General features: G+C 66.5%; 94 protein-coding genes, 1 other RNA gene, 2 pseudogenes and 2 CRISPR repeat arrays (2 of these 99 cut by a window edge). Of the genes and pseudogenes, 58 read left to right on the top strand and 39 right to left on the bottom strand.

Annotation, left to right across the window (positions count from 1 at the left end; all coding sequences use genetic code 11):
• The 6 genes from RIF23_RS18560 to RIF23_RS18535 form a co-directional block, all read left to right on the top strand.
• Nucleotides 1-2,104, top strand: partial view of an ATP-binding protein gene (locus RIF23_RS18560; RefSeq protein WP_310913871.1) — the 3' portion only. Its footprint begins 374 nt before the window's first position; the window shows 2,104 of its 2,478 coding nt (coding positions 375-2,478); its start codon lies beyond the left edge, outside the window; it ends in the stop codon at nt 2,102-2,104.
• A gap of 71 nt (nt 2,105-2,175) precedes the next feature.
• Nucleotides 2,176-2,754, top strand: a complete 579-nt coding sequence (locus RIF23_RS18555; protein WP_310913870.1) for a hypothetical protein — start codon at nt 2,176-2,178, stop codon at nt 2,752-2,754.
• The gene (locus tag RIF23_RS18550) at nt 2,747-5,548 is read left to right on the top strand and encodes a conjugal transfer protein TrbL (RefSeq protein WP_310913869.1); all 2,802 of its coding nucleotides are present in this window, start codon (nt 2,747-2,749) and stop codon (nt 5,546-5,548) included. The genes RIF23_RS18555 and RIF23_RS18550 overlap by 8 nt, the downstream gene beginning before the upstream one ends.
• A gap of 288 nt (nt 5,549-5,836) precedes the next feature.
• Nucleotides 5,837-6,457, top strand: coding sequence for a hypothetical protein (locus tag RIF23_RS18545; protein ID WP_310913868.1), 621 nt, complete (start codon nt 5,837-5,839; stop codon nt 6,455-6,457).
• Nucleotides 6,458-6,577: 120 nt separating this feature from the next.
• Entirely contained in the window at nt 6,578-7,630 is a 1,053-nt protein-coding gene (locus RIF23_RS18540) for a C40 family peptidase (RefSeq protein WP_310914003.1), read from the top strand.
• A 49-nt stretch (nt 7,631-7,679) separates the two neighbouring features.
• Nucleotides 7,680-8,495, top strand: a complete 816-nt coding sequence (locus RIF23_RS18535) for a hypothetical protein (RefSeq protein WP_310913867.1) — start codon at nt 7,680-7,682, stop codon at nt 8,493-8,495.
• Here RIF23_RS18535 and RIF23_RS20875 read toward each other — a convergent pair.
• Together RIF23_RS20875 and RIF23_RS18530 are read right to left on the bottom strand one after the other, a co-directional pair.
• Nucleotides 8,492-8,674, bottom strand: coding sequence for a DUF397 domain-containing protein (locus RIF23_RS20875; protein ID WP_407659506.1), 183 nt, complete (start codon nt 8,672-8,674; stop codon nt 8,492-8,494). The two genes, RIF23_RS18535 and RIF23_RS20875, sit on opposite strands and share 4 nt — an antisense overlap.
• A gap of 10 nt (nt 8,675-8,684) precedes the next feature.
• The gene (locus RIF23_RS18530) at nt 8,685-9,536 is read right to left on the bottom strand and encodes a helix-turn-helix domain-containing protein (RefSeq protein WP_310913865.1); all 852 of its coding nucleotides are present in this window, start codon (nt 9,534-9,536) and stop codon (nt 8,685-8,687) included.
• A gap of 174 nt (nt 9,537-9,710) precedes the next feature.
• Between RIF23_RS18530 and RIF23_RS18525 the strand changes: the two genes are divergently transcribed.
• The 5 genes and pseudogenes from RIF23_RS18525 to RIF23_RS20925 all read left to right on the top strand — a co-directional run.
• A complete protein-coding gene (locus RIF23_RS18525) occupies nt 9,711-10,094 on the top strand; it encodes a hypothetical protein (RefSeq protein ID WP_310913864.1) in 384 nt (127 codons plus the stop codon).
• A 4-nt stretch (nt 10,095-10,098) separates the two neighbouring features.
• Entirely contained in the window at nt 10,099-10,446 is a 348-nt protein-coding gene (locus RIF23_RS18520) for a hypothetical protein (RefSeq protein ID WP_310913863.1), read from the top strand.
• Between the two features lie 748 nt (nt 10,447-11,194).
• The gene (locus RIF23_RS18515; RefSeq protein ID WP_310913862.1) at nt 11,195-12,403 is read left to right on the top strand and encodes a hypothetical protein; all 1,209 of its coding nucleotides are present in this window, start codon (nt 11,195-11,197) and stop codon (nt 12,401-12,403) included.
• 1,220 nt (nt 12,404-13,623) lie between these two features.
• Complete coding sequence (locus RIF23_RS18510) at nt 13,624-14,835, top strand: hypothetical protein (RefSeq protein ID WP_310913861.1); 1,212 nt, start codon at nt 13,624-13,626, stop codon at nt 14,833-14,835.
• A gap of 225 nt (nt 14,836-15,060) precedes the next feature.
• Nucleotides 15,061-16,299, top strand: a pseudogene (locus RIF23_RS20925) (IS701 family transposase); the annotation flags it as partial.
• Nucleotides 16,300-16,366: 67 nt separating this feature from the next.
• Here the strand turns inward: RIF23_RS20925 and RIF23_RS18495 are convergent.
• A complete protein-coding gene (locus tag RIF23_RS18495) occupies nt 16,367-16,747 on the bottom strand; it encodes a hypothetical protein (RefSeq protein ID WP_310913859.1) in 381 nt (126 codons plus the stop codon).
• Between the two features lie 474 nt (nt 16,748-17,221).
• On the opposite strand from RIF23_RS18495, the gene RIF23_RS18490 reads away from it, so the two are divergent.
• The 3 genes from RIF23_RS18490 to RIF23_RS18480 all read left to right on the top strand — a co-directional run bounded on the left by RIF23_RS18490 (nt 17,222) and on the right by RIF23_RS18480 (nt 22,052).
• Nucleotides 17,222-17,545, top strand: a complete 324-nt coding sequence (locus RIF23_RS18490; RefSeq protein WP_310913858.1) for a hypothetical protein — start codon at nt 17,222-17,224, stop codon at nt 17,543-17,545.
• Between the two features lie 42 nt (nt 17,546-17,587).
• Nucleotides 17,588-20,041, top strand: a complete 2,454-nt coding sequence (locus RIF23_RS18485; RefSeq protein ID WP_310913857.1) for a TPR repeat region-containing protein — start codon at nt 17,588-17,590, stop codon at nt 20,039-20,041.
• Nucleotides 20,042-20,822: 781 nt separating this feature from the next.
• A complete protein-coding gene (locus RIF23_RS18480) occupies nt 20,823-22,052 on the top strand; it encodes a hypothetical protein (RefSeq protein ID WP_310913856.1) in 1,230 nt (409 codons plus the stop codon).
• A gap of 418 nt (nt 22,053-22,470) precedes the next feature.
• Here RIF23_RS18480 and RIF23_RS18475 read toward each other — a convergent pair whose 3' ends face one another.
• Nucleotides 22,471-24,804 (bottom strand): tetratricopeptide repeat protein, encoded by a 2,334-nt coding sequence (locus RIF23_RS18475; RefSeq protein WP_310913855.1) that lies wholly within the window; start codon nt 24,802-24,804, stop codon nt 22,471-22,473.
• A 586-nt stretch (nt 24,805-25,390) separates the two neighbouring features.
• On the opposite strand from RIF23_RS18475, the pseudogene RIF23_RS20920 reads away from it, so the two are divergent.
• Nucleotides 25,391-25,504, top strand: a pseudogene (locus RIF23_RS20920) (IS30 family transposase); the annotation flags it as partial.
• 158 nt (nt 25,505-25,662) lie between these two features.
• On the opposite strand, the gene RIF23_RS18470 reads toward RIF23_RS20920, so the two are convergent.
• The 5 genes from RIF23_RS18470 to RIF23_RS18450 form a co-directional block, all read right to left on the bottom strand.
• Nucleotides 25,663-26,445, bottom strand: coding sequence for a class I SAM-dependent methyltransferase (locus RIF23_RS18470; RefSeq protein WP_310913854.1), 783 nt, complete (start codon nt 26,443-26,445; stop codon nt 25,663-25,665).
• Nucleotides 26,442-26,615, bottom strand: coding sequence for a hypothetical protein (locus tag RIF23_RS18465; RefSeq protein WP_310913853.1), 174 nt, complete (start codon nt 26,613-26,615; stop codon nt 26,442-26,444). The genes RIF23_RS18470 and RIF23_RS18465 overlap by 4 nt, the downstream gene beginning before the upstream one ends.
• 18 nt (nt 26,616-26,633) lie before the next feature.
• The gene (locus tag RIF23_RS18460; RefSeq protein WP_310913852.1) at nt 26,634-27,197 is read right to left on the bottom strand and encodes a hypothetical protein; all 564 of its coding nucleotides are present in this window, start codon (nt 27,195-27,197) and stop codon (nt 26,634-26,636) included.
• 3 nt (nt 27,198-27,200) lie between these two features.
• Nucleotides 27,201-28,643: an alpha/beta fold hydrolase gene (locus RIF23_RS18455; RefSeq protein WP_310913851.1), complete on the bottom strand. Its 1,443-nt coding sequence runs from the start codon at nt 28,641-28,643 to the stop codon at nt 27,201-27,203.
• 714 nt (nt 28,644-29,357) lie between these two features.
• Entirely contained in the window at nt 29,358-29,504 is a 147-nt protein-coding gene (locus RIF23_RS18450) for a hypothetical protein (RefSeq protein WP_310913850.1), read from the bottom strand.
• Between the two features lie 224 nt (nt 29,505-29,728).
• Here RIF23_RS18450 and RIF23_RS18445 point away from each other — a divergent pair, with 224 nt between their 5' ends.
• The 5 genes from RIF23_RS18445 to RIF23_RS18425 all read left to right on the top strand — a co-directional run bounded on the left by RIF23_RS18445 (nt 29,729) and on the right by RIF23_RS18425 (nt 34,472).
• Nucleotides 29,729-30,763, top strand: coding sequence for an ABC transporter ATP-binding protein (locus RIF23_RS18445; RefSeq protein WP_310913849.1), 1,035 nt, complete (start codon nt 29,729-29,731; stop codon nt 30,761-30,763).
• Nucleotides 30,760-31,569, top strand: coding sequence for an ABC transporter permease (locus RIF23_RS18440; protein ID WP_310913847.1), 810 nt, complete (start codon nt 30,760-30,762; stop codon nt 31,567-31,569). The genes RIF23_RS18445 and RIF23_RS18440 overlap by 4 nt, the downstream gene beginning before the upstream one ends.
• Complete coding sequence (locus tag RIF23_RS18435; RefSeq protein WP_310914001.1) at nt 31,569-32,753, top strand: sensor histidine kinase; 1,185 nt, start codon at nt 31,569-31,571, stop codon at nt 32,751-32,753. The genes RIF23_RS18440 and RIF23_RS18435 overlap by 1 nt, the downstream gene beginning before the upstream one ends.
• Complete coding sequence (locus RIF23_RS18430; RefSeq protein ID WP_310914000.1) at nt 32,753-33,358, top strand: response regulator transcription factor; 606 nt, start codon at nt 32,753-32,755, stop codon at nt 33,356-33,358. The genes RIF23_RS18435 and RIF23_RS18430 overlap by 1 nt, the downstream gene beginning before the upstream one ends.
• A gap of 352 nt (nt 33,359-33,710) precedes the next feature.
• On the top strand, nt 33,711-34,472 hold the full coding sequence (locus RIF23_RS18425) for an IS5/IS1182 family transposase (RefSeq protein ID WP_310913846.1): 762 nt from the start codon (nt 33,711-33,713) through the stop codon (nt 34,470-34,472).
• Nucleotides 34,473-34,541: 69 nt separating this feature from the next.
• Here RIF23_RS18425 and RIF23_RS18420 read toward each other — a convergent pair whose 3' ends face one another.
• The 3 genes from RIF23_RS18420 to RIF23_RS18410 all read right to left on the bottom strand — a co-directional run bounded on the left by RIF23_RS18420 (nt 34,542) and on the right by RIF23_RS18410 (nt 39,369).
• Nucleotides 34,542-35,693 (bottom strand): hypothetical protein, encoded by a 1,152-nt coding sequence (locus tag RIF23_RS18420; protein WP_310913845.1) that lies wholly within the window; start codon nt 35,691-35,693, stop codon nt 34,542-34,544.
• A gap of 730 nt (nt 35,694-36,423) precedes the next feature.
• On the bottom strand, nt 36,424-37,140 hold the full coding sequence (locus RIF23_RS18415) for a hypothetical protein (protein ID WP_310913844.1): 717 nt from the start codon (nt 37,138-37,140) through the stop codon (nt 36,424-36,426).
• 732 nt (nt 37,141-37,872) lie between these two features.
• Nucleotides 37,873-39,369: a phytoene desaturase family protein gene (locus RIF23_RS18410; RefSeq protein WP_310913843.1), complete on the bottom strand. Its 1,497-nt coding sequence runs from the start codon at nt 39,367-39,369 to the stop codon at nt 37,873-37,875.
• A 705-nt stretch (nt 39,370-40,074) separates the two neighbouring features.
• Here RIF23_RS18410 and RIF23_RS18405 point away from each other — a divergent pair.
• From RIF23_RS18405 to RIF23_RS18375, 7 genes are all read left to right on the top strand, one after another.
• Complete coding sequence (locus RIF23_RS18405; RefSeq protein ID WP_310913842.1) at nt 40,075-41,961, top strand: ABC transporter ATP-binding protein; 1,887 nt, start codon at nt 40,075-40,077, stop codon at nt 41,959-41,961.
• Nucleotides 41,962-42,030: 69 nt separating this feature from the next.
• Nucleotides 42,031-42,222, top strand: a complete 192-nt coding sequence (locus RIF23_RS18400) for a hypothetical protein (RefSeq protein ID WP_310913841.1) — start codon at nt 42,031-42,033, stop codon at nt 42,220-42,222.
• 37 nt (nt 42,223-42,259) lie between these two features.
• Nucleotides 42,260-42,460, top strand: coding sequence for a hypothetical protein (locus RIF23_RS18395; RefSeq protein ID WP_310913840.1), 201 nt, complete (start codon nt 42,260-42,262; stop codon nt 42,458-42,460).
• 88 nt (nt 42,461-42,548) lie between these two features.
• Entirely contained in the window at nt 42,549-44,414 is a 1,866-nt protein-coding gene (locus RIF23_RS18390) for an alpha/beta fold hydrolase (RefSeq protein WP_310913839.1), read from the top strand.
• Nucleotides 44,411-45,121, top strand: a complete 711-nt coding sequence (locus tag RIF23_RS18385; protein WP_310913838.1) for a hypothetical protein — start codon at nt 44,411-44,413, stop codon at nt 45,119-45,121. Before RIF23_RS18390 ends, RIF23_RS18385 begins: the two co-directional genes overlap by 4 nt.
• Complete coding sequence (locus RIF23_RS18380; protein ID WP_310913837.1) at nt 45,084-45,818, top strand: class I SAM-dependent methyltransferase; 735 nt, start codon at nt 45,084-45,086, stop codon at nt 45,816-45,818. The genes RIF23_RS18385 and RIF23_RS18380 overlap by 38 nt, the downstream gene beginning before the upstream one ends.
• Before the next feature lie 128 nt (nt 45,819-45,946).
• Nucleotides 45,947-46,876 carry a M23 family metallopeptidase gene (locus RIF23_RS18375; protein WP_310913836.1) on the top strand — a complete coding sequence of 310 codons (930 nt, stop codon included), beginning with the start codon at nt 45,947-45,949 and terminating at the stop codon, nt 46,874-46,876.
• A gap of 110 nt (nt 46,877-46,986) precedes the next feature.
• Here RIF23_RS18375 and RIF23_RS18370 read toward each other — a convergent pair whose 3' ends face one another.
• The 10 genes from RIF23_RS18370 to cas3 all read right to left on the bottom strand — a co-directional run bounded on the left by RIF23_RS18370 (nt 46,987) and on the right by cas3 (nt 59,769).
• Nucleotides 46,987-47,742, bottom strand: coding sequence for an ABC transporter permease (locus RIF23_RS18370; protein ID WP_310913835.1), 756 nt, complete (start codon nt 47,740-47,742; stop codon nt 46,987-46,989).
• Complete coding sequence (locus RIF23_RS18365) at nt 47,742-48,710, bottom strand: ABC transporter ATP-binding protein (protein WP_310913834.1); 969 nt, start codon at nt 48,708-48,710, stop codon at nt 47,742-47,744. The genes RIF23_RS18370 and RIF23_RS18365 overlap by 1 nt, the downstream gene beginning before the upstream one ends.
• 667 nt (nt 48,711-49,377) lie before the next feature.
• A CRISPR array of direct repeats spans nt 49,378-50,442; the repeat unit is 29 nt; unit sequence GGGGCCATCCCCGCGTGCGCGGGGAGCAG.
• A gap of 90 nt (nt 50,443-50,532) precedes the next feature.
• Nucleotides 50,533-50,874, bottom strand: a complete 342-nt coding sequence (gene cas2e, locus RIF23_RS18360) for a type I-E CRISPR-associated endoribonuclease Cas2e (RefSeq protein ID WP_310913833.1) — start codon at nt 50,872-50,874, stop codon at nt 50,533-50,535.
• Nucleotides 50,871-51,845, bottom strand: coding sequence for a type I-E CRISPR-associated endonuclease Cas1e (cas1e, locus tag RIF23_RS18355; protein WP_310913832.1), 975 nt, complete (start codon nt 51,843-51,845; stop codon nt 50,871-50,873). The genes cas2e and cas1e overlap by 4 nt, the downstream gene beginning before the upstream one ends.
• Complete coding sequence (gene cas6e / locus RIF23_RS18350; protein ID WP_310913831.1) at nt 51,842-52,585, bottom strand: type I-E CRISPR-associated protein Cas6/Cse3/CasE; 744 nt, start codon at nt 52,583-52,585, stop codon at nt 51,842-51,844. Before cas6e ends, cas1e begins: the two co-directional genes overlap by 4 nt.
• Before the next feature lie 10 nt (nt 52,586-52,595).
• Entirely contained in the window at nt 52,596-53,291 is a 696-nt protein-coding gene (cas5e, locus tag RIF23_RS18345) for a type I-E CRISPR-associated protein Cas5/CasD (protein ID WP_310913830.1), read from the bottom strand.
• The gene (cas7e, locus tag RIF23_RS18340) at nt 53,288-54,502 is read right to left on the bottom strand and encodes a type I-E CRISPR-associated protein Cas7/Cse4/CasC (protein ID WP_310913829.1); all 1,215 of its coding nucleotides are present in this window, start codon (nt 54,500-54,502) and stop codon (nt 53,288-53,290) included. The genes cas5e and cas7e overlap by 4 nt, the downstream gene beginning before the upstream one ends.
• A 9-nt stretch (nt 54,503-54,511) precedes the next feature.
• Nucleotides 54,512-55,225 carry a type I-E CRISPR-associated protein Cse2/CasB gene (gene casB, locus RIF23_RS18335; RefSeq protein ID WP_310913828.1) on the bottom strand — a complete coding sequence of 238 codons (714 nt, stop codon included), beginning with the start codon at nt 55,223-55,225 and terminating at the stop codon, nt 54,512-54,514.
• Between the two features lie 4 nt (nt 55,226-55,229).
• Nucleotides 55,230-56,879 carry a type I-E CRISPR-associated protein Cse1/CasA gene (gene casA, locus RIF23_RS18330; RefSeq protein WP_310913827.1) on the bottom strand — a complete coding sequence of 550 codons (1,650 nt, stop codon included), beginning with the start codon at nt 56,877-56,879 and terminating at the stop codon, nt 55,230-55,232.
• Nucleotides 56,869-59,769 carry a CRISPR-associated helicase Cas3' gene (gene cas3, locus RIF23_RS18325; protein WP_310913826.1) on the bottom strand — a complete coding sequence of 967 codons (2,901 nt, stop codon included), beginning with the start codon at nt 59,767-59,769 and terminating at the stop codon, nt 56,869-56,871. The genes casA and cas3 overlap by 11 nt, the downstream gene beginning before the upstream one ends.
• A gap of 179 nt (nt 59,770-59,948) precedes the next feature.
• Nucleotides 59,949-60,710: a CRISPR direct-repeat array (repeat unit 29 nt; unit sequence GGGGCCATCCCCGCGTGCGCGGGGAGCAG).
• Between the two features lie 278 nt (nt 60,711-60,988).
• On the opposite strand from cas3, the gene RIF23_RS18320 reads away from it, so the two are divergent.
• The 4 genes from RIF23_RS18320 to RIF23_RS18305 all read left to right on the top strand — a co-directional run bounded on the left by RIF23_RS18320 (nt 60,989) and on the right by RIF23_RS18305 (nt 64,838).
• Nucleotides 60,989-62,197 (top strand): amidohydrolase, encoded by a 1,209-nt coding sequence (locus RIF23_RS18320; RefSeq protein WP_310913825.1) that lies wholly within the window; start codon nt 60,989-60,991, stop codon nt 62,195-62,197.
• Between the two features lie 100 nt (nt 62,198-62,297).
• Nucleotides 62,298-62,840 (top strand): hypothetical protein, encoded by a 543-nt coding sequence (locus RIF23_RS18315; RefSeq protein ID WP_310913824.1) that lies wholly within the window; start codon nt 62,298-62,300, stop codon nt 62,838-62,840.
• A 157-nt stretch (nt 62,841-62,997) separates the two neighbouring features.
• Nucleotides 62,998-63,612, top strand: coding sequence for a class I SAM-dependent methyltransferase (locus RIF23_RS18310; RefSeq protein WP_310913823.1), 615 nt, complete (start codon nt 62,998-63,000; stop codon nt 63,610-63,612).
• Nucleotides 63,613-63,992: 380 nt separating this feature from the next.
• Nucleotides 63,993-64,838: a hypothetical protein gene (locus tag RIF23_RS18305; protein WP_310913822.1), complete on the top strand. Its 846-nt coding sequence runs from the start codon at nt 63,993-63,995 to the stop codon at nt 64,836-64,838.
• A 100-nt stretch (nt 64,839-64,938) separates the two neighbouring features.
• Here RIF23_RS18305 and RIF23_RS18300 read toward each other — a convergent pair whose 3' ends face one another.
• The gene (locus tag RIF23_RS18300) at nt 64,939-65,796 is read right to left on the bottom strand and encodes an alpha/beta hydrolase family protein (protein ID WP_407659505.1); all 858 of its coding nucleotides are present in this window, start codon (nt 65,794-65,796) and stop codon (nt 64,939-64,941) included.
• A 337-nt stretch (nt 65,797-66,133) separates the two neighbouring features.
• Between RIF23_RS18300 and RIF23_RS18295 the strand changes: the two genes are divergently transcribed.
• The gene (locus RIF23_RS18295) at nt 66,134-67,318 is read left to right on the top strand and encodes a GDSL-type esterase/lipase family protein (RefSeq protein WP_310913821.1); all 1,185 of its coding nucleotides are present in this window, start codon (nt 66,134-66,136) and stop codon (nt 67,316-67,318) included.
• Nucleotides 67,319-67,638: 320 nt separating this feature from the next.
• Here the strand turns inward: RIF23_RS18295 and RIF23_RS18290 are convergent, their stop codons facing one another.
• Entirely contained in the window at nt 67,639-69,600 is a 1,962-nt protein-coding gene (locus RIF23_RS18290) for an aconitate hydratase (RefSeq protein WP_310913820.1), read from the bottom strand.
• Nucleotides 69,601-69,942: 342 nt separating this feature from the next.
• Nucleotides 69,943-70,170: a hypothetical protein gene (locus RIF23_RS18285; protein WP_310913819.1), complete on the bottom strand. Its 228-nt coding sequence runs from the start codon at nt 70,168-70,170 to the stop codon at nt 69,943-69,945.
• 289 nt (nt 70,171-70,459) lie between these two features.
• On the opposite strand from RIF23_RS18285, the gene RIF23_RS18280 reads away from it, so the two are divergent.
• From RIF23_RS18280 to RIF23_RS18250, 7 genes are all read left to right on the top strand, one after another.
• Nucleotides 70,460-71,923, top strand: a complete 1,464-nt coding sequence (locus RIF23_RS18280; protein ID WP_310913818.1) for a sodium/glutamate symporter — start codon at nt 70,460-70,462, stop codon at nt 71,921-71,923.
• A gap of 290 nt (nt 71,924-72,213) precedes the next feature.
• Nucleotides 72,214-72,924 (top strand): class I SAM-dependent methyltransferase, encoded by a 711-nt coding sequence (locus tag RIF23_RS18275; protein ID WP_310913817.1) that lies wholly within the window; start codon nt 72,214-72,216, stop codon nt 72,922-72,924.
• Entirely contained in the window at nt 72,918-73,913 is a 996-nt protein-coding gene (locus RIF23_RS18270; RefSeq protein WP_310913816.1) for a phosphotransferase family protein, read from the top strand. The genes RIF23_RS18275 and RIF23_RS18270 overlap by 7 nt, the downstream gene beginning before the upstream one ends.
• A 142-nt stretch (nt 73,914-74,055) precedes the next feature.
• Complete coding sequence (locus RIF23_RS18265) at nt 74,056-75,786, top strand: thiamine pyrophosphate-dependent enzyme (RefSeq protein WP_310913815.1); 1,731 nt, start codon at nt 74,056-74,058, stop codon at nt 75,784-75,786.
• 346 nt (nt 75,787-76,132) lie between these two features.
• A complete protein-coding gene (locus RIF23_RS18260; protein WP_310913814.1) occupies nt 76,133-77,431 on the top strand; it encodes a hypothetical protein in 1,299 nt (432 codons plus the stop codon).
• 18 nt (nt 77,432-77,449) lie between these two features.
• Entirely contained in the window at nt 77,450-78,046 is a 597-nt protein-coding gene (locus tag RIF23_RS18255; RefSeq protein ID WP_310913813.1) for a hypothetical protein, read from the top strand.
• A gap of 8 nt (nt 78,047-78,054) precedes the next feature.
• Complete coding sequence (locus RIF23_RS18250) at nt 78,055-78,573, top strand: hypothetical protein (RefSeq protein ID WP_310913812.1); 519 nt, start codon at nt 78,055-78,057, stop codon at nt 78,571-78,573.
• Nucleotides 78,574-78,660: 87 nt separating this feature from the next.
• On the opposite strand, the gene RIF23_RS18245 is transcribed toward RIF23_RS18250, so the two are convergent.
• Nucleotides 78,661-80,889 carry a tetratricopeptide repeat protein gene (locus RIF23_RS18245; protein ID WP_310913811.1) on the bottom strand — a complete coding sequence of 743 codons (2,229 nt, stop codon included), beginning with the start codon at nt 80,887-80,889 and terminating at the stop codon, nt 78,661-78,663.
• 117 nt (nt 80,890-81,006) lie between these two features.
• On the opposite strand from RIF23_RS18245, the gene RIF23_RS18240 reads away from it, so the two are divergent.
• Complete coding sequence (locus tag RIF23_RS18240) at nt 81,007-81,792, top strand: hypothetical protein (RefSeq protein ID WP_310913810.1); 786 nt, start codon at nt 81,007-81,009, stop codon at nt 81,790-81,792.
• Here the strand turns inward: RIF23_RS18240 and RIF23_RS18235 are convergent.
• Entirely contained in the window at nt 81,722-82,981 is a 1,260-nt protein-coding gene (locus RIF23_RS18235; protein ID WP_310913809.1) for a hypothetical protein, read from the bottom strand. The genes RIF23_RS18240 and RIF23_RS18235 overlap by 71 nt on opposite strands.
• A gap of 207 nt (nt 82,982-83,188) precedes the next feature.
• On the opposite strand from RIF23_RS18235, the gene RIF23_RS18230 reads away from it, so the two are divergent.
• From RIF23_RS18230 to ssrA, 14 genes are all read left to right on the top strand, one after another.
• The gene (locus tag RIF23_RS18230; protein ID WP_310913808.1) at nt 83,189-84,133 is read left to right on the top strand and encodes an ABC transporter ATP-binding protein; all 945 of its coding nucleotides are present in this window, start codon (nt 83,189-83,191) and stop codon (nt 84,131-84,133) included.
• Nucleotides 84,130-84,987: an ABC transporter permease gene (locus tag RIF23_RS18225; protein WP_310913807.1), complete on the top strand. Its 858-nt coding sequence runs from the start codon at nt 84,130-84,132 to the stop codon at nt 84,985-84,987. The genes RIF23_RS18230 and RIF23_RS18225 overlap by 4 nt, the downstream gene beginning before the upstream one ends.
• Nucleotides 84,988-84,989: 2 nt before the next feature.
• On the top strand, nt 84,990-86,246 hold the full coding sequence (locus RIF23_RS18220; RefSeq protein ID WP_310913806.1) for a sensor histidine kinase: 1,257 nt from the start codon (nt 84,990-84,992) through the stop codon (nt 86,244-86,246).
• A gap of 20 nt (nt 86,247-86,266) precedes the next feature.
• On the top strand, nt 86,267-86,950 hold the full coding sequence (locus tag RIF23_RS18215; protein WP_310913804.1) for a response regulator transcription factor: 684 nt from the start codon (nt 86,267-86,269) through the stop codon (nt 86,948-86,950).
• A 335-nt stretch (nt 86,951-87,285) separates the two neighbouring features.
• On the top strand, nt 87,286-88,221 hold the full coding sequence (locus RIF23_RS18210; RefSeq protein ID WP_310913803.1) for a poly(ethylene terephthalate) hydrolase family protein: 936 nt from the start codon (nt 87,286-87,288) through the stop codon (nt 88,219-88,221).
• A 172-nt stretch (nt 88,222-88,393) separates the two neighbouring features.
• Complete coding sequence (locus RIF23_RS18205; protein ID WP_310913802.1) at nt 88,394-89,395, top strand: GNAT family N-acetyltransferase; 1,002 nt, start codon at nt 88,394-88,396, stop codon at nt 89,393-89,395.
• 316 nt (nt 89,396-89,711) lie between these two features.
• A complete protein-coding gene (locus tag RIF23_RS18200) occupies nt 89,712-90,563 on the top strand; it encodes a hypothetical protein (protein WP_310913801.1) in 852 nt (283 codons plus the stop codon).
• A gap of 35 nt (nt 90,564-90,598) precedes the next feature.
• On the top strand, nt 90,599-91,720 hold the full coding sequence (prfB, locus tag RIF23_RS18195) for a peptide chain release factor 2 (protein WP_310913800.1): 1,122 nt from the start codon (nt 90,599-90,601) through the stop codon (nt 91,718-91,720).
• 215 nt (nt 91,721-91,935) lie between these two features.
• The gene (gene ftsE, locus RIF23_RS18190) at nt 91,936-92,625 is read left to right on the top strand and encodes a cell division ATP-binding protein FtsE (protein ID WP_310913799.1); all 690 of its coding nucleotides are present in this window, start codon (nt 91,936-91,938) and stop codon (nt 92,623-92,625) included.
• 179 nt (nt 92,626-92,804) lie between these two features.
• Nucleotides 92,805-93,713 carry a permease-like cell division protein FtsX gene (ftsX, locus tag RIF23_RS18185; protein ID WP_310913798.1) on the top strand — a complete coding sequence of 303 codons (909 nt, stop codon included), beginning with the start codon at nt 92,805-92,807 and terminating at the stop codon, nt 93,711-93,713.
• Nucleotides 93,714-93,844: 131 nt separating this feature from the next.
• On the top strand, nt 93,845-94,345 hold the full coding sequence (gene smpB, locus RIF23_RS18180) for an SsrA-binding protein SmpB (RefSeq protein WP_310913797.1): 501 nt from the start codon (nt 93,845-93,847) through the stop codon (nt 94,343-94,345).
• 25 nt (nt 94,346-94,370) lie between these two features.
• The gene (locus tag RIF23_RS18175) at nt 94,371-96,317 is read left to right on the top strand and encodes a penicillin-binding transpeptidase domain-containing protein (RefSeq protein WP_310913796.1); all 1,947 of its coding nucleotides are present in this window, start codon (nt 94,371-94,373) and stop codon (nt 96,315-96,317) included.
• 273 nt (nt 96,318-96,590) lie between these two features.
• Nucleotides 96,591-96,695: a GNAT family N-acetyltransferase gene (locus tag RIF23_RS20870; RefSeq protein ID WP_407659509.1), complete on the top strand. Its 105-nt coding sequence runs from the start codon at nt 96,591-96,593 to the stop codon at nt 96,693-96,695.
• Nucleotides 96,696-96,760: 65 nt separating this feature from the next.
• Nucleotides 96,761-97,137: a transfer-messenger RNA gene (gene ssrA, locus RIF23_RS18170) on the top strand.
• 98 nt (nt 97,138-97,235) lie between these two features.
• Here ssrA and RIF23_RS18165 read toward each other — a convergent pair.
• From RIF23_RS18165 to RIF23_RS18135, 7 genes are all read right to left on the bottom strand, one after another.
• Entirely contained in the window at nt 97,236-97,943 is a 708-nt protein-coding gene (locus RIF23_RS18165; RefSeq protein WP_310913795.1) for a carbonic anhydrase, read from the bottom strand.
• A gap of 667 nt (nt 97,944-98,610) precedes the next feature.
• A complete protein-coding gene (locus RIF23_RS18160; protein WP_310913794.1) occupies nt 98,611-98,853 on the bottom strand; it encodes a hypothetical protein in 243 nt (80 codons plus the stop codon).
• Between the two features lie 129 nt (nt 98,854-98,982).
• Nucleotides 98,983-100,260: an acyl-CoA dehydrogenase family protein gene (locus RIF23_RS18155; protein ID WP_310913793.1), complete on the bottom strand. Its 1,278-nt coding sequence runs from the start codon at nt 100,258-100,260 to the stop codon at nt 98,983-98,985.
• A gap of 15 nt (nt 100,261-100,275) precedes the next feature.
• A complete protein-coding gene (locus RIF23_RS18150; RefSeq protein WP_310913792.1) occupies nt 100,276-101,154 on the bottom strand; it encodes an SDR family oxidoreductase in 879 nt (292 codons plus the stop codon).
• A gap of 13 nt (nt 101,155-101,167) precedes the next feature.
• On the bottom strand, nt 101,168-102,055 hold the full coding sequence (locus RIF23_RS18145; protein ID WP_310913791.1) for a MaoC/PaaZ C-terminal domain-containing protein: 888 nt from the start codon (nt 102,053-102,055) through the stop codon (nt 101,168-101,170).
• A 272-nt stretch (nt 102,056-102,327) separates the two neighbouring features.
• Nucleotides 102,328-102,942, bottom strand: coding sequence for a TetR/AcrR family transcriptional regulator (locus RIF23_RS18140; RefSeq protein ID WP_310913790.1), 615 nt, complete (start codon nt 102,940-102,942; stop codon nt 102,328-102,330).
• A gap of 157 nt (nt 102,943-103,099) precedes the next feature.
• Nucleotides 103,100-104,806 carry a BCCT family transporter gene (locus RIF23_RS18135; protein WP_310913789.1) on the bottom strand — a complete coding sequence of 569 codons (1,707 nt, stop codon included), beginning with the start codon at nt 104,804-104,806 and terminating at the stop codon, nt 103,100-103,102.
• A gap of 114 nt (nt 104,807-104,920) precedes the next feature.
• On the opposite strand from RIF23_RS18135, the gene RIF23_RS18130 reads away from it, so the two are divergent.
• Nucleotides 104,921-106,015, top strand: a complete 1,095-nt coding sequence (locus RIF23_RS18130; RefSeq protein ID WP_310913788.1) for an NAD-binding protein — start codon at nt 104,921-104,923, stop codon at nt 106,013-106,015.
• 54 nt (nt 106,016-106,069) lie between these two features.
• Here RIF23_RS18130 and RIF23_RS18125 read toward each other — a convergent pair whose 3' ends face one another.
• From RIF23_RS18125 to nagA, 3 genes are all read right to left on the bottom strand, one after another.
• Nucleotides 106,070-107,464 carry a sodium:solute symporter family protein gene (locus RIF23_RS18125; RefSeq protein WP_310913787.1) on the bottom strand — a complete coding sequence of 465 codons (1,395 nt, stop codon included), beginning with the start codon at nt 107,462-107,464 and terminating at the stop codon, nt 106,070-106,072.
• A gap of 131 nt (nt 107,465-107,595) precedes the next feature.
• The gene (locus RIF23_RS18120) at nt 107,596-107,949 is read right to left on the bottom strand and encodes a hypothetical protein (protein ID WP_310913786.1); all 354 of its coding nucleotides are present in this window, start codon (nt 107,947-107,949) and stop codon (nt 107,596-107,598) included.
• A 79-nt stretch (nt 107,950-108,028) separates the two neighbouring features.
• Nucleotides 108,029-109,213 carry an N-acetylglucosamine-6-phosphate deacetylase gene (gene nagA, locus RIF23_RS18115; protein ID WP_310913785.1) on the bottom strand — a complete coding sequence of 395 codons (1,185 nt, stop codon included), beginning with the start codon at nt 109,211-109,213 and terminating at the stop codon, nt 108,029-108,031.
• 263 nt (nt 109,214-109,476) lie between these two features.
• Here nagA and RIF23_RS18110 point away from each other — a divergent pair, with 263 nt between their 5' ends.
• Nucleotides 109,477-109,992 (top strand): NADPH-dependent FMN reductase, encoded by a 516-nt coding sequence (locus RIF23_RS18110; protein WP_310913784.1) that lies wholly within the window; start codon nt 109,477-109,479, stop codon nt 109,990-109,992.
• Between the two features lie 153 nt (nt 109,993-110,145).
• Here the strand turns inward: RIF23_RS18110 and RIF23_RS18105 are convergent, their stop codons facing one another.
• The gene (locus tag RIF23_RS18105) at nt 110,146-111,063 is read right to left on the bottom strand and encodes a hypothetical protein (RefSeq protein WP_310913783.1); all 918 of its coding nucleotides are present in this window, start codon (nt 111,061-111,063) and stop codon (nt 110,146-110,148) included.
• A gap of 249 nt (nt 111,064-111,312) precedes the next feature.
• On the opposite strand from RIF23_RS18105, the gene RIF23_RS18100 reads away from it, so the two are divergent.
• Nucleotides 111,313-112,785, top strand: coding sequence for a GDSL-type esterase/lipase family protein (locus RIF23_RS18100; protein WP_310913782.1), 1,473 nt, complete (start codon nt 111,313-111,315; stop codon nt 112,783-112,785).
• 260 nt (nt 112,786-113,045) lie between these two features.
• Here RIF23_RS18100 and RIF23_RS18095 read toward each other — a convergent pair whose 3' ends face one another.
• Nucleotides 113,046-115,076 carry a tetratricopeptide repeat protein gene (locus RIF23_RS18095; RefSeq protein WP_310913781.1) on the bottom strand — a complete coding sequence of 677 codons (2,031 nt, stop codon included), beginning with the start codon at nt 115,074-115,076 and terminating at the stop codon, nt 113,046-113,048.
• Nucleotides 115,077-115,225: 149 nt separating this feature from the next.
• Between RIF23_RS18095 and RIF23_RS18090 the strand changes: the two genes are divergently transcribed.
• A protein-coding gene (locus RIF23_RS18090; protein WP_310913780.1) for a hypothetical protein crosses the window boundary here: on the top strand, nt 115,226-115,343 show its 5' portion. It continues 1,856 nt past the right edge of the window; 118 of the gene's 1,974 nt are visible here — the first part of the coding sequence; its start codon is at nt 115,226-115,228; its stop codon lies off the right edge, out of view.

Here is a 115,343-nt window from a genome sequence, read left to right as displayed (position 1 = left end):
GGGTGTGGGCGCCCAGTTCTCCCAGGGGGTGCTGGGGCAGCTGTTCGGTGCCTATAAGCAGACCGAGCAGGTGTTGGGCCTGGAGGACCATGCCATCGACGACAAGGAGATCGCCTCCTGGACGTCCCAGTCGGAACGGCTGGGCCGCGCCCTGGGCGCCAGCGCCCTCCAGGCTCGGCACGCCACCGCCACCGAGCTGGCCTGGCTGCTGCGCCACTCGGTCACCGGTATCTCCGAGGAGCCCCGCCCGTCGGCCACCCCGCGGCGCCGCTGGGGCGCCGGGGAGATCGAGGCGCTCGTGGACGGCGTCATCCACAACGGGCGGTCAATGTTGTGCCTGGAGCAGCCCCGCGGCCAGACCTTCGTGGCCTACCTGTCGTATGCCCGCTTCCCGGATCTGATGCCATTCCCGGACGGCGACCCGTGGATGCACCACGCGGACGCGCTGCCGTTCCCGGTGGAGCTGAGCCTACGCATGAAGCTGGTGCCGCCCGCCAAGGCCAGCAAGGACGTGGGCCGCAAGCTCGCGCACGCCCGCGACATGGACGCCCACATCCGCGAGGCCGGGGTGGAAGCCCCGATCGCGCTGGCCGAGCAGATCGACGCGGCCCGCGCCCTGGAACACGGCATCACCAAGGAGCGGCTGCCGTTCGTGTACGGCTGGCACCGCCTCATGGTGTCCGCCCCCACCGAGGAGGAGTTGATCCAGCAGGTGGAGGCCACCGTGGAGCACTACCGCGACATCGGGATCGACGTCGTGAACTCCACGGGCGATCAGATGTCGCTGTTCTTGGAGTCCCTACCCGGCGAGCGGATCCGCCTCAACGCCTACGCCCAGCGCCAGCCGCTGCGCACCATCGCGGGCGGCATGCCCACCGCCACGGTCGACGTTGGCGACCGGGTGGACTCCGACGGCTCGGGCTGGATCGGCCCCTACATCGGGGAGACGATTGGCCGCGCCCGCTCCATCGTGCACTTCGACCCGCTGGTGGCGGCGGCCCGCAACCGGCCCACCGCCATCGCCATCACCGGCGAGCCGGGAGGCGGCAAAACCACGCTGGCGCTGCTGCTGATCTACCAGCTGGCGCTGCGTGGGGTGACGGTCGCCGCGATCGACCCGAAGGGCGACGCCGAGTCCCTGGTGCGGCTGCTGCAACGCCGTGGCCGTAACGCCCGCATCATGTCGCTGGAGAAGGCGGACGCGGGGCTGCTGGACCCGTTCGGGTTCGGCGACGATCTGCCCAGCAAGAAGACTATGGCCACCGAGACGCTGCGGCTGCTGCTGCCCCGCATGAGTGAGGAACGCGAGTCCGCGATGATTCAGGCGGTGGCGGCGGTCGCCAACCAGCCGCGCCCCAGCCTCGCCAAGGTGGTACAGCACCTGGAGAGTTCTGATGACGCCGCCTCGAAGAACCTGGGTGCGGTGCTCGGCTCCATGGCGGAGATGCGTCTGGCGCGGCTGTGCTTCGACCCGCAGGGCGATACCCAGATCGACACCGAGGGCTGGACCACCGTGTTCACTCTGGGTGGGCTGACCCTGCCCGACTCCACGATCCAGCGCGACGACTACTCCTACGAGCAGCGCCTGAGTGTGGCGCTGCTGTACCTGGTGAGCCAGTTCGCGCGGCGGCTCATGAACGGCCTGGATCGGCGCCTGCCCAAGGCGATCTTTCTGGATGAGGCGTGGGCGGTCACCTCCACCCCGGAGGGGGCGAAGCTCGTTCCGGAGGTGTCCCGGATGGGCCGGTCCCGCAACACCGCGCTGATCCTGGTGAGTCAGAACTCCGGTGACCTCCTCAACGAGCAGGTCACCAACTGCCTGTCCAGCGTGTTCGCGTTCCGCTCCAGCGAGAAGGTGGAGGTGGACGACGTGATGAGCCTGCTGGGTGTGGAGCCGTTGGAGGACCATCGCGGGATGTTGCGCAACCTCGGCAACGGGGAATGCATCTTCCGGGATCTGGACGGGCGCGCGGGCCGGGTTCGGGTGGATCTGGTGTCGCAGGAGCTGCTGCGGTGGCTGGACACCAACCCAACCCGGGAACGGCCCGACACCGAGACCGATGAACTCGCACCGGAGAATCGGCCGGTGGTCGAGTCGCGGTGATGACCTGACCATCCACGACGAGCGACAGGGTGAGACGTGGCTGCGCGAGACGCTGGGGAGGACCGAGCCTGATGTTCTCGTCCCCTGAGGCCACCGCGGGGTGGCGCAGGTACGTGACCGGGGTCCCGGCCGCGGGACTGGCGACGGCGGGCGGCACCGCCCCGGCGGGTCCGCGCGGCCCGCAGGTGTGCGCGTTCGAGTACCCGCCGAGTGGAGGGGGGCGTCCCCTGTTCCCGCCGGATGACGGGGACGACCCGGGGGGCGACGCCTGGGCGCGGGGCTTCTACGGCGGCCCGCCCGGGATCGGCGTGTGGGGCTGGAGCCCGGAGCCGATTCCGGGCCTGCTGGGGCCGCCCATCCAGCTGCGGTGGCCCCGCATGCCGGGTTGGTTGCGGCGTCTCACCGGCCAGGACGAGTCCGTCCCGGACGAGGGCGGGGACACGGATCCGGGCACTGAGGGTGGTTCGGGGGGCTCCGGGCAGTGCCGGCGTGTGCCTGTCGCGCTGCCCGCGCTTCCGGGTTTCGCTCCGGCGCTGGCCGGGGCGGGGCTCCTGGCCGGCCTGCGATCCGCTCTCATGGACGTGCTGGGCCTGCGCGGCGGCAGGTTCGGGCCGCTGGGGAGCGGCTGCCCGGGGCGGGGTCGTGGCTGAGGCGGCCCGCCGCTCGGCGGCGGGAGACGATGCGGCTCCGTCCGGGGCCGCGCCCCGGGATCCGGATATTCCCAGCGGGGCGCGGACGGCGCGTGCCGGACGTGGACGGCTGGGGGGTGCCGTGGCCTGGCTGCGGGCGCGGATGCACAGCGGGCCGGGGCCGTGCCCGGCAGCCGGTCCCAGGAGCGCCGAGGCTCCCAGCGCCCCGCCACCCCCCAGCTATGCGGCGCCCGCATCATCGATGCGGCAGGCGGGTGCCCGCGGAGCCGCGGGTGTGCCGAACCGCCGCCGGCTGGCGAGCGCCACCACCACCCGCGGTGATGATCCACGCGCATCAGCCCAGTACTCAGACGCATCGGCCACCGTGGCGGCCGGAGCTGCGGCAACGGCGAACACCGCCGGAACCACGGGCGTCATCCCACGCACCGGCGGCCCGGGAACCCCGCACCGCGGGTGGCGCCGCGCCCTGGTGCTGGTGCTGTTCGCACTGGCGTTCATGCTGGTGCCGCTCGGCTCGGCCCAGGCCAACCCCATCCCGGGCTGTGACGGCGACCCGGCGCCGCAGCCGGAGGCCGCCGGCTCGGGCTCGGACGGGCTACTGGTGCCGCCGCAGTCCGCGGAGTCGATCGCACAGTCCCCGGACGGGCTGCCTCCGGACGCGAGCCTGTACGGGCAGTACGGCACCGCGGGCACGCAGTGGCACACCATCCGCGAGTCCTGCCTGGACAAGATGGCTCAAAGCCCCGTCGCCACGATCGCGAACGTGTCCTGGGACGTCTCCAAGACCATCAACCAGTCCACGATCACCGTGTACCAGGCGGCGACCTCGGACGGGCTGCTGGACAGCTTCAACGAGATGACTGTCAGCGTGATCGAGACACTGCGCGCCGGCATCTGGCAGCCACTCCTGCCCACTGTCGTCATCCTTGGCGCGGTGTGGCTGGCCTGGTACGGCCTGATCCGGAAGCGGGTCACGCTCACCCTGGAGAGCGCCGTGTGGATGGTGCTGGCCACCACCCTCGGGATCTGGATCCTCCTGAATCCAGCCCAGGTCATGAACATGGCCAGCACCACCGTGAACTCCGGCAGCCAACTGGTGAACTCCGCCATGGCGCAGGTGTCGGTGCCGGGTGCGGCCACCACCTGCCCCGCAGGCGCTCCCGAGACGGAACGCGCCGACTGGGAAAGCGAGAGCGAGTTCCATGTGCGGCAGAACTCGCAGCAACTATGGTCCGGGCTGGTCTGCCAGCCCTGGGTAGCCGGAGAATTCGGAAGTGGGCCAGTTGCAAATACCGCAGCTGAACGCCATGGCGTGGACCTAATGGAGGCTCAGGCAATCAGCCGGATTGAGCAGCAGCAGATATCGGAAGGTGAAATTGATGCTGCTCAACTCACCGAGGAGAAGCAAGAGTCGTACCAAGAGATTGCCGCCGATATTGAGAATACCTACCCCGAGATTTATCCCCTGTTCTCGGGGGAGCAGGCCGGGGAGCGGCTTGGGGTGTCCCTGTTGGCGCTGTTCGCTTCGGTTTTTGCCGGGGGGCTGATCCTGGCCGGTTCGGTGGCGCTGATCGTGCTGAAGATCGGATTCCTGCTGCTGTTACTGCTGTCTCCCATCTTCCTGCTGATCGGCGTGCATCCCGGGTTCGGTCGCGTGGTGCTGCTGCGCTGGGTGGAGATGATGTTCGGCCTGCTGCTGAAGCAGATCTTCATCGTGGTGCTGATCTCGCTGCTGGTGCTGGCCTACGGCATGGTGATGGCCACCAACCTTGGTTGGGGGCTTCAGATGATCCTGTTGTCCCTGTTCACTCTGGCCCTGTTCATCTACCGCCGGCCGTTCGCGCACCTGTTCTCCTCGGTGAACGCCAACACCTTCACCTCCCGCATGGTCGGTGACGCCATGACCAGCAGTGTGCTCAGCAAAAGCGCGAACGCGCTGCCGCCCGTCGCCTATATGCGGGCCCAGAAGTGGGGCGCGCAGCGCATGCCGCAGCTCGGTGCCATGGCGGCGGCCGTTCCCGGCGGCAGCAGCGGCATGGACGAGACCGGCCGGGTTCCTGCTGGCGAGACGGAGCAGGAGCGTGCCGCCGACCGTTCCGAGAGTGGCCGGGCCCGCGGCCGGGTCGGCTACGGCCGGGCCCGCAGCGGCTCCGCCCCGCCCCCGCTCGGTCTGGATGGGGAACACGGCCGTTCCCCATCCGGGGGAGCCGGCCCGGCGGGCGGCGGCAGTCGGCGGGAGACGGGCCAGGCCCCCAGCCTCGCCGATGCGGCCTCGGCCAGCGGAAGCGAGCCCAGCTCCGGAAGCAGCATCCCGCCACGCCCCGCCGGTGGCTACACCGGCATGGGCGGTGGCAACTGGGGCGAGATCTTCGGCACCGGCGCCGGTAACCGCAACGCGGGGTCCGCCGCCAGCAGTGGCGGAGACTCCCGGCCTCCAGCCGGAGGGGACGGCCCCGCGCCAGACTCCGGTGGGGGCGGAGGCGGGCTCTTCGGGAGCCGCCGCTCCTCCCGCGACAACGACGGCGCCTCCCGCTGGGGTGGCCCCCGCCCAAGCCGAGGAGACCGGCCCACCCCGCCCCGAGAACCCCGTCGCGGCGGCACCCCCGGAGGGGGCCGGGGCGGGGGCGGCGGCGCTTCCGGGGGCTCGGACGGCGAGGGCGGAAGCTGGCTGTCCCGCCCGTCCGGCGGGGCCGGAACCGAGCGGGAGAGCACCCCGTTCTGGGCCGACGAGGGCGGCTCCTCGCGGCGCGGCCCCCGCCGCGACATTCCGTTCTGGCTGCGGGACGAGGACTGATGGGCAGTATCCGAATCCGAGCGGCACGCCCCAGAGACACATCGTGCTGCCGCGGGCAGGCATCGTTGCCCGGAATACCGGTGGCCCGGGAGGTGTGCGCTCCCATCGCCGGCCCGGATCCCAGCCGGCGCAACGAAGAATTCCCAGAACGCCACCCCGATGCCGGCATCTGCGATATAAACCCCGGGCCGGGTCCCGGCGCCGCAGCTTCGCGGCGATCGCTCCCCCGGGACCCGGCCCGGCTCCCGCACCCGACCCGTGTCCGTCCCCGAGCTGCGGAGAGTTCCGATGGCCAAACCCCTCTCGGACGGCCAGCAGCGCTTCTTCCTCGCCGTCGTGGTGGTCGCGCTGGTCGCCTTCGGCATCTACCTCGCCTGGGCGAACTTCCAGGACGATGACGCCCCACCCCCGGCTGCCGACGAGGACACCGAGGAGGGCGGCGCCCCGGCACCTATGGACGTCACGGACGAGGACGAGCTGGACGTCTTCGACTGGTTGCCGCATTCCGAGGAGGAATTCCGCTCCGCCGCGGTGACCGCCCGGGACTTCGCCGCCGCGTTCGGCACCTACGACCATGCGGAATCCAACGAGGAGTATGTGGACCGGATGGCCGAGCTCGCCACCGACGATTTCGCCGAGACCCTCACCCAGGGCACCGGCGGTTCCGCACTCCGGGAAGACCTGGACGAGGAGGAGCGGGTCTCCACCGGGCGGGCGGATGTGCTGGAGCTCCGCAGTATCACTGACGAAGCCCTCGTGTTCGTGGTGGACGCCCAGTCCATCCACGAGAGCGAGGACGGGGCGTCAGAGAGCCTGGGAGAGTTCGCCGTCACCGTCACCCCCGAGGGCGGCACCTGGCGCGTGTATGACTTCCAGCTCGCCGACGCGGGTGACTACGGCGAGGTGTAGCCGGTGTCGTCCCCGATCACTGTCTTCGTCCGGCACAGCCGCTCCGATTCCGGCCAGTGCGCCACCCGGCTCGCGGTCGGCTGCGGTCTCGCCGTAGCGGGCGCGCTGGTACTCACCCTCATGGTGATCCCCCTGTCCGCGACGAACCCCGGAATGGTGGGGGCCGTGGACGCCATGGAGTGCACCCCGGGAACCACCACCGAGCAGGCCGATGCCTCGGACTACGCGGCCGAGGACATTCCCGAGGACTATCTGGAGCTGTACCAGGACGCCGCCGAGGACCGCGGAATCCCCTGGAACGTCCTCGCGGCGATCGGACAGGTGGAGAGCCACCACGGCCGTTGGGACGGCCCCGGAATCACCGAGGGCCACAACGAGGCCGGCGCCGCCGGACCCATGCAATTCGGCACCCAGGAGGACATGGCCGCCACCAACACCTGGGGCGGGGAGCCGGTCCAGGACGTGGAGGACCGCCCCGACGAAGGCTACGGGGTGGACGGCAACGACGACGGCGTCGTCGACGTCTACGACCCCGCCGACGCGATCCCGGCCGCCGCGGACTACCTGGTGGCGCACGGGGCCCCCGAGGACATCGAGAACGCCCTGTTCAACTACAACCGGGCCTGGTGGTACGTCGAGGACGTGCTGGAGGTGGCCGACCGCTACGCCGAGGGCGACTACGCGGTCGTCGACGGCACGGAACGCGCCGTGAACTGCGCCGTCACCGAGGACGGCGAGCCGATCGGCGAAGCTCCGGACGAACTGACCCAACAGGTTGTGGACTGGGCACTGGACCAGCGCGGAAAGCCCTACATCTGGGGCGGAACCGGGCCTGGCGGTTTCGACTGTTCCGGGCTGACCATGAAGGCCTACGAGAGCATCGGCGTGACCATACCCCGAGTGGCGCGGGACCAGTGGTCCTTCGGCCCCGAAGTTCCCCAGGGAGAGGAACAGCCCGGAGACCTCGTGTTCTTCGACGTGCCCCACCAAGACGGCGGCCCCGGCCCGGGACATATGGGCATGGTTATCGGCGACGGGCTGATGGTGGAAGCGTGGTGCACCGACTGCGGGCCGATCGCCACCCGGGAGTACGACGACCCGAACCGCGCCGACATCCTAGGCTTTACCCGGCCCCTGGAACACGAAGACGTCCGGGTGCAACTGGACCTGTGACGCCGCGCCGGAGACCGAGCCGGCCCCCTGAGCGGATCGAGGAAACGCGGTGGACGAGGAAACCCCCGAACAGCACTCCCGAACAGACACCGAGACGCAGCAGAAAAACGGAAGCGGGACGACACCGAAAAAGAGCCTGCGGGAGCGACTGAGTGGCCCCCAAGCATGCCTCGCCGTCGTGGGCTGCGGAACCTTGGCAGCACTGGCAGTGATGGGGCTGGTCATCGGGGGATTGAGGTTGTTTACTTCGATTGTTTCCGGAGATACAGAGCAGCAAGCATCACAGAATATCGGTGGGGCGCCGGAACGAGGTCCAGTTTCTACGTTGGAACCCGGGACTTTTGATTTGTGCGAGTCTGCGCAGAACGTAAGTGCATTTGACGTTTATGTGGATGAACGCCTGGATGGCAATGAAAGTTTCATTGATACGGCCGAAGGTGATTCTGAATTTGACTCTCGATTTAGAGAGATAAAGAATGAATGTGTATGGCGCGTCGGGTCGTCAGGCGTTCTCCATATGAATTATGTAGCGATTGCGGACTCTCCCCGGGGAGAGTCTTCTATTGGTCGAGCTGATGACATTTATGAAACATGGAAGGCAGATGCATCTCAAGGGTTTGATGGAATAGTTGACGAGGAAGAACTTGGAGGGGTTCCCTCTGAGAATTTCTTCATTTATGGCGATCTTGACAACGGTGACGGCGCCTACACATTTATTTCTCAAGTAAAGAGCAGCGTATACGAAGTTTCGTATATCGATGAGTCGGGCCATCAAGACAGCAGTCTCACTGATTTTCGTGGGCTTATTAGAGACTCCTCTCTCGATTTTCAGGAGCGGCTTGATCGGGTCGTTCCTGATGATTAGCTTCTTATGCTTGCCAAGAACATTACCCAGTCCTTTGCTGGGAATTTTAACTCTTTTGTTTCGAGAGACTGAGAGTCTCTTATAGAAACCTCTTTGTCTCTTATTTTAAATTCTAGACAGTTAGGCCCCTCTGGTTGGCTGTAGCTACTCTTTTTCCAGGCTTCAAATTCTGGGGGCACAATCTCTCCTCTAGTCGACGATCTTTGGAATTAGTTCGTTTGTAATGAAGGAGCTAGACTCCTTGGAGGATAGTGAGCTATCCAGTACTTCTTTGAATAGCTCGTTGTAGCGTTCGATGTCAGTGCGATCTTCGAGGTACAGCCCGTCATGGGCGTTTTCTAGGAACACCACCGAGGCGTCAGGGCCAAATGGGAAGTCCAGGATGACGAACTGGCCGGAGGTGCCGGGGTGCGCTCCGACTGAGTCGGGGATTATGTGTAGCTCTACGTTTGGTTTCTCGTTTGCGGCAACCAGGTGATGGAGCTGTGCTCGCATGACGGCTGGCCCGCCCACGAGCTTTCGGAGGGCCGCTTCGTCGACGATTGAGCGGACCTGAAGTGGGTTGTTGCCATCCAAGTGTCGTTGGCGGGTTAAGCGAAGTTCTGTGCGACGACCGATCACTGACGCGTCACACCGTCCTTGCATAAGCGCCGCAGCGTAGTCAGCTGTTTGGAAGAGCCCGGGGACGACAAGAGCTTCAAAGGAGCGGAGGCAAGTGGCTTCAGACTCAAGGGCGATGTAGGAACTGGATCCAAGTAGATCGGAGTAGCGCTCCCACCAGCCTTTGAGCTTGGTCTGACGGGCCATGCCCATGAGGGCCTCTCGGTGCTCATGGTCGCTGACCCCGTAGCAGTCAGCGAGTGCCCTGACGTCCTGGGGGTTCAGTCTCTTCCACTGGCCTCGCTCGATCCTGTTGACCTTCGTGCGGTCCCATCCCATGTGTTCGGCCACATCGATTGTGCTCAGGCCCTTGGCTTCGCGAAGCCGCCTTAGCTCGTTCGCGAGTTGCCTGTGCCGCACGCTCTGGCCTGAAGCTTCCAACTGATCCTCCTTCGCTGCCCTCGTTTGAACTATAGGCACATGAGCCCATGGATCCTGAACGTACCCTCAGGGTAAGAACTATTTGAAAAGATGCCCTTAGGGCATTACTCTGGTTGGTGTTAGGTCGATCACTCTCCGGGATCGACACTCAACCCCCCGAAGGTGGTGACACGTATGTCCACTCTTCCGAACCCTGCCCCGCAGCCGTTCCCGATCACGACAGCCGAGCTGAGCGACACCGTCCCCCATCTGATCCTGCTGGCGAAGGAGCTGCGCCGGGTGGGGCTGGAGGCCAAGGTGGATGCGTCCCTGGGCGTGGTGGACGCCTGGGTGCCGGATGACGTGACGGCGACGGGCTATCGGGTGCGGGCGATCCAGCGGGTGGCGCTGCGGACTTTGGCCCCGGGCGACACCCCGTGGTGGTGGCTGCTGTGGCCCGAGGAGCGGTTCCGCAACGTTGTGGTGCCTCCGGAGCTGGAGCTGATGGCTCCGGTGGAGGAGGCGCGGGACATGGCGCGCCGCGTGCGCAAGGTGCTCGTACTGACGGACGAGGAGTGAGGGCATGACTGCGAGTGTTGCCGTGCGGGCCGGCGCGTCGAGCTATTCCCCCCGCCATGCCGGGGCGTGGGCACCGGGCGGTCTTCCGGACTGGGCGTACCGGAGGTCGCTGAGTGTGGCGGACCGTGCCGTGGTGTCCAGCAGGGACCAGGCGGTTCTACTGCGGGCCGGGCTGGCTCCGTCTGTGCCGCGTGGAGGGCGCGGCCGCCGGCGGCGTGGCCGCGACCCAGCCGATGCGTACCTGCGTGCCATGCAGCGGCACTTCACCCAGGCCTGTGGGGCACTGACCCTGTGGATTCCGATCACGGGGCTGCTCGGCCTGCTGGATCTGGCGGAAATGATCTTGCGGTAGCCAATCCCGAGCCGGGTGGGACGCTCGCACATCATCGGAGGGGGTGCGAGCGCCCCACCCTTGGCATCTCCACGACACCGTTCTCTCCCGAGACGCCGACCACGGATATAGCGTTTTTGCTGGACAGCGAAACGCACGCTGATTTCAAGATCAACAAATGTGGGGTGAGGGGCACCATAATGCCCAGGCTCCTGAAACAAGTGGTGGATCCGGACGATCCACTCAACGCAGCTACAGCTTACGTATAGCGTTACCATGCAGAAGGTTCAGGATGCGCAAGGTCTGCGGGGGCATCTCCTGCGCTTAGTCCAGGGGCCTATAATGCCGCCCATGTGAAGATCCTAGCGTGACAGAACCTGACGTCAGTCATTGATTCCTTGGCGGATTGCTTTTGTCTCTCACCAAAATCAGGAGGCGCGCGTGTCTGACGATGGTTATGGCGTCAACCCCGTAGCAGTATGGAACAGCGAATCCCATGTCCTCGACCATCTTGAGGTCCTACACAGTATCAAGAGTCGCTTCAGCCGAATCATGGAGGACTGTCGGGACGCCTCGTCGGGTGAGTTCGATGCTTGGATATCAGGCAGGGCGTCGCCATGGGCGAAAACGAAAAATCGGCAATAATGCTAGTGCAGAAGTCCGTGCTCCCGGTGTAGCGCGGACGGAAATCTACAGCGGTAAGGAAGTTGGCGAGGTCATCGATGGAGGGCCGGCCAAGTCATCCCTGCGGAACAGAGTATATCCCTGAATGGTCATCAAAAAAGTCGTAGTTGCGTCCATCTCGATTGTCATTGCGATTGCGCTCTTTTGTGGCGTTATGGGGTGGAATTTATGGCTGGAGGGTAGATACGCCGAAACGGGGTATGAGGATATAAATCTGCTGGTTGGGAGCGAACAGGTCGAGGTGGTTGAGAGAGTCGCTAGAGATTATCACGAAGGAGATCTGGTACGAGTAGTTCCCTTTACGGGTGGGGGACTGGCGGTGTTCACAGATGGTGTTGTGGCAGTTAACCCTGTGACGGAGGATCCTCTGTGGTCGTTTATTGTCCCGGGGAGGCAGATGGACATTGAACAAACACCGGTAGATAGGATCCCTCAGGTTAGTCCAGGTACCATGGCCCAAACCCTCGTGTTGCGATACTCGGGATCTTTGATCCACAGGTTGGTCGAAGTCAGCCCAGAAACAGGAGAAGTTATTGGAAATCAGTGGTCCGTGGTGCGGGACCCATGGAGAAACAACGTTGATGCAGTGAGTCCGGTTGGGTGGATTAATGTCAGCGAACGTGAGGTCCAGTCCACCGTGTTGGAATGGCAGCCTGGAAGTGAGTACATCGAGGATTGGGCGACTCGTATTCCCGAGGAATGTGAGTCAATCTCCTCGGATGACGTTGTTGCCTTGAGTAATGTCGTTGCTGTTGGGATGGTGTGCTCTGAAGTTGAAGGAGACGTTGTCCGTCTCATGGGACTTCATGTCAATAATGGTGATGTGGTGTGGGTGAGAAAGTGGGATGGAGATCAAGTTCCAGAGTTGAGGAGAGTGAACCCCTACACGATTCCCGACATTGGTATGGATCAACCGGCTTGGGATGTGGCGCGCAATGAAATCGACGGGGCGTACTCTCTGATCAACGAACGTAATGGTGAGGAGTATGACCTGGAGGATCGGCTACGAGGTTCGTGGCATGACTATATTACTCCTCCCCAAGAGAAAGGTAGTGAGTCAGCGCCTGGCACCATAATCCTCGGGGGTCATAGGGTATTTAGTCAGGGCATGACTGTTCCTATGTTCTATGAGCTGGTGGATCGGGGCATTGTTGATTATGATCCTGAGGAAGATTCAGAGTTTGCGAGCAGATATCGCGATTGCGGCGAGTGTCTGATTCAAACGATCCACGACAGCAGTGTAGCCATTGCAAGCGTGAACGCTCAAATGAAAGAAAAAATGGAAAATCTGTGAGTCAAGTATAGATCGTTGAGTGTGCAGGAATGAGAGATTGTTTTTGCAATGATAGTCTCAGTAGTTATGAATGATGAGTTTGTGGGGGTTGATGGTAGGACCGTCACGGGTGGATGGGAGGGTCTTGTTTCGAAGGTTGAGAAGGCGGCAGTGGCCTCGATGGTTACCATGGCCCTAACCGACTTCTGCGGATCCGCCACCGGCACCGGCGAACACCAATCCATCCCCACCACACCGCAGCCGTGGCAGGGATGATGGGAACTGTCACGAGTGGTGATGCCGGTGCCGGCATGCGAGATCCGGGGCAGATTCCCCGGACTCCCTAAGTACTCGGGGGCGTCAGACCAACCCGGATACCCGGCGGGCACTGGCGTGGCTGGGCGTGATGTCGCTTGACGATTTCATGCCGTGTGCGGGTCAAGCTGGCTTGGACAATTCGGTGTTCAGGGTGCTGGAACTGGGGCGTTCGGTCGTCGCTGGGCGGAAGTTGCCATGGTCGATGTTGGGGAGGGGCTGCGCCATCGTTATGTCGTACAGCAGTGCGAGGCACTGGTGCGAAGCGTTGTCGCTGAGGAACGGTCAGCCGTCTATGTCCGTGGCGGGGTGCTGCTGCACGAACGCCGTGTGATTGGTGCGCTGCTGCTCGCGTCCCCCGGCCAGGTTAAGGAGAGGGTCCCTCGCGGTGGAGGAGGCAGGCCAGCAGTACAGTCCGCCGGGCTGCATGTCTCGCCTCTGAACGCTCTGGAGGCGGCGGTGCTGTTCGGCAGGACGGGCGGGGTTCACGCCACAGCGCTCCTGCTGGCCACCCACCACACTCGGGCTTTCGAAGCAAGAGCGGCAGTTGGGGGGCGAGCCGTTTCCCTCTGGTGAAAGATCACTAGTTCACTTCCAGGGTGTGAAGCAGATCCTCCCGCACCAGGAGTGGGACTGGATGGTGTCTATGTCGACCGCCTTTACAACCTACACCCACACCTGCCTTGACCATCATGGTCCCACTTACTGAGGGTTGTGTGCGGAGATGAGTCCCCTGTGCTTCTCCCGCGGTGGGGACGAACGAGAATCGAGATAGCTGGGAAAGTGGATGACGACGACACGATACAGGAATCCGTGCTCCCGGTGTAGCGCGAACGGAAATCTACAGCAGTAAGGAAGTTGGCGAGGTCATCGATGGAGTGCCAGCCAAGTCATCCCTGCGGAGCATAGTATATCCCTGAATGGTCATGAAAAAAGTCGTATTTGCGTCCATCTCGTTTGTCGTTTCGATTGCGCTCTTTTGTGGCGTTATGGGATGGAATTTATGGCTGGAGGGTAGATACGCCGAAACGGGGGATGAGGATATAAATCTGCTGGTTGGGAGCGAACAGATCGAGGTGGTTGAGAGAGTCGCTAGAGATTATTACGGGGGAGATCTGGTACGAGTAGTTCCCTTTTCTGGTGGGGGACTGGCGGTGTTCACAGATGGTGTTGTGGCAGTTAACCCTGTGACGGAGGAGCCGCTGTGGTCGTTTATTGTCCCGGGGAGGCAGGTGGACATTGAACAAACACCGATAGACACCATAAATCCCTGGGCTCCAGGTATCACGGCTAAATTACAGCCGGTCGTGTTGCGATACTCGGGATCTTTGATCCACAGGTTGGTCGAAGTCAGCCCAGAAACAGGAGAGGTTGTTGGAAATCAGTGGTCCGTGGTGCGGGACCCATGGAGCGATAACGTTGATGCAGTGAGTCCGGTTGGGTGGATTAATGTCAGCGAACGTGAGGTCCAGTCCACCGTGTTGGAATGGCAGCCTGGAAGTGAGTACATTGAGGATTGGGCGACTCGTATTCCCGAGGAATGTGAGTCAATCTCCTCGGATGACGTTGTTGCCTTGAGTAATGTCGTTGCTGTTGGGATGGTGTGCTCTGAAGTTGAAGGAGACGTTGTCCGTCTCATGGGACTTCATGTCAATAATGGTGATGTGGTGTGGGCAAGAAAGTGGGATGGAGATCAAGTTCCAGAGTTGAGGAGAGCGAACCCCTACACGATTCCCGACATTGGTATGGATCAACCGGTTTGGGATGTGGCGCGTAATGAAATCGACGGGTCCTACTCTCTGATCAACGAACGTAATGGTGAGGAGTATGACCTGGAGGACCGGCTACAAGGTTCGTGGCATGACTATATTACTCCCCCCCAAGAAAAAGGTAGTGATTCATTGTCAGACACGATAATCCTCGGGGGTCAACTCGTATTTAGTCAGGGCATGACTGTTCCTATTTTCTATGAGCTAGTGGATCGGGGTATTATTGATTTTGACCCCGAGGGGAATCCGGAGCTTACGAGTAGATACCGTGATTGCGATGAGTGTCTGGTTCAGACGATTCATGACAATAATACACCCATGACGGTAGATGTCAGTTCACAAATGAAGTCTGAATTGGAAAATCTATGAATCCATTTATGGAGGATTATGTAGAACGTAGTCTGAAGAAGTGGAGCGCTCGGACTGCATGAAAGGCAGTGGCGTAGTATTCCAGTTGTAGATCTGGTTTGCTCTGATCTGGAGCCGTTTGTCTGAGATGGCAGCACGGCAAGCCGCTGATCTAGGGGTTCACCGGACACGCAGACGGCCACCGCGTGATCATCGGTGGTTGTGAAGACAACGAAGACCCCGGCGGTGGCCGCTGAACTCAGCGTAGCGGCCCGACGCTGGCCACACCGGCTGAACGACCTGATCCACACGATCTCCCCCAGGCTGGCCCGCCCCGCTGGCGCGTAAGAACTGCTGGACCCTGGCCGGACACGCCGGTCACACCAGCCCCTACCGCTTCCAACACCTGCTGGCACGCGCCAGGGTGGACGAAGAAGACCTGATCGTCGACCTACACACCTACGCCCGCACCTACCTGGGAGAACAGGATGCGGTCCTGGTCGTGGACGAACCGGCGACCTGAAGAAGGACACCACAACCGTCGGTGTCCAACGCCAGTACACCGGAACCGCCGGCCGCATCGAGAACGCTCTGGTCGCGGTCTACCTCGCCTACGCCACCGGCGCCGGCCACGCCCTGATCGACCACCGCCTCGACCTGCCCCGGGCCTGGACCGAGGAGCCCCAGCGCCTCCACGCGGCCGGGGCCCCGACCACGTGGACGTCGCAACCAAACCCGAACGCACCCAGCCGATGATCACCGCCGCCGAGGCCAACGGTACCCCAGCGACGGGGGTGACCCCTGATGAGGTCTACGGCCAAAATTTCCCTCTGCGCCAGGCCCTGGAGCAACAGCGGGTCGGTTACGTGATGACCGTGCCGCACACCGAGCGTATCCTGCTATCCCGCCGGTCGGTCACTGTCGGTGAGCTGGCGGAGCCCCTGCCTCACCAGGCGTGGCAGAAGCGTTCGGGCGGTAGCGGGGCCAAAGGCCAGCGCTTCTTCGAGTGGGCCCTCATCGAGGCCGAGCCCGGTCCCGAGGGGGCGGTGGGTGTTGATACGCCGCAACCGCACCAGCGGTGAGCTGGCCTTCTATCGGTGTTACGCATCCCAGGCGGTGCCTCTTCAACGTTTGGTGGCTGTTGCCGGGCGCCGGTGGGCGGTCGAGGAAGGCTTCCAGCAAGGCAAGGACTTGGCCGAGTTGGATGAGCACCAGGTCAGGACATGGACTTCCTGGCAGCGGTGGAGCCTGTTTTCGATGCTGGCCTATGCGTTTGTGGCGGCCATGGCCGCCGAGGGCCGCAGACAGAACCCGCCTTCGAATGCTTTGATCGCGTTGACCTGCAATGAGATCGTCCATCTGCTCAACGCTGTGTTCGCCCAAGAGACCGATACCGAGCACGTGCTGGGCTGGTTACGGTTCAGACGCCCGCATCAAGCCATCGCCCGCCAGTGCCATTACCGCAGACAGGCCGCCCGAGAACCACGACAAACCGGATCTACAACTGGAGTACTCCAGGTCTCCAAATCCGCATCTGTGCGGGTATGTGGTCTCAGGAGAACCTTGACGGTTTGTCGACGGGTGATGCTTGACGTTTTTCCTGGGTTCCCATGCCTTTGACGTAGAGGCGTGTGACGGGGGTGGGGTTCTTGCGGGGGCGCACGGCGATCTCTTCTTCCCCGTGCAGGACCCGTAGGTGGGTGTCCTCGACGACGACGGTGACCAGCGTGCCGCGGTGGCGGGGACCGAGCTTGATGTACTGGTTGGCGACCGAGATCCGGCCGCTGGCGTGGACCTTGCGTTGGGCGCGCAGGGATCCGGCGGGCAGCGATTGGCGCGAGGTCCCGTCGCGCTGCAACCTTCCGATCGTCGATCCACCCAGAACCTCACACACCGCCCGGTAGCGGTATTCCGCCACGGTCTGCTGATCCATGCCCGCCCCACATCCCCAGACACGACCTCTCCAGGGACAAGCATGGCGCGCAACAGTCAACCGTGTCCTGAGAACGATCACTTAAGGAAGTCCCGAGACCACACATTGGCAGGGGATCGAGTGATACGGGCAAGGCGAGGGCCAGACACGCATGGTGCGAGCGTGATCGAAGCTTTCGAACAGGTCTCTCCAAGTGAAGGACCCATGTTCCGAGGTGGTGGGTACGGCTCTCGAAGTCATCGCTGACCGCAGTGAATCCCCTCGGAACTACCGATACCACTCCCAGCATGATCCAACCGATCGTTCAGTGAGGGGTTGGTGGAGCGGACTCTACAATCGCATACCGCAAGATCAACAAATGCGGGGTGGATATCCTCACATCACGTTTCATGGCTCCCCGTTCTCACGGTAGACGTGTGGACTGCTATCCTCCTGGCGGTTTCTAAGACTGAACTCAGGTTAAGGGGATGAGCTATGAGTGAGGAAGGGTATGGCGGAAATCGAGCAGAAGCGTGGGAGGATACAGAACAGGTGATCGGTCACCTGGAGTCGATGAGCAATCTGAAAACGAGATTTGAGGACATCATGGAGGGAGTTAGATCTGCCACTAAGGGAGTAATGTCAGCTCCCGTGAACTTTGGATATCACATGTTCGAAGGAGAATACATGAGCTATGTCACTACAGTCGAAACAGAAAGTCAAAATTTGGTTGACAATATTAGAAATGGAGTTGTTGAGCTAACCCTGGCGGATGACTCCTCAGCGGAGGAGTATCAAGGGGTCAATAATCAGAGATAGTGGATGTGGCTATGATTTATATTTAAATTAATAGGAGATTCTGTGGATGAATACGAAGAGAAGCTCTACAACGCCAATCTAAAAGTTGTTGGTGAGCTAGGTGCGTCTCATCTTACCTTGGAAGTCGATGACACTGACTCGGATGAAGCCGCCCTGCGCGAAAACGCTGACGAGATGTTCAACCTTGCTCTGGAAATCCTAGGTGAGGCGTCCACAACGATTGAGGCCTTCAACGCTTCAGCCAGCAACTTCACCGATCCAATACGATTTCCGATTCAGGATCGCGGCGCGATCACAGAACAGAAATGGATGGATGCGGCTGCGAGTCTCATCTACTGCTACGGAGTGACCAAAAAATGGGCAGATGCGGTTGAGTCATTTAAAACAGAACGGCGAAGAATCATTGATGAATGGGAGGATAATGTTAATTCGGTAATAAAGTCGACCAGCAATGTTCTGGCAGGGGAACAAGAGGCACAATATGAACTGATGTCGACGGAGGAGTTATTTTCTGCTATCGATCATCTTGGAGACCAGAAAAGGGATCGTTGGCTGGAGAATTATCGCAACGTCTCCGAATTTGAGAATGCTGCCGACGACTATGGGGATCTTCTTCGTGAAGGGATGAGCTATTCGAACTTTCAGGAGCTCACAGGAGTGGAAGGTCCTCTGCGCTGGGCTGCATTCAATGTCCTCGGTTTCGACGAAGCTCCTGTACCTGACATAGACCTGGACTCTGTGGATCCAGTCGAGCACGCCGACCAGCTGGACGAGTACTTGGGTGATGACGGTGCTGAACCCGACAGTGACTTCTGGGAGGGAATTGCTGTACTTGCGGCTATTGGAAGTTCTCACCGAGGCACCTATAGTAGTAATAACAAGGATATCAGATATCTAGAAGATTTCTTTGGTCGCCTCGATGAAATTTCTAGGGAAGAATATCCGACAATTTCTCTTTCTGAATATTTAATTGCCAATGGTTCATTGGGGAGTGATGCTCTATCTCCATTTTCTAACGGATTACTTCTTCTTTCTGACGAGCATAATGGCGGTGGTTTCGAATATCTTCCCGAAGATATTCAGAATATCGCATTGGGTCCCTTGGATGGAGATTATCCACGAGATGGAGCGGAAGAAAGATCAGAGTACTATCTCCCTGATTTTTGGAGACGTGACGTAAATAGTTTTGGCCAATTAATGTCATATTCCGATGTGGATAGAGCGGGGGGAACTGAGTTCTCGATCAACCTAACATCAGTTCTGGGTGAATATATGCGTCGTGACGACAATTTCGATATCTGGGGAGATGCGTGGCCAGACAGAGAAAACACAAATGAAGACAACATTGCCAGTATTCTCGATGTGGCTACGAGAAATGAAGAGGCAAATCATTCAGTAATCACGGGAAATGGTCCATACAGTCATCCTAACTATAATGATCCCGAAAGAATTTTAGAAGGGCTTTGGGGATATGACTGGAATTCGGATAATGAAGGCGCAGTATCAGGTCTCACCAACTGGATCCAGGAATCAGCGCATAGTGAGAGTGGTAGTGACCGAACACGTGCCCGTGAGGCATCAGAATCGATCATAGAATACCTTAGTGATCTCTCAGATTCGGGACTAGGGGGGATACTTCGTATGAACACGGAGGGAGATAATTCTGGAAGAGGGTTTGCTGAGTATAATCCCGAGATTGCCGGTGATATATCAGGAATATTCTTCACTTATATAGAGGATGTTTCTCATGGAGGGTATCACGAATCTGAAGAAATAGAAGGTGATTCGAGTACTCGACAAGGAGATGCTTTACGAGTAAATTCCGATGATATGACGGATTTTCTCCAGGTGTTCATGGCGAATGAAGAAATATCTCAGAACATCTTCTCGGGAGGCGCGGAAAAGGAGATTTCCCTATTTTACGAGGCGTCGAATGCTGAAGATAGATCAGAAGTTCGCGAGGCAGGCGAACGAGCGGGAAGGATGCAAAGGATAATACAAGAAGCATTTATCAACGAAATGGAAGAAAGGGAGGTCGACGAAGAAGAATACGCGGCAGAAGCACTCCAAAAATGGAGAGGTGGATATGCAGGTGCAGGTATAGCAGCTTCTGTTGGCTTTGGTGCAGTTCCAGTTATTGGTCCTATGATGGCGGCAGGAGGGGGCGCAGTTATATCAACAGCTAGCATAGCAACCGAAGATCAATTTGTAAATTTTGTCGAATCCCAGGAATGGCATGATCAAATAGATATACCTGATATATCTGAAGACAAGTCAGAAATCTCAGATGCGGTGGATTCCATTTACGAACAACAGCTAGATGAAGATAGAGTTGACCCCACAGTTTTGGGTTCATATGAGGCAGATGCCAGGCTAGAGGATAGAATAAACGTGTACAATGATATTTTCGAAGAAAATGAAATAGATGATGACAGTGAGGACTCATTTGTTCGATATTACCAAAAATATCGAGACCATGGAAGAGAGGAAGAGTAGTGAAAGTTTCTCAGCGAGTTTAGGTGATCCAGCCGAGTTCGAGGTGGGGGGTGCGCCGCAGGCAACGATGAGGACGTCCAGGTGGCTGGGGCTGGCATGCTTGCAGGGGTTTCCAGCGTTGGGTAGGGCGATGTGGCGTTTGGCTAGGGAGTGTAGCGCGCGGTGTAGGCGGTTGAATGTGCGGTTGTCGGTTGGGGGTCGGTTCCGTGGGTGGGTTTTGCTTGAACGGGGGGAGGATGTCGGTACCGGTGTGTGGCAATCGGGGGCGGCCAGGAGAGCGGCAGTCTGGGTGCACACGCAGGCAAGTCGCCGAGGGCGAGGCATGGCGTAGGTTGCCGCCGAAGCCGCGGGCCGTGCCCGAGTACCAGGCGTCGATCTGTTTGCCCTGGATGCTGATGGTCTTCTCGCGGGCAGCGGTCGGTGACACGGATCGTGCCGTGCAGCTCCAGGTGAACCAGGCCCTGGGGTGGGCGCGGTGCAGGGATTGGTTCAGTCGGGCGCTTGGGCGATGAGGACGTCGATGCCGTCGTGCATGTAGCGGTAGGCGGTGGACGGGAGACGGGAAAGGCGACGCCGTATCCAGCAATGGCGGGCTGCTCGCGGAACCAGGCCAGGACGAACGATACCTGGCGGCGGCAGGCCTGCGGGGCGGGGCTTGTTCCCAGAAGGCGAAGTTCGGCACGCAGCTGGATATAGGAGTTACCCTTTCCAGGGATTTATCTATGTCACACACGAAAATATGATATTTGTGATGTCTGTTCAATGTCGGAAAGTATATCGAATGTTGAATAAGCCAATAGCAGTATTGGTAATTATTTCATTGGTTTCGTCTGATTGTTCATATAGTCCTGAGTATATTCACGAGGTTATTGAGGAGGTGGTGGCGGGTCGGAATGTGATGTCACATGATGGGTATCATGCGGTCATGGAGAATATAGAGAATATTGCTGGTGGTGATGTCGACCAGAGTATGGCGACGGGCGCTGGGGTTGTTTTTGTCAACGGTGACACGGTGGCCAGCATCAATCCAGACACCATGGACATATCGTGGCGGTTCACCCTACCTGATCAGGAAATAGAAGTTTCCCATGTTCCTACGATGCCTGGAGTTTCCATGGAGCTCCAACGCCTGGCTGTTACTTATGATGATTTTGGGATACTGGGTAAACGGGAGAACTATCTGCTGCTGGATGTCTACAGTGGGGAAGTCCTGGAGAAACAGCATTGGTGGTGGCCGGAGGAGAGCCCCAGCGACAGGATTGATCGTGTGACGACCAACGCTGTCTGGTCTTTTGATGAGGGCGAATTGGCCATGCGCTCACTTGAAGACGGAGACGATATTTGGGATCCGGACTTCCCTGATGGATGTGAAGTTTCAAGGTCAATCAATTATAACCAAGATGTCGAGTATGGTCGCGACTTTTCTTTCGTTCCTATGGAATGCCCTTCCAGCGAGGAAGTTGGATTTGCGCTAATTAATGACAATGAAGGGGGATATTATCCAGACGAGGTGTATGAAAAATGGCGCGGAACTACCCCGCCAGACATCAACATAGTAAATATGTATGAGAATATTGACCATGATATCCCCAATCCATTTGTTGAAATTGGGCATCATGAAAAAGATAAAACATATTTGGCCTACGAAGCCATCGGAGGAAACATGAATTTCTTGTGGGCGAATCGATTTGGGGGGATTGAAGATTATCTAAACACTCCAATTTCTGTTGACGAAGAAGAGGCCCCCTCTTATGTCATTGTTGATAATTCTTGGTATATGAATATCTCGCTTGGAATGGCTGTCGCAGAAATTGGATACCAGGAAGGGAGGTTTACCCGTCAAGAAGTCATGGACTGGTCCTCCGAGTGGAGCACCACCAGATCCACAGACCCCTCGGAGGAGCATTGGCCCCCAAATAGTGCGCTCGATATCATGCCTCCGCATGGAGACATTGGTCCGGATGATTATAGTGGCGTGATGTTCGAAGTATTCGAGTTGCGGCCGGATTGAGGCGTTCTCAACCTCGTTTGCTTCGGGGAGTCGGGCAAAAACGGCATAGCGGCGCGGAGTCGACATCGCGGAAGCGGCCGACGCACACGCAAAGCCCCTGGCAGGAACAGGTCTGCCACGATCGCGTTCCGATCCCCAGAGGCTATGCGTTGGCCACCGAGTCGCCATGCTCACCGTCGCCCGGCCTGGGGGCGCACTCCGCGCGCCGTCGGGCCGCCCACCATCGCACGATCGGCACCCCGCGTGCGGGCGCCAACAGCCCGTCTGGCCGGCGGTGCTGGTGCTGCGCTGATTACGCGCGGCCGGCTGCGTGCACCGCCGGGCCGCCGACGCCGGGGTCTCCCCGCGGCCCCTGCACGAGGTCCTCGACACGTGCCGCACCCAGGGGAGTGACCCCGTGATCCTGGACGCCACTCTGTCAGGATGCCTTCTTCGCACGGCGCCACCACCGGCGGGCCTCTGCCCGCGCACCCCGCTTATACAACAGCGCCGCCAGATTACGCATGGCATGGGCGGTGCCGGCCTCGGCGGCACGCCGATACCATGCCTCCGCCGCATCCGGCCTGCCCTGTTCCGAAAGCAGGACCCCGAGGTTGACCATCGCGTGGAGGCTGCCCTCCTCGATCGCACGCCGGTACCAGAACGCCGCCTGCTCGGTGTCGCCCTGCTGGTGCAGCAGCTCCCCAAGACCGCCGCAGCCGTTCGTGTCCCCCTCCAGAGCTACCCGCAGGACCCAATGCTCCGCCTCCGCGAACTGCCTCGCCTCCTTGCAGGCCAGGCCCAGATTGAACATGGCGGGGGCATAGCCCTGCTGTGCCGCACGGCCCCACCAGTCCGCCGCCCCGGCGGTGTCCCCCCGGGCGCTGTGCAGGACACCGAGATTGAACATGGCGACAGCGTCGCCATTCCCGGCGGCTCGGCGATGCCATGCCTCCGCCTCGTCCGTTGCGCCTTGATCATGCAGATGTACGCCGAGCGCGGTCATGGCGCCGGCCTCGTCAAGTTCGGCAGCGCGACGCAGCCAGTGCTCCGCTTCCTCGCTGCGGTCGCGCTCCTCCAGCAGCAGACCGAGAGACAGCATGCTTCGCGGGCTGCCGTCGGCAGTGGAGCGGCGCAGCCACTGTTCGGCTTCGTCGAGCCTGCCGTTCCCCTGGAGGAACACCCCGAGGTTGCGCATGGCCGCGGTGTCCCCGTCCCCGTCCGCTGCGGCACGACGCCACCATGCCGCCGCGGTGTCAAGGTCACCGTCCTCCATCAGCTGGAGGCCGAGAATGACCATCCCGGTGGTGTTGCCCTCCTCGGCAGCCCGCCGATACCAGCGCTGCGCTTCAGCCTCGTGTCCCTGGTCGCTTTCCAACCGGCCCAGCCAGTTCATGGCCTCGCTCTCGCCTGCGGCCGCGGCGCGGCCATACCATTCCGCCGCTCCATCGAAGTCACCCCGGGCGTAGAAGACGTGTCCGAGGTTGAACATGGCCCGCGTGTTTCCCGTTGCCGCGATCGGGAGCCAGGCGTGTTCGGCGATATCGGCACGGTCGTGTACGTAGGCGGACGCACCGATGACGAGACGGTCCATGTCCTCGGCGAGGTGGAGTGCCGCCTGCCACGTGGCATCGGGGATCGGGGCGTCGGTGGTGAGATAGTCGAAGGCCCGCCAGGTCGTACCCGCGTGATCGGCGGGGACCAAAAGTCCAGCAGTTCCGCTACGCACCTCGGTGGCCCACGACCACGCCGCGCCCACCGGCTCCGGCAGCGGAGGCGGGCCGGGAAGGTACGCCTCGTGGGCGGACAGGATCTGGTCTCGGGTCAGCGGCGCGGACAGACCGACACGCTCCAGGTCCACCGCCGCAGCCACCACGGCGAAACCCCGCGGGTTACTCCCCTCGGCCGCCGCCAGCCAGGTTTCCTCAAGCCGGGGACCAGCGGCGAGATACTCGGCCACTCCGAAACGGAGATCGTCCGCGGCGGCCATCAACCGGTCGTCGCCAGAGTCGCGCGCACGATCGCGTTCCGCGGCACTCCAATCGCGGTGCACCCGCAGCGCGGGCCCCCGCAGTACCGGCGTCCCGAGCGTGTCCGGATCCCCGGTGGCAGCGGGCCGAAGCAGCTCCAACCGGTCCTGCCGGATCGTGGCCGCCACGATCACGTTGGCTCGGGCAAGGCGATCCACCAGCGCTGGGTCCAGCCCTGCGGCACCCAGTCGACGGTCCAGATCGTCCAGCCACAAAACCCATCCCTGCGGGGCCCGGTCCTTCCGGGCGTGCAGCCACTCCGGCAGACCGGTCAAGTCGGCATGCTCCGGGGGATGCACCAGTATCCGTTCGGGCAGTCGGCGTTGCACCGCCTCAACCAGGGACCGGGATTTGCCCGCCGTGGAGGGTCCAGTCACCAACACCAGCGCCGACTGAGAGCCGTCGCCGGCGGCGTCCAGGGCCGCGTCCAGCTCACTGTCCACCTCGCGGGGGACATACGAGGGCAACCCCTCCCGGCGCGTGGTCGGAAGCGCCGCGTGTACCCCAAGCGCGCGCGGATCGACCCGGGTGACAGGGATCGGATCGTCATCAACCCATGCTGGCGCCTCGGGGGCGCGCCCTCCCGGAACCGCGGTGCTGGGAGGGCGGTCGCGCGGCCCCGACAGCAGCGCCACGACCAGCGCGACCACGGCCACGGCGAAGGAGCCGACCCCGGCGGCCCAGGAGACCTCCTCCAAACCCGGTAGGGCCACGCCCGCGGCCAGCACTGCCAGGGCTGCCACGACCGCCGCTCCCGAGATCCACGCCCAAGGGTGTCGCATATGGCGCATTGTTTCGCGACCGTGGTGATTCGGGCTACCCACGGCGGGGGTGGGGGTACGGGCCTCCACGTGTTTCGCCGTGGAGCCGCGCGTTCACTCCTGGGCGGGGGCTGCCGCGGGGTGTGATGTTGCCGGTGGTTTTCGCGGGTGCGTGCGGTGGGGTCATCATTCGGCACCGGAGCCACCTGGGGAGTGTTGGGGTGGGGTGGTTGGTTACGGACGTCGCGCCGTGTCGGCAGCCCACAACCACGACGGCGCGGGATGTGTTCCTCGGCCACCGCGCCCACGTTCTGTTGGCCGCCGGCGGCGTCGCGCCCTGAGGGCGCTCCCCCGCACGACGGCCAGCGGGGGTGGGTGCGGTGGCTATGGGGGTGCCCCTGTGAGGGGGTGCCGTGGTCTGCCGCACGACGGCCAGCGGTGGGGGGCCTGCCCGCGGGTGCCCCGACGGCGGTGCGTGGTTATGGGTGCGCGTCGTGTCGCCCCCCACTGCCCGCCCTCGTTGGTTGTCGTGCGGGGGAGGGCGCCCAGCGCCCGATGGCGTCGGTGGTCGACCAACGAGAATCCCGACCGCATGATCCGGGAGTACGTGCCCACGGGCACCGACATCGTCCAGCACGAGCCGTATCTGACTGCGATCGTCGAGGAGATCAACAACCGCCCGTCAAAGCCATCACCGACTGGGGCGCACTCCGAGGCACAACGGATCTATAACTGGAGCACTGAACTAGGAACATCTACTTTGTGTAAACCCAAAACGAAGAACCTAAAGTACCTGGTTGCACACTCGAGGTTGCCGACTCGTGCGGGTATTAGGGACGATCAGTCCGTAGGCTTCTCGTGGATGGTGATGAAGGCTGGCGCCGCGGCGGACGCCGTAGCCGCAAAGCTCCAGTCGGAGAACCCCGCGGCCGGGCATGCCGAAACGAGCCCAGCGGTTTCAGCGTAGGCGTGGACCTCGGCAGGTTCGAGTAGCCGCGAGAATTCAGTACCAATCGGCGCCGAAGAGTCGGCTTCGTGCCAGATTTGGGAACATTGCCACAATGTATGGTCGGCAGAGAGCGTCGAACAGGTCAGGAGACCGGATCCGGGTTCGGGGTAGGGCGTGAAGAACGTCGTGAACCGCGCTCCGCCGTGTATGCTGACGACCATTGACCGATGGTGTGCCTCGATCACCAGCCGCCCACCGGGCGTGAGCAGGTCGGCGGCGCGACGGATCGCCTCCGCCTGCTGTTCCGGAAAAAGAATTTGGTTGAGCGTCGCACATACTGCGTAAACTAGGCCGTAGCTGCGTTTGACCGGATAAGCGAGAATGTTGGCCTGCTCGGTAGTGATCGGTCCGCCGTCCGCGGCGGAAGCTGCCTGTGCCGCGGAGACCATCTCCGGTGACGAATCGAGACCGTGCACTGGGCCGATGATACGGGCGAGCGGGAGAGCGATCCGCCCAGTCCCGATACCGATCTCCAGCGTTCCGGTGTCTGGATCTGGGTGGAGGCCCGCCAGCGCACGTGCCGTCCGCTTCGCTTCCGCCTGGTCCGGGAACAGGCGATCATACCACGATGCGAACTGTCTTCCATATCCTATATCAAAGTCGATTTGTGTCATTGTGTATTCTTTTTTGGAATAATGAGTACAATAATTGCGATCCAGAGAACCGCAGTGAATCCCATGGCTCCCCAGAATGGAATAAGATCGTTCTGAACGAGTAGTGCCATTCCGATGGCATATGCAAAGGCTAGGACGAATATCAGAACGAAGCTGAACGCCTGCTTCATGGTGCGTTTCTCCTCTAGTTATTGGGAGAGTGTTGTATACGGTGCGACCATGACTATCTCGGGATCTTTTGTCGATTCATATCCGGCTGACCGCGCAAGCGCAAATTGATACCCTTCTATATTCCCATTAATGTCGTCAGCGCGGACGGTTGCGGCCACGAAGTTCGAGAGTAGTCGATAGTCAGGGGTGCGAGTGATGACATCGAACCCTTTGTCAAGTACGAGTGCAACTCCGTTGGCGATGTCGAAAACAGCCTTCTCTCGACGACGCTTAGGGTGCCACAAGGTATGAAGGGATCGGCGATTGGCGATCATGTCGATCCCTCTCCAGCCGGAGATTTGTCCATCGTTCCGTACGCGGTAGATGATATGAAAATCGTAGACACCAGGATTCGGTGCGAAGAATCTCCAGTTTGGAATAAGGAAAAAAAGATCCTTGCGTTGGATCCGATTAAATGAGCTGAGATGGTGCTGTGTCGCCACGGTTGCCAGGATCATGACGGTGGCCGCAGCTCGGGTGAGGGTGCCTGGACCGGTGCAGGCGCGCCGCACGACAGCGTAGGCGTTGCTCATGGTCGTCATCGCCTAGTCTCCTGCCTCTTTCCCGAAGGACGCCTTGGCCCCAGATGCATGGATGCGCACGAACTCCATGATCAGTGCTCCAACCTGGGTCGCGTTAGTGCCGTTTGTCATAAGTGAATCGTGATCTGTGTCGTGTAGAACAGTGGTTTCCGCGTGAGCTCCGCCGGTACGGTGCGCCTCAGCGATTTCGTTGTGCAGCACTACTTGCTCGGGGTCAGTATCAGCAGTTTTGCTTGCGGTCACCAATAGTGCGGGTGAGCGAACCGGTGGCAGGGTTGAATCGAATTCGCGGTATTCGTCGAGAATCGAAGCCCACTCTCGGCGTGCGGCAGTCCACAGGCGAGAGTCAGCGTATTCGGCGAACGCACGCTCCCGAGTGTGCGATGGCAGATCCTCAATCCAGTTCTCTCGGGACATGAGTACTCCGAGGCCAAGGCGGGTGGACCACGCCATCGTGGTGAGGATGTCGGCGAATCCTGCGGAGCTTGCCCGTTGCCGCTCGGATCGGTCGAGCTGCCCCGGATGCGAAGGGTCGAGGTAGACGACCCCAGCGACTCGGTTTCCCAGTGAGGAGGCGGCACGGCGGGCGATATCCCCGCCGAGAGAATGGCCAACGAGGACGATGTGTCGGTCCCGGTTGACCGTGGCCCCAACCAGATCGCATAGTTCACGTACCGCGGCGTTCAGGCCGCGTGGGGTGTGGTCGGTTTGCCGACTGGCGCCGTAGCCTGCACGATCATAGCGAAGCACCCCGCAAGGGCGATGTGATTGTACTGTTGTTGCGATCCAGGAGAAGTGCTCCGATGTGGCGGCAAGACTGTTGCAGAACACGAGAACCGGCTCTGTTTCACAGCCGGGGTCGAATCGGTAAGCAATGACGTCTCCGTTGGGCATGGTGTGCCACTGGGTGCCCTTCGCGCCACGCAAGACATAGATACGGCGCCGAAGAGCCCGGACACCAGCCCATGCGGCAATCCCTGCCGCAGCGAGGGCGACCGCCGTCACTGGGGTATCGTCCCGGTCGGGAGCCGCAGGGTGTTTAGGTCCGGCTGTATATGCCACGTGAGGGTGCATCGAGGCGAACGCGGTGAGGAAGCGGCCCAAACCCATGAGGTAGGCGTTGGCTGCGTGAAAGATCAGCAAGGAAGCGAGTATCGGGCGGACGAGCCGGCCGCGAGCGCAGTAAACGACGGGGAACAGGGATTCCAGTCCCATGACGCTGTGGACGAGAGCCTTCGCTGGGCTCGGATAGCGTTCGGCTACTCGGAACGCCCCTTCGTGACCGTAGGTCCGGGTGCGCATGATCTCACGGAGAGCAGTTCCCTGCCGCCACTGGCGTCCGAGTAGCTTGTACCAACCGGACACGACGTAGGAGAGGTTGGCCTGTAGTGCGGTGTGCCAGATGGCGGCGTCCTTGACTCGATGGGAGTCGGATAGGCGTGCCACAGCATTCCCTGACTGCACGAGTACTGCGACTTGGTCTGATCCGTCGGTTCCGTAACGGTGTCTGGTATAGGCGACGGCTCCAGTGACGGCAAGGTAGGAGCTACCGACCCCCCGTAGTCGGGAGTTGCCCGGCAACAGCAGTGCGGTACTGACTACAACTCTGGATACGTGGAGAGCTGTGGTTCCAGTTTGAGAACTCAGGACGTCAATTAACTTACACACAAGCGGGGAGGAGTGCGCGTGGTACTCGCGCATAATCTTCCATTCGTGGAGACCGCCTGGCTTCGTCTCTGTAGTGAGGCGAAGATATTCAAGGGACGATATCAAGGCGGTAGCCGCAGATATTCTTTCGGATGCTCCGATGGCCTGATTCCGAGTAATGTGAGGCGGAGTGAAAATAGTTTTTAGGATCACACTTGGTCGAATCAATATATTCTTTTCTGGTTGGGGGTGAAAGATCCCCCGGTGGGGTTGCCACCGGGGGAGAATCGGCTATTTGGAATGGTCAGGCAGTGGACTGATTTGAGAAATATAATTTCAAGTGTGTAGCCCGAGAAAGTGTTATGTTAAGCATTATCCTCGCTCGGGTCGGTCTTTGTCGCTTCAGCGTCCACAACAGGAATCGGCTCGTGGTGATACGCGAACCAATAGCAATGGATATATCATTCCTTCAGACCTGCGTTGGGGCGCCGAGAAGCGAGGAATTAATTTCGACTATCCACCCAGGGTTGCGGTGGTTGCGGTGATGGCGGTCGTGGCCGTCGTTGCGGGGGTTCCCATGACAGGAGCCACAGCGATCTGGACATAACCATATTCGGCATCGATGGACTGAGCGTCGAAGTGGTCAATGATTTCCTGCATGTCCTTCACGTCCTTTCGATGTCATTCATGCGTGGTGCGGCGTCTGTGATGATCGAACTACCAGATGTTCCTGATCCATTCAGTCGACGTTATGTCTCCGCCGCGTTTCACACTCCAACAGCGGCCCCCGGTTCTCGCAGTGAGGAACATCACAGTGCATGTTTGAAATGATCAGGGATTAGGCATGACATCCGTCATGAAATTTGGTGACGGGTGTGACTTAAATGGGTTACAGCCAGCACTGTTTTGGGCGTGTGTTTTTCGTGAAAATGATCTCCATGGGAGATGTAATAGGTGAAAATGTGATTGACGTCACGCGGGTCTGGCGGAGATACGGATCTGGTCGATTTGCATTTGATGCGGTTCGTGGAATATCATTCTCCGTCGCTCGGGGAGAACTGTTCGGGTTGCTTGGAACGAACGGTGCAGGAAAGACGTCGACGATCGAACTGATGGTCGGCCTCGGACAGCCGTCGAGTGGCAGTATCCGAGTCTTCGGCCAGTGCCCGGTCCGCGACCGCCGAACTATCCGGCCTCGCCAAGGGGTCATGCTCCAGCGGAGCGGGCTTGCGCAAGACTTGACGGTCGCAGAGACCCTGCATATGTGGGCCGGCTGCACGAGCCACCCACGATCGGTCGATGCTGCGCTTACCAGCGTCGGCCTCCACGATCGCAAGCGGGTGGCGGTCAAGAACCTGTCCGGAGGCGAGCAGCGGCGCCTCGACCTGGCCATGGCCACAATCGCCGAGCCGGAACTGCTCTTCCTCGACGAGCCGACTACCGGAATGGACCCCGAGGGTCGCCATGCCACCTGGCAGATCATACGGAAGCTCAAGGAAACGGGCACCACTATCGTGCTGACCACGCACTACCTCGAAGAGGCCGAGATGCTCGCCGACCGGTTGGCAATCATGCACGCGGGTCAGATCGCCGCAGCGGGAACACTCCCCGAGATCATCGATCAGCACCCCTCCCGTATCAGCTTCGAATTCCCGGCTGGTTTCGTTGCTTCCGACTTTCCCCCGGCGGAACAGTTCGGAGCTGACTGGGTTCACGAACGCGGCCGCCGGATCGAGTTTTCCACCACCAATCTCCAGTTCACCGCGACCGAGCTGTTGACCTGGGCCCGCAGCCGCAACATGACCCTCACCGGGCTGGATGCCCGATCTGCGTCCTTAGAGGAGGCGTTCCTACACATCGCCGAGAACAGTGCTGACGGCGCCGTGAGTGAATCACTGGAGCAGGAGGTGTCGGCATGAGTGATGTTGATCGGAGGAATGCTTCGGAATCGGCGGCTGCTGGGGGGACCGCGCGACGGCAGTTGACTGCACTCGGCTGGGCCGAGCTCCTCCTGTTCGTGCGTGCCAAGTCCAATCTCGTCAATGTGCTCTTCATTCCGGCCCTCGTACTGGTTGCGCTGACGGTCACGATGAACCTGTACGACCTGGATGCCCTCGGCCTGGCGTTGGGTCCGGTCATGCTGGCGACTGCGACCGGCATCGTGCTCGTCTTCTCGCTTTACGTGCCCCTCACCGGAACCTATGTGGCACGACGCGAGGAACTGCTACTGAAACGGCTCCGCACCGGAGAAGTCGGCGATACCACGATCCTGCTCGGATCCGCGTTGCCGGCGATCAGTATCGTCATCACCCAGATGCTTCTGATCGGTGCCATCGTGATCCCCATGACCAATGCCGGCCCTCCCGCGGCGCCGCATTACATCATCATCGGCATCGTGCTGGGCTGCATCATGATGGCCGGGTTCGCAGCCGCGACCAGCGCCGCCGCCCGCACCTCGGAGAATGTGCAGGTGGCCATCGTGCCGTTGCTCGTGCTCCTGCCGAGTACGTCGGGGACCTTCTTCCCGCTCGAGGCGATGCCACAACCCGTCCAGGACGTGTTTCACTGGATGCCGATGACCCCAATCATCGACCTGGTGCGTGCCGGCTGGACGGGAGACGTCGAGCCCGCCGAAGCGATGCTGCGGATCGGACTGCTGGTGCTGTGGACGGTCATCGCACTGGGGGCGGCACACCGCTGGTTCCGCTGGGAGCCGCGCGTGTGATGCGGGCAGAGGGCGGTTCCGGGCTGCGGCGCAATATCAGGGCCATCCGCTGGACTTTTCCCATCCCCTTGTGCGCGCTGGTGGTTGTCTTCGGCTGGGGAGCGGCCGTAGAGCTGCTGCACCATGCGGGGACCGGGGTGACGGCGGCCATCATCGTGGCCTACGCGGCACAGGTCGGCGCGGCTCTCGCGCTTGCCGCAGGCTCGCTGCAACGTACCGATGCTCCACCCGCGCTCCTGCCGTCGCTCGTCATCACGGGACTGACCGCGGGGGAACTCGGCGCTGTCCACCTGGCCGTCTCACAGGGGTGGTTCACCGGAATCCACGCGTACTCGGCTTATCTCCTTGCCGTTCTCCCGGCCGCAGCCGTCTGGGCCGGCCGGGACTGGCGGGTGAGCGGCACCCTCGCCCTCACCAGCTGCCTCGCCGCTGCACCACACCCGCAGTCGGGTGTGGTGCTGGTGGTCATCGCGGGAACATGGGGGGGTACGGCTGCGATTATCCACCTGTATGCGTGGAGTATCACCGTCGTGCTTCGCCTGGAGAGTGCACAGCGCACGGAATCCCTCCTTGCCGTGGCGGAGGAGCGGTTGCGCTTCGCCCGTGACCTCCATGACACCCTTGGCAGGACCCTGTCCGTGGTGGCACTCAAGTCCGAATTGGCGGCACGGTTGAGCGGTGAGTCGCGGGCACGGGCGGAGATGGAAGAGGTTCAGGCCTTGGCACTGTCTTCCCAGGAGGAGATTCGAGAGGTGGTGCGCGGGTACCGCCGTGTCGATGTGGAGGCGGAGCTGGAGGGCGCCCGATCGGTGCTCGCTGCGGCCGGCATCGACTGTCGGGTGTCCGGCACTGAGGTTGTCGGTGACCTGGACAGCGAGGATCGGTCGGTTCTGGGATGGGTGATCCGAGAAGGGGCGACGAACGTCATTCGGCATGCCCGTGCGACCTACTGCACCGTGGCCTTCGAGGTCGATCCGGAGGCCGCGACGGTCATGATCGTCAATGACGGGGCGGGACGCATCCCCGTGCGGAGTGATCGCCCCGTGGTATCCGAACGCGGTTCCGGAACGGGTCTCGCTGGTCTGGAGCAGCGGCTGACCGAGCGCGGCGGGACGCTGGAACACGGCAGCGACGGGGGTACGTACCATCTGCGTGCACGCATTCCCTGGAGGCGGGAGCAGTGATGATCCGCGTTCTGCTGGCCGAAGACGAGCACCTGATCCGCGAGGCCATGGGGGCGCTCCTCGCGTTGGAGCCCGATCTCGACGTGGTCGCGCAGGCGTCCTCGGGTCCCGAGGCCGTTGCGGCTGCGCGCACGCACCAGCCAAACGTCGCCGTCCTCGACCTCCAGATTCCCGGGTATGACGCGATCACCGCGGCCAAGGAGATCCTGCGTGACGTCACCGAGTGCACCGTGCTGATCGTGACCAGCCACGGTATCCCCGGCCATCTCAAGCGGGCGCTTGAGGCCGGTGTCGCCGGCTTCGTGCCCAAGACCACCTCCGCGGCGAAGCTTGGTGATGCCATCCGCGCCGTCCATGCGGGGGAGCGTTATATCGACGCCTCCCTTGCCGCCGATGCCATCGCTACCGGAGACTCGCCGCTGACGGCGCGGGAGACCGATGTCCTGTCCTATGCCGGAGACGGCGCGCCGGTCACCGAGATCGCTGACCGCGCCTCCCTCGCCCCCGGAACCGTGCGCAATTACCTGTCGTCGGCGCTCACCAAGCTCGGCGTGGGGAATCGGCACGAGGCCGTTCACCTCGCCCGCGCCCGCGGCTGGATCTGACCCGGTGACCCTGTACTGAGGGAAGTCACCACCCCGCGGATCTGCTGGATCGGGAGCGGGGGTTGTGTTCCGCTTCCGCGAGTGCCTTCCGTATTTCGGTGGCAGGAGAGACCGAGCGTCCAGGCCACATCATTCGGGTGCCGATGGTCACGGACAGCCGGATGAGGAATCAGGACTTTCTCCTGGGGAGGGCGCAGTGGGGCATAGTGAGGTGATCCCAGTGAGTTTGAAGTGGAACGAAAGCCGCGAATCGGACCATGCGGGAGATATGATCGTTCAGTAGACATAGGCGTGGAGCCCCGGGGAGGAGGCGAGGCGTCGAAGTTCGCCGGACGACCGTGACCGGCTGCACGTGGCTACCGATCGTGCCATCCTCGATGTGCCCCGGGACGTGGTTCGGTTCCTCTCCCGCCTGCGGGCCGGCGAGCGGCGCCTGCGCCGCACCCCCATCGGCAGCCGCGCCTTGACCTGCTTTGACCAGGCCGTTGTGGTGCTGCGCCACGACTGCGAGGCCACCAGCCCCGCGGTGCTGGCCCGCGACGCCGGGGTGGGGTGCGGCACCGCCCACCTCATCCTGGACGGCATCGTCCTCCCCACCGACCGCTGCGCGGACACGACCCTGAGCGTGAACGGCGAACGGATCGTCCGGGGGGCATCTCCCGCGTGCGGGGGCGGGTACTCCGGAACGGCGCACCCCCGCGGCGCCACCCGCTACAGGCTGATGGACCCGCGGGGGTTTCCGCTGTTCCTCAGCGACGCCGAGCCCGGCTCGGTCCCTAACCTCACTGCGGCCCGCATCGACGTCCTGCCCGCCCGGTCCCCGGCGGCTACCCACGGGCTGGCGACTCGGGCCGAGCTGGGCGATGAGGGCGCCGGGATCGGCATCATCACCCCGGTCAGCCAGCGGGAGGACGGCCGGCCCCGGGCCACGGGCATCCGCGCGTTCCACCGGCTCCAACGCGCCCTGCGCTGCCTGGGCGAATCCGACTTCGCCCTGCTCACCCAACGCTGGCGGTGCCTGCTCCACCACATTCACACCAGCCCCAGCACGATCGCCGACATCACCACAGCCGCACTCGTCCGCACCCACGTCGAACACGGGCGACCTACCTAGAAATCGCTGAGATCACCTCAGCCCTTCGAGGCGATGCAGCATCCGACACGCAACGATCCCGGTAGGAGATCAAAAATCGAGATCCAACGCGTCGTCCAAAAGACCGTGTATGGGCTGACCTCCACCGCAATTATTCAAAGAACGCTTTTCGTAGTAAGAAAGAACGATGCGCTCTCCGCCGTCTTCATCTGGAACCGTGAAGCAGTTATCAGAAAGCTCATCCATCGAGACTATTCCTTGATTGAGTGCCTCATGCGTCGCGGCGATATCGACATTAAGCAGTAGATCAGCATTCGTTCCAAACAGGACGTGTTCCGGTGCTTCTTCTCGCTCCACTGGGGGGTCAATGACCTCTGTCAAGATTAGTCCTGCGCGCCCTACGACAAAGTAGTCTGGCTGTACTACTTTCCCTGTGGGATATCGGAATTCGTAATGTGCGCGGTCGTCGCCGGCGGCGAAGTCATGAACGGGGGTGATGGAGTGGTCCATGATGTATTCGCTCTCGTTGATTTTGTGGAGTTCCGGAAGGGTGTCTCCGTCCCATTCGTTGGTCCATTCGTCGTTGCCTGTTGCTGTGTCAAGTCCACGCATTCCGATAGTTTCGGCGTCGGAACAGTGGTAGGTGACGATTCCGATGTCGTCGAACATGAGTGTGGATTTGGGGCGGCCGTTTTCAAATTGCAGGGCGCATGATTCCGGAAGGGAGTGTGTCCAGTCCTTCGTGCCGGTGTCTAGGGAGCGTGCGGTGATGGTTTGGGCGTCCGGGAAGTCGAACAGGTGGGTTCTGGTGGCGTGGTCGATCCGGACGTCGGGAGCGCGGCCTTCGTTGTCCCAGGAGATGTCGTGGACAACCTCGCCGGTTTGGGATTCGATGGAGATCCAGTGTGCGCGCTCTCCACGGATGCCGTCGGTGTCGAAGGTGGCGAATAGTGCCTGGTCAGATGGAAGTTGGCTATTGATGGGCGAGGGTGCCATCGCAACCGGGGCGTCGTCGACCTCCAATGACCAGAATTCGTTGAGCTCTCCCTCGCCTGCCTGGGCTGACACGACCGATTCTCCATCGATCATCACACCGCCACGTGAGTGTGCCACGAATCCCCCGCCGCGCAGCGGAAGGACCTCGTCCAGATCCTCATCGATCACGTCATCGTGATTCTGATCCAGAAAATCGATAATGTCATAACTGACCCAGGCCCAAGATCGGGATTTAAGATCATTCATCGCGTCTACGTTATAGGGAGTGCATGCGGTCAATAGGGTCAGAGTCGCCGCGATAGTAAAAATGCGTTTCATGTCTGTTTTTCAGTCATGGCCTTGGTCGTGGTCTATGTCAAGTACGAATCCACCGATGGCGTCTAGTAAATATCTATTTATTTCATCCTCGTCTTCAGATTCGCTCATTCCGGATCTTTGTATCGCATTGCTTATTCGTTCTCTCGCCGAACTTTTGGCGTCGTCGCTGCTGGAGTCTGATCGGGGCTACCGAGCCCGCAGCGGGGATGCGTTGCCTGCTCATGCGGTGCAACCGCCGCTCCGGTGAGTTGGCCGACGACCGTTGCTGGTCCTCGCGCCCGGCGTCCCTGCCGAGCTGGTGTCCGTGGCCGGGCGCCGCTGGAGCTTGAGTTCTATCAATGGTGGCCTACGCCTCTGTAGGAGGAGTCCGCGATGCCGCCGCCGGCGGCCAACACGGCGCGCGGGGAGACGATTGCCGTGACCACAACCCCCACCCCTCCCCGGGGATCCCCCGTTCTCGTGGTCGTCGCAACACCCCTCCTGTAGGGGTGCGATGGAGGACTTCGAAATCCGGAACCGCTCGACCGACCGGGGTGAAGGGAGGCTCTACCGGGAGCGTGGTGGCGGTGTGGGGTGCCCCGGTTGAGGGCAGTGGGCTTGCCTGAGCGGACTGGTGGCGTGGCGGGGGTCGTGGCCGTGCCGGTCTAACCGGTCGGGCCTATCCGGTCAGGTCGATTTCGACTTCGTCCGCCGGGCCGATCTCGCCGGTGGAGAGGCCGACGTAGGAGGCCTGAAAGTCCTCGTCGGGCAACGAGAAGGCGATCTCGACACTGACCGGGGTTCCGTCCGCGGCGAGATCGTGGCGGTGGGTGTCCCCGTTGAGCCACATGGTGGTGAAGTCTTCGGAGATCCGGTCGCCCTCGGGCGTGTACAGGCGGTGTCCCTCGGTGCGGAAGGTTTCCTGTTCCCCGGTGTCCGAGGCGACATCGACGTGCAGAACCACATACTCCACCGGTGGGGGATATCCACCAAGGTCCTGCACACCGGTCTCGACCCCGGTCACGGTGAAGACGAGTCCCTCGTGGGTAACCTCCTCGTTCAGCCCGGGCAGTTCCGGGTTCTGCCGTTCCCCATCTCCGGCCAGCGAGTCGTTGCCAGCGTCCGCCTCGGCGTCGGTGTCCGTGGTGTCCTGAGTATCGCCCTCGGCGCCCGGGTCGGTCTCTGCGTCTGCGTCTGGATGGTCGTCTGCCACCCCACCGTCGGGCTCGGACTCGTCTGCACTGGTCGACAGGGCAACGAAAACAATTGCTGCCACGACCGCGAGTACGAGCACGCCGCCGAGGCCCAGCCACATCCAGCGGAACGAGGTCCGCCGCGGCGGGCCCTGGGCAGGTTCGTGGTTCGGGGGGAAACCGGGCTGGGACATCTGGTTCATGAGGGGAGGCTGCCTCCAACGCTGCACTCCCGGCACCGTCATCTCGGTGCCGGGACGTTCGCTGACACGGCCGGGGCACAGTGTCTCAGACGAACTCAGGGGGAGTCAGGGGCTGGGGTCCAGTGCCCCGGGGTTGAAGCCGAATGCTCCTGGATCTGCACACAGCGGCCCGGTGGATTCGTAGCGTGTGCCGCGCCCCCCGGGGGGTGGCCCCTGCGGCCCCTGGGGTAACGCCAGCACGTAGCCCGCAGGCAGGTGCGACGAGCGGACCCAGACCGCCCCCGGCCAGACGTCGGGAGCGGAGTCATTCCCCCGCGCGGGGGGAGCAGCCGTTCACCTGTGGAACTGCCGCTGGGCCGTCCTGCGGCTGCAACTGCGCGACAGTCCGACAACCAGGGCAGTTCGCACAGGTGAGCGAGGGTGCAAGGGGTGTCGTTGCCAATGACGATGTCCGCCTGGCCGGGTCCGTGGGACCCGGCCAGGCGCACCCCGGGATTATTGCAGGCGTTGGCCACGCGCGTCCCCGAGCCAGGAAGATTCGTGGGTCGGCCGGTCGACGTCTGCTCCCGGACGCACGCCTGGGGTGGGGACCGGCGTGATCGCACCCCCGCGTCCTGGTGGTTCGGCGCGCGCAGCGCGGGCGGGTGCGGGGCCGGCTTCTGGGGCAGGTTCGCGCGGTGCTGCGCTGCGGTGCCCACCCAGGGTCGGGCGGGCTGGTATGCCGGTTTCGGCTCATCGGTTCGTCGCCTGCGGTGCGAGGGAGGGTGGGTTTCGGTGGCCGTATTCGCGGCGTAGGGCGGACTGGGCCGCAAGGTATCCGCACATTCCGTGCACGCTCGGGCCGGGGGGAGTGGAGGCCGAACACAGGTAAACCCCGGGCAGCGGGGTGGCGTAGGGGTCCAGGTGGGGCACGGGTCGGGCCATGGCCTGGTACATGGTCATGGCGCCCGCCCCGATATCGCCGCCCACATAGTTGGGGTTGTACGTCTCGAGTTCCGCGGCGGGAATCCCGCGGGCAGCAGCGATCGTGTCGGTGAAGCCGGGCGCGTACTCTTCGATGCGGTCGCGGATCATGGCCACCGGGTCGCGCGGATCCCCGTTGGGGACGTGGGCGTAGGCCCAGACCGGGCGGTTGCGGCCCTGCTGGCGCTCCGGGTCGGTCGCCGCCGGGTCCACAACGAGTACGAACGGTTCGTTGGTGGAGATCCCGCGCACGGTTCGGTTCTCCTGGCGTGCTGTCTGCGCGTAGGTGCCCCCCAGGTGCACGGTCCCGGCCCTGGCGAGCTCGCTGTTGGACCACGGTATGGGATCGGTGACCAGAAAGTCCGCTTTGGCCGCGGCGGGACCGTAGCGGAACCGGCGTAGCTGGCGGGCATAGCGCCGCGGCAGGCGATCTCCGGCCAGGGCGAGTAGTCCGGCCGCGCTGGTGTCCAGCAGCACCACCCGAAACCGGCCCAGTTCGTCCAGGTCCGCGATCGGGGTGTTGGTGTGCACGGTGCCCCCGTGCTCCCGCAGGTCTGTGGTTAACGCGTCGGCGATGCTGGCGCTGCCCCCGCGGGGGATGGGCCAGCCGCCGCCGTGGGCCAGATGCCCCAGCAGGGCGGCAACAGCGCCGGAGGCGAGCCCGGGAATGGTGCCGACGGCGTGCGCGGCCACCCCGGCCAGCAGGGCGCGGGCGTCCTCGCGGGAGAACCGCGCGTAGCCGGCCCTGGTTCCGAAGGCCAGCACCCCGTGTGCGAGCGGGGCCAAAGCCGCCGGGTGCGGGGGAAGCCTGCGTTGCCCGTTCAGGATGGTGGCGCAGACCCCTTGGCTATGGGTCAGCAGGGGCCGCATGAGGCGTCGCCAGCGCCGCCCGTCCGGTCCGAGGTGGGTGCAGGTGGTGTCGAGGTCGCGGTAGGCGAGGGCGGCCCGGGTGTTCCCCAGAGGATGGGCATAGGAGATCTCTGGGGTGAGCAGCTCGACCCCGCGGGCTGCGAGATCGAACTCGCGGAAGAACGGGGAGGCATGGGCCATGGGGTGCACCGCCGCACACATGTCGTGGACAACGTCCGCGTCGAACAGGGACTGGGTGCGCAGCCCCCCACCCACGGTGGGTGCGGCCTCGAACACGGTGACGTCGAGCCCGGCCCGGGCGAGGGTAACCGCGGCCGCGAGCCCGTTGGGGCCACTTCCCACCACCGCCACATCCGTGGAGTCGGTGGTGGGTCCGCTGCGTTCTGCTTTTGGCATTGTTCGAGCTTCCTGGGGTGCGGGGGAGTGGGTGCCCGGCGGAGCACTGGGGACAACGCGCTGGTGGACAGCCGACGCCGGCCGGAGTCGACGCCGGGTGGGGGAGTGCTGCCCCGACGTCGCGCATCGTGTGTGCGGACCCGCTCATCATGACGCCAACACGCTAACGGGGAAAAGGGTGCACCCGAACGGTGCGGGCCGGCTGGATTGCGGAGCTCTGACGCTCCAGCACAAGATGACAAGATCATCCGTGGCATTTTGTGACAATGTCGAGTCCGTGGGCGTCCTCGCTGTTCAGTGGGGATTTAGGGCGTGGTTGTTCGATATGCGGTCAGGAATTCCCCGTGGGAATCGATAATCGAAACGGGTGGGGGGTTCCTGGCGTTCGAGGCGTGTTGCTCCTGATCATCGGGCTGTGTGGTGGATCCGGCTCATGCCGTTTCGGGGGGACACGCCATTTCGGGGTCAGGGGTATGTGGAAGCCGCGCGCGTTTTCGTGCAGGTCAAATCCAATAACGTCACAGGCATAATCATCCGAGGTGTGACGTAAAGCGTGGTATTGAAACACATGTGGCTTATTCCTAGGATTGCCGCATTCTGTTGGCGAAGAGGCGCCATTGTCCTAATGAGTCAACGGATTTCCTGGTCACACGTGTGTCCAGTGGAACATGCCCACGGATACTGCCGATTCGACTGACAGGTCCTATGACACCTACGGACACCCCCGAGCGCGTGTACCGCCGCACCTACCAGCTGCTGCGCCCCCACCGGGGCACGCTCGCACTCGCGGCGATCCTGGGCATCCTCGGGACCGCGGCAGCGCTCGCACAACCCCTCGCGATCGGTGAGGTCGTCGCCGCGGTCGAGGCGCAGCAGGCCCTGATGTGGCCGCTGCTGGTGCTGTTCGTGCTGTTCACCCTGGACGCGGGCATCGGCGCACTGCATGTGTACCTCGTCGGCAGGGTCGGGACCGGAGTCGTCCTGGACTCCCGGCTCCGCCTCGTGGACCGGCTGCTGCGTGCCCCGCTCAAGGTTCATCTCGACAACCGCCAGGGGGACCTGTTCACCCGCGCGGTCGCGGACACCTCGCTCCTGCGTACGGCACTCGCGCAGGGCCTGTCCACACTGTTCGTCTCCGCCCTCATGATCACCGGCACAGCGGTGATCATGGTCGCGATCGATCCCCTGCTGGCGGGCCTGGTCGCGGGATGTCTGCTCGTCTCCGGCGCAGCCAGCGGCTATGTCGCCCGACTACTGCGGCTCGCGACCGTGCGCCTGCGCGCCCGGGTCAGCGAGTTCGGCGACGCCTGCCAACGGGCACTCGGCAACGTGCAGACCATCAAGCTCAGCCGTGGCGAGTCCCGCGAGGCCACCCGGCTGGGTGACCGTGCCCGCGCCGCCTACCGGGACGGACTTCGGGTGGCCGTCATCAACGCCACCCTCTACCCGGCGATGAACGTCGGCGTGCAGGCCTCTTTCGGGGTCGTGTTCATCGTCGGTGGGGCGCGCCTGTCCACCGGTTCGCTCACCCTGCCCGAGTTCAGCGCCTTCCTGCTGTACCTCTTCTACCTACTGACCCCGGTGATCAGCGGGCTCCAGGCCCTGGCCATGGTCCAGCAGGGCATGGCCTCGGTCGGCCGGATCGGCTCCGTCCTGGACATCGAACCGGAGGAGGAGCCCCCAGCCCGCGCCTCCGAAGCCGACACCGCCCGAACCGCACAGCCCACGCACACACCCGGAGAGCGCCCCACCGCGGCCTCTCCTCCCGCCCCCGCTACTCCCGCTGCCCCCGTCACCACTGTCAACGGGGCGGCGCCCGCCCTGTCGCTGCACCGCGTCACCTTCGGCTACCAGCCGGACCAGCCGGTCCTTGACCAGGTGTCGTTCGATCTCGGACCCACCGGTCTGGTCGCACTCGTCGGCCCCTCGGGTTCCGGCAAAACCACGGTGCTGGGACTGTGCACCCGCCTGTGGAACCCCCAGTCCGGGCAGATCCGGATCCAGGGGCGCGACGCCCAAGAACTCCCCCTGTCCCAGCTGCGGCACCAGGTCGCCTACGTCGAACAGGCCGCCCCAGTGCTCGACGGCAGCATCCGGGAGAACCTCTGCTACGCCGCTCCCGAAGCCAGCAACGAGGCCATCGACCATGTCCTGGATCGGCTCAACCTCCGCACCTGGGTCGAGCAGCTCCCCGCCGGACTGGACACGCCCGTCGGCGAAGCCGGAACAGCCATCTCCGGAGGGCAGCGACAACGCATCGCCATCGCCCGGATGCTGCTATGCGAACCCCCCGTGCTGCTGCTGGACGAGGCCGGATCACAGCTCGACGCCACCTCCGAACGCGCGATGCACCACGCGATCCGCGAAGAATCCCGCCACCGCCTGGTGGTGGTCGTCGCCCACCGCCTCGCCAGCGTCGTCGACGCCCACCGAATCCTCGTCCTGGACGAGGGACACATCAGCGCCCAGGGCACCCACAGCCAGCTCGCCCGCACCAACCCCACCTACCAGCACATCGTCCGCACCCACCTCGACGGTGACCCCGCACAGACCATCCCCCCCGACCGCACCCGAGCAGGACAAGGAGGCTGAACCAACACCCACCCCCGACATCTCCGAAACCGCAGGCACACAACCAACACAACGATTGGAGCGAACCCGATGGAAACGCTACTCACCACGACCAACGAACGTTCTGAGGACCTGTTCGGGGCACTCGACCCGCACACCCAGGCACAGATCGACGCGGGAACCACCCCCGTCCTCGCGACCCCCGCTGCGGCGGCCGCAGGTGCAGCCGCCACCGCGGGTGCCTTCGGTGCCGGCGTCGCCGTCGGCTACGCCGTGGGCTAGCAGCAGAACCACAATCGACCCGAAAGGAGCACCTGTCATGGACACCCTGCTGACCAAGGTGAACAACGCCAGTGACCTGGTGAACATCTCGATCCAGGACGACCGGGCGACCACGATGGACGGGCTCAGCCCCGTGCTCGCCACCCCCGCCGCCTTCGCCGCGGGCGCGGGCGCCGCGAGCGCCGCAGCCGGCGCCTTCGGAGCCGGCTACGCCATCGGCCAGGACCTGGCGGGCTAGCCCCACCCGCGGGCCCCGGGAACCCCCACCCGGGGCCCGCCCCCCGCACGTCCGCACCCAGCAATCCCCCGAACCGGAGGGCCGACCCATGGCATTGGTGGGCAGCCAGCTGCGCGCGCGAGCCCGGTCGCTGTATCAGGCGATGCGCACGGTGCCCCGATATCGGGCACTAACCCTCACCGAACGCCTCAGCGCATTCACCCATCTGTTCTCAAGCCTCGAATACCTCTCCCAACCCCAGGACCGCCGCTGGGGCGGGCTGAACAATTGGGACGAGACCCGGGCCACCTTCGCCGCCAAGTCCCGTTCCTTCACCCGGCTCGTCGACCTGTGGTCCACGCCCCGCGCCACCACCGCGGTGCATGCACTCCGCGTCGCCGCCGCCACGGCCGTGCTGCTGTCCAGCCGCCGCGACATCCGCGCCACCGCGAACCTCACCCTCACCACCACCTCGGTGCTGCTCTACCCCCGCCACCTACACGGAACCGACGGCTCCGACCAGGTGTCCTTCATCGCCCAGACCAGCGCCACCATCGCCCGCCTCGGCGAACACCGCCCCGCCATCGTCGACGCGGCCCTGTGGTTCTCCGCCCTGCAAGCCGTGCTCTCCTACACCGTCTCCGGCTGGGTGAAAGTGGTCAGCCCCAGCTGGGGCGAAGGCCGCGCCCTCGACGGCGTCATGCGCACCTACACCTACGGCGACCCCACGGTGTGGCGCATGCTCCGCCGCTACCCCCGCCTCAGCTCCTACCTCGGACACGGGGTCCGCGCCTTCGAATGCGCGGCACCCGTCGTGTTCTGGCGCAACGGGGCCCTCACCCCCGCCTTCGCCGCCGGCGCGGTCGCCTTCCACATCGCCAACGCCCGAGTCATGGGGCTCAACCGCTTCCTGTGGGCCTTCGCGTCCCTCCAGCCGGCACTGCTGTATGCCACCGGACCACCCCAACGCCTGGACGCCGCCGGCCACCCCGAACACCGCGACGACACACTGCCCCGCACCGTGGCCGGACTCGGTCTAGCCACCGCCGCGGCCCTGGCCACCGCCCGCATCCAATGGGCGCGCACCGTCAGCCGCGGGTACGGCACCGAACGCTTCGTGCAGACCCGCCGCGGAAACACCCTCGCCTACCGCCACACCGGCGCCAGCCAGCCCGGCCGGCCACTCGTGGTGTTCGAACACGGGCTCGTGGCCACCTCCGTGCACTGGGAATGGATCGCCCACCACCTCACCCCGGACGTGGAGACCCTCGCCTACGACCGCGCCGGCTACGGCCGCAGCCGCCTCGCACGCGACTGGGACGGGCTCGACACGGCCGTGGACGACCTGTGCGACCTCGTGGACCAGGTGCGCCCCAGCGGCCCCGTCGTCCTGGTCGGCCACTCCCTGGGCGGCTACCTGGCCCTGCGGGCAGCAAGCCGCATGCAGGACACCGTGTGCGGCGTGGGACTCGTTGACACCAGCCACCCCGCGGAACTCGACCGCTCCGAAGGCCAGCGCCGCGGCGCCGAAGGCTTCACCCGCACCATGGACGCGTTCCCGACGTCCCTGCGCTTCGGACTGGGCGCGCTCCTGGAACGCCCGGACTGGGTGGACCGGCTTCCCCCAGCGGTGCGTCGCCTCGCCCTGGCGCAGTACCGCGACCCGGGCATGTGGCAGGCCGGCGCCCGCGAGTGGGCGTCGGTACGCGAGGACTTCGCCCACTCCCACGGCAAACTCCCACACATCCACGCCCCACTGGCGGTGTTCACCGCCGGACGCACCCGGGCCGTCGACCCGGTCCAGCAGGAGCTGCACGACGAGATCGCCGCGGCAGCCCCCTGGGCCCACCGCCACCTGGTGGACAACACCGACCACGACCGCATCCTCACCGAACACGACACCGCACGACAGGTCGCCGAACACCTCCGCGCCTTCCTGGACGCCCTGGCCGAACAGCGGGAGCACACGTCATGACCCTCAGCAGACTCGGGCGGGCACCAGCCCCAGCGCCCCGGCCCCAGGCCGGCCACCGCGACGATCGGCTCGGTATCGCCGGCGCCGCCGTGGTCGTGGCGATGGGGCTGTGGTTCCTGGCCACCGCGAGCGCCCAACACCCCAACCGTGCCTTCGACCGGCTGCGGGGACGCGACCCGACCGGGCTGCTGATCGGGAACTGGCGCTTCTTCGCGCCCGAACCCGCCCAACACGACTTCCACCTGCTATACCGGGTGCTGCTGGGCGACGGCGCGCAAACCGAGTGGCGGGCGGCCTCCTGGATCGAGCCGCGCCGCTGGCGACAGACACTGTGGTTCCCGGAGCACCGGCGGGAAAAGGCCGTGTTCGACCTGGTGAACGAGCTGGTAGCCGTCGGCGGGAACCTCGTGGACAACGACGTCACCCACCTGCCCGCCTACCGGCTGCTGCGGGACCACGTGCACAGTGTCGCCGCCGCCGAGCACGCAGAGGACGACCCGCCGGCGCAGGGCTTCCAGTTTCTGATCGCCCGGCACTCCGGCCACGACACCTCCGAAGACCCGGACTACCTCCTCGTGTCGCCGTTCGAGCCGTTCCCCGGGCACGACCAGCCCACCTCCGACGCCCCCAGCAGGGAGCACATCCGCAACGAGAAAGGACACCCCCAGCATGATCGACCAGGGGCGGGCGTTCGCGCCGGTCTATGAGCGGATCTACCCACCCGGGGAACCCACGGCGCGGTTCTGCGCCGCCCGGCACCCCGGCGGGGGGCACCCCAGCCTGGAACTCGGCGCGGGAACCGGACGCGTCGCCCTCCCCCTGGCCGGCCACGTGGGGGAAGTCATCGCCGTCGAACTCGCCCCCGAGATGGTGGAGCAGCTGCGGGCCGCGCCCAAACCGAGCCAGGGGGAGGTGTCCCCCGTGGAAGCCGACATGACCACCTACGAGCCCGACCGGACGTTCGGGCTGGTGCTGTGCGTGTGCTCCACCATCGGGCTGGTGCACGACCGCGGCGTACAGCAGCGACTCGTCGCCACCTGGGCCCGGGCCCTGGCCCCCGGCGGCGCACTGGTGATCGAGAACCACAACCCGGCCGCGATCGAGGAGCTGCACGAGGGACGGACGCGACAAACCGCGATCTTTCCCTACCCGCAGCCGAACCGGTCCCTGCTGACCCACGGGGTCCTCGACCGGGACAACGAGCTGTGGACCGCCACGCACGTCTTCTTCGACCAGGGAACCCCCTGGACCGCCACGGAAGTCGTCCGGCTGACCGGGCCCGACCGGGTGGACGCCTACGCCAAGCAGGCCGGCCTGGAATGTGTCGAACGTTACGCTGACGTCGAGGGCAGCCCGTTCACCGGGAACGAGCCGATGTTCGTCAGCGTGTACCAACATGCGTGACCCGCGGCGCCGGCACCGAAACAACCGGATACGCCGGAACCGGAACACGGTCGGCAACGACCCGGGCCCCGGAAGCGCGCGCCCCGGGGCCAGCGGGACAGACAGCGAGCACGGGCAAGGAGGACAACGTGGCAACCACGAGCACGCAACGTAACCACGAACTACCGGGCTGGTTCGTTGTCCTGGCGCGCTGTCGCGGCCTGGCCGGGCCGGTCGGGCTGGTCCTCATGGTCGCAGGCGTGGCACTCGCCGCCCTCGCCCCCTCCGAGCTGGTGCCCAGCCTCGTGCGGCTCGGGGTTCCCATCTCCGGCGCCGCGCTCGTGGGGGCGGGCATGTTCGTCACCGTGCTTCCCATCGACCCGGCCATACGCACCGCCACCCCGCGGGTGCTACGGCCGCCCGTCGACGGGATATGGGAAGGCTGCAACAGCCCAACCGACGGGGTGCCCAGCCACGGAACCCACGGTTTCGGGCAGACCTACGCGATCGACCTCGTTCCCCGCGGTGAGGCCGAAGGCACAGGCGAGACACCGACCCGGCCCGAAGCGAACTTCCAACGTCCGGAAACCTTCCCGGGCTTCGGTCGGCCCATCCGCTCCTCCTGCTCCGGAACCGTGGTCGCAGTGCACGACCGGGCGCGCGACCACCGCGCCCGGCAGGGGCGGCTCGGCGCCGCAGTGTTGGTCGTGGAGGGAATGCTGCGGGAGTTCGCCGGTGGCCGGGCCATGCTCGGCAATCACGTCAGTGTCGCTGTGCCCGACGACACGGACCCCGATCGCACGGTCTACGTCGTCTTCGCACACCTGCAACGCGGCTCGCTGCGCGTGCGGGTCGGCGAAGACGTGCAGCCCGGACAGGTGATCGGCCGTTGCGGCAACTCCGGAAACAGCACCGAACCCCATCTCCACATGCAGGTCATGGACCATCCGCGTGCCCTCGTCGCGGCTGGGCTGCGGTTCGTGTTCGACGAGTTCCACGTGGACGGCGAGCCTCGCCACCAGGGACTGCCCGCCACCGGTGAACGGATGTACGTTCCCCCGGCCAGCGAATCCACCTGAGTCCTCGCCCCGACCCGGACAGCGAGCCAAGCGCCCGCCGCGGGGACGACTGGGGCACCGACCCCAGCCGTCCTCGCGGCGTCGCACGACCGCACGGCCCGCTGCCCCACTCAGCTGGGGCTACGGTCGAACCGGAACAGCCGCAACGCCGCCGCGCCGACGACCAGAGTGGCCCCGGCCAGCACTATCCAAGCCAGCCACACCGGGTGGGTGGTGTTCCCACCGGTCAGCCCGTTGGCCAGCGCGTCGGTGAACAGCGCCGGCGGCAGCCACTCCAGTACCGCGCCGACCCGGTCCGGAAACAGCTCAAACGGTAGAACTCCACCCCCCGCGAAGACGAAAGCGAGCAGAACCACGGTCAGGGTGGTGCTCGCGGTCTCGGTCGAGTTCAGGAATGCGCCCAGCAGGAACCCGATCGCGAGCATCAGCGCCGACCCCAGGACCGTGGTCACCACCAGCGCGGGCAGCTGGGACGGCGCCCAGGAGTCGAAAACGGCGGCCGCTGCCACCACCGCCACGAGTGCCACCACGATGAGTAGCGCCCGGAACGGAACCAGCGCCAACAGAAACGTCCACCGTGGTAGCGGCGTCGTTCCCAGCAGCCGCAACGTTCCCCGGCGACGCAGATCCACGATCGGGGACACCGTTCCGAAGAAGATCACCGCCCCGAGCGTCATCGTCAGCCCGAACGGCAGGAACATTTCCGCGGCGTCTATACCGGGGGCGGTGGGAATCAGCGCGACGAGCATCACCGACATTGCGATGAAGCCCACCGGCATGAGCAGGGCCCCGAAGAGTGTTGTCCGGTCACGCAGGAGTTCACGGGTGTTGGCGCGGGTCAGGGCGCGCAGCGGGGTGGTGCTCATCAGGCTTTCACTCGTTGACTGTCTTGGGTGGACTCTGCCGCGTCGTCGTTCAGGTCGGTGCCGGTGAGATCCCGGAAGACCTCGTCGAGTCCGGCGCTTCGCACCCGAAGGTCCCGCGCCGGGCGTTCCGCGGCGGACAAGGCCTCCATGACGTTCTGATGGTTCTGCGTGTGGATGTTGACCCGGTTTCCGACGGTGGCCACCCGCAGCGCGTCGGGAAGTTCCGCGGCCCAGGTGAGGTCCTGCCCGGGCTCGCGGGCGCAGCTGACGACGTGGTACGGCGCGTGTTCGGCGATCAGCTCGCCCGGCCGGCCCAGGGCGACGATCCGGCCCTGGTGCATGATGGCGACCCGGTCGCAGACGGCCTCGGCTTCCTCCATGGAATGGGTGGACAGCACCACCGTGCGGCCCTCGTCGCGGAACGCGGTGATGACATCCCACAGGTCGGCGCGGGCGTTGGGGTCCAGCCCACTGGAGGGTTCGTCGAGGATCGCGAGCTGTGGGTTACCGATCAGGGCGGTACCGACCAGCAGGCGGCGTGCCTGCCCACCGGACAGCTCCTTGACCCGCACGCCGTGGGAGCTGGTGAGGCCCACGTCGCTGAGGACCGTGTGCGGGTCGCGTGGCTGGTCATAGAAGCTGGCCCACAGTTCCAGGATCTCGATAGTGGTGAGGTTGGGAAAGATGTCGGCCTGCTGTGCCTGGAGCGAGACGGCCTTGCGCAGTTCGGGCGTGTTGCTGGCCGGGTCCGTGTCCAGAACGCGGATCCGGCCGGATGTGGGGGTGCGCAGCCCCACCACCATTTCGAGCAGGCTGGTCTTACCCGCGCCGTTCGGCCCGAGGACGCCAACGATCTCGTGGGCGCGCACGTCCAGGGAAATCCCGTCCACGGCGGTCAGGTCGCCGTACCGCTTAACGAGCGAATTGACGGAAAGCACGGTTTGTTGCATCTGATCGTGATCATTCATTGAGAGAACTCATGATCCACTCGACAGTCGGGGGAGCGCCTCCGCTCCGGATCCGTCTCCTTGCGCTGGCATCTTCCGGTGCTGCGCACACGGTGTCCAGGAGGTAGCTGGGCGAAGAGACGGTGACGAGTGTAGGGAAAACGTCGTTAACTTCCAAATGGCCTGGTGTGCGTCCGAGGTTCACTACGCTCCGGGATCACCGTGGCGGCTACCGAGCACTATTCATGATCGTTCGAACGATCATTTTGGACAATCGCCGTCACCTGTGTGCCACATTTCGGTTGAAGGATCGGCGGGGCCGCGGGGAGTGCCGAACGAGCCCAGCCGCGGTGCCCGCCCGCTGCGCCCACGGGGACGGGAGGGCTCGGCGCGGGGGAGGGGGGTAGGGGCAGCCAGACCCGATGCTGCGGGGGTGTTCCGATGGCCGCCACCCCGCAGCGTTCGCGGCCACCGCCCCACAACCACCACCCTCGCGCCGCGTCAGGGGGGAGTTACGGCGGTTCTGGCAGCTGGGGGTGACCCCCCAGTCCATGGGGGCGGGGAAAGGCCGATGGGGGATAAGGAGCCGGGGCCGGGCCGGATCACGCGGCGCCAGTGGTGTACCCACCCCATGCCGCCACGACGGATCCCTTCCGGGCTGCCCCACAGCCCCGGTTCGCCCCCAGAGTCGGCCACCCCCGCGTGCGCGGGGAGCAGGCACTGCCCTCCATCGGCTCCGTCAAGGTCATGGGGCCATCCCCGCGTGCGCGGGGAGCAGTGGAATTACATCATCAGTCCATTCATCGACGGAGGGCCATCCCCGCGTGCGCGGGGAGCAGCCACGACCGACCAGCGGGCGGCCTGGGCGGGTGGGGCCATCCCCGCGTGCGCGGGGAGCAGGTCGCAAACTCCCACGGCTGACCAGCTGGCAGGGGGCCATCCCCGCGTGCGCGGGGAGCAGAGCGACATTGCGCGTCGCGTAGACGCCCGAATGGGGCCATCCCCGCGTGCGCGGGGAGCAGTCGTCGGGGATCACCTCGGCGAGCGCCTCAACGGGGCCATCCCCGTGTGCGCGGGGAGCAGTCATCCCAAATCCCCTGATTGGTAAGGGTGATGGGGCCATCCCCGCGTGCGCGGGGAGCAGAGGGTGTCTGCGGGTAGCTCACCGCCCACGTCGGGGCCATCCCCGCGTGCGCGGGGAGCAGGCACTGCCCTCCATCGGCTCCGTCAAGGTCATGGGGCCATCCCCGCGTGCGCGGGGAGCAGGGGCACGCGCTATCGGCGTGGCAGCATCAACGGGGGCCATCCCCGCGTGCGCGGGGAGCAGCCTATGCTGGATTCGCTCAGAGTAGACCGGGGAGGGCCATCCCCGCGTGCGCGGGGAGCAGCGAACACCGCCGGGGCCGTCCTTGGGTCGGGGGGGCCATCCCCGCGTGCGCGGGGAGCAGATGCGGATTCGGTCTCGTCACCGAAGTACCCGTCGGGCCACCCCGCGTGCGCGGGGAGCAGCCCCTCGAAACCTTGTCAACTCACCCCCCAAGGGGGCCATCCCCGCGTGCGCGGGGAGCAGCCTCGAGGTGCATCGCCCCGGAGGCCACGGCAGGGGCCATCCCCGCGTGCGCGGGGAGCAGGGTGATGTCCATTGTGGGGTAGCGGATATTCGAGGGCCATCCCCGCGTGCGCGGGGAGCAGCACACCCACCGGATAGCGGTCTCCGGCCACCCGGGGCCATCCCCGCGTGCGCGGGGAGCAGACTCATTCACCTGCGGAAATTACCGCTCAGTAGCCTCGAATGTGCAACTTCTGGAAAATCCGACAAAATACACAATCCTCGCATAGTTAATCATTTCTTCCCGTAGCGCCGCCGTTTGGCTGCCTTACTCCAGCCTTGCCTCTGGGGTGTCGCCTGCTGCTGATTTGGCCGTTCGATCAGAGTGAGTCCTTCGTGGTCGACCGGGCGCCACTTGTGTTCGAAGGTCCGGAACGTGTACCCCTGCTCGGTGTCGGTCCCATAGGCCAGTAGCGCCCGCCCGTTCCCACGGTGTTCCCGAACTTCTTCCCAGAGCACATCCCGGATACGCGACGAGGGGTTCCCGATGAACACCCCTGGTGAGATCTCCAGCAGCCAGCGGGTGAGCAGACCCCGCAGTCCCTGCGGGCAGTGGGTGAGGACGATGACCGTCACCAGGTCACCTCCCAGTACTCATCTCCCTGTTCCGGCTCCGTGCCCAGGTTCCAGCCGCTGGGCACGTCCGCGCCGTGGTCGGAGTGCAGCCGCACCTCGTCTGTGGCGTCGGCCAGTTCCCGCTCCATGTCCTCCGGGAGCAGCAGCCCCTGAAGATCGCGCACACACCGCTCCAACAGCCCCTGCTCATTGATGCGGTCCCGAAGTGCGCGTCGGGTGCGGGACGGCACATCCTCCGGCCCTTCCGCTGCCACCTCGAACGCCACCGGGATCCCCAGCTCGGTCTTGTACAAGTCCGCGATATCCATGACGAACGACAGTTCGTGTCCGGAGTGCACGAACCCCAATCCAGGCGAGCATCCCAAGGCGGTGATTACTGCGTGCGCCACCCCGTACATGCACTGCGCCGCGGCGGTGATCCCCTGGTTCGGAGGATCGCTGGCGTACAGGTCCCCGGGTACGAAGTGCCGCCCGTGCCAGGCCACTCCAGTGCGTACGGACTCCCGTCGATAGCACTCCTTGACCCGGTCCCCTTCCTTCCCGAGGATCATGCGCCGCGTGTACTGCCCGGGGTCCGCATCGGGGAACCGAAGCCGGAACATCTGCCGGGCCACATCAAGCCGGGTGGCGCGGTTCGCCCACGCGGTGGCCTGTGCCTGCACCAGCTCCGCCGACCGGGTCAGCGCGCGTCCCGCCGCGTAGTAGCGCACCCCATGCTCGCCCACCCATACGACCCCGGCGCCGCTCTCCCCAAGTAGGCACATCGCCTGGTGCGTTACCCGGGTTCCCGGTCCGAGAAGCAGCGTTCCGATCGTCGCCGAGGGAATGTGGCGGGTACCCTCGGCATCCTCCACGGTGACCGCGTTCGCCTCCCGATGCAGGGTGCATCGCTCCAGATACACGAACGACAGCCGGTCAGCGACACGCGTTAACTCCCGCGGCGTGCTTGCGGGACGCTTGGCGACACTCACCCTGTTTCCTCTCGCGGCGGCGCGAGCGTCATCAGCCCGCAGCCGTAGGCTTTGGCGCGCCCGATACCCGCTGTAAGGACATTCCGCAGCGCATCCGTGTCAGTGACCTCCAACCTTCCGTCGAACGTCACCGTCGCCACCCGAACCGAGCGCCGTTGCGAGGGTCCCTCCGCGTTCTTGGGCGGGTCATTCTTTCCGAAATCGAGCACGCGCTGATTGTGCACCGTGAGTTCGTGGGACTCCAGGGCATTGTCCGTGTCTTCGACTCCGGTCCGGGCCACCACCCGAAAGCCGCAGCGTTCCTGCCGCTGGAGCAGCCAGGCGGCTTGGTGACGGGGTGTGCGGTGGGCCGTTGCCTTCGTCTTGTGCGCATCGTTGCGGGGACGGTCCGTACGCACATGGTGCACCGGATTCGCCGTCAGCCGGAATTCCCACCTCTGACCGGCCGCGAGTTTTTCCAGCAAGGGCGTGTAGTCGCGGGTCTCCCAGCCCGGACTCAGTGTGGGCCAGCCGGCCTGCTCCACCAGATGCGTGTAATCCGGCTGCTGCGGACTGACCACATACAGCACCACCTGCGTTTTCGAGGCGCGATCCAGGCGCCACAGCACCCGCGGCCCCCCGCGGGCCGGTGGCACATCCGGGAAGCCCTGGAGTACCGCAGCATGCAGCCGCTGCGGGGATTCGAGGAGCGCACGCGCCCGCGTGCGTGCGGTGTTTATCCGGAACCGAGTGAAAAACATCAGAGGCCTCCTAGAGAACCGACCACGGATCGTGGTCCCGGACGGCCGCCTGCGGATTGGTCAGGTGCACGCGACGGCTGATGAATCCCCGTAGCCCGTAGCGGCGGTGCAGAGGATCGAAACTCAGCGGCACATCCCGCTGCGGCTCCGGATGGTGGTCATCCGCGTCGGCATCCACGAGCACATCCACGGCGACCTCCGCTCGGTCACGGTGGCGTCGCTGCTGCCAGGGTGCGGCCTGCCATGGCGTCTCCGTGAGTACCCGCTCCAGTGGTCCCGGCTGCGGCGCGGCCAGCTCCACCGGCCGTGACGGGGGGCAGGAACGCCGACCCAGGTACGGCAGGAACTCCGGGTGTCGAACCGCACGGTGGAGCTCCATGATGAGCCCGTCGTCCCCTTCGACCGCGGCCACGAACACGGCGTCGGCGAGATAGAACCGCTGCGACACGGGCATCGCGGCATCGTTGTCCTGGCGGTGTGCGGTGTGGAAGTCGCGCAGGCGGGTGCCGCGCTGGTCCACCCGCACCCCGAACCGCAGCGCCGTGAGGTCGGACAAGTCCGCCGTGCGGGGCCGTCCCTGCGCGGCAGCCAACAGCCCCAGCACCCCGCTCTTCGTGGGTGCGGGTTCGGTGGTGCGCCGGGCGAAGCGGGCCGCCGAGCCCCACGACTGGAGCGGGCCCGCCAGCACCAGCGCGAGCACACTCACCGCGCCTCCGCGGGCCGTGCCGCGGCCGTTCCGGCCTGCTCCACCAGCTGCGGCAGCGTGACCTCGCGGCCCAGATGCGCGAGCGCCGCGGTGGCCTCGCCCACGCGCATGACCCAGGTTTCGGTTCCGGCGTTGGCATCCGCGCCGTAGGCGGTTTCCAGTTGGGGCACATGTCGTGCCAGCCGTTCGCAGGCGCTGCGCAGGTAGCCGGCGCTGGTGTCGGCGCCGTCCGTTCCCGCCTGTACCGGTTCCTCGAAGGCGCTCACGAAGCTCAACGGCCGCCGGGTGCGCACCTTCACCACAACCGCTTCCGGCAGGGTGTTATTGCCGAAGGTGTTGACCTTCCCGGAGGGCAGGGACTCCACGAATCCCCGCAGGAACGCCTCCACCGCGCGTCGTACCGGCTGGGCGGAATCCTCGTCTTCGCGCAGACCCGCGCCGAGGTTGCGTTGCAGCTGGTCCACGTCCACGGCGGCGTAGCGGTACAGTGTCGCCGAGTTGAATTCGATCGCGCCGATCATGCCGGCGCCAGGATCCGACCGGTCCTTCAGGTCGTCCACGGCGGTGTAGTAGTCGGAATCCGGCTCGATCGCGTGTACGCTCAGCGCGTGTGCGACCTGCGCGGCGGCGTCGACATTCACGTCAGCGCCATCAGCCACCATCCGGCCGAACAGGCCGATGTCCACCGAGTGGTGCGTATTGGCGAGCCTTTTGGCGCGCTGCTTGGCGTCCTTGTCCTTGAAGAACGTTGCGATGTCGTCGCTGCCCTCCAGGGCGAGCTCGGCCAACGCGTCGCGCTGACGCGCGCTGAGGAACATCAGGTAGGCGGACTCCGGGTCAACCGACGCGTCGGCGCCATCCTCCCCCGTACTTTTGCTCTTGCGTTTGGGGGCCTCGATCTTGCTTCCAGTCGCCGTTGTGACTGTGTGCGCTGCTAGCTCCCACGCCTTCTGCTCCGGGACGGTGGCGTCCAGTTGCTGGATCCGGTCGGCGATGAACTTGGCGACGCGCTTGGTGCGGGTACCCAGCTCCTGCGGGGACAATAGATCCTCGAACGCCAGCCGGGTGGCACGCTTCCACGCCTGGCTGGACACGCGGGATCGCAGCACCCCACCGAAGTAGGCGGTTTTCGGGCTTCCGGTATCGTCGCGGTTCAGGTTGCTCGGGGGGACGGTTTGCAGGACGTGCACGTCCACGATGGTTTTGGCCACGAGGGGTCCTTACTCGGAAGTCGTGTCGGCGTTGGTGTCGGCATCGGTGGCGTCCGGGGCTGCCCCCTGGCCAGATTTCTGGCCTTCCGGAGGCCGGTAGGTGACGAAGCTACGTCCCCACGTGCGGCGAATCTTGCTGGGACCGCCTGGCCGCTGGAACCACATCAGCTGGTCGGCGAGCAGCCCATAGTCCAGCGGAACCGCCTCGCGTCGCAGCAACTGCACAATGCCGCGCAGCCGCACGGCCAGACTCGCGTTGGTGCTCGCCGTGCACAGGTGCACGAAGCGTTGGCGAAGCCGCTCGTCCACCTCACCTGCGGGCATCAGCCGTCGCACTGCCCAACCCAGGTCGCGGTTGGCGATGCGCTGGTGCTGGTCTCCGAGCGGCGAGGGCGAGTGCATCGGCCTATCCCGGTGCGACTGCTGGTGCAGCGCGAACAGGGTCAGCGCCAGATGGATGGCAGTTTCGGCGTGCTCCTCGGCCGTGCCGCTCGGTGCACGCTCGAACACGGCGAAGTCGGTTTCCGGTCGATAGGTCAGGCCCCACAGGTCCGGGGTGTCGCCCGGCTCCTTTCCGGCACCCTTACGCAGCCGCGCGAGTTCAGCGACCGCCCTCGCGTCATCCCGGGCATACCCTCCTTGTAAGTCCTGGACCCGCGAATGCACCACGGTCCCCACCGGATAGAGGTCCCTACGGGCGTCGGGCTGGATGACGGTTCGCATGTGGTCACACCCCAGCAGTGTCGTCGGAGGAGCTTCGGGAGAGTTTCTGGACCAGCCTCCGGTGGAACCGGTTTTCCGCGTGCGCCGAGGTCAGCCACGTTTTGCCGTCGTCGACCAGCCGGCCGACCCACGCGGTCTCGCCGGCCTGCTCGATGAGCTCGTCACCAATACCGCGGATGACGCGGCGCGCGGTATCCTGCCACGCGTCGCGGCGTTCCTCCGGGTCGACGCCCGCGCGCAGGCTCACCAGCCAATCCCGGAACTCGCCATCCAGGGCCCCGAAGCCGCGGTCCCGCGCGGCCGTACGGTGGGCGTCCGGCTCCATGCCTGCGGCCTGTGCCAGGTCGGCGGCGAGCCACCCCAGTACCTGCACCGCGGTCTCGGCATCGTCAACTGCGGCGATCGCCTCCCACGCCAGCTCCGCATTGTGCTGGTGCAGCAGCGCCACCGTCATCACCAACCGGTCCGCAACAACCTCGTCGATGACCGACTGCTGGGTGCCGTAGACGGCGCCGACGAGCCGCGTGCGGACCAGGTCCTGTACATCCAGCACCTCGGTTTCGTTGCTCAGCCGTGCGATCCACTCCAGCAGCAGTGGCGGCAGCCGCTCCGCGGCGTCACCACGCTGACGACCAGCCGAGTCTCCCCCCACCAACAGCGATGCCAGACCGCGCCAGGCACTGCGGTCCGGGTCGTGCTGCTGCGGTAGGTAGACCGTGCTCTTGCCGAGCTTGCGCTCCTGGTTGGGGCTGCGCCGCCACGCCGTCATCGGTTCCCTGGTGTGCATATTCGCTGCCGCCAGAGGATCTCCGTAGCACAGCAACACCCCGTACACCCCGCCCTGGTCGGCCGAAAGACGGATCCGGCGCCCCTGCCAGGTGTAGAGGTCCCGCAGCCCGTAGGGCCGGAACACCTGCTGCGCACCGGTCAGTGGCCCCGGCCCGGGTGGGTCGAAGCGCCAGGTGGGACGGTCCTCCTCGTCGGCGCGGAGATTGTCCGTGTCGGTGGCGATCAGGTTCAGCAGCAGCGTTTCGCGCAGGGTGTCACCTTCCACGTGGATGGCACCGAGGTTGCCCGCCCACGCCACCCCCTGCGGATAGCCCTTACCGTTACTCACCCGATCGTCGCCCACCTGCCCGGATTTGATGCCGGATGGGTCGTAGGCCTGGGCATGCACCAGCCATCGGGCCGCCTCCGCGAAGTCCAGCCGATCCACCCCGCGAGCCCGCATCGTGAAGAACCGGTTTCCGGTGGGCACGTCGGCCACCAGCCGGTCCAGCGACGACACCTCGCCCTTCTCGGTGTGTAACCCAGCCACCTGGAAGAACGGAGTTTCAGGATGCACAAGATCGAACCGTTCCCGATGCGTGTCCAGATACTCCGTGATTGCGGCCAGAGGCAGCCCCTGCTCCCACAGCTCGCACCAGTGCTGGGGGTCCTCCGGGCCGTCGGTGACATCGTGCAGGACCGCGAGTAGCAGCCGCAGCAGTGCAAACTCCTGCGTGGGCAGGTCGCCGACGATGCGCCGCAGCGTGCCCGCGTGGGTGAACACGCCGCGCAGGGACAGCACGTCCATGCTGCCGTCCAGCCGCTGCACCGGAAGCCACGGCTCGCTGGTCAGGTCAAACGATCGAGACAGGGGATCAGCGGCCATAATGCACCTCAAGACCGTCCGCGGGAGTGTAGGTGAGGTCTAACCCTGCCAGCCGGGTGCGACCGTTCTCGTCGAGCGGGAGGATCAGTTCTCCTGCGAGGTGATAGCACTCCGGGACCTGCCAGGCGGGAATATGGTTCGTGTCTTCCAGCTCGGCGATTGCCTGGTCCAGCAACCGGGAGATCGTAAACGGAAACGGAAGCCGCAGCGCACACTGGGCAACCGTGCGTGCCAGCCACGCGGGCGGCGGTGCGTCGGTCGGCAGCTCCTGGCCACCATTCTCCGCGAGCCACGGCAATGTGGTAAACACGCCGTCGTTCCGCTGTTGTACCACCAGCACTTCGAGTGTGTCATCGGAATCGCGGACTTGGGCGCGTCCCCGTGAACTGTCGTCCGCATCGCCCACCCCGGCCGCCACCCAACCCAGCAGGTTGCTCCCCGGCCGTTTCGGTGCGGCCAGCCGGAATTCCCGCGCCTCGTCCCGCTGCCGGCCGGCATGCAGCTCCTCGGCCGCGTGCGCCTCCGCCATCGCCGGTTGCCACGCGTCCGGGCCGGCTTCGCCGGAACCGTAGGCGGACTGGATCAGAGGGTTAATGTCTCCAGGCAGGTGGACGCGGCGCTGCTCGGGGCTGTGGGCGGCGAGCCGCGATTCCAGTACCGCCGCGGCCCGCAACAGCGGGTAGGAACGGTAGACCTTCAGCGAGCCCGTATCCGGCTGTGGCGGCGACACCGCCCAGTCCGCCCCGGTGACCAGGCACCGGGCATCGTGGAGTCGCGCGGGCCGTTGCCGTGGATGCCGATGGAGCCGGCCCATGCGCTGAAGCATCAGGTCGATCGGAGCCAGATCGGTCACCATCAGGTCGAAGTCCACGTCCAGGGACTGTTCCACGACCTGGCTTGCCACCACCACATGCGCACTGTCGACGGGGCGAGTCCCATTCTGTTCACTGTGCGGGCCGACGTGGTCCAGCAGCCAGGCGTCCCGCGCGAGCCGATCCGCGTCGACGAACCGTGCGTGCGCCACCGTCACCGGAATGTCGACCTCGGCGCGGGCGAATTCGGCGCGCAGCACCTGAGCGGTCTCGTGTACGCGTCGCACCGTGTTACGCACCACCACCGCGCAGCCACCCCCGGCCAGTTCGGCACGCAGCCGCTGCGCCAGTAGTTCCGGATCGTCCGGGACGCGTTCCAGCTCGACCGTGTTCGACCGCCCCGAGGCAGCCGGGGCACTCAACCGCAGGGAGGTCTGGTGGCCCACCGCTGCGAGCAGCGGATAGTCGCGATTCTCGGCCAGCTGCTCCAGCTCCGGTCCCGCGGCATGCCGCCCGAGATAGGAGCGTGCCAACTCCTGGCGTCGATCTGCTGGCAGGGTCGCCGAGAGCACCACGACCGGAACACCGTAGGCGCCTAGCCAGCCCAACACCCGCTCCAGGTAGGTGGACATGTAGGTGTCGTAGGCGTGTACCTCGTCGATCACGATTACCTTGCCCGAGATGGCGAGGTGGCGTAGAGCCAGATGTCGACTTTTCAACCCGGCGAACAACAACTGGTCGATTGTGCCCACCACGAACGACGCCAACATGGCCTTCTTGCGGCCTCGCAGCCAGTGGTGTGCCACCAGCTGTGCGGGTGCCGCGGTGCGGGCTGGCTGCTGGTGGCTGTCCCGGTCCATGTCCATCGCCGGATAGCGCGGCTCTCGCGGAAGACCGATGTACGTGTCGTTGAGTGCCGCCTTCGAGTGGGCCAGCGCCACCGAATGCGCACCCGTGCCGGCGCGATGGTCCGGCAGGTGCTGAAGCCAGCCCGTGATCCGATCGAACATCGCGTTTCCCGTGGCCATTGTCGGCAATGCCACGAAACAGCCGCCGGCGCCTGTGCGCGCCGCGAGAATTTCCGCTGCGGCCAGCGCAGCCTCAGTCTTGCCTTCCCCCATCGGGGCCTCGATGAGCATCATCCCGGACGTGTCCATCGCACGCGCCATCCGGATGGCCTCCGCCTGCACCGGACGCGCCGAAGCCCCCTCTGGAAGGTCGAACCGTGTGCCCAGCAGCTGTTGGGCGTCCTCGCGCGGCACCACTGGTTCCCACGGCCGCGGCAGGTTGAGCGCATGCCACGCGGCGGAAACCCGCTGCGGGTTGGTCAGGTCTGCGTCCTGGTCCAGCGGAAAGAAGTCCCGCGAGGACGCGAACCAGTCGGCGACGATCACGAGCCCGGACAGGATCACCTGTGTCGGTTGGGACAGTGGGCGGGACGCCCAGTCGGCCAGCCGTGTGAGTACCGCGCATCCTGTCGCGGCCCAGTCCAGCAGCTCGTGTTGGGTGGCGCTCCAGGCGTCCGCCGCCGAGCGGCTGTACAGCAGCTGCGGCGACCGTGCGAGCTCGGCGACCTCCATATTGGTGGGCTGCACCCCGTGGTGGCCTCCGATGATCGTGGCGAGCTGGCTCGCTCGTGTTGTGTCCCAGCCGTGTACATCAGTCAGCCAGCGCTGGAGCAGTACCTGTCCGGCGAGTCCATGCGGGGCTTTCTTGTGTTCCCCCTCCAGCTGGCCTCGGGTGGGCATGTCCAGCCCCGCGGTACGCATCTGGTTCGCCAGGCGGTCTACCTGAAACGCGAAGGCAGGGGTTGCTTTGCCCAGGTCATGCAGGGTTGCCAGCCACACCGCCAGCCGCCGCGCGTCCGCCGCGCCTTCAGGAAGGTCGGCGCTGACCACTCGCCGGGCCTGCTCGGGGAGCCACCGGTCCCACAGCCGGGCCATCACGGCACCACTGTCAGCCATGTGCCTCCACAGCGGCAGCCAGGCCTCGTCAGCCAACACGTGCTTGGCCCACACCTGTCGGGTAGCGAAGGACAGCCCGTCCGGCGAGAGGGAGGGGTCACCGGAGTCGGTCATGACAGCGATTCAATCGCACGGCTCCGGTCGATGTACCGCATTCGATCAGCATGGCACTGACCGAATGCGGCCACACCGTGTCCCGCGCCGCACAGGCGATCCGTGGTACCGGCGAAACCTCCCAAACCCCGCGTGCGCGGGGAGCAGGATTTGGCCGATCTCAGCGGGCTGCGCATCACGGGGCCATCCCCGCGTGCGCGGGGAGCAGCGCCCAGCAGTGGGTACGCCTGGCCATGAGCGCGGGCCATCCCCGCGTGCGCGGGGAGCAGTTGCCGAGCATGCGGTGCCGGGTGCGGGCGCGGGGGCCATCCCCGCGTGCGCGGGGAGCAGAATTCGTTCCCCGCGCCTGAGTGCCACTGATTGGGGCCATCCCCGCGTGCGCGGGGAGCAGCCGGCGAACGTGACAAAGTACAGCCACTCGTCGGGGCCATCCCCGCGTGCGCGGGGAGCAGACCACGCTGATATCGCCCGGGCGTTCCGCTTGGGGGCCATCCCCGCGTGCGCGGGGAGCAGGACTACATCCGTGTACAGACGCGATCCACGCCGGGGCCATCCCCGCGTGCGCGGGGAGCAGAGGGACGGTGTAGCCGGCAAGCTTTCGTGCCCGGGGCCATCCCCGCGTGCGCGGGGAGCAGTCGACCATCTCGCGAGCGCGCGCCAGGGCGGTGGGGCCATCCCCGCGTGCGCGGGGAGCAGAAGCGTGACGCGCAGGACTACCGCCTCACCCGGGGGGCCATCCCCGCGTGCGCGGGGAGCAGAGGGGGGTGATGCGGGCGATGGGGGTCTTGCTGGGGCCATCCCCGCGTGCGCGGGGAGCAGCAGAGGCGGTTCGGGCGGGGCTTTCGGTGATGGGGGCCATCCCCGCGTGCGCGGGGAGCAGCACCCCCCACCCCGCCCAATCCCGCCCCCGGCGGGGCCATCCCCGCGTGCGCGGGGAGCAGACTCATTCACCTGCGAAAATTACCGGCCAGTAACAGCGAATATGCAACTTCCCGAAATTCCGGCAAACGGTATAAACATCGCATATGGGGTGTCCCGGTGGTGGCGGAGTCACCCGCGCCGGCTGCGCGCCCGGGACCGCGGCTGGACGGAAACATGTCACCGAGTATGACAGCTGCCCACGGTTCAATGTGGAGGGTTCCCCGGAGGGTCCGGGATACAGCACACGCGCGGCCCCCATCCGCACCGCCCCCCGACACGCTGCCCCGACAATGGATCCATGACTGACGCCCCAGGCCCCGAATCGGAACTGACCCTGACCAACGTGCGACCGTGGGGCAGTGCCCCCCGCGACCTGGTGCTACGTGACGGCATCATCGCCGCCATCGTCCAGGCCGGAACAGCGGATACCGCCGAAACACACCTGGACGGGCACGGCCTGCTCGCACTGCCGGGCTTTGTCAACGCCCACGCGCACGTGGACAAGAGCTGGTGGGGCCAGCCCTGGGTTCCCTACGGTGGTGAGCCCACCACGCAGGGGCGTATCGCGCACGAACGGGCTCACCGGGACACCTACGGCATCCCCAACCTGCACTCCACCGTGGCTGTGCTGCGGGAGTTCCTGCGCCACGGAACCACGGCCGTGCGCAGCCATGTGGACGTCGACCTCGGCGTTGGCCTACGCGGGGTGGAGGTGGTGCGCGAGGCCGCCGCCGCGCTGGACGGGGCCATCGACGTGGAACTGGTGGCCTTCCCCCAGGACGGTGTGATCCGCCGCCCCGGGGTCCTCGACCTGCTGGACCAGGCGGCCGCGGCCGGCGTCACCAGCATCGGGGGCATCGATCCCGCCTCCATTGACCGCGACCCCGTGGCCCAACTGGACGGCCTGTTCGACATCGCCACCCGGCACGGCACCGAACTCGACATTCACCTCCACGACGGTGACGAACTCGGCGCCTTCCAGGTCGAACTCATCGCCGAACGCACCCAGCACGCCGGCATGCAGGGGCGCGTCACCATTTCCCACGGCTTCGCGCTCGGGCAGCTTCCGCGCAGCCGCCAGGTAGAGCTGGTGGAGCTGGTGCACGCGGCCGGTATTTCCTGGGCCACCGTGGCGCCCGTCGGGCACCCCCCGCTGCCGTGGCCCGCGATGCGCGATACCGGGATCCCCCTTGGCCTGGGCACCGACGGGATTCGCGACCTGTGGTCCCCCTACGGTGACGGAGACCTGCTGCGGGTGGCGAACGACTTCGCGCGGCTGCACCGACTGCGCACCGACGCGGAACTCGCCCAAGCCGTTGCGGTGGCAAGCACCCGCGCCGCCGGGTTCGTGCACCGGCCCGCGCACGACCTGACCCCAGGCGCACGTGCCGACATCGTCCTGATGGACGCGGAGAACGTCCCTGACGCGCTCATGCGCGCCCCCAGACGTGAGCTCGTCCTTGCGGGAGGTCGGGTCGTGACCCGGTCCGGGACGCCACAGGTGTGAGGCGCGCCAGGCCACCCCGCCCGGTTCCGCGAGCAGGGGCCAGACCCGCCATCCCGAATCCGCGCACTGCACCCGCGGGCGGTCAACCGTACCCCGGCGCTTGAGAAGGAGGAGCACTACGTCCCTCACCGCACACCAGTGGGTCTACCAACTGATCATCGAGTTGAACCGGCTGGATGCGGGCCGGCCGGCCGAAATGGAGGGATGCACCGAGGAGGAGCTGGCTCAGATCGAGGCCGAATCCCCGTTCGCGCCGATCCCATCGGACTATCGGGTGTTCATGCGGCTCCTGGGGCGGCGTCCCGGCCTCCTGTTCACCGGCACCGATCTTACCTACCCCGCCTGTCTGGGCACCCGCCAGTATGCCCTGGAGTGCGCACGCGAGGAGGACCCCGACGTTCCGGTCACGGACACGTTCTTCATCGGCCACCACCAGGGCTACCTGCTCTACTACTTCCGTCTCGGGGACGAGCGCGTGTGGACCCATGAACTCGCCGGGAACAGCCCGCCCACGGCCGCACCGAACATCCGCGCGTTCGTCGAAGCGGAACTGTACGGTGTCTCACCGCGGGTGTGGCCCCAGATGCGCGAGCGAGCACAGGCCCAGCGAAACCGCCAGGGCACGCCGGACAGCGGCGTGTAGCCAACAGTGGCCCAGCGGCCGGCGAACGACGCCGAGCGGATTCGGCCCCGGCCGGAGAGCACACAGCGGAATCCCCCGCGGCGATCACGTGTTCAGGTCGGTGTGTCATCGGCCGGCGTGCGGATCCGCGCCGGGACTGTGAGGGGAGCGAGGGATCGTGGCCACGGACGAAGCGTTCTGGGACGGGATGTACAGCGAGGGCGAGCGGGTGTGGAGCGGGGCTCCCAACGGCAGCCTGGTGGCTGAGCTGGAGGGAACCCCCGCGGGGCGGGCCCTGGACGTGGGCTGCGGCGAGGGTGCCGACGCGATCTGGCTGGCCCGGCAGGGCTGGAGCGTCACCGGGATCGACATCTCCTCGGTGGCGGTGCAGCGGGCGCGCGACGCCGCCGCGTCCGCGGGCGTGTCCGTGGACTGGATCCACGGCGACCCGCTGGGCACACCGTTCGACAGTGACTCCTTCGACCTGGTGTCGCTCCAGTACTTTCCCCTCCCGCACCAGGCCGGGAAGAAGGGGGTGCGGCGGCTGCTGTCGACCGTGGCGCCGGGCGGAACCCTGCTGATGGTGGCGCACAACCTCACCGAGGAGCACAAACGCCAGCACGGCCACGGCGAGGGTCCGGACCTAACCCGGATGTACGAACCCGAAGAGGTCGCGGAACTACTGGATGACCGCTGGATCATCGACACCTACGAGACTCGGGAACGTCCGAACGTCCCCGAGGGCACACCCCACGTCGACGACGTGATCCTCCGGGCCCGCCGCGCCGGCTGATGCGGGGAAGGCGTGTCCCGGACCCGCCGGCGGGAACACAAGCACCAATTCGAGTAGCGGCGCGCAGAAACGCGGCGTGCGGCCGCGCTCGAGCCCCGGAGCGAGGCGACTGCAACGACCGGGTTCGGTCCTGGCATTTCTGCTGGTAGAAGTGTCTGGGAGACTACTTCTGTACTGTTGGGTGGTATCTCCACACCTGCGAGGGTTTGCCTGGGTGGGAGTAATCGCCGGTCTCGGAACCTGGGCCACGTGCTCGCGCGCATGGCGGGCCGGACATGTCTTCTGTCGTAAGAGAAAGCAGCGAGTTCATGAGTCAGCCACCTCCGCCTGGACCGCCACCGGGCCAGCCGCCGCAGGGACCGACGGGCGGGCAACCGCCGATGGGTCCGCCCCCGGGCGGGCCTCCCGGACCGCCCCCCGGAGGAGACCCCTACGGCCAGGATCCCTACGGCCAGGGTCAGGGACCCTATGGTCAGGACCCCTACGGCCAGGATCCCTACGGCCAGGGTCAGGGACCCTACGGCCAGGACCCGTACGGCCAGGGACCCTACGGTCCACCTCCTGGCGGTGCCCCACCGTACGGGCAGCAGCCCCCGCAGAAGAAGTCCACCTCCCCGTGGCTGTGGGTTGGGCTCGGCGCCGGCTGTCTCGTCTTCATCGTCATCGTGTTCATCGTCGTGATCCTCGTGGTTATTGCGGCCGCCGACGATGACGACACAGGAACAGCCGGTACCGGGGATGACGCCGCGGAAGCCGAAGACACCGACGACACCGACGACACCGACGACACCGACGACGGTGCCGGCGGCGCCGGCGATGGTGAGCAGGCGAACCCCGACATGCCCGGGATGAACGAAGAGGTCGCCCACGACGGACTGGTGTTCACCGTGACGGACGTGGAACGCGGGGTGGACTCGGTCGAGGGGCATCAGCCCACCGGGGAGTATGTGGTCGTGCACCTCGACGTTGCTCTCGACAACGGCGCCTTCGACACGTTCTGGACCGACGAGCAGCACATCTACACCTTCAGCGGCGCGCAGATCGAAGAGGACTACAGCGCCACCAACGATCTCAACGGTGGCATGAGCCACTCCCTGTCGAGCGGTGACCCGCCCCAGAGTCTCCAGATCGCTTTCGACGTGCCCGATGCGGACGACGTCTCGCATGTCGGCCTGAGCGCGGAGACCTTCGGTGGTAACGAGGTCGACGTTGACGTGACCGGCTGACCACAGGCCCTACGGCCTCGTGCCGGCCGATCCGGGCGATAGCCCGGTGGCCCGCGCACCCCGCGGACCACCGGGCATCTGCGTTCCAGACGGGGCCGGATCACGTCAGATTCCGCTGGTTCACCTCCCAGGCGCTGTCGCACAGCCCGCAGTCACTGCCCACGAACTCCGCGCCGGCCGCGGCGTCGTTCTTGAGGTGCCAGTCGAGCCAGGCGACACCCACCTGCCCGTACTCGCCACCGTTCGGCTCACCGAAGGTGCCGGTGTGGCCCACGTCCAGACTTCCGAAGAACGCCGGGAGGCTCTCGGGGAGACGGTCCCAGTCGTCCAGGGCGTTGCCGTGGGCGATGTCGGACGGGCCGCCGGTGAAGTAGGCGATGGGGGCGTGCAGCGCGTCGATCTGGTGGGCGTCCCCGTCGTCCAGCAGCCCACTGTTCCACAGGGCCGTGGTGGTGATGCGGGGATCATCAGCCACCTCGTAGGTTTCCAGACCGCCACAGGACTGGCCCATGACGGCGATGTTGTCGGTGTCCAGGTGCCCCTGGTATTCGCTGTACCACAGGCCGTCCCGTTCGATCGCCCAGTCGACGGCCTCGGTCAGCATGTCGGCGTCGGTGCTGCCGAAGCCTCCCGGGCTGCCGTTGGCGATCACGAGATAACCGTGAGAGGCGAGCTCGAGCAGGAAATTCTCGAACATGGTGCCATTGGCGATACAGCCACCGTTTCCCCAGGCCACGATCGGTAGATCCTCGTCGTCGGGAAGTTCGTTGGGTCGGTAGATGGTGTGGTCGCCGAAGAACGGTGCGGTGGTGTACACGGCGTCGTAGGGTCCGGTGCCCGAGGTGGTTTCAACCGGATTCGCCGAGGCAGGAGCCGCCATGCCTCCGACCAGCGCACCTGCGAGGACGAGTCCGAATGCGGTGTTTATCGAATTCCGCGGGTTCGTTCTCATATTCATCCTGTTCACTTCGTTGCGTATTTTGCGTTATGTGTGGAATGCAGCGCGCTGTTCGTTGCATAATTCGACGACAAGTAACAAATGTCAACGGATCCTGGAGAATCCCGGTACTTTCCCTGATGGGTGGGCTGCCATATTGGGTGTGCCGCTGCCACGTACCGGTTCGGATTGGGCAGGTTGGCCACAGCCACCGGCGGGCCGAGGCCCCGGCGTCGCGTTCGCTGCGGACTGGGCAGTATGTGTGGAGTGGATAGATCTGGTGGGCCGCGGACAGGTGCGGTGTGTCCGCGGCCGCACCCCGGAGCAGCCCGGCGACCCGAGAACGGCAGGTATCGCTATGCACACCGAGCCCAGCCTCAGCACGACCCCCGTCACCGCCGCGCTGCTGCGCGGCTCCGTGGAGCTCGAGACCACGAAGCGGGGCGTGCTACCGCATCGGCTGCCCGCCCGTGCCCGCGCCCAGTGCAGTGACCCGTTGCTGGCCATGGCTGAGGCCCAGCCCTCGGGGGTGCGGCTGGCCCTGTGCACCAGCGCCACCCACATCGAATTGGACGCGCTGCCCACCAAACGCTCCTACCGCACCCTTGGGTCCCCGTCCGACGGGGTGTACGAGCTGTGGGTGGATGGGCAGCTCACCGCACAGGCCAGTGTGGACGTGGGCAACATCCTGCACATCGACGTGGACACCGGCGCCGCCGAACTGGAGCCCGGCGCCGTCGGAACTCTGCGCTTCACCGGTCTTCCCAGCCACACCAAGGATGTCGAGATCTGGCTGCCCCACAACGAAACCACCGAACTCGTCGCGCTGCGCAGCGACGCCCCCATCAGCGCCGCCCCGGAGCGCGGGCGCCGCGTGTGGCTCCACCACGGTAGTTCGATCAGCCACGGCTCCAACGCCACCACCCCCACCGGAACCTGGCCCGCGGTCGCCGCCACACTGGCGGATGTGGAGCTGGTCAACCTGGGACTCAGCGGCAGCGCCCAACTGGACGCGTTCACCGCCCGTACCCTGCGGGACATCCCCGCCGACGCGATCAGTCTCAAGCTCGGCATCAACCTGGTCAACGCGGACCTGATGCGCATGCGAGCCTTCACCCCGGCCGTGCACGGTTTCCTCGACACCATCCGTGAGGGGCAGCCCGCCACCCCGCTGCTCGTGGTGTCCCCCCTGTACTGTCCCATCCACGAGGACACCCCCGGCCCGTGTGTGATGGAGGCCAGCCCCGGCCGCAGTTCGGGTGTGCGGTTTCGCGCCACCGGCGTCCCGGAGGAACGCGCTTTCGGGAAGCTGACCCTGTCCGCGATTCGGGAGGAGTTGGCGCGCATCGTCGAGCAGCGCGCCGCCGAAGACCCGAATCTGTACTATCTGGACGGGCGTGAGCTCTACGGCGCCGCCGACTGCGCGGAGCTCCCCATGCCCGATGACCTCCACCCGGATGGTGAGGCGCACCGCCGCATCGGGGAACGGTTCGCCAAGTTCGCGTTCGGCGACGGTGCGCCGCTGGGGGCCACGGGTGGTTGATGCACGGATCCCACTCATCCCCGGCGGTGCGGCCCGGAACGGGTCGGGGCCTCGGCCACAGCGCCCGCGGGATCCGGTCCCGGGTCTCGCGCGCCCCCTACGCCACCGCGCCCTGGCCAGCCCGGCAACGCCAGCGGCCACCCCCATCGGCCTTTCCCCGCCCCCATCGGCCTTTCCAGAGTCTCATGCACTGGGGGCCACCCCCCAGATGCCGGATCCGCCACAACCCCACACCGACACGGCGCCCCAGTGCCGGCGGGGCGCGGTCATACCTCACCCGCGCCCGGCCTCCGCGTCACCAATCTCCCACTCGGCCACCTCTAGCTGTCCAGGTGCTGAGCCAGGAACGGGATCTGCCCACCCGCCAGGACCGCGTTGACCTGGCGCTCCGACAGCTGGTGCCGCACCGTGTAGTACTCGTCCCTGGTGGTGTTGCGCAGGGTGAGTTCGCTGGTGCGGGGCAGGTCCGCCACCAGGTTGTCCAGCGCGAGGATGTCCCCGGCCGCGATCCGGTCGTAGTCGGACGGCTCCTGGAATTCCAAAGCGAGGATGCCGAAGTTCGCGAGGTTCTGCCAGTGAATGCGGGCGAACGACTTGGCTACCACCGCCCGCAGTCCCAGGTAGCGGGGCGTGATCGCCGCGTGTTCTCGGGAGGATCCCTGCCCGTAGTTGCGGCCGCCGATGACGATGTGTCCGGTGGTGTCGGCAACCTCGTGCGCCCGCCGCGGGTAGCTCGGATCGATCCGGGTGAAGGTGAATTCCGCGAGCTTGGGCACGTTGGAGCGGAACGGCAGCGCGGCCGCGCCGGCCGGGGAGATTTCGTCAGTGGAAACGTCATCGCCAACCCGCAACAGCACCGGAGCCTGGATCTGGTCCGGCAGCGGCGGGAAGTCCGGAAGTGCCGAAATGTTGGGTCCCTTCACCAACTCCTCGGTGCGGGCCTCCTCCGGCGGGGGCGGAGCCGACAGCATCGCGGTGTTCACGCTGCTGACCTCGGGCAGGGCGAGATCTGGATAGGTGAGGCCGAGCTGCTGTGCCACGTCCCGCGGGTCGGTGATCACCCCCGTCAACGCTGCGGCGGCCGCCGTCTCGGGCGAGCACAACCACACCGAGTCCTCCGGCGTTCCCGACCGGCCGGGGAAGTTGCGGGGAAACGTACGCAGCGAGTTCTGGCCCACCGCCGGAGCCTGCCCCATGCCGATACAGCCCAGACACCCGGTCTGGTGAATCCGCGCGCCACTGTGGATCAGGCTCGTGGTGGCGCCCATCCGCGTCATGTCGGAGAGGATCTGTCGGGACGACGGGTTGACGTCGAAGCTGACCGAAGAGTCCGTCTGGTGCCCCCGCACCATGTGCGCCGTGATCGCGAAGTCCCGCAGCCCGGGATTGGCCGAGGAACCCACCACCACCTGACTGACCTCGGTTCCCGCCACCTCGCGCACGGGAACCACCTTGTCCGGTGCGGAGGGCTTGGCGATGAGCGGTTCGATCGCAGACAGGTCGATCTCGTCGGTGACGTCGTAGCTAGCGTCGGGGTCGGCCGCCAGCGGGACAAAGTCGTTTTCCCGCTGCTCGGCCCGCAGGAAGGTCCGCACCGCCTCGTCCGAGGGGAAGACGGTGGTGGTGGCCCCGAGCTCGGCCCCCATGTTCGCGATGACGTGCCGATCCATGGCGCTGAGCGTCGCCACGCCGGGGCCGTGGTATTCGATGATGCGGTTCACCCCACCCTGCACGGTGTGGCGGCGCAGCATCTCCAGGATCACGTCCTTGGCCGAGCACCAGGGCGGCAGCTCGCCGGTCAGGTGCACCCCCCAGATCTGGGGCATGCGCAGGTACAGCGGGCGCCCCGCGATCGCCATCGCCGCCTCCAGGCCACCCACGCCGATGGCGAGCATGCCCAGCGACCCGGCGGCGCAGGTGTGCGAGTCCGAGCCGGCCAGGGTGGCGCCCGGAACACCGAACCGCTGCATGTGTGTGGGGTGCGAGACCCCGTTGCCCGCTTTGGAGAACCAGATCCCGAAGCGGCGGCACGCCGACTGGAGGTACACGTGGTCCTCGGCGTTCTTCTCGTCCGCCTGCAACAGGTTGTGGTCCACGTACTGCACGCTGACGTCGGTTCGGGCCTGGTCCAGCCCCAGCGCCTCCAACTCCTGCATCACCAGAGTTCCGGTGGCGTCCTGCGTCAGGGTCTGGTCGACCCGCAGTCCGATCTCGGCACCCGGGGTCATGTCGCCGTCCACCAGGTGGGCGGCAATCAGCTTCTGGGCGACCGTGTGTCCCATTGAGTTCCCCCTGCCGACGTGGGTCCAGTCGCAACGATCGTCCGGATCGGCCGGCGCGATCGACTCTCCCAGGCCACTCCTACCCCTCCTGGCCCGAGAGAACGCATTGACCCCACGGTGGGAAAACACACGGGACGAGATCACCCTGGCGCCAGCGCACGAACCCGTCCTCGCCCCGCCGGTGCGCGCAGTGAGAACGCCACCGTTGCGGGTCACCGTGGCGGGCGGGGCCGCCAGCACAGCTGGTCAGCCGGTTCGGCGAAATCCCCCCGCGCACCGGGGTCCGGTCATGTGGCCGGCTCGCCGGCGGCCCCGGACCGGCCAGGGCGTGGCCCCGGGCCGCTACTCGGTCATGTCCATTGGCTGTGCCTCGGCCATGCGTTCCTCGGTCCAGTACTCGCGAGCCTCGTCGGGATCCGTGGGGGCCGCGGTCGCCACCGGTTCGTCCGGCGGCGTCGGGGGTGTCGTAGTGTCTCCGTCTCCGTTCGACGCGGTGATGGCGGCCACGCCCACGAGGGCCAGCGCCGCCCCCGCCCCGAACACGAGGAGGGCCATTCGGCGTCGGTTCATGTCGCCAGCCTAGAGCGGTGTTGGGAGGTGTGTCCCGGGTGTTCCCAGACAGGGCATCCGCGGGGTGTGCCTCGCTTGCCCGTGTCTGGGTGAGATTGTGGCGGATGTGGCGTCTGAGGGTGGCCCCCCAGTGCATGAGATGCAGCAAAGGCCGATGGGGGCCAGCAGGGGCCGATGGGGGTGGTCTGCGGGCTCCGTGTTCGGAGTGTCCATGATCACACGACATCGTGGCCTGCATAGGGTCACGTTCTGTCGGAGCAACCACCGCCGAGAGTTAGGGTGGCCCCTCGTGACTGCGAACACCATTGGTCTGGCCATTCTGCTGCTGGGGATCGTGCTCCTGGTCGCCAAGCTCGTGCGGGTGCGCTGGCGGCTGGCACAGCGGCTGTTCATCCCCAGCTCGGTGATCGGGGGCGGACTCGCGCTGCTGCTGGGACCGGAGATCTTCGGTGGGCTGGCCGCCCTGGTGGGCACCGACCGCTTCACCGACGGTGGACTGTTCGGCGAGCCCGTGCTGGACGTGTGGTCCACCCTGCCGGGGCTGTTGATCTCGGTGGTGTTCGCGGCGCTGTTCCTGGGACACCGGGTACCCAAGCCCCGAGAGGCGGGCCGGCTCGCCGGCCCACAGATCGCTTTCGGTATCACCCTGGGCAGTGGACAGTACGTCATCGGTATCCTCCTGGCGATTCTCGTCCTCACCCCGGTTTTCGGGATGTCCCCGATGGTTGGTGCCCTCATCGAGGTGGGGTTCGAGGGCGGGCACGGCACCGCCGCCGGCCTGGGCGACACCTTCGCCGAACTCGGTTTCGAGGAAGGCCAGGACCTGGCGCTGGGCCTGGCCACCATCGGTCTCCTGTCCGGGATCATCGTCGGAATCGGCCTGGTCAACTGGGGGGTGCGGCGCGGCAAGACCGCTGAGTTGAAACCCAACCAGGGCATCTCGGTGGCCGAGCAGCGCGGCATCGTGGAGCGCGAAAGCCGCAGCGCAGCGGCGATGCTGACGGTACGGCCGTCCTCGGTGGAGCCGCTCGCCCTGCACTTCGGCCTGCTGGCGCTTGCGGTGGCCTTGGGACAGCTGCTGCTGTGGGGCCTCCAGGAGCTGGAGCAGTGGCTATGGGCGGACCGGGTGGAGCTGCTCGCCTACGTTCCCCTGTTCCCACTGGCCATGGTCGGCGGGGTGCTGGTGCAGCTGGCCGTGGACCGGTTCGACCGCAGCGGCATCATCGACCGGCTCATGATCGAACGCATCCAGGGGTTTGCCCTGGACCTGCTGATCATCTCCGCCCTGGGCACACTGTCGCTCCAGGTCATCGCGGACAACCTGGTGCCGTTCCTCCTCCTGGCCGGGGCGGGGATCGCCTGGAGCGTGGGCGCGTTCCTACTGCTCGCGCCCCGGATGATCCCCAACTACTGGTTCGAGCGTGGCATTGGGGACATGGGCCAGTCCCTCGGTGTCACCGCCACCGGGCTGATCCTGATGCGCATCGCCGACCCGGAGCTGCGTACCCCCGCCTACCAGGCCTTCGGATATAAGCAGCTGATGCTGGAACCGTTCTTCGGTGGCGGGCTCATCACCGCCGCCTCGATTCCCCTGATCGCACAGTTCGGTCCGCAGCCCCTGTTGATCGCGATGTCGGTGCTGCTCGTCCTCAGCCTGCTGGTCGGGCTGCTCTACTTTGGTCGGCTCGGACCCCAACGCCCCACCACCTCCCAGCCAGCCGAACCCCCGAACCGGGGCGGCTCGCTCACCTGAACCCGCCCCAGAGGCACACCCGGCCGGTCGTACCGCCCCGGCCGGCCAGGGCGGTACGACCGGCCGGGTGACCGCGCGGTTACCCAACAGTGGCCGAACCGGGACTCCCAAGCACGCCCGCCACGCTCGGCGGATCGGCACGCGCCGACATATCCTCGCCCCGGGGTGGTGATGCCTGTGCTCCCCGGACAGGCGTAGTCCCCCGCCGCCCCACACGTCCCATCCCCGACCGTGGCCGTGCGTGCCCGTGCCCGTGTTCGCCAGCACGCCGCACCGCCGCAGGAAGCAGCATGTCGACCCCGACCACCGCGAGCCCGAAAAAGCGAACGTTTCCCCCGCCGCCGCCCCGACTGTTCGGGCCGCGCAGCCTCGCCAGCCTGCTGGACCTCCAGCCTGAGGACACGGTGCTCCTGCTGCGCCCCGACCAGCAACTCGTCGACAGTGTCGCCCTGCGCGGCGCCCGGCCCACCCTCGTCGTGCCGCCCAAAACCAAGAAACACAACCGGCCGAAAGCCCCCCACATCCTGCGGCCCGACACCGTCCCCGGCCCGCTGCCGCTCGACGACGCCGCTGTGCAGCACATCATCATGCCCACCGCCAGCCTCGCCTGGTGGCGGGAACCCCGCTGGATCGACGAACTCGTTCGCGTCCTCGCCCCCGGCGGCAGCCTACTCATCGGTGCCAATCACCGCCTGCGCACCCCATGGCGCCGCGCCACAACACTGACCAGCAGCGGCGCCCGCCGACGCCTCACCACGGCCGGGCTGCACGTCGCCCATACCTACGGCGTGCGTAGCAGCCTGCGGGAGCTGCGCTTCCTCGTTCCGCTGGACCATCCGGGCGCCCGCCGCTGGTTCTTCACCTCCGCCTACCCCTCGCCCACGGCACGGCACGCCCGCCTCACCACGCTGCTGACCCGCCTCCCCCGAACCGGGCTGGACCGCGCCTACTTTCCCCAGCTGCTGCTGCACGCCCAACGCCCATACGATGCCCCATGCTGAACGCCGCCCTGAGTGCCCTACACAGCGACCTGCCCGATACCGTCCCCGAACACGTCGCCGCCACACTCCAGCGGCCCCTAACCGCCATCACGCTCGGCAGCCGTTGGGAAGGCCGCATCGTCTGGGCGGTGTTCGCCGAACGCAGCCGCACCCCCACCGCGGTTCTGAAGCTCGACACGAGGCCCAAATACCAGCCGCGGCTGCGTAAGGAACACGAGGCGCTGCACCAGCTGGCCCAGATTCCCGACATGGCCGACCTCGCACCTGCGCCGCTCGGCCTGTACTCCCTGGGCTCGGCACTCATGCTCGCGCAAACCGCCCAGGCCGGCGTGCCCCTGCATGTCCAGCTGAGTCGGCGCTACTGGCGCCGCCGCCAGTCCGCCACCCGTGACCACGCCCGGCTGCGTTCCTGGCTGGCCGCGCTGCGCACCGGAACCACCGGCGCGACCACACCCGTCGACCCGGAGGCGGTGCAGCAGCGCCTGGCCATCGCCCTCGACCGCGACAGCCCGGGCGCGGCCGCGCTCCAGGACCGGATGGCCGAGCTCGGTGACGAATTCGGCCACCTGCACGTGCCCACCCAGCCGCTGCACGGCGACCTGGACCCCAGCAACTGCTTCACCGGGCGGCGGGGCCTGTCCGTCGTCGACTGGGAAGGGTTCACACTCCAAGGCCCGCCGCTGGCCGAGGTGCTGCTGTTCCTCAACCACTATGCGCGCGCTGTTCCCACCCGAGACGCCTGGGTTCCCGATCCGCTTGTCGGGTTCCGCAACGGCTTCCTCGCGGACGGGTGGCTTGCCCGGCTCACCTGGGGCACCTGGCGCGCCGAACTGGAGCAACTGGGACTTCCGGCCGAGGCGGCCGAGTATCTGCTGGTGGCCACCCTCGCCGACTTCGCCACCGGGCACGCCTCCACGGCCCACGCCCACCGCAAAGGCTCCCAGCGCAACTGGACCGAGCTACTGACGCTCTACGCCGCCGAACGCTGAACCGGAGGCAGCACCGGCCCGCCGTCCGCGCCAACGGGATCTTGACCTCAGCTTGGGGCTAGTGACGCCCGCGCCCGGGAAGACGGCCCCCAGTGGGTCCGGAGCCAGCCGGATGAGCCAGCCGACACCGCGGGGGACCGGGATGCGTAAATCGACCGTTGCCGACGTGCTGTGGGACATGCTGCATGCGGCCGGAGTGCGCCGCTGCTACGGCATTGTCGGGGACGCCCTCAACCCTGTCATCGACGCGCTGGCCCGCGACGGCCGCATCGACTTCGTACACGTCCGGCACGAGGAGGCCGGCGTGTTCGCTGCCGTCGCCGACGCCTACCTGACCGGGGCGCCCGTCGTCGTGTGTGGAACCGCCGGCCCCGGCGCCACCCATCTGCTGAACGGGCTCATGGACGCCCGCAAGGAGGGCGCGCCCGTGATCGCGCTCGCGGGCGACACCGTCACCGACGCCCTGGAAACCGAAACCCTCGAGGAAGTCAACCCCCACCAGCTGTTCCAGACCGCCTCCCTGTACACCGGGCAGATCGTCAATCCCCGCCAGACCCATGCCGTGGTGCAGCGCGCCCTCCTCACCGCGCTACGCGACCGCGGCCCCACCGTCATCTCACTGCCCGGTGACGTGGCCGCGGCCCCGGCCAGCCACGCCGCCGTACCCGCCGCCCGCCTCAGCGACACGGTGCTTCGTCCTGCCGAGGCGGATCTGCGCGTGCTCGCCGACATGCTGAACGAGGCCCGAACCGTCACCATCTTCGGCGGTGAGGGCTGCCGCGACGCCCACGACCAAGTGGTCGCGCTCGCGGAGCGTCTCCAGGCCCCAGTGGCCTACACCCTGCGCGGCAAACAGTGGCTGGAGTGGGACAATCCCAACGCGGTCGGCATGACCGGGCTGCTCGGCTGGGGCGGGGCGCACCAGGCCATGTACGACTGCGACATGTGTCTCCTGCTGGGCACCGACTTCCCATTCTCGGCGTTCCTGCCCGGCGGGCCGCGCAAGGCACAGGTGGACCGGCGCGCCGCCAACATCGGCCGTCGCACCCCCGTGGACCTCGGCCTGGTCGGTCACGTCGGCGACACCATCGACGCACTGCTGCCCCTCGTGCACGGCAAAACCGAAACGAAGCACCTCGACACCGCCCGCAAACACACCACCTCCGCCCGCGAACGCAACCGCCACTACGTCGACCACGGCCCCACCACCAGCCCGATCCGCCCCGAATACCTCACCACCCTGCTCGACGAGCGGGCTGCCGACGACGCGGTGTTCACCGTCGACACCGGTACCGCCTGCATCTGGGCCGCCCGACACCTCACCGCCACACCCGACCGGCGCATCCTCGGCTCGTTCAGCTGGGCCTCCATGGCCAACGCCATGCCCAACGCGCTGGGGGCCGCCCTCGCCGGAGGCGCCAACCGGCAGGTGATCGCCCTGTGCGGAGACGGCGGCTTCACCATGCTGCTCGGGGACCTGTTGACGCTGGTGCAGCGCAAGCTGCCCGTCAAGATCGTGGTGCTCAACAACAGCAGCCTCGGATTCGTGCACATTGAGATGGAGGAGGCCGGTCTCGCCCCGTACGGCACGGAGCTGGCCAACCCCAACTTCGCGAAAGTCGCCGAGGCCATGGGCGCCACCGGAATGCGCGTGAGCGAACCCCTGGATGTGTCCGGAGCGGTGGACCAGCTGCTGGACAGCGACGGCCCGGCGGTGCTCGACGCGGTCGTCGACCCGGTGGCTCTGGCACTACCCCCGCAGGTCAGCTTCGGCATGGCCGAAGGGTTCGGGCTGAGCCTCGCGAAGCAGGCCCTGCACGGCAACCTCGACGACGCCGTGCGTTCGGTGACCCACAACGTGCGGCTGTTGTAAGACCGGCCGGCAGGGAGCCTCGAGGGACAGTGGCCGACCTCTGTGGTGTGGCCTCCCGCGAGCGGACCGTAGCGGCAGATGTGCGCGGGCGGGGCGGGCCGGTGCTCCGCCATGTTGTCCCCAGCGGGTGAACGACGGGGTCGAGCCGTCAGGAACGTTCCCGGACGCCGGCGCCACGCAATCCCAGAAAAGATCAATTTCTTCGTGTCCAGTAGTTTTTCGTTGAGTGCTCCGGATGTCGGGGGAGATGTTCTGGTCGAGCGCGGGATCGGCGAGAATGCTGCTGTCAGTACCCCCCGAGGAATGATCTTTCATGGTTGTATACGCGGACCGCGGGGCGAGCATCATGGAGTACACCGCTGCCCTGGTGCTCACCGGAACCATGCTCATTGCGATCCCCTTCACTGTGCTGCGCAGCGGGATCGTAGACTCGATTGGTGATCATCTGTGTCGTGCTACGGGATCCGAGGATTGCTCGCTCCCGGATATAGACAAAGCGAGGGTGGACCAGTTCGAGGAGTTCGAGCCGGACGAGTGTTTGGTCTCGTCGCAAGTAGATGTGATTGGGGTTGATGGAAGGGCTGTATTTTTTACTCTTGGCGGTGAATTAGAGATTTTGATTGAAGAATATTCAAGCGGACGCATAGAAGTAACTTTGATGGAGGGTTTTAACGTAGGAGTGGAGTCTGGATTGGGTGGTAATGTCAACGCCGGAGATCATTTAAACTTGGGCGCAGACATTGATCTAGGTGGGGGGGTTTCTTTTCCTGGGGGAAGTACTTGGATATTTCACTCCAAGGAAGATGTAAATGATTTTATTGGAGATGTGCATAACCTACGAATGTCCCAAGTTGGAAAAATTTCGCTTTCTCCTCTTGGGATTATTGCTTCTGAAGTAGCTGCTCCTGACTTACCAGATCCGGATATTACAAGGAGAGGTGTGGGGTTTGACTATCTCGATGGTGAATTGGATTGGGGGGGAAGGGCTGGCCGGGGGTATGGAACGTGGGTCGATGAGTGGGAGATCGATCCGCGTATGAGTACCAATGGCGCTGTAGGCCTTGGCGAGGAGGTTATTTGGAGCAGAAATGAAGATGAAGGAACATCCACCAGAACATATACTTTAGAGGGAGCCGTTGAGCTGACATCGGATCTGGCTCCTGGCGAGGATATTTCTATTGCAGAATCAGAGAGAATCGGCATCCTGGAAATAAAAGAAGACAATGAAGGAAAAATCGTTAATGTTAGGATTCAACAAATAGTAAGCATTGATGGGAGTATTCAACAAATCACGACTGAGCTTCCCGTTGAATCTGAGTATGAGCGGGATGTGGTAAAATCTTGGATTGGTCTTTCCGAATCTCTCTCGGCTCTTCCGTTGATGTGGGAAAGTTTGGCTCCTGAGCAGCTACCTAGTAATCCAACCCCCTTTGATGAACTACTGTTTAATAATGCTCATGTATCTCGAGTCGACTATTCTAATTCTGATGATATAGAAGATTATGGAGCCGAGATAAAAATCGGAATGGTGTTCGGATTTACTGGAAGTGTTGGAGATTCAAGTCGGGATATTTATGATGCTGAATATCTTGGGCCTCCCAGGAGTGGAGAGCGTGAATATTACATGTTCTCCGAATGTGTATAGATAGAAATAGGCGAACCAATGAAAATCGCAACAATCACTCCTCTTGTTTTTGTGTATTTTCTAATTTCTTCCTGTGGAATCACTGATTCTGATTATTTTGGATCTAACGAATCCCGAAGTGAATCCGACGCCTCAGAAAATTCCATTTCGGGCGAAGAAGTAGTCGAAGGCCCTTTTCTTTTTGTTGTTCCAGATGGATGGAATGAAGTTCCTGAGTCGGATCTTCCGGATGGATGGGACGTGATGTATGAGGCGACAGAGTCCGGAGATCTGCTTGCGGAGGTCGGTGTTCTGTCAGGTTCGAGCTCAATCACGCACGCCCACGAGGCCGCATTGGGTGTTCACGTCGGCATGCGGGAGACCACGCGAGACTACGAGGAAGATCCGGAATTTGAGGTCCCTGGTTTTGATGAGGCTTTTCGGGTGGACTACGTGATTGATCCTCAGGACTCCGCTGAAGTTCGGGCGACCGATGTCGGAGTGGTCTTGGGAGAGCCAGATGATGTTGGGAGCTATTCCGGAAGCGCCGTATTCGTCCTTCGGGGAATTGAGGAGGAGCTGACTCCGGAGGTTCGGGATGAGGTCCTCGGTTCGCTGCGTGCGGCGGAAGGGTAGGTCCGGCGGTGCGCTGGATTCCCTGGGACATCATCGTCTCGTGGCTACTGGCCGTGGCGGGGTACGTCGTCGGGTCAGCCGCGGTTCTGATCGGCTGGATGCTCGCGGTTTCCGCGCTTCCCTACGACCAGATCGGAACCTACGAGCCTCTGGTGGTGCTGGGCTACGTGCTGGTGGCACCGTTCCTGGCGGCCCTGCTGGCGGCGTTCGGGCATCTGCGCCCGCACCGGAACCGGATCGTGCGCAACGTCGTCGCCACGTGTGGGGTGCCCGTGGTGGCCGTAGGCTACAACATCGTGGAGAAAGTGTGGCTGTGGGAGGACATGGACGAGGTGGGTGGGCCCGGCGGGCTCGCCACGATCAGCGTACTGACGTTGGTCAGCGCAGTTCTCGGGTGGATGCTCGTGTGGGTGGCGCGCCGCCGCGGACGTGACCGTACCGCGGCCACCAACCCCTATTTCCCCCTGCCCGAGCACAAACAGCGCTACCTGGACGGCGACCCGCGGTGGAACCAGCCGCACCGGTGAGCAGCCCTCCCCGCCCCGCGCCCCCAAGCGATCGCCCCCGGCCATTGATCCCCGCTCCCCGAAGAACGTGGGATCGGGGCGGCTGGCCTACGGCGTGGGGCGGAATCCGAACGAGGAGCCGCTGATCTCGCCGAGGTCGCGCGCGATACGGCTGAGCGGATCGTGCAGAGCGTCCAACTCCGCGCGCAGCTGGGTGGCCTGCGGCCACGCGCACTCGTGGGCGTAGGCGCCCGTGCCCGCGGGGCGGCTCGCCTCGTGTTCGGCGAGCGCGGGGTGCCACCGCTCCAGGAATGGCCGCAACACATCGTTGATCAGCTCGTCCACGAGCTGTTCCACGTCCGAGCCGCGGCTGTGCCAGGGGTCGCTCAACGCGATGTTGTACCGGCGCATGATGTCGCGGCTCAGCTCCAGCAGGGTGTGCAGGGAGCCGAGTGCCTCGCGCAGAATCCCCCCGTGTTCGCCGAGCCGTTGGATCCCCACGCGGGTCACCAGCTGCATCTGGATTTCGAACGCGGCCATCCGGTCCATGTCGGTGACCGGTGCGGGCGTGCGCTCCTGCGGCATGCGGGCCTCCGGAGTGTCCGTGACGCGCGACGGCGGTCTGCCGTTTCCGATACTAGTCTCGTGGCGCCCGGCCAGCACGCCCAGCGCAGCCTTGCGCAGCAACTCGCTGCGCTCCGGATCCGGGTCGTGTCGCTGAAGCGCCCAGCGGGTGAGCGGCGTCACCCGCCAGGATTCCGGCCCCTGCGGCGCCAACACACACATACGGTGCAGCTGCGCGATTCCGGAACGCGCCCGGGGCTGTGCAGCGCCTGCCGCGAGTGCCTCGGACAGGATCCGCCATACCAGGTCCACTGTCACCGGAACCGGATCGCAGGCCACCGCGCAGCGCAGCGCGTCCAGCGCCGAACTATCGCCGGCCGGGTCTGCGGTGGATCCCGACTGGGGCGCGTGGAGCACGTCCCCGAGGAGAACCTGGGCAATATCGCTCGGGTAGCCGGTGGGCAGCGGCACCTCGGTGGCGATGTCGCTGAGTACCTCGCAGCCGGCCTCATACAGCAGTGCCGACAGTGCCATGGGGGAGCGGCGGTAGGGGTCACGCCCCAGCAGGTCCAGCGCCAGAGGATGGTGGCCCACCTCCCGGGCGAGACGGGTGCGCGCCGCCCGGGTCGAATCAGCCCCCGGATCCTCATGCAGGGGCGTGAGCAGCCGTAGCGCATCCTCCTCCGGTAGGGGGTCCAGATCGATCGCGGTGGCTTCCACCCCCGTCCGCCTGCTGCGGGTGGTGAACACTGTGCGGCCCTGAGGGTGGGGAGCCCGCAGCTGGCGGGTCAGCTCGGCGTCGGCCAGGTCGGGCACGTCATCCACCACCCACAGGAACGGTCCGGGCAGCGATCCGAGCCGGGCCGCGAGCGCGTCCAGTAGTCGTTCCAGCCGCGGGTGGGGTGAACGCGCCGGGCCGGGGTCCGTCGGGGCATCCAGGGCGGCCGCGGTGTCGGCGAGTTGTGTCCGGTAGCGGGCGGCCACGGTGGGCGGGTCCGCAGCGCCGGCGAGGCTCAACCAGAAGACCCCGCCGGGGTAGGCCGTGGCGAACCGGAGCGCGTACTCCTCCACCAGCAGGGTCTTACCGATACCGGCGGGCCCCCGTACCACCGCCCAGCTGGCGGCGTCCCGCCCGCTGACCAGGGGAAGGGGATGCGGGTGCAGTGCGCTGTGCAGCTGCCAGGACTCCACCAGCCGGCCGGTGAACCGCGTCGAGCCCGCGCGTGCGGGTGCGGGCGTCCATCGGGGCGTTCCCGGACGTAGTGCCGCCCCGAACACGTTCGACACGCTGGCGAGCCGTTCCCGTACCCGGTGGGCCAGCTCGGCGTAGTCGGAGTGCGTGCGTGGGCCGTCCCGGTCGGCTCGGGTGGCCCCGGGGGCGTGCTTGCTGTCCCGCAGTTCCACGGGGTGAATATGCTCGGTGCCGGCCTCCGGGTTGACGACCAGGATGCGGTGTCTCGGGTCGGCGTCGATCCGCTGGGCGGCGAGGAAGGCCACGGTCAGCTCCCACTGGCAGGCGCGGCGCCGCGGGTAGGCGGTCGAGTAGTACACGAGGAGTAGCCGGGACCGCGCCAGCTCCGTGCGGATGGTGTGGCTGATCGCGGCGAAGTCGCCGATTGCGGTGTCGTCGGTGAACACCGACAGTCCCACCGCGCGCAGCGCCGCCACCAGCGGCCGCACCCGGGCGATGTCGCGGCGGGCGTAGCTGACGAACACGTCCCAGGCGGGCTCCTCGTCCCGGCCGGTGTCGTGCGCGCGCCCCTGTTCAGCCACCCCCCGAGTATAGGAAGGTAGCTGGGCCTGCCGGTGAGCGCGCATCACTGTCCCAGCCGGGGAGAATCGGGCATGCGGGGGATCGATCCGGGTTCGCCGTCACCGAAAGGGAAGCACGTGTCGAAGGGACGTAACCTCCGGCCCAGGCAGGTGGCCGTAACCCTGTCCGTGCCGCTGCTGGGGGAGATTCAGGGCACGTGGGAGCCGGACGAGGCCGAGCGCAACGCCGCGTGGGAGCTGTACGTGGAGCTGGTCACGCGCGTGTCGGCGGTGGAGTTGCCGCCGGGGCAGGGCCTGCTGCGGGAGGCGCTGTCGTCGCTGTACGACCTGTTTCGGATCACTCGGGATATTCTGCGCCGCTACGGTCCGGAGATCGCGCCGGCACGCGCCGAGGGGGAACTGTCCTTCGGGGTGCTGGCGGTGACAGTGTTGAACGGCTCGCTACGGCCCCTGTTGACCGAGTGGCATCCCCTGCTGCGCGCCTACGAGGAAACCCGCCCGGAGCATGTGGACCCGGTCAGCCACGAGCGCGCCTGGGAACGGGAACCGGACCTGCGGGCGGCGCTGGAGGAGAGCCGCCGGGTCCTCACAGACCTGGCCGATCTCCTGGGCGAGATCGCCGGCGCCGCTGACCTGCGCAACCCTCCCGCGACTGAGGAAAAAACCGAGCGGGGGGGTGAGCTGAATCCGGGGTTTCGCTGTCGCCGCTGGTCAGCACCGCCGTGCCGGTGCGGGGTCCCCGGGGGTGGGATCTGCCCGGAGCTCAGTCCGTGCGCGGCTCGCCCTGGGGCTGCCTCGGGGCCGGGCCGCGTCCGTGGTTGCCACGTACCGCTCACCACGAGGGTGGGATGGCGGCATCGGGAGGAAGCACGTGCGGATGATGCTCCCGCAGCACCCGGGTGAGGTGTCGTACATGGCGCCGGCCCAGGGGTAGCGTGACCTTGGTCAGCGGGCGTGTGGGCGTGGCGGGCGGGGTGTGGGGATCCACGGGCTGCACCAGTGCCCAGCTCGGGCATTCAGCGGGGGTGAGTCGTTGGGGAGTAGTGATCAGCACGCTCAGCATCCACCGCGTGCGCCCCAAGCCCCGGAAGCGTCGGGGATATGGGCGGCACTGGTGAATCTCGTCCCACGGCAGGTGCACGCTGTGCGCCGGGCGCCAGGCCAGTCGGTTCTGCACCAGGGTGATTCCGCAGCCGTCGAGCCGAACCCCCTGCTGGGCCAGTGTTCTCGGCATTAGGCCCACCAGCAGCCCCAGCAGTGCGGCAATCGTGGCGGCCTGCACCGAGATTTCCACGATCGCGGACACGTCTGCCCGCGCCAGTTCCGCCTGCCGGGGCAGCCACTCGAACAGGGTCGCCGTGATGGTCACATACACCAGCGCCAGCCCGCACACCCACCACAGCGTCGCCCATGCTGCCCGCATCCCAAACCAGTGCGCGGGCATTGGCTCGCTCGGCACCGGGGCGGGATCGTGGGACCGCCAATTCTCGACATCGGGGGTCTCGTTCACGATCTCGGGCCGGTGCGTCGCCACCGCGCGAAACAGGGTATACAGCTGCGGCGGCGTGAGGGACAGCCCAACGGTGGCGTGGCCGGGCGCCGAGGTCTGCGGCGGCCCGGATCGCGTTCGCCACAGGAAGGTGGGCACCTTCGCGGCTGCCGGTTCCCCCCGCGTTCCTATCGTCACCCACAGGGTCTTCTCCCGAGCCCGGTGCTGGTGGGTCGTCGTGTCGACAGGGCTGCTGGTGAGGGACTCCAGGGCATGCCACGGCAGATCCCAGCGACGCCCCGAACACCACAAGCTGGCATCCTCCGTCAGGGTCAGTCCCTGCGACTGCACGAGGATCCCCTGCCGCCCCAGCGCCCGGGGGAACCGCACCGCCACGCTGGCGAGCAGTCCGAACCCGGCCACGCCCGCGGCCAGACCGGCGAGGTTGTGTGCCGTCCACCGGCCAGACGTCAGAGCCCCGAGCACAGCGGCCAGGGCGAACACCAGGAGCGCTGCCGCGGCCGCCGCGAGGCAGCCCAGCGCCTCCCGACGCGTGCGCGTTAGATCGATCCACGTGCAGGAGCCCTGCCACGATCCGGGCATCGTCACCTCCGGTCACGGACACCAGTGCAGCAACGCAGGTTCGTTCGGTCGGCGTCTCGGGCCGCCTGTCGATCCGCGACATCGTACGGCCCGAGACGCCTGGCTGGAATGGGAAGACGTGGCCACGCGCATGTCCCCCAATCGGAGGACCTCGGGCTGTCCGCACGGTGGATGTCGCAGCCCGGCGGCACGGGCGAGTATGGCGTCATGACGGAACACACCCCAACCGCGGCCCCCGCCGTCGAGGTGCGGGGGCTGCATAAGCGCTATGGTGCCACCGCCGCCGTCGACGGCGTGGATCTGGATCTGGCCCGCGGCGAGGTCCTGTCGCTGCTCGGGCCGAACGGTGCGGGAAAGAGCACCACCCTGGAGATCATCGCGGGGTTTCGGAGCCGGGACCGGGGAACCGTGCAGGTTCTGGGCAGCGACCCGAAGACCGCCGGGCGGGCCTGGCGGGCCCGCATCGGCATCGTGTGGCAGCGAGCCGTCGAGGATTCGCCGCTAACGGTGCGCGAAGTGGTGCGCCACTTCGCCGGCTACTATCCCGATCCCCGCCCCACAGACGAGGTGCTGGAACTGGTCGGGCTGGACCGGCAGGCCCGCACCCGGGTTCGTGCGCTCTCCGGTGGGCAGCGACGTCGTCTCGACGTTGCCCTGGGCATCGTGGGCCGGCCCGAGCTGCTGTTTCTGGACGAGCCCACCACCGGCTTCGACCCGCAGGCGCGGCACGCCTTCTGGGAGCTGCTGCGTCAGCTGGCCGCGGACCAGACATCCATCCTGCTGACCACCCACTACCTGCACGAGGCCGAGGCCCTCGCGGACCGGGTGGTGGTACTCGCCGACGGTCGGGTGGTCGCTGACGGCGACCCGGCCACGCTCGGCGGACAGGTCGACGCCCGCACTGTGGTGTCGTGGTATGCCGACGGTGAGGACCAGCAGGTCCGCACCGACCAGCCCACCCAGTTCCTCCGGCAGCTGCTGGACACCCACCCCGGGGAGATTCCGCAACTGTCGGTGCACCGGCCGACCCTTGAGCAGACCTACCTCACACTCGTCGGCGACGCCCCGCCCCCCACCGCTGCCCCCGGTGGGGACGCCACCAGCCGCCAGCCCACCCCCGCCCCGCCCCAGGAAGCCGAGGTGTGGACGTGACCAGCACCGACCGTCCGACGCCAGCACAGACACGGCCCGGTGCCGCCGAACTCCCGGGAACCCTACGCGTCGGTGTGTCCCGCAGCTGGCTGGAGATTCGGGAGTTCTTCCGGGAGTGGGAGACCGTCCTGTTCACCTTCGCGTTTCCCACCCTGATCCTGCTGCTGTTCAGTGCCATCTTCGCCGATATGGACCAGGGCCCCCAGATCCATATGCAGGCGACCGAGTTCTACCTGCCCGGACTGATCGCCATGGCCCTGATGTCGGTCAGTTTCCAGACCCTCGGTGTTGGAATCGCCACCGAACGCGATAACGGTACCCTGCGTCGGCTCCGCGGAACCCCCATGCCGCCCGCGGCGTACTTCCTCGGGAAAACCGGCATGGTGCTGCTGCTCGCGCTGGGACAGCTGATCCTGCTGCTGGGCGTGGCCCGCATCGGTTACGGCGCCGATCTCCCCGTCCAGCTGGGGGACTGGCTCACCATCACCTGGGTGTTCGTGCTCGGTACGGTGGCCTGCTCCCTGCTGGGAATCGCGTGCAGCAGCCTCGCGCGGTCGGCCCGTGGCGCCAGCGTCATCGTCATCGTGCCGTTTCTGGTGCTCCAGTTCTTCTCCGGGGTATTCATCCCGGTGCAGGCCCTGCCGGACTGGGTGGTGAACGTCGCCGCCGTGTTCCCGCTGAAGTGGATGGCCCAGGGAATGCGCTCCGCCTTCTACCCCGAGTCCGCGGCGGCCCTGGAGCCCTCGGGGGCCTGGGATCTGCACCTGGTGCTGGCTGTGCTGGCCGTCTGGTGCGTGGTGGGCGTGATCCTGTGCCTCCTGACGTTTCGCTGGAAAACCGCCAAGGACGGGTGAGCATGCCGGCACCCCGCTCGGACATGGCCGACCCGGCCGGGGACTCGCCTCGGCCGGGTCCCAGCCCCACCACGGCCAGCCAGGCCCACGCCTGGGAACTGACCTGGCACTGGCACCTGCTGGTGCTCACCGCCCTGGCGACCCTGGCCGTGCTCGTCTATGTCGCCGCCGAGCCCGGCTGGCGGTGGGTCGCGGTGGGCCTGCTGGTTGCGCTGGGGATGTGGTATCTGCTGGCGGGCCGGCTGCTGCCCGGGGACGACTTCACCACCGCGCGGGGCTGGCTCGTCGCCGGCGGCATGCTTGCCCTGTCCGCGCCGGTGGTGGCGATCGCACCGGTGGCGGCCTGGGGCATCTTCGCGCTGGGGCCGCTGTACTTCATGCTCGCCGGGCGCTGGGGCGGGCTGGTGTGCGTCGCGGTCCTCATGCTGGCCTCGGACGTGCAGCGGTTCCTTGCCGGCGATCTCACCTCGCGGGAAACGGTGGTTACCCTTGCCATCTACATCCTGGTCCTGACGTTCTGCGGCTGGTTGAGCGGCTGGATCCAGCGCATCATCTCCCAGAGTAGTGAGCGGGCCACGCTGGTGGAGCAGCTGCGGCAGAGCCGCGCCGAGGTCGCCCGCCTGTCCGAGGAGGCCGGCGCCGCCGCCGAGCGGGCCCATCTGGCCCGCGAAATCCACGACACCCTGACCCAGGGGTTCACCAGTATCGTCACCCTTGCCCAGGCGGTGGAATCGGAGCTGAACACCGCACCGGAGGAGGCCCGTCGGCACGTGGCGATGATGCGGCAGACCGCCCAGGACAACCTCGCCGAGGCCCGCGCCATCGTCGCGGAGCAGGAACCGGCGGCGTTGGCTGGCTCCACCCTGGACGCCGCCCTCCGCCGCAGCACCGAGCGCCTCGGTGCCGAGCTCGGTATCACCGCGCGAGTCACCGTGCAGGGACAGCCGCGCCGCCTCGATCCCGAGCCGCAGGTGCAGCTCCTGCGTGCCGGACAGGAGGCCCTGGCCAACGCCCGTCGCCATGCCGCTGCCACCCGCGTGGACGTCGAACTCACCTACACCGCGGACTCCGTTGCACTCGAGGTGCGCGACGACGGGAATGGATTCGCGCCGGATGCGACACCTCCGGGAACCGGGCTGTGGAGTATGCGGCAGCGGGCGGAAGAGGCCGGTGGGCACTGTGCCGTGGCCAGCCGGCCCGGGGCCGGAACCGTGGTGCGTCTGGAGCTACCCATGACCTGGCCCGGCCCGGGTGCGTAGGTGGAAAGTGAGGAACTGTGGTGACCGAGGGGATCCGGATTCTGCTCGTCGACGATCACCCCGTGGTGCGGGAGGGGGTGCGGGCCATGCTCACCGCGGAAGAGGATCTGCACGTGGTGGCCGAGGCCGCCTCCGGGCATGCGGCAGTGACCATGGCCGAGAACCACCGGCCGGACGTGGTGCTGATGGACCTGCGGATGCCCGACGGGGACGGGGTTGAAGCCACGCGGCGGATCCGGGATGCGAACCCGGGATGCCACGTGGTCGCGCTGACCACCTACGACACCGACACCGACATCGTTCAGGCCGTGGAGGCGGGCGCGTCGGGCTACCTGCTCAAAGACACCCCGCGGGCTCGTCTCGTCGCCGCCGTCCGGGAGGCCGTCCGCGGGGAGACGGTGCTCGCGCCCGGTGTGGCCCATCGGCTCGCCGCCGGGGTCCGTCGCAGGCGCGGTACCGTCGCGGGCCCGGCGGAACGCCTGACCGAACGGGAAACCGCGGTACTGCGGCTGGCCAGTCGTGGGCACACCAACGCCGCGATCGGACGGGAGCTGTGCATCAGTTCCACCACGGTGAAAACGCACCTGGCGCGGGCCTGCGCGAAACTCGGCGCCAGCGACCGGACCGCTGCTGTGGCGCGCGCACTCCAGCGCGGCCTGCTGGAGCCGCCGGCCCCGGAAGGTGGGGCGGGCGGCGTCGACTGAGCCGCACCAGCCGCGTGCATATCCCCCACGCTTCGGGCGTCAATTTCGGATGGCTGTGGTTTCAAAAACGATCTTTCCGGAATTCAGCTGGTGTGTCGCCGTTGGGGGCAGATCATCCGATGCGAGTCAGCGCTACTCCCGGATATTGATTCAATCCAGATCGTAAACACTGTTCGCGCTTTGGGTTAGCGCTGGTCACAGCGCACCTGGTGGGACCCCTGATCAAAAACTGGTGGTTTCCGGGATGTTACAGATCACGATGAGCCCGCATAGTCGCCGGCATATCCGGCCGTCCCGCCGTGGACGGCGTACCCGACCGAAGGGAAACCGGAACTATGCGATCTCCCCACGGCACCCACCCCCCAGAACCACGGGGCCGTGTCGCACCTGCCTTCCGGCACATTCGAAACGTCGCGGTGGCGACCGTTGCGGTGTTCGGACTCGGTGCCTCCCTGGCCGCACCGGTCAGTGCCGAGGAGGCCCACGAGCGGGGGCCCGATCCCAGCTGGGACAGCATCGAAGCCAGCGAGGGACCGTTCGACCTCGACGAGGAGTCCGTGTCCTCGTGGGGCTCGGGCAGTGACTTCGGTGGCGGCACCGTCTACTACCCCACCGACACCAGCGAGGGCACTTTCGGCGGTGTCGCCATTTCGCCCGGCTACACCGCCGGCGAGTCCTCGATCTCGTGGCTGGGACCGCGGCTGGCCTCCCAGGGCTTCGTGGTGATCACCATCGACACCACGAGCCGCTACAGCCAGCCGAACAGTCGGGGGCGCCAGCTCCAGGCCGCCCTGGACTATGTGGTTGAGGACAGTGACGCCTCCGACGTCGTCGACGAAGACCGGCTCGCCGTGATGGGACATTCCATGGGTGGCGGCGGCAGCCTCTACGCGGCCGACCAGAACCCGGACCTGAAGGCCGCCATCCCGCTCACCGGCTGGCACCTACGCAAGGACTGGGGTGACCTCGAGGTCCCCACCATGGTCATCGGTGCGGAGAACGACCTCACCGCCTCGGTGAGCTCGCACTCCATCCCGTTCTACGAGAGCCTCGACGAGGACCTGGACCGGGCCTACATGGAACTGGACGGGGCGAGCCACTTCGCTCCGAACTTCCCCAACACCCTCATCGCGAGCTACAGCATCTCCTGGCTGAAGCGCTTCGTGGACAACGACGAGCGCTACGAGCAGTTCCTGTGCCCGCCGCCCGACCACGGTGGCTGGTTCGACGACATCTCCGACTACCGGGACTCCTGCCCACACGGCGAGTAACCCGGAACTCGCCCTCTCCCGCACGTGGGGTGCGGCCCGGACCGGGCCGCACCCCACGTGCGTCCGCGCCCATGTGTGGCCGTATCCGCGGGGGCCGTGTCCGTCGAGCGGTGCCACCCGGATACTGGGTCCCAACGACCCCGGCCATTACCGAACACGGAGGCGCGGACCGATGTCGAGCGTCGATGACACCCCGGACGCACTGGCGCGGAACCATACCCAATGGGCACAGGCCCTGGACCAACGGCTCCCACCCGAGGTCGGCGGGCCCACCGCGGACGAGACCCTGGTGCACACTGTGCCCGGCGCGCGCGGCCCCGCCGCCCGCGGCCCCGCCGCCCAGGGCTACGCCACCACCCACGCGGCCGACCCCGCGACCCTGGAGGCCACCTGGGGGCCACTGCGGCAGCACCGGCTGCGCCCCCTGATCGCAGCGGACAACCGGCCCCAGGTGATGGCCGAGCTCTTGACCGCCTGGCGCGCCGTGCTCCCCCAGGCACGAGGCGAGGCGCCAGACGACGTCGCAACCGAGGCGGCCATGCTCGCCTGGCCCACGCGTGACCCGGAGATGCCCCCCGTTCTGGACGCGTTCGGGTTCGAGAAGACCACCACCCTGGCGGTTCTGGACCGGCAGGGTATGGGACCGCGGCCGCGTAGTGCGCCCCCGTCCGTGCGGATCCGCCCCCTGAGCCCACACGACGCCGATGTCGCGGCCGCCGCCCAGCTGTGGCTGGGCGAGGTGCGTTTCGACACCGAACACGGAGCCCTGAACGAGCGGCCCGAAACGGCCCACCTGCTGTGGGAGGAGATGCGACGCCGGGCCACGGCCGGCACGGACCAGGCATGGCTGGCCGACGACGATGGGCGGACGGTCGCGCTGGCCACCGTGGACTGGCCGGACAGCAACGCCTGGCTGGCGCCGCGCCTGGGACCGGGTCCATTCGCCTACATCGGATGTGTCTACGTCCAGCCGGAGTACCGGGGCACGGGAGTAGGATCCGCCCTGGTGCGGGAGGTCCACGCCCGGATCGCCGAAGCCGGGGTGCCTCGGGTCGCACTGCACTTCGCCGACCACAATCCCATCTCCCCAACATTCTGGACCAGTTGGGGCTACGAGCCACTGTGGACCATGTGGCGGGCCTCCCTGGCGAGGTTCCGTCCCGCGGCGGCCTGACCCGCGCCCCGAGGCCACACCCCGCGCCAGTGTCCGTCGGGGGTGGGGCGCCGTGTCGGGGCGGGATTGAGGCGGTGCTGGCGTCTGAGGGTGTCCCCCCAGCCCATGGGGGCAAGGAAAAGCCGATGGGGGATCAGGTGGCACGCATCGGGGAGGTGCGGTTGTGGGGGACCAACCGTGGTTGAGCCCCACCCCCGGGTGCGCGGCACACCCCCGACGTGGCAGGCTGACCGTGCCCGTGGGCGTGGCCACACCAGGTGCATGGGTAAGGATACGTACCGGATCGGGGTACTGGCGGTATCCGGAGGGGTTCGTCGTGACAGCGGAAAACCAGGACACACTCAGCGCGGAGGATCTCGCGGCGTGGGTGGAGGAGGCGTGGAACGATGCGGGCCGCCTCCGCGCGATCATCCACGGCGCGCTCGACGCGGGGCGGGCCACCGAGGTCCAGGTGGCGGCCCAGCGGCTGCGCGACATCGACGACGACCTGGACCGTGCGGCCGTGCTGCACGCGCAGGTGCTGCGTATGTGTGGCGAACAGGAACGCGCCGAACACGACCTGCGGGCCCACATCAAGGCACGCGGCGGGGCCGCGGACACCTGGTTCGCCCTGGCTCCGCTCGCCGCCTGGCGCGGTGACGAGAGTGACGTGAACACGGTGCTCGACACCGTGCTGGCCCACGATCCCAACCACGCCGACGCACTGCACTGGGGGTGGGGTTATCAGCGACGCCACCACGGTGAACGGTGGGCCGCGACCTGGCTTCGGGATCGCAGCGAGGGCAGCTGGCTAGCCCTCACGATGCGTGGGGAACACGCCCTGGCCTGGGGAGACACGGACACGGCCATGGAGCTGTTCCACGAGGCGTGTCGAGCCGAACCACGCGGGCCCGGGCCGCTGGAACGGGCCACCCGTGCCCTGGCCGAGCAGGGCTCTGCCGAGGCCGACGCGGCCACTGTGCGGATCACCGTCCGCTGCTGGACCGGCGAGCGCGGCCCCTGGCCCCTGATCGCGGCCGTTGAGGCGCATCTGCGCCTGGGGCAGGTCGCCGAGGCCACCCTGCTCATGGCTCGGCTGCGGGGGCTGGTCCTCACCGAGCAGGCGCGACCGGTCGTAGCCGAGTTGGAACGGCGGGTCCAGGAGGCGGCCCGGGCGCGTGGACTCTGAGCGTTCCGGAGGGACAGGCCCCTAGACTTGGCGGTGTGGCAGACAAGGATGCAGCGGAGGAGCTCAAGGAACTGGCGTCGACGCTCTCGAGTGTCGAGTCGGTGCTGGACATCGACGCGATGCGCACTGAGATCGACCAACTGCGCGAGCAGTCCGCCGATCCGGAGTTGTGGAACGACCAGACCAACGCCCAGGCCGTGACCCGGCGCCTGTCCTACCTGGAGGCCGAGGTAGCGCGGGTGACCGGGATGCGCCAGCGCCTGGAAGACCTGGAGGTGCTGTACGAGCTCGCCGCCTCCGAGGAGGACGAGGCCGCCCGTCGCGAGGCACAGGCCGAGCTGGCCAGTATTCGCAAGGACATCGGGGAGCTGGAAGTTCGGACGCTGCTCAACGGGCAGTACGACGAGCGCGAAGCTCTGGTGTCCATCAACGCCCAGGCCGGCGGGATCGATGCCGCGGACTGGACGCAGATGCTCCAGCGGATGTATCTGCGCTGGGCCGAGCGTCACGGGTACCCGACGGAGATCTATGACACCTCCTACGCCGAGGAGGCTGGAATCAAGTCGACCACGTTTCGGGTGCGGGCACCGTTCGCCTACGGCACGCTGCGGGGGGAGCACGGCACGCACCGCCTGGTGCGGATCTCCCCGTTCGACAACCAGAACCGTCGGCAGACGTCGTTCGCGGGTGTGGATGTGGTGCCGGTGGTGGAGCGCAGCGACCATATCGAAATCGATGAGAACGAGCTGCGTATCGACGTGTACCGGTCCAGTGGCCCCGGAGGGCAGAGCGTCAACACCACGGACTCGGCGGTGCGGATCACACACCTACCGACCGGGATCGTGGTCTCCTGTCAGAACGAGAAGAGCCAGCTCCAGAACCGGGCCAGCGCGATGTCGGTGCTCCAGGCGCGCCTCCTCGAACGGAAGCGTCAACAGGAGCAGGCTGAGATTGACCAGCTGCGTGGGGACAGTGGAACCAGCTGGGGAACCCAGATCCGGAACTACGTGCTGCATCCCTACCAGAACGTCAAGGACACGCGCACGGCCATGGAGACCGGAAACACCACCGCCGTGTTGGACGGGGAGATCGACGAGTTCATTGACGCGGAGATCCGCTGGCTGCGGAACCAGCAGCAGGATGGCGAACACCACTGATATATGTGAATGTTATGACTGGTTGACGTTTCCGATATGCTCAAGTCCGCCTCCGCTGGTACTAGTGGGGTGGCTCGAACCTGGCGCGTGTCTCTCATACCGGACATCGTGGTGCACGCGCGCCTCTACACTGTCGACTGGCCATGTGGTCGGCACGACCCCGCGGACACGTTCCGCAGGGGTGTCCCAATCGTCGAGACCCTTGTGATGCGGCTGTGATCCACTTCGACAACGTCACCAAGACGTATACAACCCAGAAACGACCGGCGCTGGACGAGGTCACGATCGACGTCGACAAGGGCGAGTTCGTGTTCCTGGTGGGCCCGTCGGGGTCCGGAAAGTCCACGTTCCTCCAGCTCGTTCTCAAGGAGGAGCGTCCCACCTCGGGACGTGTCCACGTGGCGGGCAAGGACCTGGCGCGCCTGTCCAACTGGAAGGTGCCCCACCTGCGCCGCCGGATCGGGTGTGTCTTTCAGGACTTCCGGCTGCTGCCCAACAAGAACGTCTTCGAGAACGTGGCCTTCGCCCTTGAGGTCATTGGTAAGCCCCGGCGGTTCATCCGTAAGGTGGTTCCGGAGGTTGTTGAGCTGGTCGGACTCGAAGGCAAGTCGACCCGGATGCCGGACGAGCTCTCCGGCGGAGAGCAGCAGCGGGTCGCCATCGCCCGGGCGTTCGTCAACCGGCCACAGATCCTGCTGGCGGACGAGCCGACCGGAAACATTGACCCAGCCACCTCGATCGGCATCATGAAGGTGCTCGATCGAATCAACCGAACCGGGACGACCGTCGTCATGGCGACGCACGACGCGGCGATCGTTGACTCGATGCGCAAGCGGGTTATCGAGTTGGAAGAGGGCGTTGTCGTGCGGGACCAGTCCCGCGGTGTCTATGGCCAGGCCTACTGAACAGCTTCTGGCCTGACGAGCCACGGTCGAACGGGTCCGGTACGAGGGGCGACAGTGACAGCATGACGGTAGTAGCAGCGCCCGGTGCGGCGATGACGCGCCGGTGCCGTCGGGCGCACTGACCCAGGAGCGGTTCCCGCAGCGACGTTCACCCACGAGGATGGATCCCTAAGAGCACCATGCGAGCACAGTTCGTACTCTCCGAGACCTGGATCGGTCTGCGGCGAAACCTGACGATGACGATCGCCGTGATCATCACGGTGGCCATCTCCCTGTCCCTGTTCGGGACCAGCCTGCTCATCAACCAGCAGGTCTCCGAGTTGCGCTCGCACTGGGAGGACCGGGTCTCGCTGACCGTCTACCTCTGCACCGAGGTGTCGCCCAGCGCCGTGTGTCAGGAAGAAGGCCCCGCCACCGACGAGGACCGCGACAGTCTCGAGTCGCACCTGGAGTCCATGCCCGAGGTGGAGGAGGTTCGCTACGTCACCGAGGAAGAGGCCTACGCGGACTTCCAGGAGCGGTTCGCCAACAACGAGGCCCTGGTCGACGCCACCGAAGAGGGCGACATTCCGGACAACTTCCGGGTGCAGCTGGTGGACACCGCCGTGTACCAGGAAGTTTCCGGACAGATCGAAGGCCGTGAGGGCGTCGACACCGTTTCCGACGACCAGAGTGTCCTCGACCAGTTCTTCGGACTGCTCAACGGTCTGATGTGGGCAGCTCTGACCTTCGCCCTCGTGCAGCTGGTCGCCTCGGCGCTCCTCATCGGGAACACGATCCGACTCTCGGCCTACTCCCGGCGTCGCGAAACCGGAATCATGCGTCTCGTGGGTGCCTCGAACTTCTACATCCAGCTCCCGTTCCTACTGGAAGGAGCCATGGCCGGGCTCATCGGTGGTCTGATCGCCTCCGGGTTCATCACGGGTGCGAAGTTCCTGCTGCTGGATCGCCTCCGTGACTGGTTCACCTTCGATGTGACCCTGGGCATGGGCTCGCTGTTCTACGTGATCGGTATGTCCATCATCGTCGGTGTCCTGCTGTGTGTCATCGCTTCGTTCCTGACCCTGCGGCGTTATCTGCGGGTGTAGTCCATCCGGCAGACCACGCTCCGTTTCCGCACGCGCGGCCGTGGCGGGCATATATGCCTACCTCGGCCGCGCGGGGAACCGGTATGCTCCGGTGGGAGACTCAAGCGATGTGTCGCATTCGGCATGCGCCGATGCGGCACCGGACGCAGGCACAGAAGGGCCGGATCGTGGCACGGGAGCAGGGCCGCAAGCTGATCGCGAAGAACCGGCGGGCCCGGCATGACTACCACATCGACGACACGGTCGAGGCGGGGATCGTTCTGACCGGTACCGAGGTCAAATCCCTGCGCGACGGGCGTGCGTCGATCGTCGAAGGTTTCGCTTCGGTGGCCGACGGCGAGGTGTGGCTGCGTAACGTGCACATCCCCGAGTACGGTCAGGGCACCTGGACGAACCACGAGCCGCGTCGCTCGCGCAAACTGCTTCTGCACCGGCACGAGATCGCGAAACTCATCGGAAAGACACAGGAGCAGGGGCGCACGTTGATCCCCCTGTCGCTGTACTTCTCGAACGGCAACGCCAAGGTCGAGATCGCGTTGGCGCGCGGGAAGCGGCAGCACGACAGGCGTCGGGAGATCGCGGAACGGGACGCGCAGCGTGAGATCGAGCGCGCCCGACGTCGCCGACGCTGACCCCCTCGCGAAAGGACGACCTTCGGTGCGCTCTGTACGTCTATGTCGCCTCGTCCCGGCAGGAATGGCCGTCGGTCTGGTGTTGGTCGGCTGTGCCGCCCAGCCCAGCCCCGAGGTGGCCGTCCGCGGCTTCCTCCTCGACTGGCAGGACGGGGACTACATTGCCGCTGCCGAGCGGACCAACGGTGACCCCGAGGAGGTTGCCGCCGCGTTGGGCGCGGCCCAGGACCAGCTCGACCTGGCGGCCCTGCGCCTGGGGCTCGCCCCCATCCACCAGGACGGCGACTCGGCCCACGCCGAATTCGAGGCCCAGGCCGACCTCGGGATCGGGGACCCGGTCTGGTCCTACCTCGGAGGTATGGATCTGGAGCAGGAGAACGGGGACTGGGTCGTCGACTGGGACCCCAGTGTCATCCATCCCGAGCTCCAACCCGAGGAGCGCCTCGCGGTGACCTACAACGTTCCGGCCCGCGGTCAGATCCTGGACCGGGACCGCGAGCCCCTCGTGGAGGAAACCGACATCGTCGAATTCGGGGTGCGGCCCGCGGACATGCCGGACCTGGACGGCGGGGTCGCGGAGCTCGCCGAACTGCTGGACGACAGTGCCGCACGAATCCTGGACCGGGTGCGCTCCGCCCCTCCGGAAGAGTTCCAGCCCCTGGTGCTGCACCGGGCCGAAGACATTGGCGCCACCCTGATCGCCGACGCCGAGTCCATCGACGGAGTGGAAACCCGCGAAACCGCCATGCCGCTGCGTCCGGTGGCGGCGCCGGGCCTGGTCGGGGAGGTCGCCGGAACCCGCGAACACAACATCGCCGACCGGGTCTCCGGGCCGTACCAGGCCGGAGACACGATCGGCATCAGCGGCTTGCAGTCCGGATACCAACAGGAGCTGGCCGGAACCGCCACCACGCGGATCGTGGCGCTGGATGGGCAGGACCACGAATCCCGGGTATTGCAGGAGTGGCCGGGAGACACCAGCTCCTCCCTGGTGACGAGCCTGGACCGCACCGTGCAGGACGCGGCGCAGGGGGCTCTGGCCACCGAGCCGTTGACCTCGCATCTGGTGGTTGTTGACCGGAGCTCCGGGGAGCTGCGCGCCGTGGCCAGCCAACCCAGCAACACCGACAACACCGGCGCGCTGACCGACACCTATCGTCCCGGGGCGGCCTTCACGATCGTCACGGCCGCGGCACTGCTCGACGCGGGGGTGGTCACGCCCGAGGACGTCGTCGCCTGCCCGGACGAGGTCACGGTCGGGGACGTGAGCATCACCAACCCCGACGGTGTCTCCGCCGGAGACCGCACGCTGACCCAACAGTTCGCGCAGGGATGTGTCACCGCCTTCGCCGAACTCGCCGAGTCGTTGGACGGGCAGCAGCTCACCCGGGCCGCATCCGCCCTCGGGATCGGGGCCGAGGTCCCGTTCCCCGTGGACATGAATCCCGGAACGGTCGCCGAACCCGCGGGCGCTGCGGAAGTCGTAGCCACAGCCGTCGGTGCGGCGGAGGGCACCGCCACGGTCAGCGCGTTGAGCATGGCCCAGGTTGCCGCCACGGTCGCCGAGGGCGAGTACTCGGCCCCGGTACTCGTGCCCGACGATGACGGCCAGGCGGACGGCGACACCGAAACGGACGCCGGGGACGCGAGCGCCGAGCCCGACGCGGAACTGTCCGGAGCCGTTGCCGGGCAGCTCCGAGACATGATGGGCGAGGCCGTGAGTACCGGGGAGACGCCCGCGCTACGGGGGGTCGGCGCCGAGCCCGTCCACGGGCAACACGGCGAGGTGCGCCAGACCATCGACGAGGAGGAGCGGGTCGTGCAGTGGTTCGTCGGCTACCGGGACGACCTCGCGTTCGCAGCGGTCACCGAACTGCCCTCCGAGTTCGTCGCCGGCAACAGCCACCAGTACGCCGTCGGGTTCACCGCCGACTTCCTGCAACGCCTTCCGCAGGAGCCCGCCCCGCTGTAGACGATCCGCAGGGGTCCCGGGAGCCGGTACGATCCGCGCCAGCAGCGAGGGACGCGGGCTCGGCGTGGACGGGACACGGCAGCTCGGAAAATCGATGCCCGAGCGGAGGCAACCCCACCGGGGCGGGACAGCGTCTTCCCGGGTGACTGGCCGCACGTAATGGGGGGATTACGCGCCAGTCCCGGAGGGCAGGTACTCGTCTCGGGGGAGTCTCTGCCCGGTGAAAGAGGCCGGCCCGACCCTGCCGGCCGCCCTCGCGGGGTGCGTTGATGGATCCCGTCCGCACCCGCGAGGGTTTCCCATGTGCATGGGGTGTCCACCAGGCCCAGCCACCGCGGGAATGGACTTGGAACCCGCGGTGTTCAGGGGATAGAGTAAGGACCAGGTGCGGTGCCGCCGCGCCACATGCTCCGGGCCACGCGTCCGGGTGACAATTCAACAGCGGGGGTGATCGGTTTCGACTTCGGTAGTTGAATCAGGGGAAGCGGGCCGAGGGTTGCGACTGTGACCTCGTAAATCCTGCATCGCAATAAACACAAGTGCCAAGTCTGAGCGCACTGAGCAGTTCGCTCTCGCCGCTTAAGCGAGACGTTGCTCTGTCGGTCTAGGTAAGTCTCCGACCTAGTTTCCGGCATCGTTGAGGAGACTCACCGGTTTGGTCAGACCACGGGGCCAGATCGGGACATGCACGTGGTTGGGCCCGTCAGCGACATGCCGCACGTGAGCGCTGGGGCCGAGTAGAACGTCTAGTGCGGCTGCGCCCGGAGAAGCCCTTTTTCGGTACTGAAGGACGCGGGTTCGATTCCCGCCACCTCCACTCAATGTAAGCCTCTGTCCAGCGGGAACCTCGCTTGTCAGAGGCTTTCGTTATGTTCGGGGCACCAGGCGGCGAACGTCGTGACGCCCCCGCGTCCCGCCTCAGTCGAGGAAGGTCACCGCACCGGTGGCGAGTTCGTATCGGGCCGCGATCACCTCCATAGTTCCACGGGCTATCGGCTCCTGGAGGGCCTCCAGATCCCGCAGCTGCTCGGCGCCGATCCGTGCGTTGGCGGTGACGCAGGCGTCGGCGAGGTCTCGGGCGCCACCCGCGTTGTCCTCCACTACGGGTAGCAGCTGCTGCACCAGGTAGCCGATCGGCCCTTCGGGGACCTCCCCGTGCGAATGGGCCTCCAGCGCAGCCGCGATCGCACCGCAGGAGGCGTGGCCCAGGACCACCACCAGTCGCGGCCCCAGGTGCCGGCCCGCGTAGGCGATGCTCCCCGCAACCGCGGAGTCCAGAACCTGGCCGGCACTACGTACCGTGAACAGTTCTCCGAGTCCGCGGTCGAACACCAGCTCTGGCGGGACCCGGGAGTCGGCGCAGCCGAGCACCACCGTATGCGGGTATTGGGCGGAGGCCAGCCCGGAACGCCGTTCGGTGTGCAGATTGGGGTGACGCGGTTCGCCCGCCTGCCAGCGAAGGTTGCCTTCCCGGAGTAGCCGCAGTGCCGCGGCTGGGGTCGCCGGAGTGTCCCCGTCGATCGTGGACCGGGCCAGTGCCGACCCGGCAGATCCGGCCGTGGAGAATGCGAGCCCGGCCAGGCCGGCCAGCGACGCGCGAACCGCGCCACGCCGTGACAATCTCATGAGACAACCCCCGATTTTCGCAGCTCAGTATGTATGAGCGCGGGTCATGCTACGTCGTGAGGGCCAGGTGCGCAGTAGGGACACGCGTGCCCGGTCAACTGCCGGTGATTGACCCGCCTCGCACGGTGTGGCAGCCGCGGGTGGTTCCCGCCTGCCTGCTCGGTGCCGCCGGAGCCACCCGCGGGTGTTGGGGTGGGGGTGGTTGGCTTCGCGCACGCGCCGTGGTGGCCGCCGGCGACCACCGAGCGTGGATGCGGTGGCCGTGGAACACATCCCGCTACCCGCGGGTGAACCATTACCGCACCCCACCACCCCCGCTGCCCGTGGCCCAGACGATTACGGTGCCCCCACGACGGGGGCACCCCCACGGGCACCGTCCCCATGTCCCGCTGGCCGTCGTGCGGGGGAGCGCCCCGGAAACAGCACACCACCAGGGACCACCACGGCGCGACGCCGCCGGCGGCCGACACGGCGTGCGCGGGCGCGTACGCACCGCCACCACAATCCCCTCGGGGGCGGTGTGGCCCCGGGGATTCGTCGCGCCGCCCGGGTGCATCCCCGCGGCGGGGCACCGTGGTCTCCCACGCACCACGGGCCGCGGGCGGCGTCACCCGCGGCGTGCTGTGGCTCGGGTACTGGCACAACCACGCGGTGGTGATCCGTGCTGCTACGTGGGCCCCGAGATCGGGGTGGACACGGTGTGACGCGCTTTCTTTGACCGGGCCGCTGGCACCGCGTCCATGATGATCGCCACGCCGGCGCCCGGCGCTCCCTCGTCCACCGAGGTCTGGGCGGCCCGGGCCACTGCCGCCCCTAGGGCGTCCCCTGCGCTGGCCACGCCGAGCACGCCGGTCACGCCGCCACCACCCCCGTCCCCAGCACCCGCACCCCCGGAGCTGCGGGCCGTCACGTCGTGCCCCCCACGGATATCCCAGTGGTCGGAACATCTGAACTGGCCCCGAAGTGTGTCGGGGCTCCGGCTGGAACTGACACCACGAGGGGCCCGCGACGCAGGTGTGAATCGACCAGGACCAAGACCTCACGACAGGAGGCCCTTCGCGATGTGGGTTACCTGGATCTCGTTGCTGCCTGCGTAGATCATCAGCGACTTGGCATCCCGGGCGAGTCGTTCCACCTGGTACTCGGCCATGTAGCCGTTGCCTCCGAACAGCTGCACCGCGTCCATGGCCACCTCGGTGGCGGCTTCCGCCGCGTAGAGTTTCATCGCCGAGGCCTCGGCCAGGCTGGGACGTGTGCCGGCGCGTATCTGTTCGATGCTGGAGAAGACCATGTTCTGCACATTGATCCGCGCCACCTCCATGCGGGCCAGTTTGAGCTGGATGAGCTGGAATCGGCCGATCTCCTGACCCCAGCGGGTGCAGGTACGCGCGTAGTCGATGCTCAGGCGTTGGCACTCGTTGATGATGCCGAGTCCGAGTGCCGCGACTCCGATGCGTTCAAAGGTGAAGCTGGATTTCACCTCGCCGCTGCTGTCCTGGCCACCCGACTGGCGTTCGGTCTCCCCGAGCAGTCGGTCTCGGCTCAGCCGGACATTGTCGAAGAACAGTTCGCCGGTGGGTGACGAGCGGAGACCCATCTTGGCCAGGGGCGGTCCCTGGGTGAGGCCCTCCATCCCCGCGTCGAGAACGAAGGCCAGGACCGGACGGTCCCGGGGGTCGGTGCCGTCCTGTTCGTCGAGCTTCGCGAAGACGACGATGACGTCCGCGTAGGGACCGTTGGTGATGAAGGTTTTCTGCCCGTTGAGGATGTAGTCGTCCCCGTCTCGGGTCACCCGCGTCCGCATCCCGCCCAGCGCGTCCGATCCCGAGTCGGGCTCGGTGATGGCCCAGGCTCCGACATGTTCCAGTGTTGCGAGTTTCGGTAGCCAGCGTTCCTGCTGAGCGTGGGTGCCACGGGCCAGGATGGTTTGTGTGGTCAGGCCGAGACTGACCCCCAGCGAGACCACCAGACCCAGGCTTGCCCCCGCCAGCTCGCTGATCGCGAGCAGCGCCAGGGATTCCTGCCCTTCGAAGGAGGAACCAGCCAGGTTCTCCCCGAGGTTCGAGGAGTCCGCTGCGGTGCCCGTGTGCTCGCTGTCGCCGGGCTGGGTGCTGCGTTCCCGGTTCCGGCGCAGGAGCTGCTCAACCCCGTCCCGGGCCATGGTGTCCACCCCGAAGGTGGATAGGAACCGGCGCATGGTGTCGAACGGGGGAAGCTCGCCGGACTCCAGCTCTGTGCTGTGCGGACGGATCTCCTTGTCGATGAATTCGCGGACCGCCTGGCGCAGGAGCTCGTCGGTATCGGACCATTCGATCATGGGTACTCCTCGGGGTCAGGCCCAGGCGTTGAGCCGGGACGTTACGTCGTCGATGGTCCATGGGCCGTCGGTCTCGGTGGACTGTGCCACGGTCCAGCCTTGGAGGTGTTGGATGCAGCCGCCCTGAACGCCGAACACCTGACCGGTGTGGGGGCACTTCTCGGAGGCGAGGTAGGCCACGAGTGGGGAGACGTGTTCCGGCGCGTAGGGGTCGAATTCTCCCTCGCCCGCTTCCTGGGCGAACATGTCGCCCAGCCCCGGTGTGGCCAGGGTGAGTCGGGTCCGGGCGATCGGCGCAATCGCGTTCACACGGACTCCGTAGCGCGTGAGTTCCTCGGCGGCCACCAGGGTCATCGCCGCGATACCCGCCTTGGCCGCGCCGTAGTTGGCCTGCCCCGGGTTGGGCAGGGTCAGCCCGGAGGCCGATGCGGTGTTGATGACCGCCGCGTTGACCTGCTCTCCGGCCTTGGTGCGGCCGCGCCAGTGGGCCGCGGCGTGGTGCAGGATCGCGGCGTGGCCCGTGAGGTGGACCTGGAGTACCGCCTGCCACTGTTCCTCGGCCATTCCGGCGAGGAAGGCGTCCCGCAGGATGCCGGCGTTGTTGACGACCACGTCGAGCTGGCCGAAGGACGTGACCGCATGTTCGACCACGGACTCAGCTCCGGCCCAGGTGGAGACGTCGTCCGTGTTGGCTACGGCTGTCCCTCCGGCGGCGGTGATCTCGTCAACGACCTCCTGTGCGGGACCGGTGTCACGTCCGGTGCCGTCGTTGGCGCCACCGAGGTCGTTGACCACGACCCGGGCACCCTCCCGGGCGAACAGCAGGGCGTGTTCCCGGCCGATACCGCGTCCCGCGCCGGTGATGACGGCGACCCGCCCGTCCAGTACTGCCATCGTCGGTTTCCCCTTACGTCGGTGTGTGCGTGTCGGTGTCGAACTCGGCGAGACCGTCCTTGAGGACGGTGGTGTCGCCGTTGTTGGTGTTGGTCTCGAAGGCGTATCGGGGGTGCTCACCGTCGCCGGAGGCGTCCCAGAATCGGGTGTGCAGCTGTTGCCCCGGAAGTACGGGGGCGGAGAACCGCACGGCGAGGCGACGTAGACGTCGCACGTCGGAGTCGGCCAGCTCGGTCAGGGCGGCCCAGGAGCTGAACGCCATCGTGCACAGTCCGTGCAGGATGATGCCGGGCAGGCCGACCTGACGGGCGACCTCGTCGTCCAGATGGATGGCCATGTGATCCCCCGCCGCGGGGGCGTAGCGGAAGGTCTGGTCCTTGTCCACCTGCTGGGTGGTCATGGCACGCGGGGGTTGTTCCCGCAGCTCGGCGGGAAGCCGGTGGTCGGGTGCGGTCTCGCCGGCGCTGTGACCGGCGTCGAATCCACGTACGACGAAGGTTACGTACTGCTCGTTGACGAGGGTTCCGTGGGGGTCCCGTGACTCCAGGTAGGCGGTTGCGGCTGTGCCGCTGCGGCGTGGGGCGTAGCCGAGCATGGTGCCACGTACGGTGAGCTCGTCCCCCGGACGTAGCGCCCGGTGGAATCGGAAGTCCTGCTGGCTGTGCACCACCTGGCCCAGCAGGGACTCGGGAACCACCGCCATGACTGGTTCGAGCAGGGTCTCGAACACGGGCACGATCGCGAACACCGGGCTGGCCACGTCCCCGTTGCGGTGGGCGGGGATGGGGTCGTTGGTGGCCTTGGCGTAGGAGATCAGGTGCTGCTGGGTGACGGTGAACCTGCGCTGCGGGGTCCAGGCGCCCAGAGCGGAGGCGTCGAAGGTTAACTGCGGATCGGACATGCACGGTCCTTGGGTGGAGGGCGGGGCTCGACGGTGCGCGGTCCCACGAGCCCGAACGACACAAGAAAGATACCGTCTTGAATGTATTTATCAAAGGGGGTGGGGGAGACGAGGGGAGTGGGCTCGTCACTGACGGGGATATCCGCACGGACCGGCGTTCGTCCCTGTCGCCCCAGCGGCCACGGGAGTCTCCGTGCGCGGTGCGGCCGGGGGAACGCGCTCAGAAACGCCCGGTCATCGACGTGACGATCGGGTGGCGGTGCGCGCCGGCGTCAGTCGTTCTCCGGGGGTGTGGGGCCGGTTGCCTCGGCTTGGTCCGCGGGCTGTTCGTCGAGGCGTTGCGCGAGCCCACGGAGGTGGCGCTTGGCCCGCTGCCAGTGTTGTTCCAGTTCGTCCTGTTCGAACAACACCCCGCTGATCAGGATGCCGCGGATGGCATCCATCACGGTATAGACCCAGTGCCGGAACCGGGTGTCCCGGGCCAGGTGCGGGATGAGCGCCTCCCCGAAGGAGAGGACACTCGCGTCAACCATCGGTTCCATCTGGCGCATCTGTTCGCGCAGCTCGGGATCGGTGCGCGAGGCCACCCACAGCTCGACGGTGGCCGTGAACATCGGCCCCTGGTGGATCTCCCAGAGAAGGTCGAGGGCCGCGTCAAGAACATCCTCGGCCTGGCGCAAGCCCTCCATCCGGTCGAAGGCGATATTGGCACGCTGAACCGCCAGGTGCCGTACCGCAGCGGCCACGAGGTCGTTCTTGGTGCGGAAGTGGTGGATCTGCGCACCGCGGGTCACCCCGGCGCGCTGCGCCACGAGGGAAGTTGTGGTGCCCGCGAAGCCGTACTCCACAAGACACTCCACGGTCGCGTCCAGGAGGCGCTGGCGCATCGCCGCACTGCGTTCCTCCTGGGTGCGACGGGGCCTGGATGGGGTGGCGCGCTCCGACATGCGGGGAAGTCTAGCAAGATTGTGGATACAGATGTGAATGTAAGTTCGGGTGGTGCCCGTTGGCGTGCCGCAACGCCCGGGGATTCCGGGATGCGGGTCAGGGAGGCGAGCCGCGGTGACCTGGCGACGGGTCGTCCCCAGGGCGCGGCGGTCCGGTCTCGCCGATGAGCCCCTCCTCCGCCAGGTTTTGCCACACGCGTGCCGCGAGTTCCTCGCGTTGCAGTCCACGTTGCAGGCGCAGCTGTTGCCGGCGTTCCTCCCGGAAGGACCGCACCATCGCTACACACATGGCCACCATGACCACACTGAACGGCAGGGCGATGATCACCGCGGCGTAGCGCAGTGCCATGAGCCCGCTGTCCCCGCCCGCGGTCAGCAGTGCCACGGCCACGGCTCCCTCCAGTACCGACCAGAACACCCGGCTCCACACCGGCGGGTCGGGGTTGCCACCGGAGGCCAGCATGTCGGCGACGAGGGAACCGGAGTCGGATGAGGTGACGAAGAACAGCACCACCAGCACGAGGGCGGCGACGATCGCCACGGTTCCCATGGGCAGGCCGGACAGGAACTGGTACAGCGGGTCGGTCTGGGATACCGATCCGTCCGGACCGAGCAGCCCACCGTGGAACTCCGAGCCCTCGCGTTGCAGCTGCTCCCACAGCGCTCCGCCACCGAACACGGTGAACCACAGCAGGGTCACCGCGGTCGGGACGAGGAGAACCCCACTGATGAACGTCCGCACACTCCGTCCCCGCGAGATTCGGGCGATGAACACGCCCACGAACGGAGCCCAGGAGATCCACCAGCACCAGTAGAAGACCGTCCACCACCCCTGCCACTCCACACCCTGCGCACCGGCCATCGCAGTGGTACTGAAGCTCATCTGGATCAGGTTCTGCGCATAGGCGCCCACCAGCTGGACGCTTTCCCGCAGCAGGAACAGGGTCGGCCCCGCGATCGCGACGAATACGAGCAGCGTCGCGGCGATTCCCAGATTGACCCCGGACAGCCACCGAATACCCAGGTGCAGGCCGGTCATCACGGAGATGATCGCGATGCCGGTGATCAGCCCGATGAACAGGACCTGGAGCGCGACCCCCGGGGCCGACACCAGGTCGAGAAACTCCACACCCGCCGCGATCTGGGACACACCCAAGCCCAGCGACGTGGCCACACCGAACACGGTTCCCACCACGGCCGCGACGTCGACGACGTCGCCGAGGGGACCCCGCACCCGCCGCTGACCCAGGAGGGGTTCCAACACCCAGCGGATCGACACCGGACGGTTCCTGCGGTGTACCACGTAGGCCACGGCCAGACCCACCACCGCATAGATCGCCCAGGCGTGCAGGCCCCAGTGCATGAGCGTCTGGAGTAGGGCCCCCTCGGCGGTCGCCTCCGCCGTGCCGTCGATTCCCGTAGCCCGGTTCGGAATACCCGCGAAGTGGTGCAGGGGCTCGGCCACCCCCCAGAACATCAGGCCGATCCCCATCCCGGCGGCGAAGAGCATCGCGAACCAGGACCCCAGGCGGAACTCGGGCTCCTCATCGTCGGGGCCAAGGCGGATATCCCCGGTGTGGCCCAGCACAGCCCACAGCGCAAACACCACGAACCCGGAGGTGATGACGACGTAGTACCAGCTCAGACCGCTGACAATGGAGTGCTGCGCCGCGCTCAGCCAGGCGAACGCCGTCTCTGGGGCGGCCATGGTCACCACGACGAATCCCACGATGATGGCGGCGGCCGGGTAGAACACCCCGGGACGAACCGAGCGCGGTCTTCGCGGTGTGGCGGGCTGGCCCATGTCTGATCAAGCTCCCGGTGTCGGTCCCCGAATCCAAGCACTCGCCGTGCCGCGGTGTCGAGGAGTCACCACCGAAGCTGTACCCATCCCGGTTACGTCGGGTAACCTCACTGCGTGCGGTTGTTACTCTCCCGCGCGTGGAGCCGGCTCTGGCAGCGTGCCACCTGGGCGCTGCCCGTGGAGCTGTTGGCGTTCGTCTTCGTCAGCAGCTGGCTGCTGATGGTGTGGGCGGAGCCACCCGGGGCCGCCGTGGTGCAGCCGGACGTCTACTGGTGGTGGTTCGCTGGGACCATCACACCGGCGGCGGCCGGCCCGGGAGACCACTACCCAGTGACCACCGGCGGGTATCTGGTCGGCGTGTATGTGATCGTCGGTGGAATCGTCACCATCACCATGATTTTCGCCCGCCTCGCCCGGGCGATCGACAAGGCCAAGGAACGGCGTATGCACGGTCGGGCAGAGGCCAGGGCCACCGGACACATTGCCGTACTCGGGTACACGCCCGGCCGTACCGAGCGCATCGTCGAGGCGCTCACCGCGGAGGAGCCACACGAGATCGTGGTGTGTGCCTGGGACGAGCAGGCCCAGCAGCATCCGTTGTCGCACCGCGACGACACCCACTTCGTACGCGGGAATCTCACCGAGGACGAGGTCCTCGCCCGGGCGGCGCTGCCCCGCGCCGCCGCCGTGTTGGTCGACCCCCGCGACGACGATGAAGCGCTCAAGGTTGTGGTGGCCGCGGCGCACACCGGCCCGGATGTGCACACGGTTGTCGCGCTGCACGATCCTGCGCACGCCCGCACCGTGTCCCGGATCGCGCCGGGCGCCCGCTGTGTGGCGTGGCACGCCTGCGAAGAGATCGCTGCCGAAGTGCGTGACCCTGGAATGTCAGCCCTCTACACCGCGATGCTGAGTCCCGGCGGACGTGCCACCTACTCCATCCGCGTGCCCGCGAGTCTCGCGGGTCGCAGCTATGGCCATTTCCAGATGGCGCTGGGGCGCTGGAACGCCGCCACGATCCTCGGGATCGATCGGGAGGGGCAGCTCCAACTCAGCCCGTCCTGGAATGAGGACGTCCCCGTGGGGGCAACCCTCTACTACCTTGCCCGGCGCCGGTTGAGCACCGCCGACCTGGAACGGTACGTGGACCGGGCCGAACGCACCCTCGTCTTCGACGATCGGGAACTCCTACGCTCCGAATGGCACTGACCGAGGAGCACGTGGCCCCGGCCGGCTGGTGCCTACCTGGTGCCTACCTGGCGCCTACACCGTGAACACGCGCAGGTTCTCCCGACTGGGGCGGGGGGTCACCGCACTCACCCCGAGAATCACGACCAGGGCCACACCCAGCGCGGGGAGTATGGCGGGCAGGTCGGCCGGTTCCCCGAGCACAAACCATAGGAGGGCGGTGCCGCCCCCGGCGACGATGGAGGCCACGCCAGCGGCCGGGGTCGCGCCCCGCCACAGGAAGCCCACATACATCGGGATGAGTAGACCCGCCGAGTAGATCGTGTAGGACAGGACGATCGCGTCCACGATTCCGGGCAGGGCCACGGCCAGACCAAACGCCAGCAGCGCGAACACGACTACGGCGGCCTGCCCGACACGCCGCAGTTCAGCGCTTCCGGCCTCGTGGCGCACCGTCGTGCGGTAGATGTCGCGGGCCAGGTTGACGCTGGCGCTGAGCAGGATCGAGTTCGTTGATGTGACGATCGCAGCGATGACGGTGGCCAGCAGCAGGCCGCCCACCGCCGGGGGCAGGAGCTCGTTGACCACGCGCGCGAACACCTCGTCGGCGTGCACGCCCGGCCCCAACAGCGAACGGCCGCCATAGCCCAGCAGGGACACCAGCAGGTAGCCGAGGAACGCCGTCGGGATCAGCAGCAGCATCCCGTGGAACGCCACCCGTTCGGTGCGTGCGGAGAAAATCCGGGAGAAGATCAGCGCCTGGGACACCGCCGTGGTACCGAGGGCCGCGAACGCCAGTCCCAAAGCACCCAGGGGGCCGGTCACCGACAAGGGCTCCAGGTAGCCCTCGGGCAGACCCGCGAACGTGGGGCCGAGGCCGCCCTGGGTTCCGAACAGCACCAGCACCCCGGCAAGCAGCCCAACGAAGATCACGAGGGCCTGGAGGCTGTCCGTGACGGCGACGCCCTTCATGCCACCGAACAGGGAGATTACGGCGAAGGCGACGATGCCCACCACCATCGCCGGCAGCCGTCCGAGGTCGGTGAAGGTCGTCAGAATCCCCGCGATGGCAATGACCTGCACGGTCACGATGGCAATATCCCCGAGGATGATCATCACGGCGCTGACGTAGCGGGCGGTGGCGCCGTACCGGATCGCGAGTAGGTCCGGGACCGTGAACTGGCCCAGCCGCCGGGAGCGGCGTGCCATCACCAGGGTGGCCAGCGCGATCCCGGCGAGACCACCGATACCACTCCACCACCAGTCGAAGCCCATCTCGTAGAAGCTGCCGGTCCAGCCGACGACGGTGGCGCCGCCGATGTAGGTGGCGAACAGGGTTCCGATCAGGATCGGCAACCCCAGGTTGCGCCCGGCCAGAGCGAAGTCCTCCACGCCGTGCACGTGCCGGACGAAGTACACCCCGATTCCGACAATGACGAGGAGGTACAGGAGAACCAGGACTCCCAGCATGTGTCACCCCTACCGAACCTAGGATCTGTCGCCGGCCGTGGCACCGTGGCGGTGGCGCCCGAATCGTACGAGCCTGCCGGGGAGCGACGACAGTCCCCGTGACCCGCGCCGAGCCTATCCGGCGCCGGTTGTCACGCGCCGGGGCGCGGCCGGGGTCCTCCGGCCCCCGGCCCACTGTCCTCCACCATTCCCACCAGCCAGGCCACGTTGTGCGCCGCCGCCGGAACATCGTCGGTGTCGCCGATCCGCACCCCGAAGGTGGTGTGGAATTCGGTCTGGTAGGGCTGCCGCGCACAGGCGATGTCCTCGACGGCGTACTGCGAGGCGGGATTGCTCACCCGAAGTAGCACGGTGCCGTCCGCGAGGACCCGGGACCACACCCCGTAGGGAGCGAGCGCGGCGGCTAGCTCGGTGAGGTGGCGACGTTCCGTGGAGCCGGCCCGGGCGGGTGTGTGGGCCGGGCGGGCATGCTTGGGTACGGTCACGATGGCCCTCCCTGGCGCGGTGGCGACCAGACCATTGTGGCCGGGGGCAGTATCCCCTCTCGGGAGGACACGCGGGAGGTCAGCCCAGGTGGCGAGTCCAGCGTCCCTCGCGTAGCTGGCCCGCCACGGTGAGGTCCTCGTTCAGGATCACCACGTCGGCGCGCAGCCCCGGCGCCAAGTCACCGCGATCGGTGAGCCCCACGGCCCGGGCCGGAATCGTCGAGGCAGCCCGCAGCGCGGCGGCCGGGTCCAGACCCAGATGCTGTACCGCCTGGCGCACTGCCTCCCCGAGCACGATGGTGCTGCCGGCGACAGCGCCTCCGTCGGCGAGGCGTGCCGTTCCCTCCCGCACCTCAACCCGCAGGCCACCGAGTTCGTAGTCGCCGTCCCCGACCCCGGCCGCCGCCATGGCGTCGGTGACCAGGGCGAGACGTTCCGGTCCCATGGCCGCCGTGGCGATCCGGCCCGACGCCGGGTGCACGTGAACCTGGTCGTTGATGAGTTCGACGGTGACACGATCATCCCCCAGCAGCGCCCCGATCGGTCCCGGGGTGCGGTGGTGCAGTGCCGGCATGGCGTTGAACAGGTGCGTGGCCACCCGTGCACCCGCGTCGAGGGCGGCCTGGGTCTGCGCATAGGTGGCTTCGGTGTGGCCCACGGCCACGGTCACTCCGGCGTCGACGGCCCGTCGCACCAGCTCCAGGGCACCGGGACGTTCCGGAGCGAGGGTGATCATGCGCAGATGCCCGTCGGCCGCGGCGCGCAGTCGTTCGAACTCGGCGGGATCCGGGTCCCGGAGCTGCGTGGGGTCGTGGGCGCCACAGCGGGCTTCTGCGAGGTAGGGGCCTTCCAGATGGATGCCGGCAACGTGACCCGCCGTCGCGTCCGCCGCCAGGGAACGCACCTGATGCAGCAGATCCTCCGCGGAGGCGGTGACCAGGCTGGCGAGGGTGCTTGTCGTTCCGCTGCCCAGGTGCGGTGCGAGTGCCGCCGTGGTGGCTTGGGTGCGCGCCTCGCCGAAGTCGTGTCCGGCGCCACCGTGGCAGTGGATGTCCACGAGCCCCGGGGCGACCCATCGTCCGGCCACGTCCACAGTGGCCGCGGCAGGATGCGCGGGCTGCTGCGCTGCGGAGCCCAGCTCCGCCACCCGACCCTGGCGCAGACGCAGCCAGCCGTGGTGAACCGTGGCCGCTGTGACGATCCTCGCGTTCGTGAGCAGAACGTCGACCTGTTCCGCGCCGAATCCGGTGGCTGTGGTGCTCATGACGGCCGCTCCCGAAACATGACGGTGGGGGACGGGGGTAACCCAAGCATTGACGATACCCTCCGTCCGCCCGCATTATTGGGTGCATGTCCTCCGGTGAGCTGCTCGTCCAGCGCCTGCACGTCGATCTGCGGTGGCAGGCGAGCGCTCTGTGTCGCGGCTAGCTGTGCGGCGCTGACGCCGCTGCGTGGGTGACGTCGTCGCGTCACTGCCCGACAGTGTCTAGATTCTCGCCACACTCGTGGCTCGACCCGGAGCGTTACATGTCTCGTTTCACGGTTCTTGGTGCGTCCCCCGACCCGGATTCGGCCTTCACCCAGGCAACACGGCACGCTGCGCAGGTGTTGGCCGAGAACAGTGGGCTGGATCAGCCACACATCGTCGATCTGGCCGAACTGAGCCCGCTGCTGCTGTCCGCGGACCCGCCGGAGGCGGTGCGGGCGGCCCGCGACGCTGTCGCCGCCAGTGAGGTGGTGATGGTGGCCTCGCCGCAGGTTCATGGCAGCTACACCGGGCTGCTCAAGGTATTTCTCGACCAGTTGCCGGAGTTGGCGCTGGCCCACGCTGTCGCGGTGCCGCTGGCTGCGGTCGCCGATCTGGGCAGTGGGCGCGGTATCGAGGAGGACCTGCGGCTGTTGCTGTCCGAGCTGGGTGCCTGGGTGCCGGAACCGGCGCTGCTGTTGTCCCGCCCGGAGCTGCACACTCCGGCGGCCGTTGTGGCCGCGTGGGCGGAGATCGTGGCTCCCCAGGTGCGGGAGGCGCTCGCGGTTCGGGCCTGACGAGCGTGCGCTCTGCGGGCCTTGCCGGGTGGCGCCCCAGCAGCTGCCGCGTGCCATGCCCCGCACCCAAGGCATCCGTCCCGTGCGGATGCATTGTGTGTGGAACTGGCGGTAGCCGGCACATCGGACGCCTCCGGGCCGGGCTGGGAGCCGCTACGGCGACCGCACCCCGGCCCCGTTGTCCTCCCGGAGTCGGGTGGTGTCGGCTTCGGCCTGAGCAACGGTTCCACGGACGAGCACCACCACGACCAGGGTCAGTGCGATCCCGGCGATGCGCAGGACGAGCAGCAGCGGATCATCGGGGAGGCGTTCCCCGAACAGGACGGTGCCCAGGAGCACCATGAACACGTTCCCGGTCACGTTCGCCACCGGGGCGGTGACCGATGCACGGCTGCGTTGCAGCGAGGTTTGGAACAGGACAATCCCCACAGCCCAGCCCAGTGCGTACAGGTAGGGGTAGGGCGAGGCCAGGGCCGGTGGGATCGCGGAGAGCAGTCCCTCTTCCGCCAGCAGCCCGCCCAGGCCCTTGCCCTGGAGGCCGGCCACACCCTGGGCGAGGCCGGCCGCGCAGCCGAGGGCGACCGCGGAGACGTACCGGCCCTGGCCGCCCAGCCCCACCGCGGCGACACACAGCACCACGGTGCCGGCACTGACCAGCCACAGTCCCGCCATGTGCGGCTCGGTGCCGACTTCGGCCGCGTCCGGGGACCCCAGGGACAGGCTCAGTAACAGCAGTGCCACCGGCATCAGCGCCAAGGCAGCACGTTCCCCCGTGGTGATCCGGTCGCCCAGCAGTAGGCTGCACACCAGCAGCATGGTGGCGATCCCCGCCGCGAAGGCGGGCTGCACCACCGAAACCGGGGCGAGTCCGAGAGCGATGATCAGCCCGATACTGCCCAGCGCGGCCAAGGCGCATCCCGCCAGCCAGCGGGGGCTTCCGAGAAGGACGCGGGCCAGAGCCAGGGGGCGCCGGATCGTGATCGTCGGCGCGCGATGCAGCGCCCGTTGCTCGATAACAAGCCCCGCAGTGTAGACAGCGGCGGCGATGAGCGCGGCGATCAGCCCGGTCACGTGAGTCCTTTCCTCGGCTGGTCCCAGACTATAGAACGCGTTCTCGCCGCTGGGGTGGGTGGCAGGGGCAGCGGGGCGTGCCCCCGACTGGTTCCCGGTCGATGGACATGTCAGGCTCGGATCGTGAACGACGACGGGGATCGCGTGCGCGCCGACAGTGGTGACGGTGTGGGGGAGCCAGAACGCCCCAGGTCCAGGCGTCGCTGGCGGCCATCCCTCCTCGGGCTGGCCGCGGTGATGATGGCGTCGATGGCTGCCACCCTGCTTGTGATCCAGCTCACGGTTGGCACCTTTCGGTTGGGTTCGGCCCCCGAGGCCGAGTCGGCGTCCCCCGAAGCCACGCCGCCAGGGGAACACGTTCTCCTCATGCCGGTGGGGGATTCCATCACCCAGGGCAGTACCGGTGATCACACCTGGCGTTACTGGCTGTGGCAGCACCTGGATGCCGAAGCCGACCACACCGTGGAGTTCGTCGGTCCCTTCGAGGACGTCGCCAACCTCGATCCCGACACCATCCCCGAGGACGATCCCGGATATGTGGACACGGACTTCGACCGGGAACACGCCAGCGTGTGGGGGGCGACGGCCGAGGTGCTCGCGGCGGACGTCGGGGCCCACGTCGCCGAGTTCGAGCCGGACTACCTGCTGGTACTCGCCGGGGTCAACGACCTACGCAGTGGACAAACCCCCGAAGAGACCATCGGACACATCCGCGATCTCGTGGACACCGCACGGGTGGCCCGCGGTGACATTCAGGTGGTTCTGGGGCAGCTCACACCGGTCTGGGGCACGGACGATGACGAGGAGTTCAACGCCGACATCCACGAGGTCAACCGGGCGCTGCCCCGCCTCGCCAACGATCTCACCGGTGCCAACTCCCCGGTGATCCTGGCCGACACCGCGGCGGACTACGACCCGGACCGCGACAACTGGGACGCCATCCACCCCAACTCCCGTGGTCAGCAGCGGATCGCGGCCGCCTTTGCCGATGCCCTCGCCGGACAGCTGGAGCTCGGTGCTCCCTACCCACGTCCGCTGCCCGAGGTCGAGGTGGGGCCGCGCACCGCCCCCGAGATCACGGCCGACATCGAAAGTCAGGACACCGTCACGCTGAGCTGGGACCCGGTGCCGGGAGCGACCGACTACCAGGTCTGGCAGCGACGGGAGGATCCGGACCCGGACGAGTTGGTTCGCCTGCCCGCGGAGGTGGTCGAACCTGCCGGCACCACCCCCAGCGCGACCATCAGCGGCCTGTTCGCCGGTGCCACCTACACCTTCTACGTGGACCCGCTACGGGGCGACGATGTGGGGGAACGCTCGCAGCGCGTGGAGATCACCATGGACGAGGAGACACCCTCCGGTCCCGCCGAGGTCAGTCTGGAGGACGAGGTGTTGGACTGGAGCGCGGTTGCGGAGGCAAGCCACTACGCGGTGTGGCGTCGCGCCCTGGACTGCGAAGACGCCGACGCCGACGCTGGCGGGGACGCGGCCGAGCCCGGCGAGCCCGGATGCGTCCCCCGTGATGAGGAGGAACCTGATCCCGACCGCGGCTGGAGCATGGTCGCGGTGGTGGAGGAGGGGACCGAGTGGGAGACGGGAGCGGCCCCTGGCTACGAGTTCGCCGTGCGCTCCCATCGGGACTACGTCGCCGGGGGCTTCAGCGAGTCCGTGGCCCGTGTCGACGAGGCCGCGGATGCCGGACCGGATACGGGGCGGGAGTAGCTGCGCGGACCAGGGTGTGCTGGGGGATTGCCACGGTGACGAGACAGCACACTGACCGTCGTGCGGGGGAGGGCGTCCAGCACCGCCAGGTCATCGTCGTCATCTGCGATCTGTCCCTATTCGCGTGGGACACACTGGTCAAGATTGCGATGGCGACCTCCGGCGGGGTGAACCGCGCGGGCAGGCGCTCGCCCCGCGCCGACACTGCCCAGCGCTCCCGCTGGTGCGTGTATGGGGCGTGGCGGCCGCGTTGGTGCCCCTCACGGTTCCGGCGGCGTTCGTAGGCGAGCGTGGAGTTCCTCGCAGTAGCGTCGCGCAGCCCGCGTGTCCGGGTGTTCCGGCCCCAGCAGGTGCTGCCACGCTGCGGCCGCCCGCGCGAAGCCGTCTGCTGCCGTTTCCAGGTCTCCCCGCCGACGCGCAACGGTCGCCAGCTGAAACCGCACCAGCACGGTGTCCGGGTGCTCGTCGCCCAGCCGGTTCTCGCGGGCGGCCAGGACCGCGCGGAGTTTGTGCCACGCCACGTCGGTGTGGCCGCGAAACAGCGCGACCAGGGCCAGGTTCTGCCGTGCGAAACTCCCCGGTTCGCTGTGCCGCCCGTCCGTACGCACCACGGCGTGGAGCCGCGCCTCGGCGGTGTCGAGGTCTCCGTTGTGCAGCGCGACGAGGGCCAGTTGGTGCCGGGTGTCACATGTGTCCTCGTGGGTGGGGCCGAGGGTGCGTTCGCGGGCGGCCAGCACGTGTCGGTACTGTCGGCCGGCGTCGTGGAGCCGCCCGCGGGACAGGAGCGCGTCCGCCCAGTGGTGGCGCACGGCGAGGGACAGTGGGTGCGCGTCCCCCAGGGCGGTGGTGACGTCCGACACGAGGGCGGAGAGGCCGGCGTCGGCTGTGGCCGGGTCCTGGGACACCAGGAGGCTGCGCAGGTACTGAAGTCGGGACCGCAGGGTGGCGGGGTGGGTGCTTCCCTGGGTCGCCGAGCGGAGTCGATACACGGCGTTGAACGCGCGTGTCTCCACCAGTGGGTCGCGGTCCCGGTGGGCGTGCAGCACACGCTCAGCCTCGTCGGCGATCTCCACGGACTGTGTGCCCAATGCGGAGCGGACGGTCTCGGCGATCAATGGATGCACCCGCACGGACGCGGGGTTCGACTCCGGCTCCAGAGTGACCAGGCCGTGTACGGCCAGCGCGTTGAGTGCCCCGGCCACGGTGAGTTCGTCCAGGGGCGCGGAGCCGTTGTCGACGGGGCCGTTGTGCAGGAGGGTGGCGGAGAGACGGCGTAGGGGGACCTCCGCACCGTCGGCCCCGAATACGGAGAGCAGACGCAGCAGGGGCTCCGCTTGGGGAACCGGCTGGAGCAGTTCCATGGACACGGCCCAGGTGCTGGACAGGGCCTGTCGGGGATCCTCGGTCCCACCCACGGCGGGGGTGTGGATCCGGTCGAGGCGCGTGGCGGTGTCGGAGAGGTGCTCCAGTAGGTGGGTGCAGTCGGGAAAGAGGACGCGGTGCGTGGCCATCGCGCTTCCGGCGAGCCGCAATGCGAGGGGGAGACCGTGGAGCCGTTGCGCGAGGGCCCGGGCGCCGGCCGGTTCGGTTCCCGGAACATGGTCGGTGAGGATGGCTGTGGCGGCCTCGGGGTCGAGTGGGCCGAGCCGGTGCGGGACCGCCGGCGCCCATAGCTGGGGGTCGTCCACGCGGCTGGTAACCAGGACACATCCTCGGGTGCTGCCGCGGAGCCAGCCCACCTGCTGGCCGGGAGGATGGTCAGGGTCGAGCTCGGCCGGTCGGTCCGCATTGTCGAATACCAGCAGCCACGGAACGGGGGCGCGGTGGAGGTGCCGCCACACCCACCGCGCGGCTCGCCGTGGGGTGTCGTGGAGCTGGGCCGCCTCGGCCGCGGGTGCACCGAGCTCGATGGCGGCCTGGACCAGGGCCGTAGCTACGTCGCCGGGCCGGACCCAGAACACCGACCAGCCCTGGTTTGTGGCCCATTGGGCCAGGGCTGCGGCCAGGGTGGACTTTCCGATGCCACCGGGGCCGACGATGATGTGCGGTTGGGGCGTGCCGTGGTCCAGGGCGTTGGTGATCTCGGTGAGTAGCGCGTCCCGGCCCCGCAGTTGGTGTGGGGGACACGGCGGATCCAGCTGCACGTCCGGGCCGGGTGCGGGGGTGCTGTGCGTGGTGGCAGCGTGTAGGTGCAGCCCACCGTGGATCGCGTTGACCTGGACCGCGGTTCCGTGGACGGTGCCCGTCAGGCGGTTACTACGCTGCGGGGCCCCGGGCTCGGGGGAGGACATGGCCTCTATCCTGCCGGGAGCGTGGTGGTGGGTCCAGGTGCTGGGTGCTGCCCAGCGGAGTGGGAAACGGGGAACCGGCGACGGGGAACGAGAACAACGAGAGCACTGCCGTGCAGTGGTCCCCTAAGCTCGGGCGGATGCGGCTCGCTGTGTCGAGAGTCTCCGCCGCGCGGTTCGCGCCGGCGGTGCTCGGGCTGTGCGCGGGCCTGCTCGCCCTGGGGCCGGGGCTGGGTCGGGGCTACATCCTGCGCTACGACATGGCCATCA

The sequence above is a fragment of the Lipingzhangella rawalii genome (assembly GCF_031628175.1).
GTDB lineage: Bacteria > Actinomycetota > Actinomycetes > Streptosporangiales > Streptosporangiaceae > Lipingzhangella_A > Lipingzhangella_A rawalii.
This window is presented reverse-complemented; position numbering and strand designations above follow the sequence as displayed.

Coding starts and splice junctions, on each gene's coding strand:
- RIF23_RS18555 (WP_310913870.1), top strand. CDS start 2,176: ATGTTCTCGTCCCCTGAGGCCACCGCGGGGTGGCGCAGGTACGTGACC.
- RIF23_RS18545 (WP_310913868.1), top strand. CDS start 5,837: ATGGCCAAACCCCTCTCGGACGGCCAGCAGCGCTTCTTCCTCGCCGTC.
- RIF23_RS18540 (WP_310914003.1), top strand. CDS start 6,578: ATGGTGATCCCCCTGTCCGCGACGAACCCCGGAATGGTGGGGGCCGTG.
- RIF23_RS18525 (WP_310913864.1), top strand. CDS start 9,711: ATGTCCACTCTTCCGAACCCTGCCCCGCAGCCGTTCCCGATCACGACA.
- RIF23_RS18520 (WP_310913863.1), top strand. CDS start 10,099: ATGACTGCGAGTGTTGCCGTGCGGGCCGGCGCGTCGAGCTATTCCCCC.
- RIF23_RS18515 (WP_310913862.1), top strand. CDS start 11,195: ATGGTCATCAAAAAAGTCGTAGTTGCGTCCATCTCGATTGTCATTGCG.
- RIF23_RS18510 (WP_310913861.1), top strand. CDS start 13,624: ATGAAAAAAGTCGTATTTGCGTCCATCTCGTTTGTCGTTTCGATTGCG.
- RIF23_RS18495 (WP_310913859.1), bottom strand. CDS start 16,747: ATGGATCAGCAGACCGTGGCGGAATACCGCTACCGGGCGGTGTGTGAG.
- RIF23_RS18490 (WP_310913858.1), top strand. CDS start 17,222: ATGAGTGAGGAAGGGTATGGCGGAAATCGAGCAGAAGCGTGGGAGGAT.
- RIF23_RS18480 (WP_310913856.1), top strand. CDS start 20,823: ATGTTGAATAAGCCAATAGCAGTATTGGTAATTATTTCATTGGTTTCG.
- RIF23_RS18470 (WP_310913854.1), bottom strand. CDS start 26,445: ATGACACAAATCGACTTTGATATAGGATATGGAAGACAGTTCGCATCG.
- RIF23_RS18465 (WP_310913853.1), bottom strand. CDS start 26,615: ATGAAGCAGGCGTTCAGCTTCGTTCTGATATTCGTCCTAGCCTTTGCA.
- RIF23_RS18460 (WP_310913852.1), bottom strand. CDS start 27,197: ATGACGACCATGAGCAACGCCTACGCTGTCGTGCGGCGCGCCTGCACC.
- RIF23_RS18450 (WP_310913850.1), bottom strand. CDS start 29,504: ATGCAGGAAATCATTGACCACTTCGACGCTCAGTCCATCGATGCCGAA.
- RIF23_RS18445 (WP_310913849.1), top strand. CDS start 29,729: ATGGGTTACAGCCAGCACTGTTTTGGGCGTGTGTTTTTCGTGAAAATG.
- RIF23_RS18440 (WP_310913847.1), top strand. CDS start 30,760: ATGAGTGATGTTGATCGGAGGAATGCTTCGGAATCGGCGGCTGCTGGG.
- RIF23_RS18435 (WP_310914001.1), top strand. CDS start 31,569: ATGCGGGCAGAGGGCGGTTCCGGGCTGCGGCGCAATATCAGGGCCATC.
- RIF23_RS18430 (WP_310914000.1), top strand. CDS start 32,753: ATGATCCGCGTTCTGCTGGCCGAAGACGAGCACCTGATCCGCGAGGCC.
- RIF23_RS18420 (WP_310913845.1), bottom strand. CDS start 35,693: ATGAATGATCTTAAATCCCGATCTTGGGCCTGGGTCAGTTATGACATT.
- RIF23_RS18415 (WP_310913844.1), bottom strand. CDS start 37,140: ATGAACCAGATGTCCCAGCCCGGTTTCCCCCCGAACCACGAACCTGCC.
- RIF23_RS18410 (WP_310913843.1), bottom strand. CDS start 39,369: ATGCCAAAAGCAGAACGCAGCGGACCCACCACCGACTCCACGGATGTG.
- RIF23_RS18405 (WP_310913842.1), top strand. CDS start 40,075: ATGACACCTACGGACACCCCCGAGCGCGTGTACCGCCGCACCTACCAG.
- RIF23_RS18400 (WP_310913841.1), top strand. CDS start 42,031: ATGGAAACGCTACTCACCACGACCAACGAACGTTCTGAGGACCTGTTC.
- RIF23_RS18395 (WP_310913840.1), top strand. CDS start 42,260: ATGGACACCCTGCTGACCAAGGTGAACAACGCCAGTGACCTGGTGAAC.
- RIF23_RS18390 (WP_310913839.1), top strand. CDS start 42,549: ATGGCATTGGTGGGCAGCCAGCTGCGCGCGCGAGCCCGGTCGCTGTAT.
- RIF23_RS18385 (WP_310913838.1), top strand. CDS start 44,411: ATGACCCTCAGCAGACTCGGGCGGGCACCAGCCCCAGCGCCCCGGCCC.
- RIF23_RS18380 (WP_310913837.1), top strand. CDS start 45,084: ATGATCGACCAGGGGCGGGCGTTCGCGCCGGTCTATGAGCGGATCTAC.
- RIF23_RS18370 (WP_310913835.1), bottom strand. CDS start 47,742: ATGAGCACCACCCCGCTGCGCGCCCTGACCCGCGCCAACACCCGTGAA.
- RIF23_RS18365 (WP_310913834.1), bottom strand. CDS start 48,710: ATGAATGATCACGATCAGATGCAACAAACCGTGCTTTCCGTCAATTCG.
- cas6e (WP_310913831.1), bottom strand. CDS start 52,585: ATGTTTTTCACTCGGTTCCGGATAAACACCGCACGCACGCGGGCGCGT.
- casB (WP_310913828.1), bottom strand. CDS start 55,225: ATGCGAACCGTCATCCAGCCCGACGCCCGTAGGGACCTCTATCCGGTG.
- casA (WP_310913827.1), bottom strand. CDS start 56,879: ATGGCCGCTGATCCCCTGTCTCGATCGTTTGACCTGACCAGCGAGCCG.
- cas3 (WP_310913826.1), bottom strand. CDS start 59,769: ATGACCGACTCCGGTGACCCCTCCCTCTCGCCGGACGGGCTGTCCTTC.
- RIF23_RS18320 (WP_310913825.1), top strand. CDS start 60,989: ATGACTGACGCCCCAGGCCCCGAATCGGAACTGACCCTGACCAACGTG.
- RIF23_RS18305 (WP_310913822.1), top strand. CDS start 63,993: ATGGGTCCGCCCCCGGGCGGGCCTCCCGGACCGCCCCCCGGAGGAGAC.
- RIF23_RS18300 (WP_407659505.1), bottom strand. CDS start 65,796: ATGAATATGAGAACGAACCCGCGGAATTCGATAAACACCGCATTCGGA.
- RIF23_RS18295 (WP_310913821.1), top strand. CDS start 66,134: ATGCACACCGAGCCCAGCCTCAGCACGACCCCCGTCACCGCCGCGCTG.
- RIF23_RS18290 (WP_310913820.1), bottom strand. CDS start 69,600: ATGGGACACACGGTCGCCCAGAAGCTGATTGCCGCCCACCTGGTGGAC.
- RIF23_RS18285 (WP_310913819.1), bottom strand. CDS start 70,170: ATGAACCGACGCCGAATGGCCCTCCTCGTGTTCGGGGCGGGGGCGGCG.
- RIF23_RS18275 (WP_310913817.1), top strand. CDS start 72,214: ATGTCGACCCCGACCACCGCGAGCCCGAAAAAGCGAACGTTTCCCCCG.
- RIF23_RS18270 (WP_310913816.1), top strand. CDS start 72,918: ATGCTGAACGCCGCCCTGAGTGCCCTACACAGCGACCTGCCCGATACC.
- RIF23_RS18265 (WP_310913815.1), top strand. CDS start 74,056: ATGCGTAAATCGACCGTTGCCGACGTGCTGTGGGACATGCTGCATGCG.
- RIF23_RS18260 (WP_310913814.1), top strand. CDS start 76,133: ATGGAGTACACCGCTGCCCTGGTGCTCACCGGAACCATGCTCATTGCG.
- RIF23_RS18255 (WP_310913813.1), top strand. CDS start 77,450: ATGAAAATCGCAACAATCACTCCTCTTGTTTTTGTGTATTTTCTAATT.
- RIF23_RS18235 (WP_310913809.1), bottom strand. CDS start 82,981: ATGCCCGGATCGTGGCAGGGCTCCTGCACGTGGATCGATCTAACGCGC.
- RIF23_RS18230 (WP_310913808.1), top strand. CDS start 83,189: ATGACGGAACACACCCCAACCGCGGCCCCCGCCGTCGAGGTGCGGGGG.
- RIF23_RS18220 (WP_310913806.1), top strand. CDS start 84,990: ATGCCGGCACCCCGCTCGGACATGGCCGACCCGGCCGGGGACTCGCCT.
- RIF23_RS18210 (WP_310913803.1), top strand. CDS start 87,286: ATGCGATCTCCCCACGGCACCCACCCCCCAGAACCACGGGGCCGTGTC.
- RIF23_RS18205 (WP_310913802.1), top strand. CDS start 88,394: ATGTCGAGCGTCGATGACACCCCGGACGCACTGGCGCGGAACCATACC.
- ftsX (WP_310913798.1), top strand. CDS start 92,805: ATGCGAGCACAGTTCGTACTCTCCGAGACCTGGATCGGTCTGCGGCGA.
- smpB (WP_310913797.1), top strand. CDS start 93,845: ATGCGGCACCGGACGCAGGCACAGAAGGGCCGGATCGTGGCACGGGAG.
- RIF23_RS18165 (WP_310913795.1), bottom strand. CDS start 97,943: ATGAGATTGTCACGGCGTGGCGCGGTTCGCGCGTCGCTGGCCGGCCTG.
- RIF23_RS18155 (WP_310913793.1), bottom strand. CDS start 100,260: ATGATCGAATGGTCCGATACCGACGAGCTCCTGCGCCAGGCGGTCCGC.
- RIF23_RS18150 (WP_310913792.1), bottom strand. CDS start 101,154: ATGGCAGTACTGGACGGGCGGGTCGCCGTCATCACCGGCGCGGGACGC.
- RIF23_RS18145 (WP_310913791.1), bottom strand. CDS start 102,055: ATGTCCGATCCGCAGTTAACCTTCGACGCCTCCGCTCTGGGCGCCTGG.
- RIF23_RS18140 (WP_310913790.1), bottom strand. CDS start 102,942: ATGCGCCAGCGCCTCCTGGACGCGACCGTGGAGTGTCTTGTGGAGTAC.
- RIF23_RS18135 (WP_310913789.1), bottom strand. CDS start 104,806: ATGGGCCAGCCCGCCACACCGCGAAGACCGCGCTCGGTTCGTCCCGGG.
- RIF23_RS18125 (WP_310913787.1), bottom strand. CDS start 107,464: ATGCTGGGAGTCCTGGTTCTCCTGTACCTCCTCGTCATTGTCGGAATC.
- nagA (WP_310913785.1), bottom strand. CDS start 109,213: ATGAGCACCACAGCCACCGGATTCGGCGCGGAACAGGTCGACGTTCTG.
- RIF23_RS18110 (WP_310913784.1), top strand. CDS start 109,477: ATGTCTCGTTTCACGGTTCTTGGTGCGTCCCCCGACCCGGATTCGGCC.
- RIF23_RS18100 (WP_310913782.1), top strand. CDS start 111,313: ATGGCTGCCACCCTGCTTGTGATCCAGCTCACGGTTGGCACCTTTCGG.
- RIF23_RS18095 (WP_310913781.1), bottom strand. CDS start 115,076: ATGTCCTCCCCCGAGCCCGGGGCCCCGCAGCGTAGTAACCGCCTGACG.